Origin of the sequence: Geomicrobium sp. JCM 19038 (genome assembly GCF_000698125.1) — a bacterium.
GTDB lineage: Bacteria > Bacillota > Bacilli > Bacillales > Marinococcaceae > Geomicrobium_A.
This window is the reverse complement of sequence record NZ_BAXA01000008.1, coordinates 56494-171836: the sequence shown is the minus strand read 5'-3', so window position 1 is coordinate 171836 and position 115343 is coordinate 56494. Positions and strand designations below refer to the sequence as shown.

General features: G+C 41.9%; 124 protein-coding genes and 14 pseudogenes (2 of these 138 only partly in view). 52 read left to right on the top strand and 86 right to left on the bottom strand.

All coding sequences use genetic code 11. The annotated features are described in order from the left end of the window. Positions 1-323, top strand: partial view of a multidrug efflux SMR transporter gene (locus JCM19038_RS12015; protein WP_042418241.1) — the 3' portion only. 19 nt of this gene lie to the left of the window's left edge; only the last 323 of its 342 coding nucleotides appear in the window; the start codon falls outside the window, past its left edge; its stop codon occupies positions 321-323. Next, positions 320-634, top strand: a complete 315-nt coding sequence (locus tag JCM19038_RS12010) for a multidrug efflux SMR transporter (protein WP_042418238.1) — start codon at positions 320-322, stop codon at positions 632-634. Before JCM19038_RS12015 ends, JCM19038_RS12010 begins: the two co-directional genes overlap by 4 nt. A 55-nt stretch (positions 635-689) precedes the next feature. On the opposite strand, the gene JCM19038_RS12005 is transcribed toward JCM19038_RS12010, so the two are convergent. Beyond that, on the bottom strand, positions 690-2192 hold the full coding sequence (locus JCM19038_RS12005; RefSeq protein WP_042418277.1) for a BCCT family transporter: 1503 nt from the start codon (positions 2190-2192) through the stop codon (positions 690-692). Between the two features lie 144 nt (positions 2193-2336). Between JCM19038_RS12005 and map (JCM19038_RS12000) the strand changes: the two genes are divergently transcribed. Both map (JCM19038_RS12000) and JCM19038_RS11995 read left to right on the top strand, forming a co-directional pair. Continuing rightward, the gene (map, locus tag JCM19038_RS12000) at positions 2337-3089 is read left to right on the top strand and encodes a type I methionyl aminopeptidase (protein WP_042418235.1); all 753 of its coding nucleotides are present in this window, start codon (positions 2337-2339) and stop codon (positions 3087-3089) included. Between the two features lie 147 nt (positions 3090-3236). Next, complete coding sequence (locus JCM19038_RS11995) at positions 3237-4049, top strand: PepSY domain-containing protein (RefSeq protein WP_042418232.1); 813 nt, start codon at positions 3237-3239, stop codon at positions 4047-4049. A gap of 75 nt (positions 4050-4124) precedes the next feature. Here the strand turns inward: JCM19038_RS11995 and JCM19038_RS21855 are convergent, their stop codons facing one another. From JCM19038_RS21855 to JCM19038_RS24475, 4 genes are all read right to left on the bottom strand, one after another. Then, entirely contained in the window at positions 4125-5069 is a 945-nt protein-coding gene (locus JCM19038_RS21855) for an ABC transporter substrate-binding protein (RefSeq protein WP_255343376.1), read from the bottom strand. 44 nt (positions 5070-5113) lie between these two features. Continuing rightward, on the bottom strand, positions 5114-5767 hold the full coding sequence (locus JCM19038_RS24485) for an ABC transporter substrate-binding protein (RefSeq protein WP_052361559.1): 654 nt from the start codon (positions 5765-5767) through the stop codon (positions 5114-5116). 128 nt (positions 5768-5895) lie between these two features. Next, on the bottom strand, positions 5896-6234 hold the full coding sequence (locus tag JCM19038_RS24480; RefSeq protein WP_052361558.1) for a ComEC/Rec2 family competence protein: 339 nt from the start codon (positions 6232-6234) through the stop codon (positions 5896-5898). A gap of 29 nt (positions 6235-6263) precedes the next feature. Next, positions 6264-6746, bottom strand: coding sequence for an MBL fold metallo-hydrolase (locus JCM19038_RS24475; RefSeq protein ID WP_052361557.1), 483 nt, complete (start codon positions 6744-6746; stop codon positions 6264-6266). Positions 6747-6887: 141 nt separating this feature from the next. Between JCM19038_RS24475 and JCM19038_RS11980 the strand changes: the two genes are divergently transcribed. Next, complete coding sequence (locus JCM19038_RS11980) at positions 6888-8264, top strand: dipeptidase (RefSeq protein WP_042418228.1); 1377 nt, start codon at positions 6888-6890, stop codon at positions 8262-8264. 56 nt (positions 8265-8320) lie between these two features. Here JCM19038_RS11980 and JCM19038_RS11975 read toward each other — a convergent pair whose 3' ends face one another. Then, positions 8321-8905, bottom strand: a complete 585-nt coding sequence (locus tag JCM19038_RS11975) for a TetR/AcrR family transcriptional regulator (protein WP_042418224.1) — start codon at positions 8903-8905, stop codon at positions 8321-8323. 104 nt (positions 8906-9009) lie between these two features. Here JCM19038_RS11975 and JCM19038_RS11970 point away from each other — a divergent pair, with 104 nt between their 5' ends. Together JCM19038_RS11970 and JCM19038_RS11965 are read left to right on the top strand one after the other, a co-directional pair. After that, positions 9010-9657 carry a hypothetical protein gene (locus JCM19038_RS11970; protein WP_042418221.1) on the top strand — a complete coding sequence of 216 codons (648 nt, stop codon included), beginning with the start codon at positions 9010-9012 and terminating at the stop codon, positions 9655-9657. 2 nt (positions 9658-9659) lie between these two features. Next, entirely contained in the window at positions 9660-9851 is a 192-nt protein-coding gene (locus JCM19038_RS11965; RefSeq protein ID WP_042418218.1) for a hypothetical protein, read from the top strand. A gap of 107 nt (positions 9852-9958) precedes the next feature. Here JCM19038_RS11965 and JCM19038_RS11960 read toward each other — a convergent pair whose 3' ends face one another. Next, complete coding sequence (locus JCM19038_RS11960; RefSeq protein WP_042418215.1) at positions 9959-10684, bottom strand: twin-arginine translocase subunit TatC; 726 nt, start codon at positions 10682-10684, stop codon at positions 9959-9961. 140 nt (positions 10685-10824) lie between these two features. Between JCM19038_RS11960 and JCM19038_RS23685 the strand changes: the two genes are divergently transcribed. Further along, positions 10825-12276: a hypothetical protein gene (locus tag JCM19038_RS23685; RefSeq protein ID WP_042418212.1), complete on the top strand. Its 1452-nt coding sequence runs from the start codon at positions 10825-10827 to the stop codon at positions 12274-12276. Positions 12277-12598: 322 nt separating this feature from the next. Here JCM19038_RS23685 and JCM19038_RS23680 read toward each other — a convergent pair. The 6 genes and pseudogenes from JCM19038_RS23680 to JCM19038_RS11930 form a co-directional block, all read right to left on the bottom strand. Continuing rightward, positions 12599-13672, bottom strand: a pseudogene (locus tag JCM19038_RS23680) (sodium/glutamate symporter); the annotation flags it as partial. Further along, positions 13672-15056, bottom strand: a pseudogene (locus JCM19038_RS11950) (LLM class flavin-dependent oxidoreductase). The pseudogenes JCM19038_RS23680 and JCM19038_RS11950, both read right to left, overlap by 1 nt. A gap of 306 nt (positions 15057-15362) precedes the next feature. Then, positions 15363-15584: a twin-arginine translocase TatA/TatE family subunit gene (gene tatA, locus JCM19038_RS11945; RefSeq protein ID WP_042359730.1), complete on the bottom strand. Its 222-nt coding sequence runs from the start codon at positions 15582-15584 to the stop codon at positions 15363-15365. A 110-nt stretch (positions 15585-15694) separates the two neighbouring features. Further along, on the bottom strand, positions 15695-16009 hold the full coding sequence (locus tag JCM19038_RS11940) for a cytochrome c (RefSeq protein WP_042418209.1): 315 nt from the start codon (positions 16007-16009) through the stop codon (positions 15695-15697). Between the two features lie 91 nt (positions 16010-16100). Beyond that, positions 16101-17393: an amidohydrolase gene (locus tag JCM19038_RS11935; RefSeq protein WP_042418207.1), complete on the bottom strand. Its 1293-nt coding sequence runs from the start codon at positions 17391-17393 to the stop codon at positions 16101-16103. A gap of 17 nt (positions 17394-17410) precedes the next feature. Then, positions 17411-18315, bottom strand: a pseudogene (locus tag JCM19038_RS11930) (aldo/keto reductase). A gap of 171 nt (positions 18316-18486) precedes the next feature. Between JCM19038_RS11930 and JCM19038_RS11925 the strand changes: the two are divergent. The 4 genes from JCM19038_RS11925 (at position 18487) to JCM19038_RS11915 (ending at position 20843) form a co-directional block, all read left to right on the top strand. Then, on the top strand, positions 18487-18921 hold the full coding sequence (locus JCM19038_RS11925; protein WP_042359727.1) for a MarR family winged helix-turn-helix transcriptional regulator: 435 nt from the start codon (positions 18487-18489) through the stop codon (positions 18919-18921). 62 nt (positions 18922-18983) lie between these two features. Next, complete coding sequence (locus JCM19038_RS11920) at positions 18984-19589, top strand: alpha/beta hydrolase (protein WP_042418202.1); 606 nt, start codon at positions 18984-18986, stop codon at positions 19587-19589. A gap of 71 nt (positions 19590-19660) precedes the next feature. Then, complete coding sequence (locus JCM19038_RS24470) at positions 19661-19786, top strand: hypothetical protein (protein WP_255343375.1); 126 nt, start codon at positions 19661-19663, stop codon at positions 19784-19786. Then, positions 19773-20843 carry an MFS transporter gene (locus JCM19038_RS11915; RefSeq protein WP_081831770.1) on the top strand — a complete coding sequence of 357 codons (1071 nt, stop codon included), beginning with the start codon at positions 19773-19775 and terminating at the stop codon, positions 20841-20843. Before JCM19038_RS24470 ends, JCM19038_RS11915 begins: the two co-directional genes overlap by 14 nt. Positions 20844-20879: 36 nt before the next feature. Here the strand turns inward: JCM19038_RS11915 and JCM19038_RS11910 are convergent, their stop codons facing one another. From JCM19038_RS11910 to JCM19038_RS11875, 8 genes and pseudogenes are all read right to left on the bottom strand, one after another. Then, a complete protein-coding gene (locus JCM19038_RS11910; RefSeq protein ID WP_042418198.1) occupies positions 20880-22787 on the bottom strand; it encodes a 5'-nucleotidase C-terminal domain-containing protein in 1908 nt (635 codons plus the stop codon). A gap of 153 nt (positions 22788-22940) precedes the next feature. Beyond that, positions 22941-23324, bottom strand: coding sequence for a Na+/H+ antiporter subunit G (locus JCM19038_RS11905; protein WP_152549427.1), 384 nt, complete (start codon positions 23322-23324; stop codon positions 22941-22943). Beyond that, positions 23317-23598 (bottom strand): Na(+)/H(+) antiporter subunit F1, encoded by a 282-nt coding sequence (locus tag JCM19038_RS11900; RefSeq protein WP_042359724.1) that lies wholly within the window; start codon positions 23596-23598, stop codon positions 23317-23319. Before JCM19038_RS11900 ends, JCM19038_RS11905 begins: the two co-directional genes overlap by 8 nt. Next, complete coding sequence (locus tag JCM19038_RS11895; RefSeq protein ID WP_042359723.1) at positions 23598-24074, bottom strand: Na+/H+ antiporter subunit E; 477 nt, start codon at positions 24072-24074, stop codon at positions 23598-23600. The genes JCM19038_RS11900 and JCM19038_RS11895 overlap by 1 nt, the downstream gene beginning before the upstream one ends. Positions 24075-24087: 13 nt before the next feature. Next, positions 24088-25569 (bottom strand): annotated as a pseudogene (locus tag JCM19038_RS11890) (Na+/H+ antiporter subunit D). After that, on the bottom strand, positions 25562-25900 hold the full coding sequence (locus JCM19038_RS11885; RefSeq protein WP_042418194.1) for a Na(+)/H(+) antiporter subunit C: 339 nt from the start codon (positions 25898-25900) through the stop codon (positions 25562-25564). The pseudogene JCM19038_RS11890 and the gene JCM19038_RS11885 overlap by 8 nt, the downstream one beginning before the upstream one ends. A gap of 22 nt (positions 25901-25922) precedes the next feature. Beyond that, the gene (locus JCM19038_RS11880) at positions 25923-26321 is read right to left on the bottom strand and encodes an MnhB domain-containing protein (protein WP_373902895.1); all 399 of its coding nucleotides are present in this window, start codon (positions 26319-26321) and stop codon (positions 25923-25925) included. Beyond that, positions 26308-28725, bottom strand: a pseudogene (locus JCM19038_RS11875) (Na+/H+ antiporter subunit A). Before JCM19038_RS11875 ends, JCM19038_RS11880 begins: the two are co-directional and overlap by 14 nt. Positions 28726-29349: 624 nt before the next feature. On the opposite strand from JCM19038_RS11875, the gene JCM19038_RS11870 reads away from it, so the two are divergent. Next, positions 29350-30027 carry a universal stress protein gene (locus JCM19038_RS11870; protein WP_042418191.1) on the top strand — a complete coding sequence of 226 codons (678 nt, stop codon included), beginning with the start codon at positions 29350-29352 and terminating at the stop codon, positions 30025-30027. A 40-nt stretch (positions 30028-30067) separates the two neighbouring features. Here JCM19038_RS11870 and JCM19038_RS11865 read toward each other — a convergent pair whose 3' ends face one another. Further along, positions 30068-31174 carry an FAD-binding oxidoreductase gene (locus tag JCM19038_RS11865; protein WP_042418189.1) on the bottom strand — a complete coding sequence of 369 codons (1107 nt, stop codon included), beginning with the start codon at positions 31172-31174 and terminating at the stop codon, positions 30068-30070. Between the two features lie 237 nt (positions 31175-31411). Here JCM19038_RS11865 and murB point away from each other — a divergent pair, with 237 nt between their 5' ends. Then, the gene (gene murB / locus JCM19038_RS11860; RefSeq protein ID WP_081831769.1) at positions 31412-32323 is read left to right on the top strand and encodes a UDP-N-acetylmuramate dehydrogenase; all 912 of its coding nucleotides are present in this window, start codon (positions 31412-31414) and stop codon (positions 32321-32323) included. 11 nt (positions 32324-32334) lie between these two features. On the opposite strand, the gene JCM19038_RS11855 is transcribed toward murB, so the two are convergent. After that, entirely contained in the window at positions 32335-33420 is a 1086-nt protein-coding gene (locus JCM19038_RS11855; protein WP_042418186.1) for a nitric oxide synthase oxygenase, read from the bottom strand. 170 nt (positions 33421-33590) lie between these two features. On the opposite strand from JCM19038_RS11855, the gene JCM19038_RS11850 reads away from it, so the two are divergent. Further along, positions 33591-34016 (top strand): CBS domain-containing protein, encoded by a 426-nt coding sequence (locus tag JCM19038_RS11850; protein WP_042418184.1) that lies wholly within the window; start codon positions 33591-33593, stop codon positions 34014-34016. A 56-nt stretch (positions 34017-34072) separates the two neighbouring features. Here the strand turns inward: JCM19038_RS11850 and JCM19038_RS11845 are convergent, their stop codons facing one another. From JCM19038_RS11845 to JCM19038_RS11825, 4 genes and pseudogenes are all read right to left on the bottom strand, one after another. After that, positions 34073-34366 carry an SCP2 sterol-binding domain-containing protein gene (locus tag JCM19038_RS11845; protein ID WP_052361556.1) on the bottom strand — a complete coding sequence of 98 codons (294 nt, stop codon included), beginning with the start codon at positions 34364-34366 and terminating at the stop codon, positions 34073-34075. 74 nt (positions 34367-34440) lie between these two features. Continuing rightward, a pseudogene (locus JCM19038_RS11840) lies at positions 34441-36086 on the bottom strand (AMP-binding protein). Between the two features lie 506 nt (positions 36087-36592). Beyond that, the gene (locus tag JCM19038_RS11830; RefSeq protein WP_052361552.1) at positions 36593-37129 is read right to left on the bottom strand and encodes an N-acetylmuramoyl-L-alanine amidase; all 537 of its coding nucleotides are present in this window, start codon (positions 37127-37129) and stop codon (positions 36593-36595) included. 72 nt (positions 37130-37201) lie between these two features. Further along, positions 37202-38053, bottom strand: a complete 852-nt coding sequence (locus JCM19038_RS11825; protein ID WP_042418176.1) for a sulfurtransferase — start codon at positions 38051-38053, stop codon at positions 37202-37204. Between the two features lie 376 nt (positions 38054-38429). Here JCM19038_RS11825 and JCM19038_RS11820 point away from each other — a divergent pair, with 376 nt between their 5' ends. Then, entirely contained in the window at positions 38430-39503 is a 1074-nt protein-coding gene (locus JCM19038_RS11820) for a Xaa-Pro peptidase family protein (RefSeq protein WP_042418173.1), read from the top strand. A 160-nt stretch (positions 39504-39663) separates the two neighbouring features. On the opposite strand, the gene JCM19038_RS11815 is transcribed toward JCM19038_RS11820, so the two are convergent. From JCM19038_RS11815 to JCM19038_RS11790, 7 genes are all read right to left on the bottom strand, one after another. Further along, positions 39664-40206: a 5'-3'-deoxyribonucleotidase gene (locus JCM19038_RS11815; protein ID WP_042359801.1), complete on the bottom strand. Its 543-nt coding sequence runs from the start codon at positions 40204-40206 to the stop codon at positions 39664-39666. 314 nt (positions 40207-40520) lie between these two features. Next, positions 40521-41132: a methyltransferase domain-containing protein gene (locus tag JCM19038_RS20900; RefSeq protein ID WP_052361544.1), complete on the bottom strand. Its 612-nt coding sequence runs from the start codon at positions 41130-41132 to the stop codon at positions 40521-40523. A gap of 14 nt (positions 41133-41146) precedes the next feature. After that, a complete protein-coding gene (locus JCM19038_RS20895) occupies positions 41147-41371 on the bottom strand; it encodes a putative RNA methyltransferase (protein WP_052361539.1) in 225 nt (74 codons plus the stop codon). Positions 41372-41567: 196 nt separating this feature from the next. Continuing rightward, positions 41568-42404, bottom strand: a complete 837-nt coding sequence (locus JCM19038_RS11805) for a 1,4-dihydroxy-6-naphthoate synthase (protein ID WP_042418170.1) — start codon at positions 42402-42404, stop codon at positions 41568-41570. Then, positions 42401-43018: a futalosine hydrolase gene (locus JCM19038_RS11800; protein WP_042418167.1), complete on the bottom strand. Its 618-nt coding sequence runs from the start codon at positions 43016-43018 to the stop codon at positions 42401-42403. The genes JCM19038_RS11805 and JCM19038_RS11800 overlap by 4 nt, the downstream gene beginning before the upstream one ends. An 11-nt stretch (positions 43019-43029) precedes the next feature. Then, complete coding sequence (locus JCM19038_RS11795; RefSeq protein WP_152549425.1) at positions 43030-43467, bottom strand: DinB family protein; 438 nt, start codon at positions 43465-43467, stop codon at positions 43030-43032. Then, positions 43464-44510, bottom strand: a complete 1047-nt coding sequence (locus JCM19038_RS11790) for a low specificity L-threonine aldolase (protein WP_042418161.1) — start codon at positions 44508-44510, stop codon at positions 43464-43466. Before JCM19038_RS11790 ends, JCM19038_RS11795 begins: the two co-directional genes overlap by 4 nt. A 159-nt stretch (positions 44511-44669) precedes the next feature. Here JCM19038_RS11790 and JCM19038_RS11785 point away from each other — a divergent pair, with 159 nt between their 5' ends. Next, on the top strand, positions 44670-46217 hold the full coding sequence (locus JCM19038_RS11785) for a Na+/H+ antiporter NhaC family protein (protein WP_042418158.1): 1548 nt from the start codon (positions 44670-44672) through the stop codon (positions 46215-46217). 17 nt (positions 46218-46234) lie between these two features. On the opposite strand, the gene JCM19038_RS11780 is transcribed toward JCM19038_RS11785, so the two are convergent. Next, positions 46235-47005, bottom strand: a complete 771-nt coding sequence (locus JCM19038_RS11780; protein ID WP_042418155.1) for a GTP pyrophosphokinase family protein — start codon at positions 47003-47005, stop codon at positions 46235-46237. Positions 47006-47124: 119 nt separating this feature from the next. On the opposite strand from JCM19038_RS11780, the gene JCM19038_RS11775 reads away from it, so the two are divergent. Genes JCM19038_RS11775 through JCM19038_RS11765 form a run of 3 tightly spaced genes read left to right on the top strand, consistent with a single transcriptional unit; the run spans position 47125 to position 49198 of the window. Beyond that, on the top strand, positions 47125-48306 hold the full coding sequence (locus tag JCM19038_RS11775) for a PstS family phosphate ABC transporter substrate-binding protein (protein ID WP_042418152.1): 1182 nt from the start codon (positions 47125-47127) through the stop codon (positions 48304-48306). After that, a complete protein-coding gene (locus JCM19038_RS11770) occupies positions 48303-48587 on the top strand; it encodes a hypothetical protein (RefSeq protein ID WP_042418149.1) in 285 nt (94 codons plus the stop codon). The genes JCM19038_RS11775 and JCM19038_RS11770 overlap by 4 nt, the downstream gene beginning before the upstream one ends. After that, positions 48569-49198 (top strand): hypothetical protein, encoded by a 630-nt coding sequence (locus JCM19038_RS11765; RefSeq protein ID WP_042418146.1) that lies wholly within the window; start codon positions 48569-48571, stop codon positions 49196-49198. Before JCM19038_RS11770 ends, JCM19038_RS11765 begins: the two co-directional genes overlap by 19 nt. Positions 49199-49213: 15 nt before the next feature. Here JCM19038_RS11765 and JCM19038_RS11760 read toward each other — a convergent pair whose 3' ends face one another. From JCM19038_RS11760 to JCM19038_RS11755, 3 genes are read right to left on the bottom strand one after another with little or no spacing between them, the layout of a single operon-like run. Continuing rightward, complete coding sequence (locus JCM19038_RS11760; protein ID WP_042418143.1) at positions 49214-50314, bottom strand: NADH:flavin oxidoreductase; 1101 nt, start codon at positions 50312-50314, stop codon at positions 49214-49216. A gap of 60 nt (positions 50315-50374) precedes the next feature. Then, on the bottom strand, positions 50375-50569 hold the full coding sequence (locus JCM19038_RS25050) for a hypothetical protein (RefSeq protein ID WP_307190016.1): 195 nt from the start codon (positions 50567-50569) through the stop codon (positions 50375-50377). After that, positions 50514-51584, bottom strand: a complete 1071-nt coding sequence (locus tag JCM19038_RS11755) for an MFS transporter (RefSeq protein ID WP_307190015.1) — start codon at positions 51582-51584, stop codon at positions 50514-50516. Before JCM19038_RS11755 ends, JCM19038_RS25050 begins: the two co-directional genes overlap by 56 nt. 86 nt (positions 51585-51670) lie before the next feature. Here JCM19038_RS11755 and JCM19038_RS22335 point away from each other — a divergent pair, with 86 nt between their 5' ends. Further along, positions 51671-52252, top strand: a complete 582-nt coding sequence (locus JCM19038_RS22335; protein ID WP_042418140.1) for a TetR/AcrR family transcriptional regulator — start codon at positions 51671-51673, stop codon at positions 52250-52252. A gap of 28 nt (positions 52253-52280) precedes the next feature. Here JCM19038_RS22335 and JCM19038_RS11745 read toward each other — a convergent pair whose 3' ends face one another. Further along, a complete protein-coding gene (locus JCM19038_RS11745) occupies positions 52281-52949 on the bottom strand; it encodes a peptidylprolyl isomerase (protein ID WP_042418137.1) in 669 nt (222 codons plus the stop codon). Positions 52950-53028: 79 nt separating this feature from the next. Here JCM19038_RS11745 and JCM19038_RS11740 point away from each other — a divergent pair, with 79 nt between their 5' ends. Further along, complete coding sequence (locus JCM19038_RS11740; RefSeq protein ID WP_042418133.1) at positions 53029-53655, top strand: TVP38/TMEM64 family protein; 627 nt, start codon at positions 53029-53031, stop codon at positions 53653-53655. On the opposite strand, the gene JCM19038_RS11735 is transcribed toward JCM19038_RS11740, so the two are convergent. The 6 genes from JCM19038_RS11735 to murQ all read right to left on the bottom strand — a co-directional run bounded on the left by JCM19038_RS11735 (position 53637) and on the right by murQ (position 58990). Then, complete coding sequence (locus JCM19038_RS11735; protein ID WP_238554397.1) at positions 53637-54017, bottom strand: VanZ family protein; 381 nt, start codon at positions 54015-54017, stop codon at positions 53637-53639. The genes JCM19038_RS11740 and JCM19038_RS11735 overlap by 19 nt on opposite strands. Before the next feature lie 187 nt (positions 54018-54204). Then, positions 54205-54396, bottom strand: coding sequence for a hypothetical protein (locus tag JCM19038_RS11730; protein ID WP_152549423.1), 192 nt, complete (start codon positions 54394-54396; stop codon positions 54205-54207). A gap of 5 nt (positions 54397-54401) precedes the next feature. Then, positions 54402-54602: a hypothetical protein gene (locus JCM19038_RS11725; protein ID WP_042418127.1), complete on the bottom strand. Its 201-nt coding sequence runs from the start codon at positions 54600-54602 to the stop codon at positions 54402-54404. A 53-nt stretch (positions 54603-54655) separates the two neighbouring features. Then, positions 54656-54844, bottom strand: coding sequence for a hypothetical protein (locus tag JCM19038_RS11720; protein ID WP_042418124.1), 189 nt, complete (start codon positions 54842-54844; stop codon positions 54656-54658). 104 nt (positions 54845-54948) lie between these two features. Continuing rightward, positions 54949-57987 (bottom strand): efflux RND transporter permease subunit, encoded by a 3039-nt coding sequence (locus tag JCM19038_RS11715; RefSeq protein ID WP_042418120.1) that lies wholly within the window; start codon positions 57985-57987, stop codon positions 54949-54951. A gap of 106 nt (positions 57988-58093) precedes the next feature. After that, positions 58094-58990, bottom strand: coding sequence for an N-acetylmuramic acid 6-phosphate etherase (gene murQ, locus JCM19038_RS11710; RefSeq protein WP_042418118.1), 897 nt, complete (start codon positions 58988-58990; stop codon positions 58094-58096). A 103-nt stretch (positions 58991-59093) separates the two neighbouring features. Between murQ and JCM19038_RS11705 the strand changes: the two are divergent. Continuing rightward, a pseudogene (locus JCM19038_RS11705) lies at positions 59094-59635 on the top strand (CatB-related O-acetyltransferase). 86 nt (positions 59636-59721) lie between these two features. Here the strand turns inward: JCM19038_RS11705 and JCM19038_RS11700 are convergent. The 6 genes and pseudogenes from JCM19038_RS11700 to JCM19038_RS11680 form a co-directional block, all read right to left on the bottom strand. Then, positions 59722-60270: a TSUP family transporter gene (locus JCM19038_RS11700; RefSeq protein WP_238554398.1), complete on the bottom strand. Its 549-nt coding sequence runs from the start codon at positions 60268-60270 to the stop codon at positions 59722-59724. After that, a complete protein-coding gene (locus JCM19038_RS23675; protein ID WP_238554396.1) occupies positions 60225-60461 on the bottom strand; it encodes a hypothetical protein in 237 nt (78 codons plus the stop codon). Before JCM19038_RS23675 ends, JCM19038_RS11700 begins: the two co-directional genes overlap by 46 nt. 85 nt (positions 60462-60546) lie before the next feature. Beyond that, positions 60547-61388: pseudogene (locus JCM19038_RS11695) on the bottom strand (3-hydroxyacyl-CoA dehydrogenase family protein). A 1-nt stretch (position 61389) separates the two neighbouring features. Continuing rightward, on the bottom strand, positions 61390-62580 hold the full coding sequence (locus JCM19038_RS11690; protein WP_042418115.1) for a thiolase family protein: 1191 nt from the start codon (positions 62578-62580) through the stop codon (positions 61390-61392). 294 nt (positions 62581-62874) lie between these two features. Beyond that, positions 62875-63414 (bottom strand): class D sortase, encoded by a 540-nt coding sequence (locus tag JCM19038_RS11685; RefSeq protein WP_238554395.1) that lies wholly within the window; start codon positions 63412-63414, stop codon positions 62875-62877. 17 nt (positions 63415-63431) lie between these two features. After that, entirely contained in the window at positions 63432-64415 is a 984-nt protein-coding gene (locus JCM19038_RS11680; RefSeq protein ID WP_042418109.1) for an LPXTG cell wall anchor domain-containing protein, read from the bottom strand. A 378-nt stretch (positions 64416-64793) separates the two neighbouring features. On the opposite strand from JCM19038_RS11680, the gene JCM19038_RS11675 reads away from it, so the two are divergent. The 6 genes from JCM19038_RS11675 to JCM19038_RS11655 all read left to right on the top strand — a co-directional run bounded on the left by JCM19038_RS11675 (position 64794) and on the right by JCM19038_RS11655 (position 67879). After that, positions 64794-65276 carry a small multi-drug export protein gene (locus JCM19038_RS11675; RefSeq protein ID WP_042418106.1) on the top strand — a complete coding sequence of 161 codons (483 nt, stop codon included), beginning with the start codon at positions 64794-64796 and terminating at the stop codon, positions 65274-65276. A gap of 105 nt (positions 65277-65381) precedes the next feature. Then, the gene (locus JCM19038_RS11670; protein WP_042418102.1) at positions 65382-65723 is read left to right on the top strand and encodes a hypothetical protein; all 342 of its coding nucleotides are present in this window, start codon (positions 65382-65384) and stop codon (positions 65721-65723) included. Continuing rightward, positions 65687-66442: a LytTR family transcriptional regulator DNA-binding domain-containing protein gene (locus JCM19038_RS11665; RefSeq protein WP_081831767.1), complete on the top strand. Its 756-nt coding sequence runs from the start codon at positions 65687-65689 to the stop codon at positions 66440-66442. The genes JCM19038_RS11670 and JCM19038_RS11665 overlap by 37 nt, the downstream gene beginning before the upstream one ends. After that, complete coding sequence (locus JCM19038_RS22330; RefSeq protein WP_152549421.1) at positions 66439-66897, top strand: ATP-binding cassette domain-containing protein; 459 nt, start codon at positions 66439-66441, stop codon at positions 66895-66897. The genes JCM19038_RS11665 and JCM19038_RS22330 overlap by 4 nt, the downstream gene beginning before the upstream one ends. 47 nt (positions 66898-66944) lie before the next feature. Then, complete coding sequence (locus JCM19038_RS22325) at positions 66945-67283, top strand: hypothetical protein (RefSeq protein WP_152549420.1); 339 nt, start codon at positions 66945-66947, stop codon at positions 67281-67283. Continuing rightward, a complete protein-coding gene (locus JCM19038_RS11655) occupies positions 67280-67879 on the top strand; it encodes an ABC transporter permease (RefSeq protein ID WP_042418098.1) in 600 nt (199 codons plus the stop codon). Before JCM19038_RS22325 ends, JCM19038_RS11655 begins: the two co-directional genes overlap by 4 nt. 208 nt (positions 67880-68087) lie before the next feature. Here JCM19038_RS11655 and JCM19038_RS11650 read toward each other — a convergent pair whose 3' ends face one another. Beyond that, positions 68088-68813 carry a MerR family transcriptional regulator gene (locus JCM19038_RS11650; protein WP_042418095.1) on the bottom strand — a complete coding sequence of 242 codons (726 nt, stop codon included), beginning with the start codon at positions 68811-68813 and terminating at the stop codon, positions 68088-68090. Positions 68814-68881: 68 nt separating this feature from the next. Beyond that, positions 68882-70054, bottom strand: a complete 1173-nt coding sequence (locus JCM19038_RS11645; protein ID WP_193745116.1) for a serpin family protein — start codon at positions 70052-70054, stop codon at positions 68882-68884. Between the two features lie 76 nt (positions 70055-70130). Between JCM19038_RS11645 and JCM19038_RS11640 the strand changes: the two genes are divergently transcribed. Next, positions 70131-70883 carry a class I SAM-dependent methyltransferase gene (locus JCM19038_RS11640; RefSeq protein WP_042418089.1) on the top strand — a complete coding sequence of 251 codons (753 nt, stop codon included), beginning with the start codon at positions 70131-70133 and terminating at the stop codon, positions 70881-70883. 137 nt (positions 70884-71020) lie between these two features. On the opposite strand, the gene JCM19038_RS11635 is transcribed toward JCM19038_RS11640, so the two are convergent. The 7 genes and pseudogenes from JCM19038_RS11635 to JCM19038_RS11605 form a co-directional block, all read right to left on the bottom strand. Next, on the bottom strand, positions 71021-71737 hold the full coding sequence (locus JCM19038_RS11635) for a 3-ketoacyl-ACP reductase (protein ID WP_042418086.1): 717 nt from the start codon (positions 71735-71737) through the stop codon (positions 71021-71023). Positions 71738-71809: 72 nt separating this feature from the next. Next, positions 71810-72532: a 3-ketoacyl-ACP reductase gene (locus JCM19038_RS11630; protein ID WP_042418083.1), complete on the bottom strand. Its 723-nt coding sequence runs from the start codon at positions 72530-72532 to the stop codon at positions 71810-71812. Positions 72533-72788: 256 nt separating this feature from the next. Further along, on the bottom strand, positions 72789-72968 hold the full coding sequence (locus tag JCM19038_RS11625; RefSeq protein WP_042418080.1) for a hypothetical protein: 180 nt from the start codon (positions 72966-72968) through the stop codon (positions 72789-72791). Between the two features lie 15 nt (positions 72969-72983). After that, positions 72984-73840, bottom strand: a pseudogene (locus JCM19038_RS11620) (NAD(P)-dependent oxidoreductase). A 60-nt stretch (positions 73841-73900) separates the two neighbouring features. Then, positions 73901-74643: pseudogene (map, locus tag JCM19038_RS11615) on the bottom strand (type I methionyl aminopeptidase). Between the two features lie 107 nt (positions 74644-74750). Continuing rightward, entirely contained in the window at positions 74751-75590 is an 840-nt protein-coding gene (locus JCM19038_RS11610; RefSeq protein ID WP_042418077.1) for an aldo/keto reductase, read from the bottom strand. A 70-nt stretch (positions 75591-75660) separates the two neighbouring features. Then, the gene (locus tag JCM19038_RS11605) at positions 75661-76215 is read right to left on the bottom strand and encodes a histidine phosphatase family protein (RefSeq protein WP_042418075.1); all 555 of its coding nucleotides are present in this window, start codon (positions 76213-76215) and stop codon (positions 75661-75663) included. Between the two features lie 101 nt (positions 76216-76316). On the opposite strand from JCM19038_RS11605, the gene JCM19038_RS11600 reads away from it, so the two are divergent. Next, positions 76317-77276, top strand: a complete 960-nt coding sequence (locus JCM19038_RS11600) for an MBL fold metallo-hydrolase (protein WP_042418073.1) — start codon at positions 76317-76319, stop codon at positions 77274-77276. A gap of 64 nt (positions 77277-77340) precedes the next feature. Here the strand turns inward: JCM19038_RS11600 and JCM19038_RS11595 are convergent, their stop codons facing one another. Continuing rightward, on the bottom strand, positions 77341-77859 hold the full coding sequence (locus JCM19038_RS11595; protein ID WP_042418071.1) for a type 1 glutamine amidotransferase domain-containing protein: 519 nt from the start codon (positions 77857-77859) through the stop codon (positions 77341-77343). Between the two features lie 265 nt (positions 77860-78124). Between JCM19038_RS11595 and JCM19038_RS11590 the strand changes: the two genes are divergently transcribed. The 7 genes and pseudogenes from JCM19038_RS11590 (at position 78125) to JCM19038_RS11565 (ending at position 85189) form a co-directional block, all read left to right on the top strand. Continuing rightward, positions 78125-79057 (top strand): ABC transporter permease, encoded by a 933-nt coding sequence (locus JCM19038_RS11590; protein WP_042418068.1) that lies wholly within the window; start codon positions 78125-78127, stop codon positions 79055-79057. A 3-nt stretch (positions 79058-79060) separates the two neighbouring features. Next, positions 79061-80005 (top strand): ABC transporter permease, encoded by a 945-nt coding sequence (locus JCM19038_RS11585; protein ID WP_042418065.1) that lies wholly within the window; start codon positions 79061-79063, stop codon positions 80003-80005. A gap of 4 nt (positions 80006-80009) precedes the next feature. After that, positions 80010-81019: pseudogene (locus JCM19038_RS11580) on the top strand (ABC transporter ATP-binding protein). Positions 81020-81042: 23 nt separating this feature from the next. Beyond that, positions 81043-82326 (top strand): peptide ABC transporter substrate-binding protein, encoded by a 1284-nt coding sequence (locus JCM19038_RS24465; RefSeq protein WP_255343374.1) that lies wholly within the window; start codon positions 81043-81045, stop codon positions 82324-82326. Further along, the gene (locus JCM19038_RS24460) at positions 82215-82712 is read left to right on the top strand and encodes an ABC transporter substrate-binding protein (protein WP_255343373.1); all 498 of its coding nucleotides are present in this window, start codon (positions 82215-82217) and stop codon (positions 82710-82712) included. Before JCM19038_RS24465 ends, JCM19038_RS24460 begins: the two co-directional genes overlap by 112 nt. Before the next feature lie 57 nt (positions 82713-82769). Beyond that, positions 82770-83741, top strand: coding sequence for an ABC transporter ATP-binding protein (locus JCM19038_RS11570; RefSeq protein WP_042418063.1), 972 nt, complete (start codon positions 82770-82772; stop codon positions 83739-83741). Further along, on the top strand, positions 83738-85189 hold the full coding sequence (locus JCM19038_RS11565; RefSeq protein ID WP_042418060.1) for an amidase family protein: 1452 nt from the start codon (positions 83738-83740) through the stop codon (positions 85187-85189). The genes JCM19038_RS11570 and JCM19038_RS11565 overlap by 4 nt, the downstream gene beginning before the upstream one ends. A gap of 45 nt (positions 85190-85234) precedes the next feature. On the opposite strand, the gene JCM19038_RS11560 is transcribed toward JCM19038_RS11565, so the two are convergent. Then, positions 85235-86116 carry a LysR family transcriptional regulator gene (locus JCM19038_RS11560; RefSeq protein WP_042418055.1) on the bottom strand — a complete coding sequence of 294 codons (882 nt, stop codon included), beginning with the start codon at positions 86114-86116 and terminating at the stop codon, positions 85235-85237. A gap of 112 nt (positions 86117-86228) precedes the next feature. On the opposite strand from JCM19038_RS11560, the gene JCM19038_RS11555 reads away from it, so the two are divergent. Then, a complete protein-coding gene (locus JCM19038_RS11555) occupies positions 86229-86465 on the top strand; it encodes a hypothetical protein (protein ID WP_042418054.1) in 237 nt (78 codons plus the stop codon). Beyond that, the gene (locus tag JCM19038_RS11550) at positions 86462-87409 is read left to right on the top strand and encodes an MFS transporter (RefSeq protein ID WP_042418051.1); all 948 of its coding nucleotides are present in this window, start codon (positions 86462-86464) and stop codon (positions 87407-87409) included. Before JCM19038_RS11555 ends, JCM19038_RS11550 begins: the two co-directional genes overlap by 4 nt. A gap of 46 nt (positions 87410-87455) precedes the next feature. Here the strand turns inward: JCM19038_RS11550 and urtE are convergent, their stop codons facing one another. The 10 genes and pseudogenes from urtE to JCM19038_RS11505 form a co-directional block, all read right to left on the bottom strand. Beyond that, positions 87456-88157, bottom strand: a complete 702-nt coding sequence (gene urtE / locus JCM19038_RS11545; protein WP_042418050.1) for an urea ABC transporter ATP-binding subunit UrtE — start codon at positions 88155-88157, stop codon at positions 87456-87458. Positions 88158-88163: 6 nt separating this feature from the next. Then, positions 88164-88933, bottom strand: a pseudogene (urtD, locus tag JCM19038_RS11540) (urea ABC transporter ATP-binding protein UrtD). After that, positions 88881-89957 carry an urea ABC transporter permease subunit UrtC gene (urtC, locus tag JCM19038_RS11535; RefSeq protein ID WP_042418047.1) on the bottom strand — a complete coding sequence of 359 codons (1077 nt, stop codon included), beginning with the start codon at positions 89955-89957 and terminating at the stop codon, positions 88881-88883. The pseudogene urtD and the gene urtC overlap by 53 nt, the downstream one beginning before the upstream one ends. 18 nt (positions 89958-89975) lie before the next feature. Continuing rightward, the gene (gene urtB, locus JCM19038_RS11530; RefSeq protein WP_042418044.1) at positions 89976-90878 is read right to left on the bottom strand and encodes an urea ABC transporter permease subunit UrtB; all 903 of its coding nucleotides are present in this window, start codon (positions 90876-90878) and stop codon (positions 89976-89978) included. A 57-nt stretch (positions 90879-90935) separates the two neighbouring features. After that, a complete protein-coding gene (gene urtA, locus JCM19038_RS11525; protein ID WP_042418040.1) occupies positions 90936-92213 on the bottom strand; it encodes an urea ABC transporter substrate-binding protein in 1278 nt (425 codons plus the stop codon). Between the two features lie 158 nt (positions 92214-92371). Continuing rightward, positions 92372-92787 (bottom strand): annotated as a pseudogene (gene mscL / locus JCM19038_RS11520) (large conductance mechanosensitive channel protein MscL). 95 nt (positions 92788-92882) lie between these two features. Further along, the gene (locus tag JCM19038_RS11515; protein ID WP_307190020.1) at positions 92883-93155 is read right to left on the bottom strand and encodes a hotdog fold thioesterase; all 273 of its coding nucleotides are present in this window, start codon (positions 93153-93155) and stop codon (positions 92883-92885) included. Beyond that, positions 93080-93298 carry a hypothetical protein gene (locus tag JCM19038_RS25045; protein ID WP_307190014.1) on the bottom strand — a complete coding sequence of 73 codons (219 nt, stop codon included), beginning with the start codon at positions 93296-93298 and terminating at the stop codon, positions 93080-93082. Before JCM19038_RS25045 ends, JCM19038_RS11515 begins: the two co-directional genes overlap by 76 nt. Positions 93299-93377: 79 nt before the next feature. Next, entirely contained in the window at positions 93378-93587 is a 210-nt protein-coding gene (locus tag JCM19038_RS11510; protein ID WP_042418037.1) for a hypothetical protein, read from the bottom strand. Between the two features lie 105 nt (positions 93588-93692). After that, positions 93693-94415, bottom strand: coding sequence for an alpha/beta fold hydrolase (locus JCM19038_RS11505; RefSeq protein ID WP_042418033.1), 723 nt, complete (start codon positions 94413-94415; stop codon positions 93693-93695). An 87-nt stretch (positions 94416-94502) separates the two neighbouring features. Here JCM19038_RS11505 and cls point away from each other — a divergent pair, with 87 nt between their 5' ends. After that, a complete protein-coding gene (cls, locus tag JCM19038_RS11500) occupies positions 94503-95945 on the top strand; it encodes a cardiolipin synthase (RefSeq protein WP_042418030.1) in 1443 nt (480 codons plus the stop codon). A gap of 38 nt (positions 95946-95983) precedes the next feature. Here cls and thrC read toward each other — a convergent pair whose 3' ends face one another. The 8 genes from thrC to JCM19038_RS11465 all read right to left on the bottom strand — a co-directional run bounded on the left by thrC (position 95984) and on the right by JCM19038_RS11465 (position 102398). Further along, complete coding sequence (gene thrC / locus JCM19038_RS11495; protein ID WP_042418028.1) at positions 95984-97240, bottom strand: threonine synthase; 1257 nt, start codon at positions 97238-97240, stop codon at positions 95984-95986. 83 nt (positions 97241-97323) lie between these two features. Then, a complete protein-coding gene (locus JCM19038_RS24455; protein WP_255343372.1) occupies positions 97324-97458 on the bottom strand; it encodes a hypothetical protein in 135 nt (44 codons plus the stop codon). Positions 97459-97552: 94 nt separating this feature from the next. After that, positions 97553-99205, bottom strand: coding sequence for a BCCT family transporter (locus tag JCM19038_RS11490; RefSeq protein ID WP_042418026.1), 1653 nt, complete (start codon positions 99203-99205; stop codon positions 97553-97555). 152 nt (positions 99206-99357) lie between these two features. Then, positions 99358-100020: a DUF418 domain-containing protein gene (locus JCM19038_RS11485; protein WP_193745114.1), complete on the bottom strand. Its 663-nt coding sequence runs from the start codon at positions 100018-100020 to the stop codon at positions 99358-99360. 5 nt (positions 100021-100025) lie between these two features. Further along, entirely contained in the window at positions 100026-100316 is a 291-nt protein-coding gene (locus JCM19038_RS11480; RefSeq protein ID WP_042418020.1) for a hypothetical protein, read from the bottom strand. A gap of 11 nt (positions 100317-100327) precedes the next feature. Then, positions 100328-101203: a cation diffusion facilitator family transporter gene (locus tag JCM19038_RS11475; protein WP_042418017.1), complete on the bottom strand. Its 876-nt coding sequence runs from the start codon at positions 101201-101203 to the stop codon at positions 100328-100330. A gap of 289 nt (positions 101204-101492) precedes the next feature. Continuing rightward, positions 101493-102107, bottom strand: a complete 615-nt coding sequence (locus tag JCM19038_RS11470) for a sulfite exporter TauE/SafE family protein (protein ID WP_052361531.1) — start codon at positions 102105-102107, stop codon at positions 101493-101495. Positions 102108-102164: 57 nt separating this feature from the next. Further along, entirely contained in the window at positions 102165-102398 is a 234-nt protein-coding gene (locus tag JCM19038_RS11465) for a hypothetical protein (protein ID WP_042418014.1), read from the bottom strand. Between the two features lie 102 nt (positions 102399-102500). On the opposite strand from JCM19038_RS11465, the pseudogene JCM19038_RS11460 reads away from it, so the two are divergent. The 5 genes and pseudogenes from JCM19038_RS11460 to JCM19038_RS11445 all read left to right on the top strand — a co-directional run bounded on the left by JCM19038_RS11460 (position 102501) and on the right by JCM19038_RS11445 (position 105650). After that, positions 102501-102868, top strand: a pseudogene (locus JCM19038_RS11460) (DUF1806 family protein). Positions 102869-102883: 15 nt separating this feature from the next. Continuing rightward, the gene (gene bshB2 / locus JCM19038_RS11455) at positions 102884-103540 is read left to right on the top strand and encodes a bacillithiol biosynthesis deacetylase BshB2 (protein WP_042418011.1); all 657 of its coding nucleotides are present in this window, start codon (positions 102884-102886) and stop codon (positions 103538-103540) included. A gap of 214 nt (positions 103541-103754) precedes the next feature. After that, complete coding sequence (locus JCM19038_RS11450) at positions 103755-104120, top strand: hypothetical protein (protein WP_052361528.1); 366 nt, start codon at positions 103755-103757, stop codon at positions 104118-104120. 67 nt (positions 104121-104187) lie between these two features. After that, entirely contained in the window at positions 104188-104361 is a 174-nt protein-coding gene (locus tag JCM19038_RS22860; RefSeq protein ID WP_193745113.1) for a hypothetical protein, read from the top strand. A gap of 227 nt (positions 104362-104588) precedes the next feature. Further along, positions 104589-105650: a DUF3900 domain-containing protein gene (locus JCM19038_RS11445; RefSeq protein WP_042418008.1), complete on the top strand. Its 1062-nt coding sequence runs from the start codon at positions 104589-104591 to the stop codon at positions 105648-105650. 8 nt (positions 105651-105658) lie between these two features. On the opposite strand, the gene JCM19038_RS11440 is transcribed toward JCM19038_RS11445, so the two are convergent. Continuing rightward, complete coding sequence (locus JCM19038_RS11440) at positions 105659-106102, bottom strand: GNAT family N-acetyltransferase (RefSeq protein WP_042418005.1); 444 nt, start codon at positions 106100-106102, stop codon at positions 105659-105661. 97 nt (positions 106103-106199) lie between these two features. On the opposite strand from JCM19038_RS11440, the gene JCM19038_RS11435 reads away from it, so the two are divergent. After that, positions 106200-107093, top strand: coding sequence for an alanine racemase (locus JCM19038_RS11435; protein WP_238554394.1), 894 nt, complete (start codon positions 106200-106202; stop codon positions 107091-107093). Positions 107094-107100: 7 nt separating this feature from the next. On the opposite strand, the gene JCM19038_RS23670 is transcribed toward JCM19038_RS11435, so the two are convergent. Beyond that, a complete protein-coding gene (locus tag JCM19038_RS23670; RefSeq protein ID WP_238554393.1) occupies positions 107101-107292 on the bottom strand; it encodes a hypothetical protein in 192 nt (63 codons plus the stop codon). Between the two features lie 75 nt (positions 107293-107367). Between JCM19038_RS23670 and JCM19038_RS11430 the strand changes: the two genes are divergently transcribed. After that, on the top strand, positions 107368-108681 hold the full coding sequence (locus JCM19038_RS11430; RefSeq protein WP_042418003.1) for a D-arabinono-1,4-lactone oxidase: 1314 nt from the start codon (positions 107368-107370) through the stop codon (positions 108679-108681). Between the two features lie 517 nt (positions 108682-109198). On the opposite strand, the gene JCM19038_RS11420 is transcribed toward JCM19038_RS11430, so the two are convergent. Continuing rightward, positions 109199-109933 carry a MerR family transcriptional regulator gene (locus JCM19038_RS11420; protein WP_042417994.1) on the bottom strand — a complete coding sequence of 245 codons (735 nt, stop codon included), beginning with the start codon at positions 109931-109933 and terminating at the stop codon, positions 109199-109201. Positions 109934-110072: 139 nt separating this feature from the next. Here JCM19038_RS11420 and JCM19038_RS11415 point away from each other — a divergent pair, with 139 nt between their 5' ends. Beyond that, positions 110073-111329, top strand: a complete 1257-nt coding sequence (locus JCM19038_RS11415) for an alcohol acetyltransferase (protein WP_042417991.1) — start codon at positions 110073-110075, stop codon at positions 111327-111329. 4 nt (positions 111330-111333) lie between these two features. Continuing rightward, positions 111334-111993, top strand: coding sequence for a DUF6320 domain-containing protein (locus JCM19038_RS11410; protein ID WP_042360614.1), 660 nt, complete (start codon positions 111334-111336; stop codon positions 111991-111993). 6 nt (positions 111994-111999) lie between these two features. Here JCM19038_RS11410 and JCM19038_RS11405 read toward each other — a convergent pair whose 3' ends face one another. From JCM19038_RS11405 to JCM19038_RS11395, 3 genes are all read right to left on the bottom strand, one after another. Further along, complete coding sequence (locus JCM19038_RS11405; RefSeq protein WP_042417989.1) at positions 112000-113127, bottom strand: hypothetical protein; 1128 nt, start codon at positions 113125-113127, stop codon at positions 112000-112002. An 87-nt stretch (positions 113128-113214) separates the two neighbouring features. Continuing rightward, a complete protein-coding gene (locus JCM19038_RS11400) occupies positions 113215-113859 on the bottom strand; it encodes a DUF418 domain-containing protein (protein ID WP_042417987.1) in 645 nt (214 codons plus the stop codon). Further along, entirely contained in the window at positions 113856-114416 is a 561-nt protein-coding gene (locus JCM19038_RS11395) for a DUF418 domain-containing protein (protein WP_052361525.1), read from the bottom strand. The genes JCM19038_RS11400 and JCM19038_RS11395 overlap by 4 nt, the downstream gene beginning before the upstream one ends. Positions 114417-114629: 213 nt before the next feature. On the opposite strand from JCM19038_RS11395, the gene JCM19038_RS11390 reads away from it, so the two are divergent. Together JCM19038_RS11390 and JCM19038_RS11385 are read left to right on the top strand one after the other, a co-directional pair. Then, complete coding sequence (locus JCM19038_RS11390; protein WP_042417984.1) at positions 114630-114905, top strand: GNAT family N-acetyltransferase; 276 nt, start codon at positions 114630-114632, stop codon at positions 114903-114905. A gap of 19 nt (positions 114906-114924) precedes the next feature. Next, positions 114925-115343, top strand: the 5' portion of a protein-coding gene (locus tag JCM19038_RS11385; protein ID WP_042417982.1) for a GNAT family N-acetyltransferase. The gene runs 70 nt beyond the window's last position; 419 of the gene's 489 nt are visible here — the first part of the coding sequence; it begins with the start codon at positions 114925-114927; the stop codon falls past the right edge of the window.

The following is a 115343-nucleotide window of genomic DNA, read 5'->3' as shown; positions in this document are numbered from 1 at the left end:
TTATTATTGCTGCATTCTTTGAAGTTGGTTGGGCTACTGGCTTGAAATACGCAGATAGCTTCGGTACGTGGACATTAACCGTAATTGCAATTGTCATTAGTTTTTGGTTACTTGTACGCGCAGCAACGTCACTGCCGACAAGTACAGTATACGCAATCTTTGTTGCCTTAGGAACTGTTGGAACCGTTGCTGTTGATTTGCTGTTCTTTAGGGCTCCGTTTAATCTTTGGATGCTCGTCTTTATTGCTTTATTACTCGTTGGTGTTATTGGTTTAAAAGTTGTAACAGGAAGTCTTGACGAAGATGAGGAGGTAAAACGATGAGTTGGACCTTCTTAATTGTAGCTGGGTTGTTTGAAGTGGTTGGTGTTACCGGCATTCAAATGATTACAAAAGGCGAACGCAAAAAAGGATTCCTCGTTCTTATTCTCGGTTTTGCCATTAGCTTTTCGTTACTCGGAATAGCGATGGAAGAAATTCCTCTCGGTGTCGCTTATGCTGTTTGGACGGGGATTGGTACGGTTGGAAGTGCATTAGTTGGAATGATGTTCTACAATGAATCCAAAGATCGACTGCGGATCGTTTTCATCGGAATCGTTGTTGTTGCAGTTATTGGCCTTCGAATTGTGTCTTAAGTTCATGGTCATTTAATGAAAGAAGACGTTCATATACTTGAACGTCTTCTTTTTATTACGATTTCGTCTTACGCAAATTCTTCGCTTCTTTCGTCATGACCATAACCAGACCGATCATCATGAGTAGCATAATCACCGAGAACGGCAAGGCGGCGACAATTAATGTATTCTGCAAGGCTTGTAGCCCCCCTGAATACAAGAGTACGAGTGCGGTTGCTGATAGTAACACACCCCAAATAATTTTCAAGCGGTTTGGAGGGTTGTTAGAACCATTCGTTGTAAGCATACCAAGTACAAACGTAGCCGAGTCAGCTGATGTAACGAGGAAAACGAATAATGCAAAGATCGTGAGAATCGACATCAATGTACCAAAACCGTATTGATCAAAGGTTGCGAACAACATCTGTTCTGTAATGTAATCAGAAATCATCGCTGTTCCATTGTGCTCTAGGGCAATCGCAGCCCCACCAAAAACAGAAAACCAAATAAACACGATGACAGTAGGAACGAGCAGAACTGCAGTGACAAATTCACGGATCGTTCTTCCTCTTGATACACGAGCAATAAAGATTCCTACAAACGGAGCCCAAGCAATCCACCAAGCCCAATAGAACAACGTCCAATCATTAATCCATTGGCGGTCTTCTTCATTATGTGGTGCAATTCGAAAACTTAATTCTGGTAGGTTTTGAATATAGCTACCGATCGTATTTGTAAACAAATTAAGTACGTACATCGTAGGTCCAGTCGCTAGTAATAAGAGGAATATAACTGCGATTACAGACATGTTTAAATTACTTAATACTTTAATACCTTTGTCTAGCCCATTCCATGCGGACATTAAGAACAATACGGTCACGATTGCAACAATCCCAACTTGCAACCAGAAGCTCATGTCCCAATCAAATGCATAGGCTAAGCCCCCATTAACTTGCGTCGCTCCGAGCCCAATTGTCGTAGCGACACCGGTAACAGTCGCTAAAACAGCAATAATATCTGTCGCTTTCCCGATTGGTCCGTTAATCTTATCCCCAAAAATTGGGTGTAATGTAGAACTAATTAATCCAGGTCGATCGTGCCTAAAGTTAAAGTAAGCCAGAGACAATGCTAAGATACAATAGACTGCCCAACCGTGAAGTCCCCAGTGAAATACCGTAAACATGATGGCGTTATTTACAGCCTGATCTGTACCGGTACCCTCTGCACTAACTGGTGCTTGAATCGCATAGTGACTGAGTGGTTCAGCGGCTCCGAAGAATACGAGACCTACACCCATACCTGCACTAAATAACATCGAAAGCCAAGACAACCGGCTAAATTCTGGTTTCTCATCCGGTTTACCAAGTTTCATTTTTCCCATCGGACCAAACATTAAGTACAACGTAACTATTAGAAACATCGTTACGAGAATTAGATAATACCAACCAAATGTATTGCTAATGAAATCCTGCGCTGTAGCCGTCCATTCTTCTAACTGATCAGGAATTATTGAACCAATAAGTACGAGTACTAAGATAATAATTCCAGAAATAATAAATACGCTGTCGATTCGTTTCAATCGATTCATTTTTTTGCCTCTCTTCTAGTTGAATGCTCTTCTTATTCTTTCCACAACTCTTCTTTCCTATGAGCAAATAAAAGTCAAAGAGCATCTGTTCACTTACTTACATACGATACAAAAACGGTGTAGGGAGGAACAATGATGATTTCAATAAAAACTTCTGAAGAAATTGATAAAATGCTCATCCCTAGTCAACTCGTAGCGAAGATGCACCGCGAGCTTGGACAATTCTTAAAACCTGGGGTTACGACAATGGATGTCGAACATTTCGTAAAAACATTCGCAGAACGGACTGGTGCCCGGTGCGCCCAAATTGGTTATTTAGATTATCCGTATGCGACGTGTAGTTCTGTCAACGATTGTATTGCGCATGGATTTCCCGATCACACACCCTTAAAAGATGGTGATATCGTTACGATTGATACGGTTTTCGATGTCGCTGGCTGGAAAGGTGATTCTGCTTGGACGTACTGTATTGGTCGTACAACGCCACAAACGAATCACTTAGTGTATGTAGCAAAGCAATGCTTATTAAAAGGGTTAGAACAAGTGAAACCCGGTAATTATACCGGCGACATCGCATACGCCATTCAAACGTGTGCCGAATCATTTGGATACGGGGTCGTCGAAGACCTCCTTTCACATGGGATCGGTCGTGAGATTCATGAAGAGCCGTTCTATCCTCATGTCGGTCAACCAGGTACAGGAACGGAGCTTACACCTGGGATGGTGCTTACCGTTGAACCGATGATTAATGAGGGAACTCCCCTTTTCTTCATTGACGAAGACGGATGGTCCGCTCGCACGCTTGACGGTCTTAATTCCGCTCAATTCGAACACACTGTCGCCATTACGGATCAAGGTCTACGTATATTAACCGATCAAGAATCGTAACCGTTTTATACTAATGCTTCTTCTTACCCGAAAACGTATTATCACGAAACCAGTAAATGAATTCTCATCAAATTTTAATGAACAACTCAGGTCATCTTCATCTCCTTTGGGTACTGTATAATTACAACCTCAAAGGAGAGATGATCCATGAGAAAACAAACATTTGCTTTTAGCATCCTCGCTAGTTCATTGCTCATTGCGGCATGCTCAACAGGACAAGCATTAGAAAATAATCAATCATCCGTCGACCGCCAAACTGCTATTAACGTTGGAGATGACTCGAGTGACTCAAGTAAAGATGAAAGTCAATCATCGTCACCAAGTGCTGAAATCAGCACAGAACAAGCAAGTCAAATTGCCACTGATTTACTCGGCGGTACAATTGAAAAGGTTGATCGTGATGTTGAAGATGGCGTAACCGTCTATGAAGTTGAGCTTTATAGCGGTCAAGAAGATTTCGACGTAGATATTGACGTAGCGACTGGAGACATTCTGAACATTGACGGAAATTTATTAGAAGCTGAAAACACAATAGACGTTAGCATCTCACAAGAAGAAGCCGAAGACATTGCCCGTAACCAAACTGGTTTAGCCGACATCGCTCAAATTGAACTCGAAATGAAAAGCCAATCCTATGTATACGATATTGAAATGCTCTCAATTGATGATGATACGGACATCGTGATCGACGCGAATAGCGGAGACGTCTATTCTATGGACACTTCCATTGCAACAAAAGGAGCTGATGCGTTCAAAGATGCCAATCTTATGCCTCGTTCCGAATTAGAATCAATTCTCGTTGAACAATTCGGTGAAGATTTAACAATTAAAGATCTTGATCTCGACCGTGAAAATGGAAAATTTATGTACGAAGTAGAAATTATAGCAGATAACGTTCGTTATGAGCTAGTGGTCGATGCAGAAAACGGAACGTTACTTGAACAAGAAATCGATGATTAATTAACAAAAAAGCATTGCATGGGAATATTCCATGCAATGCTTTTTTAGAGATATGTTGATAAACCTCGGTTACTTTTAGTAACCTGCTTCTTCTTCAGTAATCGTTACTCCAGAAATATCAAATACGCCATTCGATAGTTGGAGGAAGCCTTCCACATTGTCAGCAATACCAATTCGGAAGTCATCATGAACGGTGAAGATTTTTGGAGCTTCATTAATTATGATTTGTTGTGCTTCTGCATACAACTCAACACGAGCGTCTTCGTCTACTTCAGAGCGAGCCGCTTCTAATAACTCGTCAACCTCTGAATTGCTATAGAACGTTCGGTTACCAGACGCCCCATGCTCTTCTGTATGATACAGAGAGTACATACCGTAATCTGCATCACCCGTTACTGTTGTCCATCCTAAAATTACCATGTCATGCTCACCATTTGCAGATGCGTCGAGCAAAGAACTCCACTCACGTTGGTCAATTGTCACATTAATATTGAACTCGCTCAATTGATCTTGAATGATCTCTGCAAGTTGAACACTTAATTCATTCTCTTCACGCACCATTACTGATACGTCAAATCCATCTTCATGTCCAGCTTCATCTAACAACTCTTGCGCTTCTTCTGGATTGTATTCTAGGGGCTCTAATCCATCGCTATAGCCAAATACGAGTGGGTTTAATGGTCCTATTGCCTCAGACCCGTACCCTTCATAAATTGCTTCTACGATTGAAGATTTATCAATGGCCTTTGCAACTGCCACACGTACATTCACGTCATCAAATGGTTCAGACTCATTGTTAAATCCAATATAGTCTAGGCGCAGACTTTCTACTGATGAAACATCTGCTCCTTCCATATTTTCAATTTGACTCATGTTAACTGGTTCAATATTTTCGGCTACGTGCACTTCACCTGTGTCGAGTTGACCGATTCGAGTGAGTTGCTCTGGAACAACAAGATACGAAGCCGTATCAATTGCAGGTAAGTCACCCCAATAATCTTCGTTTCTCGTTAATAGAATCTCCGTACCTTGATTCCAATCCTCTAATTGAAACGGACCTGTACCTACAGGCTCAAGATCAAGTTACGCTCACCATTTTCTTCTTCTTCGATTGCTTTTGGACTAATCATTCCACCACCATCATGCGCAAGGTTTGCAGCGAGTGGTGCAAACGGATACTCTGTCGTGATTTCAACGGTGTAATCATCAATCACTTCAATGTTTTCGATCATTTCATACATAAAAGCTTTTGGAGAAGCAACATCAGGATCAATGACTCGTTCAAGTGTCCGCTTAACTGCTTCACCATTAAATGGTTCACCGTCTGTAAACGTAACATCCTCCCTAAGAACAAATTCCCACGTTAATTCATCAACTTGCTCGAAGCTTTCTGCTAGCTCCGGTATTAAATCCATATTCTCATCATGATTCACTAATCTTTCGTAAATGTTCGTTCGCACGTGAGAAGAGCTCGTGTCGTTCGATCCGTGCGGATCAAGGTCTACTGCATCACTCATCATTGCAAGTCGAAGGTCCCCGCCTTCAGTCGCAGTACTAGTGTCACCTTCTACATCATCGTCTGTTTCTTCTCCACCAGCATCTGTATCCGGTTCTACCGCGTCTTCATCGACTGACTCATCGCTTGAACATGCTGCTAGTGCGCCAACAATCGTTAGTGCTACAACCCCGCTAGCAAAACGCTTTTTGAATTTTTTCACTTTTAACCCTCCTAGTAACTTTCCCACAAAGTGATCATGACTATTGTAGCTTTTTCTCTTTATTCAGACAAGCATGTATTTTAGCATATTTACTAACCCAAATAAAAATGCAGGAATAATCCTGCATTTCACCGTTCTGAGAATAAATCCCATTCGCCATCTTGAATGATCACATACACTTCACCTTGTTCAGCCGTTCCAAATAACTCGATCCCCAAATCTTCAAAGCGTTCTACAACTTCATCATGGGGGTGACCATATTCACTATCAACGTCCGCTGAGTAAATGGCTACTTCAGGATCAACTGCTCGCAAAAACTCTTCACCATTTGACGTACTAGAGCCGTGATGACCGACGTGGAAAACATCTGCATTTAACAACTCTGGTTGTTGCATCATGTTCTCTTCTGCTTCACGCTCAGCGTCTCCTGTGAAAAGAACAGATACCCCGTCATACGTTACACGCATTGCAAGTGATCCATCGTTAAGGTTACTCGTTAGCTCATAAGGTTTAAGACCTCAAATTCAAATCCACCGATCGTCGCCACATCACCAGGACTTGGTTCTTCGTACGCAGCTTCACTTTCCAGAACTGCATCAATCACACGTTCATACGTTGCGGATGTATGTTCTTGACCGTTCATCCACACTTCTTCGACTTGATAATTCTCTAAGATTACATCCGCTTGCCCAATGTGGTCGGCGTGAGGATGAGTTAAGATGAGCAGATCAATACTCTGCACCTCATCAGCCTCTAAATAATCTAAAACGGCCGGGTCGTCATGCCTGCCTGTATCAATTAAAATCGTTGTTTCTTCATCTCGAAGTAACGTACTGTCCCCTTGACCGACGTCATAAAAGACGACTTCTGCACCTGACATTGACTGTGCTTCTTCGGTAGTCGATTGATTAAACTCATTGTCACAAGCTGTCAACACGATGGTCAGTAAGAAGATAAATATAAATTGTAGTGCCCTCATTACACAAATCCTTCCCTTTTCACTCTTATATGAGCATAATCATACAGGCGAACGAACGTTTGAGTCAATCAGACATTTGCCCTTCGTTTCATCTGGTGGCAAAATAGAAGATAGGACTTATTTTCATAACGGAGGGCGATTATGACTACGATTGAACAAACATTAGCAGCAAAGCGCGAGCAACACTTAAAAGAGTTAAGTGACTGGTTATCCATTCCAAGTGTGAGTGCGTTATCTGAGCATAAAGAAGATATGGCAAAGACGGCACAATGGACGGCAGACCAACTAACAACAATTGGACTTGAGAACGTTGAAATTATGCCTACGAAAGGGCATCCTGTCGTTTACGGTGAGTACCTTCAACACGACGATAAGCCGACCGTGTTAATTTACGGTCACTATGACGTACAACCTGTTGACCCAATTGAACTGTGGGATACACCTCCTTTTGAGCCTGACATCCGTGACAATAAAATCTACGCTCGTGGTGCCACCGATGATAAAGGTCAAACGTTCATGCACATCAAGGCTCTTGAAACACTCAAAGCTGTGCACGGCGAGCTTCCGATCAATGTGAAAGTCATGATTGAAGGCGAAGAGGAAATTGGAAGTCCGAACCTGGATGCCTTTGTTGAGCAATATAAAGAAAAACTAAAAGCAGACGTACTTGTCATTTCCGATACGACAATGATTGAAAAAGGTAAGCCAACCGTTTGTTATGGATTACGAGGATTAGCTGGATTGCAAGTTGACCTTAAAGGCGCAAAGGGTGACCTTCACTCTGGTCTCTACGGTGGAGGAGTACAAAACCCTCTACATGCACTAGCCTCTTTGCTTTCTAGTATGCACGATGAAAAAGGTCGAGTGACTGTGGAAGGTTTTTACGATAACGTGATCCCACTAACGGATGAAGAAAAAGCTGCGTATGATGCGCTAAATTACGATGAATCTGCTCTTATCGATGAGTTAGAAGTACCAGAGTTATTCGGGGAAGAAGGCTATTCGTTCCTAGAACGCACATGGGTTCGACCTACTCTTGAAATCAATGGTATGTTCGGTGGATTCCAAGGCGAGGGAATTAAAACCGTTCTTCCAGCCGAAGCTTCCGCGAAAATTAGTTGCCGCCTCGTACCAGGACAAGATCCTGATGACATTGTTGAACGTTTGGACGCCCATATAGAGAAACATATGCCAAAAGGGATCACATTTACGACTACACCTTTTGATAAAGGCAAACCATTTGTAACGCCATACGACCATCCTGCTATTCAACGTGCAGGCGAAGCGCTAGAAGAAGTATATGGAGAGAAAACCGCATACACACGTATGGGTGGTTCCCTTCCAATTGCTGAGACATTTAGTGAAATCCTAGATTTACCGATCGTACTTATGGGCTTTGGTCTTCCGTCAGAGAACTTCCATGCTCCAAATGAGCATTTTCATTTAGAAAACTTCGATCAAGGATTGCGTGCGATTTGCAATTATTATGAGAAACTGAGCAAAACTGGATTATCTTAATTAAATTGAAAATCTAAGAAGAAACGCACACTCTTTTTTTAAAAGAGTGTGCGTTTCTAATTTGCCTGAATCATTCGTTGAACATAATGAGTGATCATCTTTTTACTTTGATCTCGATTGATTTTGCTTGGTTCGAGATACAAGTTTAATGCCATTCCGTTAATAAAGGCATATAAACTTTCTTCTTCAAGTGTTGGATCGTGATTCATTACGTAACCTTCTTTTCGAAGAAAGACAATCACATCTTTTACACCTTTTTCAAGTCCGACATGATCTAGGTCAAAGTCTTCTTGCGTCTTTCCATAAGCTACAAATGCGAACCACACTTCCATTTCAAGTCGAGTTTCTTCATTCGTCGGTACAAACTCTAGTAAATAAGCAACCGCTTTTTCAACCGGTGCTAATCCCTTTTCATTCACCCTCTCTAATCGTGAGATAAATCGTTCTTTCACGAGGTTTAATGCGAACACGTACAGACCTTCTTGTTTCGAAAAATAGTGCCGCAAAGCGCCCTGTGATAACCCCGCTTCTTTTGCAATATTCCTCGATGTTGCATGCTGAATCCCGTACTTACTAATCAACTTCCAAGTCGTTTCTGCAATAATTTGTTTTCGTTTTTCGTGGTCTACAATTTTTGGCATGTACTTAGTATATCATTTTTTAATTCAACCGAATTAAAATGCTTTATGCACGCACGACATGTTATCTTTTATTTAACTCAACTGAACTAAAAAGGGGCGTTGTTATGAATGACATCATGGTTCATTACCAGTGGGAAATCTTTATCGCGATCGAAATCATCAGTTTTTTATGCTTATTGTTATTTGGATATAGTCGATACAAACTAAAAAAACCACAATTATCAATAGGGTTTATTATCGCTTTTATTGCATTAACCGGATTTGAGGCTGTACTTGCATGGTATGTATTTGCACGTACAGGTGAAATTGCTGCTTTTCAAATCATCGTTTCCTTGTTCGTACTCTATGCACTAACATTTGGATTTCACGATTTTAAACGGTTAGACCGTTGGATGCGAAAGAAGATTGATGCTGATCGTCTCTTAACAACAAAAGACTACGAAGTAATGGCAAGGCAAAAAGACCCGACTGTACAAGCAAAGCATTACCTTGTGACATGGATAACACATGTGGCTGTCTTTCTAAGTGTACAAGTTCTGTTCTTCGGATTAAGTGGGTTAGACATTCACGACTCTGCAAATTATTTAACTGATTTGGATTGGTTAGGTAGCGAGAGCTACGAAGCAACACCGTACGATAATCAAACCTTCCATTCCGTTTCAATGATTTGGGGCATTATACTCGTCGTCGATGCGATTGTCTCTGCTACGTACGTTTTCCAAAAAAAAGATAAGAAAAAGCGAGGCGCATAATCATGTATAAGTTCTTTAACGTTCTATTAAGCATCGGCGTTATTCTTACCGTATTTCGCCTAGTCTCCCAGCTCGATGCCTTTCCATCATATCCTGGAGATGATCTTTTTGATCAATTCTCTGTCCCGTCAATCATCATTTTAATCGCAGGAATTATCGGCACAACTGTGTTAAAACCAAAGAAGAGCGATTGAGTTACACGGTCATTAGACCGAATTCCTGCATAAAGAAATGGCCCAGTCGTTCATTTACAAGTTGAACAACTGGGCCATTTTCTGTTTTGTCCACAAGATCGCCTTCTCTATACAGCCTCAACGTGTGCTTTTCGTTTGTGTACGACCTTTGCTAAGACAATTCCGAGTTCATATAGTAAAATGAATGGAATCACAACAAGAATATCTGTTAAAAAGTCAGGTGGCGTAATGAGTACAGAAATACATAGCAAAGCAAAGTAAGCATACTTTCGGACTTTTCCTAGTGAGTATGGGTTGAGCAAGCCAAAAGATGTGAGTGCCATAATAATTAAAGGAAGCTCAAACAAAAAGCCCGCTGGAAGTGTAGCCATTAATACAAAGGAGAAATATTCCGAAGCCGTAATCATCATGTCGAAATGGAGTTCTCCAAGTTCAGTTAAGAACGCAAATGCTAACGGATGGATAACAAAAAAACCAAAGCAAAGCCCAATGATAAAACAAACAAAAATAGCCGGTATGTATTGGAACAAGATACTTGCTTCTTTTGTGCTAAGGGCAGGCTTTACAAAACGCCAAGCTTCAAAAGCCAAATAAGGTGCAGAAAAGCCTAACCCTAGTACGCCAGCAAGTGTAAAGTACAATTTAATTGCATCTAATGGACCAAGCATCACAAGCTCTCGATCTCCAATCAAGAGATCCATATAAAACCTCAACGCGAAAAACAACACAATAAAGATAAATGCATACACGAGTAATGAGCGAAGTACTGCTCCTCTTAACACCGTGATGTGTTCTAACGTTGGTTGTTTTTCTAGTGATTCAGTTTGAGACATTGTACAATTCCTCCAAACGTTCAATCAGTCTCCTCATAACTTACCCATCTCTCTTTATTGACATACGAAATGAGGAATAGTTATCCTCATTTACGTAAAAACTGGAATTGAACTCAACTATTGGAAGGATGTTACAACTTATGACCGCAACAAAAATGGAGCATCAACAACTGCTCAACCTCGTCAGTGAATTAATGACTCTTGAACATAGTGCCTCTTTATTAAAATGGGATCATTATACTCACGGTTCCAAAAAAGGGCTACATACACGTGCAAATGTGATGAGCCAACTTGCAGAGCGTACGCATACGCTAATGACTGATAAGAGCAACGCAGCAATGCTTCAGGAAGTCGCCATTGAAGAAATTCCAGAAGCAATGCGTCCAACTGTTCGCTATTTGCAAAAAGAAAGTACAAGACTTAACAAAATCCCTAGAAAACTCTACACTTCTTATGAAAAAATGGCGGCCAAAGCGCCTGCACTTTGGCAAGAAGCAAGACAAAAAAATGATTTCTCCCACTTTCGACCGCTCTTTGATCGCTTTGTCATTTGGCAAATGGATCTTGCTGATGAACTTGGATATACATCGAACCGCTATGACGCTATTCTAGGACTTCGTCAAGAAGGATTAACGACGGCAAAACTCGATCAACGGTTCGGACGAATAAAAAAAGAATTAACGCCGATCGTGCAATACGCCAAAAGTTCTGATAAGAAAATCAAAACTGGTTTTCTTTATGAAGATGTTGATGCGTCAACACATCAGTCGATTCTTCATAATGGACTAGAGCGATTAGGGTTTGATTTTGAAGCGGGTCGAATGGATACTGGTCATACTTCAATGACCATCGCCATCCAACCAGATGATGTTCGAGTTGCTTTTCCTTTTGCTGCTTCAGAACTAAGAAATGTATTCCCGAAAATGTTTAGTGAAGCAGGAGAAGCAAGCTTTTCACAAAACTACGAAACGCTTCTTCAAGGAGAAACGGATCCATCAACAAAACTTGCTCATCGCTTGTTATTCGAAAAATTCCTCGGAAAGAGCAAAGGTTTCTGGCAGGTGAATTATGCTGACATCCAGAAACAGCTCTCACCGATGTTAGATCACGTATCCTGTGAACAGTTTTATGAAGCGATTAATGCGGTTGATTTTACAATTGTTAAATCTGAAGCAAGTGAAGTTATGCAACCACTTCACCTGCTCATGCGCTATGAAATTGAAAAAGCCGTCATTAACGGTGAAGTAGCGACCAAGGAATTGCAGAACATTTGGGCTGAAAAGTCTGGGGAACATTTAAGCTTGTTGACCCCTCATGACTTAGGCGGCATCTTACAAGAAGACAACTTTGCTACTGGCAGCTTCGGGGCACCAGGTTTTGAGCTACTTAGCTATATGAATGCAGCAAGCATGTACCAAAAACTAAGCCAAGAGACGAAGAGCTGGCAGAATGAAGATGTGCAGTCTTGGCTACAAAACAACGCCTACAGCATAGATGGACCGTTCTCTCCACAAGCATTATGTAAACAAGACGATCTCTCCGCTTACTTGAAAGTAATGGAAGAACGATTTGTTCCGTTGTACCAAAACTAATAAAAAACCCGAACCGCCAACGTTGCGGTTCGGGTTTTTTATCCTTTTGATAGAATGGGCTGCTTTGATTCTCTGTAAAACCATCCCTTTGAAAATGCCATAAACATAAGCACCGAACTAAAGCTAAAGCGCCAATAATGTACACCCAGCCATATCCCATGACGATAAACACTGGAGCAATGGCAATCGTTAGAATCTCAAACGGAATGATTCCAAGATAAGCAATCCCGTAATCTTGTAATGTTGTCGTCTTCACTTCAGGGTCAACAATTCGTAGCAACGTAATGCCAAGACCTGTCGTTCCCGTCGTCCAACCCCAATTGAACACCGCATTCTCAAACCAATGATCCTCAAAGGCACGAGGTGCTAACAACCGGTAACAAAAGTACATAAATGCAATGCCGAATATCAATAAAATTGCGAGCGGAATTGCATAAGCACCTACGACAGCTAAGTTAATGGAAGCAATACCGAAGATGACAATTAAATCTGCACACGTTCCACTAATTCGATCAACGGTTCGTTTATCGACATACTGGTCTGCGTTCGATTTACGTAGAAATACTTGGACGAGCAAACCGACGAGTAGTGTGAAAATAAACAGTTGAATCGAAACCGTCGGGAATATAACCGTGACGAACTGTTGAAGAACATAAGAAATGAGTAAAATGCCACCTAAAAAAGCAATGTGAACGAGCAATGGATCAACCGAATTCGGGGAAAATGTAATTTCTCCTAGTGATTTACGGTTGTCCCGTTCAATCAGTCCCGTTCGCAATTCATTTGGCAAGCTTTTATAATCTGTCACAAACGTACCGTGACGCTGCTCTGTCCCTCGCTTAATAATCATCATGCCACCTATAATCGCAACTAACATGCCGACAGTTGCTGATGCATAACCTAATGACGTCGCATCTGCCCAACCAAGTTCTTGGAAGGAGTGTCCTAGCGCAGCTGCACCTCCATGACCACCAATAAACCCGACACCGAGCATAAATCCAAATCCTTCAGGTGTTGAGAACAGCGGTCGCAATAGAACGTCAGCAAACAATAGACCCACTCCATATACCGCTAAGAACGTAAAAGCACAGTAGATCCACATGTTGCGAATACGCTTGGAAGCTTTTTTGAATGATACTTTGGCTGCTCCAAGTGGAATCGCTGCAAACACGAGTGCTAAGAAAATCGCAGGATAGCTTGCAATCGCATCAGAAAACGGCAAAATCCCAAATCCGTTTGGTCCGAATGCAAGTGCAAGCGCCCCCGCAATGAGTCCAGCTGGTAAAAACATCTTTTGCAAAATTTCCACTTTCGATCTTAGCCATACACCGATTAGTAGTAACAACGATAGCAAACCAAAATCAAAGACGAGGTCGATTAACGTCACTTGCTCCATCATTGTTTAATCTCTACACCTAACTGCCGGTACGTACGCCCAACGTGGTGCTCAGGAAGTTGATCATAACCGAAGAGGTTGTTTCGATACGTTCCTTCTTCGTAAGACGTTCTCACAAGCCCACGCTCTTGCAATATCGGAACAACATCCTCAACGAATTCTTCAAATGTGCCAGGTGAAACACTATAGGTGATGTTGAACCGTCCACACCCGTCGTCTCCATCCATTCTTGCATTTGATCTGCCACTTCTTCTGCTGTACCTACGATCACTTTCCCACGACCACCAATACTGACAAACTCCGAAAATTCCCCTACTGTCCACTCGGAGGCATTTTGATTCGTAAAGCTTGCAATGGAAGAGCGCATCGCTTCATTTTCAATGTATTCCACTTTATCTTCTTTCTCATATCCACTAAAATCAATACCGGTCCAGCCACCAATAAGTGCAAGACTTCCTTCATGACTGACAAAGTGTCTATATGCCTCACGTTTTGCTTCGGCTTCTTCTTTCGTTTTGCCGATGATTGGCGTCAATAAGGAAAGGACTTTTACTTCACTACGATCTCTTCCTGCAAGGTTTAGTTCCTCATTCAGCTCATCAACATAACGCTTCGCTAGATAATTTTCCGGTACACTAATAAATACTAACTCGGCGTGTTTTGATGCAAATTGCTTCCCTCGTTTTGATGCGCCAGCTTGAAACAGTACTGGGGTGCGTTGTGGTGATGGCTCACATAAGTGGGCTCCCGGTACTTCATAATGTTTCCCGTAATGATTAATGTCATGAACTTTGCTAGGATCTGCAAATCTTTGATTTTCTTTATCGTTCTTCACAGCATCGTCTTCCCAACTACCTTCCCATAGCTTGTATACAACCTCTAAATATTCTTCAGCAATTTCATAACGTTCGTCATGCTTCACTTGCTTTAATCCAATGTTTCTTGATGCACTTTCTAAGTAACTTGTCACGATATTCCAACCAATTCTCCCGTTTGTTAAATGATCAAGCGTAGACATGCGCCTCGCAAAGATATACGGATTCTCGTGAGTTGTTGAAACAGTCAACCCAAACCCTAAGTGCTTCGTGGCTGAAGCCATAAGAGGTACAAGATAACTCGGATCGTTAACAGGTGCTTGTACCCCATGAGCAATCGCTGTATCCCTAGATCCTTTATACACATCGTACGTGCCCAAGACGTCAGCTAAGAAAATCCCATCAAAGAATCCACGCTCTAACGTTTTCGCTAGCTCAATCCAATAGTCAGCCGTCTTATAAGATTCTGCTTTTTGATCATCTGGGTGAGCCCATAATCCAGGGGATTGATGGCTTGCACAGTTCATATCAAACGCATTCAGGTACATTCTTTTTCTTTGTATGGTCATGTCAGGCACCCCTATCCATATAATACTCACTTGAATAGTCGGTTTAATGGATAAAAAGAATACTGTTTCGATACGAAACAGTAAAAACGACTAAATGTGAGGTGGTGATTATTCATTAGGTTACGACTTCTCATTTTAATTGTCAATATATATAGAAAATTTGAATACAAGATTTTTTAGACCGTGACAGAAGTACCCCTACCAATGTGTAGAAGATAAGAAGAAAGCTTCACCTTGACGCAAAAAGGCGAGCACAGGCTTGTTGCCTACTCACCTTTTTGTCCACATTATGATCGTAGCCACCGATTAAGCTTTAGAATCATCTGTAGGGTTCGATTCAATTTTAGTCGGTTGTGCCGGTGTAGAAGATGGTTCATCATCCATGAGTTGACTCGTTGACCGTTTAAACTCGGTAATCGTCTTCCCAAATGCGCCACCAATCTCCGGCAGTTTCTTGGGTCCAAAAATCAAGATGGCAAGCAACAAAATTAAAATCAAACTAGGAATCCCAACATTAAATGGACTCATGTCCATCACCTCCTTCTCCCTAGCGTACCCATTTTCTGTCAGAATACTATTTCTGTACATCATTTTTTCCAAATAAAAAACCTTCTATCTTAAATAGAAGGTTACGTGCATTATTGTTCTGAAACGTATTGAGCTACGTTCTCTGCTTCTTCACCAGTCACGATATCAGCTGGCATTCCTCCAGGACCTTCTTCGATCGCTGCAAGTACAGACTCAACATCCATACCAGCGATTTCAGGACCTGATGCACCTGAACCATTGTCTCCATGGCAAGATAAGCAGTTTGATTCATATAGGCTCGCAGCTGCTTCTGCATCGTATGTACCGCCAGCTGTTTCTTCGCCTTCTTCACCAGCGTCGTCCCCGCCACCACATGCAGCAAGTAGCATAGCAGAACCAGCCATCATAATTAAGAATTTCTTCATAACCTTGTTTCCTCCTCGAAAATCGCATAGATTGCTTACATATCTTAGCATAAATTTGTCAGATCAAACAATACTTTGCTCACGTCGTTACTCAATCTTTACAATGCAACCCTTCAAGTAATCCGGTTACAGCCAAAACCCCTACTCGTAATACGTTTTCATCATAATCAAACTGGGGATGATGATGTCCTTCTTTAAGTGGTGTGCCGAAAATCATATACGTCACTTCACCACCGTCTTCTTTCACTGCTCGCATCATATGAGTCACATCTTCAGAAGCACCTATCGAAAGTTTAGGAAGTACTTTATTGATTGTATTGTACTTTTTTGCAACATCTTCTAAGCGGTCAATCCATACGTAATCGCACTCGGCAGTTGTGCCTTGTCCAACTTCTTCAATCTCAACAGTCGTTCCATAAAGATCTGCTGAAGCTTGTGCGATTTGCTTAATTTGTTCATACATATAGCGATCTAACTCTTCTGTTTCCCCACGAGATTCACCACGTAAAAACGCATAGTCTGCCGTCACGTTACGACCTGACCCCGCTTCCAATGTGCCAATATTGACCCGAGTATCTCCAGCACTATGCCTTGGAATTGCATAGGCATGTTGTGAGAAATTAGCGGCAGAAAGTAATGCATTCTTTCCCTCTTCAGGTTTTGCGCCTGCATGAGACGCTTTGCCTTTAAAGGTAATATCGAATTTCGTCGTCGCTAAAAATCCTTCAGAAGTGGCAGCAACTAATCCGACTTCCTCATCTGAGATCCCGATATGTCCTGAAAGGAAGTGATCCACATTCGATAACCAGCCTTTCTCAACCATCGCCTTCGCACCTCGGCTGCCTTCTTCAGCAGGTTGGAATAATAGCGTAAACTCTCCAGATAACTCATCTTGATGACGATACAAATAATGCGCAACACCTAAGCCAATACTCGTATGTCCATCGTGTCCACATGCATGCATAAGGCCATCATGAAGCGACTGGAAACCTTCTGCGTTTGGTAAATGGTCTTCTGCGGCTTCAAAAATTGGCAAAGCGTCAATATCAAATCGTAAAGCAGTATGTGGTCCTTTTCTTCCGGTATCCAAGCGTGCAACGACACCCGTATGCCCCCCGCTCATTTTCTCAATGAGTGCTTTAGGAACGTTATGTTCTTTTGCACGCAACTCAGCTTCTTCTAATTGTTCAACATTTGGAACGCCACTTCTAGAAGAAGAATCTACGGCATCTTTTCCTATATATAACGTAAATCCTAGACGTTCAAGCTCTTCTACAATCTTTGCTGTCGTAACATATTCAGTCCAACCGACTTCAGGATATTTATGAAAATGTCGCCTCCACGTAATCAGTTTCGGTTCTAGTTCATTTAACCATCGTTCCATTGTTTCACTCCTCAACATTAACGGTGCTGTTCATAATAAATCATTTCAGCACTTTTCTTTAATTTATCATAATTTTCATCCGAGAGGGGGCCTAGTTCTGATGTAACACTGTTTTCTAGCACTTGTTCTGCAGTGCTTGCACCAGCTACGACTGAAGTGACCGCAGGGTGACGGAGTACATATCGAATCGCTTCTTGTGATGGTGTTGCTACATCACTAATGGCACGTAGAGCATCGGTCGCAAATAGAATGCGTTCCTTACTATGACCTAGAAATCCGTCTTCACTGACTTTCTCTTCCACTCGGTCTGTTAACAACCCTTTTGCAACTGCGCCTCTTACGAGAACACCAATACCGTTCTGGTGAAGTAACTCTAAAAGTTCCTCTTCTGGTCTTCGGTCAAGCAAACTATATTGCATCATCACACTCGCCATCCCCGAATGAAGGTACTCTCGAATAACATTTGGTCGTATTGAAGAAATTCCAAATTCTCGGATGTACCCTTCTTGCTTTAATTCTTGCAATGCTTCAATGGATTCATCGATCGGGTCATCGATTGTTCCACCATGAAGTTGATACAAATCAATGTAGTCTGTCCCTAAACGCTTTAAACTATTTTTGCAAGCTTCTTTTAGGTAGCTTTTGACGGATCCCAAAACCACCCATCTTTTTCTTCCTTAAAGTGATTCCCACCTTTTGTTCCAAGGACTAAGTCACTTCTTCTTTCTTTAATTAATTCTCCAACCATACGCTCATTCTCCCCATAAGAATAGAGATCAGCGGTATCATAATAATTGATTCCTTTTTCAATAGCTGTTTCAATAATTCGTTTTGACTGTATAGAATCGTTAGGTAAACTCATAGTGCCTAATGAAATCTCACTAAGTTCAATTTCTGACTTGCCTAGCGTACTTCGATTCAAGATCATCCCTCCAACAATAATTTCTTATTCATCCTGTACCCGAAATGGTCGTAAATCATACATCACGTATAACTATAAAACGAGTCTAACTCATCGTACCATGCAAAAATCTTGAATGTGTGTGGCAATCAGTTTATGATTATACTGATAACTATTGAAGGAGACATGTGTATGGAGCAGACAGATCGCCGCCTTGCGTTATTGCTATGGTTTCGGCTCGCACGCTTTTACAATCACAACATCCGTCAAACGAACAAGAACTTAGATGATTATGACCTTTCCACTGCTCAATTCGATTTACTCGTGCAAGTCGGTGCTCATCAGCCCATTACACAACAAGACTTAGCAGAGAAGCTTATTGTCACGAAAGGCAACATTACACATCTTGTTAAGAAGATGGAGACCCGTGAGCTGATCACTCGCAAACAAGAATGGAAAACAAAATATTTATCGCTAACAAAAGAAGGATTAGCGTTGTATCAGCAGGTTGTACCTATGCAAGAAGAGTTTCAAATGAACCAATTTGCAAGCTTATCAACCGATGAACAAAAAGAGTTATTACGTTTACTCACACGCCTTCATAAAAGTGATTCATCATCAGATTAAACTCATCATGATGGTTTTGAATGAGCACACTAACAACAATTCCAGTTAAAGGAGCGATACCAATGCAACACATCTTTCAAAAAGGCTCTAACGAACAAGCGCCTGTTTTACTACTCTTACACGGTACGGGTGGCGACGAAAACGATCTGCTTCCGTTAGCGAAAATGATTGCACCTGACTCGTCGGTATTAAGCGTTCGTGGAAACGTGTCAGAAAATGGGATGCCCCGATTTTTTCGTCGCCTACGAGAAGGTGTATTTGATGAAGAAGATTTGGTCTTCCGTACGAAGGAGCTGCATGAATTTCTTGATCAAGCCGCTTCAGAACACAACTTCAATCGCTCCAACATCGTCGCTGTCGGATATTCAAATGGAGCCAATATTGCAGCGAGTTTATTGTTCCATTATGAGAACTCACTAAAAGGAGCTAGCCTTCATCATCCGATGGTACCGAGAAGAGGCGTTACACTTCCCTCACTTAACGATACACCGATCTTTATCGGCGCTGGAAAACAAGATCCAATTTGTCGTCCCGAGGAGACAGAAGAACTAAACGAATTGCTAAAAGAAGCCGGGTCGGATGTGACCTTACATTGGGAAAACGGTGGGCATCAGCTCACTCAATCCGAATTAAGCGAAGCCATTAATTGGTTTAATAAGACCTTCTAATCAAGACCGCCTACTCTACGTTTGAGTAGGCGGTTTCATGTTACAATGAGGAAAAACATGATGAGGATAATATGCTTAATACAACACCAACCAAACGCACTCCTTATGTTTTGGCAGTCATTGCAATCTTGATCGTTGCACTTAATTTACGACCTGCCATTACGAGTGTAGGCCTTACTTACGATGATTCGAGATGACCTTCACTTATCACATGTCCAAATTAGTTTCATGACTGCGCTGCCTTTACTTTCGTTTTCACTTTTATCTCTTTTTGCCCCAAAGCTCTCAAGATCGTTTGGGCTTGAGCGCATGATCTTTATCGGACTTATCCTCTTAATTTTAGGAATGGTCGTTCGTTTCATGCCGGTAAATGCACTTCTTTTTATTGGTACCATATTGGTCGGTATTGGAATTGCATTATGTAATGTTTTAATTCCTGGTTTTGTAAAAAAGACATTTCCATTAAGGATCGGATTATTCACGAGCTTGTATATGACTTCTATGGCAGTGTTTGCAACGATTGCTTCAGGGGTAAGTGTTCCACTTGCGCTAAACATCGGGCTAGGATGGAATTTAAGTTTATTTATTTGGATTGCTCCTGCTTTTTTGGCATTAATCCTTTGGCTCCCACAATTGAAATACAAAACGAAAGACCACATAAAAACTGTGCCTACCGCGACAAAGCTTTGGCACTCAAAACTTGCTTGGCAAGTGACCGCATTTATGGGTTTACAATCGATTCTTTTCTATAGCTTAATTACGTGGTTACCCGAATTATTAATGCTAAACGGATTTGATGCTACAGAAGCCGGTTTCTTTTTAGCTTGGATGCAAATCTTTGGGATCCCTGCAACGTTTATCGTTCCACTTATCGGTGCACGTCTTTACGATCAACGAAAGATCGTGCTCACTTTGGGTGTACTCTATGCTACTGGCTTTCTTGGCCTTACTTTCTTTAACGGTTCTTTATTTGCGACTGGACTTTTTATCGCATTCGTAGGTGTAGCTCAAGGAGGCGCAGTTAGTTTATCATTTCTACTTTTATCACTGCGAACAAAAACCGCCCAAGATGCAGCTTCTCTTTCTGGCATGTCGCAAGCGGTCGGTTATTTGTTTGCAACGATTGGTCCGATTGGATTTGGGCTTTTGTTGCAATCAATTCAGCTACCAGAACTCACCTACATGCTTTGCCTAATTCTTACGATTGTCTTGCTATTAGTAGGTCTGTTGGCTAGTCGAAACAAAACGATCTAAAAAAAACGATGAGGACGCTCCTCATCGTTTTTTAGGTTATTGTTGGACAATTCTTCCTTCAACATCAGGGATTTCTTCTCCAGAGCGAATGTAATCAATGAGAATTTCACTTAACAACTCACCCGTTGATAAGACAATTTCTTGATCTTCAAACATTGAATACCCATCTCCACCTGCTGCTAGGAAATCGTTCGTTCCAACGAGATACGTCTCTGTCGTGTCGATCGACTCGCCATTAATTTCAACCGATGTCACACGCTCATAAGGATCTTCGTCCGGGTCGTATTGTACGTTCATTCCTGAAACGTGTAAAAATCCACCATTCGCTTCAGGATAAACACTTAGTGATTCCTCTAGCGCCTCAACGATTACATCTCCTGTCATCTCTTGAGCTTCAACGAGATTAATAAAAGGAAAAGCATTCATCACATCATGGATCGTCACGTCACCTGCTTCAATACTCTCTCGAATTCCCCCGCCGTTCATAATGGCTACATCAGCATCTGTTCGTTGACGCATCGCGTCTGTAATTAAGTTACCTAAATTCGATTCCTCACGCCGAACAACCTCTCGATCCCCTTCCAGTCGTGTATCAATGGACCCGATAACTTCACTTAATGCTTCATCAACTTCGGTTACATACTGTTGTACGAGCGCTTCTGTTTCTGGATGCGGTTCAAAACGCTCATTCACGTCGCGAATTAATTGACCATTCATCGATGCAAGCTCGTCTTCATAATAGTAGAAGTTAACAACACCGACTGCTTTTGTATGTTCGTGGGCTTGTGCAATAAATGTTTGATCTTGATAAAACGGTCGCTCAACCGCTGTATGACTATGTCCACCGATGATTAAATCGACACCTTCAACTTCTTCTGCTACAGTTTGGTCTACCGAATGACCTGAGTGTGTTAACAAAACGACATGATCTACTTTGTCTTCTATAGCCTCGACTTCACGCTTGGCAATTTCTACATCATTATAGAATGTAATTCCTTCAACATTACTCGGGTGTGTTCGAATTGGTGTATCCTCTGTTGTAATCCCAACAAAGCCGATTTTTTTGTCACCGAGTTTTGCAATTGAATAACGCTCAACTAATGGCTCCCCAGTTTCATCGACGATCACATTGCTCGCAAGGATCGGAAAATCTGCTAGATCACTTAATTCTAGTAATCGATTATACCCATAATTAAATTCATGATTTCCTGCAGCCATCGCATCATAGCCAATATGGTTCATAAGCTCGACCATCGCTTGTCCTTCTGTATAATGCACATGATTTGTACCATGGAAAGTATCCCCACCATCCACGAGGAGCACGTCTTCGCTTTGCTGTTTAATGAGATCATAGATTGTATGTACTTTTGCAAGACCCATGACACCTTCATCATCGTTTTGCATTACTCTTCCGTGCATATCATTTGTATGTACGATTGAGCGTTTCGTAAAGTAGTTGTCTTGCCGTTCTAGAATCGCATCCACTTGATGAGGAGCAATGTTTTGATTCGGTCGCATGTAACCATTAGTATAACCAGTCATAATGCCATACTGTGCCACAGTCGCTAGTGCCTCACTCGCAAAGCTCGCCTCAGAAACATCTTCAAATTGCAAAAGCGTTGATAAATCATCTGCTTCTAAGTTCATGGCACGAGTCATAAATAACGATGCATGTGCCCTCGTTACAGGATCTTCTGTACCAAATCGAGTGTCCGTACGTCCAGTTGTAATTCCAAGTTCCACTGCTGCAGTTACGTACGGTGCATATTCTTCACTTACGTCTTCAAAAGCGAGCGTTGATGTGTCATAATGCTCGACTTCAATGTCCATTTCGTCCATCATTTTTTTGAGGAAATCCCCTCGTTTTACTTCTGAACCTTCAGCAAGCTGTGGAATGCTTAGCATCGGCACTGTAAGCAAAGCTGCTAACCAGAACTTCTTCATGTTACCACCTCCTATAGAATTACTTTCATCGTAGCAAACTGAGCAAATGCGGCAAGAGTCATGCAGGAAGTTTAACAATAATACTAAGTAAAACTTACAATTCTATAAGAAAGACCCACATTCTATGCATTGAATGTGGGTCTAAAATCCTTACTAAGATGAACGATGGTGTCGTTCTTTATTTTTTGCACGACGCTCTTCTTCATTACCAAGAATTGGTTCAAGATCATCTTGGACACTTTCTTTTGATAATGATACACCTGAACGATAAGCCGCTCGACATATGAGATGTCCTGCAACAGGCGCAGTAAGGAACACGAAAATAATTCCTAAGATTAACCGTACACTATATACCCCTTCGGATAATCCAAAGAAGAGAAATGCCCCAATGATCGTTACGAGAACACCGAGAGTAGCACTTTTTGTCGCTGCATGTGAACGGGTGTACACATCTGGTAAGCGGATTAAACCAAAAGCGCTAATTAGCGCTAATGCAACACCTATAAGCACTAGAATGGCAACAATGATTTCAATCATGCTTTCGTTCAATTGCTACACCCCTCTCAATAAACTTCGAAAATGCTATCGTTCCGATAAAGGCGAGTATACCGAGTATAAGGATTGCCTCAAGGTATGCTGTGGATCTCATATAAATAGAGAACACTGCAATCAAGGCAATTAAGTTAATCCCGATTGAATCAAGAGCAATAATTCGATCTGGCATTGATGGCCCTTTATATACTCTATACAAAGCAACCAAGATGGCGAAGGAGATTAACAACAACGAGATCAATAAAATAAGATCAAACATTATCTTGTAACCCCCATAATCGCTTTTTCAAACTTATCTTTCGAACGTAACGCCATGTCACTTGAATCTGGAATGTCCATGGCATGCATATAAAAAGTCTTACCATCTTCAGAAACTTCTATAACGACTGAACCAGGTGTAAGCATCAAAAGTAACGCTAACACTGTAATCTCTAAATCGGTTTCTAGTGTCGTCTCTAATGTAAAAATCCCTGGAGTGATATTTAGTTTCGGACGCAAGATTTGTCTAGTAATTAAGATGCTCGAAGAAATTAACTCACGGATAAATAACACTAACAACGCAATGAGCGCCCAAATCCTTCTCAGGTAGAACGGTTCATTAAAGAACCTACGTGTCATCCAGATGAGTAAGAGGCCGAGCAAATAACCTAGTGTAAACGTACTTATACTCCAATCATCTTGCAAAAACATCCAAAGCGCTGCGATAAATAAATTTAATAGTATTTGTACGGGCATGCTCTCACCTCTCTTATTCCCCGTTAGGCATAACTGCGTCGATATACAAGGAAGGATTGTTAATGACTTCAGCAGCTTCCATAATATAGACGTTCACAAACTCCGCTCCAAGCCCCATTCCGATTACAATGACTGTAAGAATTGCACTCGGAAGAAGCGTTCCTTTCGTTGACATCTTTTCATCTTCAACGGTCAGTTGATTCTCACCCCAAAATCCATTAATAAAGATTTTGATGACGGAGTAAAGAACCATAAGGCTCGTAATTAAACCTACAGCAGCAATGATATAGAACCCTTCACCAATCGCCCCTTGTAAAACGAGAAGCTTTCCGATGAAGCCACTTAGCGGTGGTACCCCTGCAAGGCAAGTGCTGCAATAAAGAACATCCAACCGAGTGAAGCGTGGTTCGAATCATCCCACTCATTTCACGCAGCTTATCTGTACCCGTCAACCCAATCATAATTCCACCGAGTATAAACAGGAGCGCTTTAACGAACATATCATGAATCAAGTAGAATACCGAGCCTGCGATCGCTGTCGTCGTAAAGACTGCAAAACCGGCAATCATAAATCCTACTGCGACGACAACATTGTATGCCAGTATTTTTCTGAGACTCCAGTGTGCAACTGCCCCAATCGCTCCAATAATCATCGTCAATATCCCGAGCCAAGCGAGCAACTGATGCGTAATCTCCGGTTGATGTGGAAATACAACAGAAAACATACGGAAAATCGAATAAATCCCGACTTTTGTTAGAAGCGCTGCAAACAATGCCGCAACGGCCATCGGTGGTGCACCGTATGAACCTGGTAACCAGAAGTACATCAGTAAGGCAGCCTTTAACGCAAATACGAGCATTAGAAAGATCGCAACCGTCGTTAGTAGACCATCCTGTCCTGCCTCTGATACACGAATCGCCATATGTGCAAAATTCAACGTTCCTAGCATTCCGTATAAATACGCAATCGCAATAAGGAACATCATTGAAGACACGATATTCACGAGTACATATTTAATCGATTCACGAAGCTGAACTTTCTTACCTCCAAGAGCGATTAACACGTACGAAGATAGCAACATCACTTCGAAGAATACGAACAGGTTAAATAAATCTCCTGTTAAAAATGATCCCATAACACCGACAAGTAAAAATTGGATGAACGTATAGAAATAATACCGTTCACGCTCTTCTCCAATTGTACGAAACCCGTATAACAAACAACAAATCCCAACTATAACTGTTGTAAACACGAGTAACATTGCGAACATGTCAGCAACAAGGACAATCCCGTAAGGCGGCTCCCAGCCCCTAGATTTAACGTCATCGTGCCTTCATTCAAGACACGTTGAATGATAATCGCTGCGACGACCCCTACAGCCAACAAAGAAAGAATGCTTAACCAACGCTGGGCAGAGATGCGATTTCTAAGGAAGATAAGTAGGACGCCCGTAAGGAGTGGAATTAGCAATAATAAAATAATGATATTATTCATCGTCAATACCCCTTAGTTTATCCATATCGTCTGTTCCTAGTTCTTTATACGCTCGATACGCAAGTACCAAGAAGAAACCTGTCGTTGCAAAGTTAATCACGATTGCAGTTAAGATCAACGCTTGCGGAAGAGGATCGGCGTAGACGAGCGCTTCAATGTTTGTAATTGGCGGCGCTCCTTCTTTTAGACCAGCGGTCGTAAGCAGTAGTAATAATGCTCCGTGACCGATGACTGCCGTTCCTAAAATAATTCTGAGTAAGCTTCTTGACATGACCAAATACGTACCAGCAGTTACGAGGACACCTATTAGAATAGACATTAGTATTTCCATAGTTATACATCCTCACTAATACTTAAAATGATTGTGAGTGTCCCACCAACAACTGTAAACAACACACCAAACTCAAAGAGTACAGATGTGGCAAGCTCAATCTCCCAAAAAACGGGAAGTCAACGTACTCAAACGTATGACTGAGGAAAGGGAAGCCGAGTAATATCGACCCTAACCCGGTAAGCATTGATACAGAAACCCCAACTCCTATTAATGTGCGATAGTTAATCGGGATTGCTTTAGAAATCGTATCAATATCATAAGACAAGTAGAGGAGGACGAGCTGATGCAGCCATAAGCCTCCTATAAACCCTCCGCCTGTATCGTGATGCCCTGCAAAGAAGAGGTAAAAGGCGAACGTGAAGATGATGAAAACAACAATCTTCGTTACCGTCTGCAAGATTACATCATTGACTTTCATCCGTTCCCCTCCTTTTCTCTAATCGTAATCGCACGAGTGCATACACTCCAAGACCTGCAATGGCGACAACGACAATTTCAAGGAACGTGTCAAACCCACGAAAGTCAGCGAGAATTGCGTTAACCATATTCGCTGCACCAGCAAGATCATAACTATCACCATAGTAGGTAGAGATCGGTTCAAACAAGTTGTATCCATTTACACTTAGTGCAAGTAATGTAACGAGTGAACCAACGCCAAGTGCGACAATAAAATTGCTCACTTTGAACTTCTCGCCCTCTTCTTCACTACGACTTTTCAGTTTCGGTAAGTGATAGAAGCATAACAAGTAAAGTGCAACAGATACCGTCTCAATCGCGAGCTGCGTCAAAGCTAAGTCTGGTGCACGTAGAATGATGAAGAACAACGCGACAACATAACCTAACACCCCGACAGACACAACAGCTGTCAATCTTGAACGCGTCGCCATCACTAATACTGTCGACCCAAGCAAGACGAGCTAGTACAATTTCAAACAAGTTAATGGACGCTAAGTTGTCTGTGTACAGTGTGAAATCCGTCAACATGAAGTAACTTCCACCAACGATTAAGATAATCGTAATAAAGATGTACATCAGATAATCGCGAATATAACCCGTCATGTGCCAATCAATCACTTTATGTGAGCCGCGTTCCATTCCACTAAGACCATGCTTGAACCAATTGTTCAAGTGCATCCATTGCGGCATATGGTTATAAAGCCCGATCCAGCGGTTTAACGTCGCAAAGAGGATTAAACCTAATGCAACAACTGCCATCGTCATAAATAACTCTGGTACAAATCCATGCCACCACGAAATTGTATAATCATCAAAGACCCCAGCTGCTGATGGAATGATTGATGCGACCATCGGCTTTAACGCATAGTCACCAATGACATTCGGGAAGAAGAAGATCGCCAAAACGAGAAATCCTAAAATTGAAGGCGGTATAAGCATTCCAAGTGGTGCTTCGTGCGCTTTCTTCTCAAGGCGCTCTGGCTGGTATTTCCCAAGAAACGTCTTATAGACGAGAATAATGCTGTAAATAAACGTAAATACGCTTGCAATCCAAGCAACTATTGGAATGATGGCACCATATGTTGCCATATTGAAGATATCTAAGTTCGCAGCATTTAACGTTCCGGTAAAGAACATTTCCTTACTAATAAATCCATTAAATGGCGGTAGTCCGGCCATTGATAAGCTTCCGATTACAGCTAGTGTAAATGATACCGGCATTATGGTCATAAGCCACCGAGCTTACGCATATCACGCGTTCCTGTCTCATGGTCAACAATCCCGACAACCATAAACAAGCTACCTTTAAACGTTGAATGGTTAATCAGGTGAAACACAGCTGCAAGTACGGCATACGCGTGTAACTGTACACCTTGATCACCCGGATTGAAGTAAAGTGCAGCTGACCCCATACCGAGCAATGACATAATTAAACCAAGTTGACTTATCGTTGAGAAAGCAAGTAATGCTTTTAAGTCGCGTTGCTTAACAGCATTAAGTGATCCCCAGATTAGGGTGAATAGACCGACAAAAGTGACGATCCAGAACCATTCTGGCGTCCCACCAAACGCAGGTGTAAACCGTGCAACAAGATAAATCCCTGCTTTAACCATCGTTGCAGAGTGCAAGTAAGCACTAATTGGTGTTGGTGCTTCCATCGCATCTGGCAACCAAATGTGAAACGGAAATTGTGCAGACTTCGTAAATGCTCCAAGCAATAGAAGCAACATTGCAGGCAAGAATAAGTCGTGTTGTACGAGCAAATCACTTTGAGCGATGACTTCTCGAATGCTGAATGTCCCAGTGATATTGTGAATCATAATAATGGACGCAAGCATTGCAAAACCACCAAGTACAGTGATCAACATCGCCTTTTGTGCACCGAACCTTGATTGCTTTCTTTGATACCAATATGCAATGAGTAAGAATGACGAAATACTCGTAAGTTCCCAGAACAAGTAAAGGACAATCATGTTGTCAGAAAGGACGACCCCTAGCATCGCTCCCATAAACATCATAAGATACACATAGAAATTGTGTAACGCCTCACGTGCTTTAGATAAATAATAAATTTAGTAGATAACGACTAATGCACCGATCCCCGAGATAATTAGTGCAAAAATCAACCCTAGTCCGTCCACGAATACTGCAAAGTTAATATCGAGGTACGGGATCCAAGGTATTTCATACATCGCTGTTTCACCGTTTGCAAGCATCGGCAAATAAGTTGCCAAGTATCCAAAAATCACGACAGGAACGACTAAAACAAACCACCCTGTATGTATCCTCGGAAAAGCTTTATATAATAGAGGTATGAATACAGCAAATAATAAAGGTAAAACGATCATTAAATGTACCCAAGACAATGAACTAAAACCTCCTTGTAACTTTCATTCATGTAAACGCTCAAAAACTCTCGATGAATTTAACTTTCCCGAATTTAAAAACGCTTATTACGAGAACAACAACTCTCGAAATTATTAGCTGGAAATGGATAACGAACGGGGGTAATTCCGGGTGGATTATGCGATTAAGGGATAAAGCCTTATATGTGTCAGAATTTTCTCACACAAAGGCACGGGTTACGAAATGCGTTCTAAAAAGCCGAAAGCCATTCGACTTCTTCACTCTACTTCAATTCACTCGATAGCAATTGTACTCATAACAATAGTATCAATGCAAAACATCTGCTCGTCGAACAACTAAACAGATTGTTTTCCTATGCATATGTCATACAGAGTATATAATAAAAATAACATCAATGCACGCAAGTTGCTTTTATATAGGTAGTTTGTTGATGAATTGTAACAATTGAATCATATATAAAACGCATAAAATTACCATTAATTTCAGGGATTTTCTTTCTTTGACTAGGAAATTTTAAAAATATGTGAGAGACCAATTGACATCCTAAAACAAACAGGAGTAAGCTATACTATGCAGAATTATGGCGCGGCCCTTTTGCCCCCATTCGTAGAGGTGAATAAAAGATGGATCAAGCAATTCAGGCTAAAATGGATGAAAGCTTGCTTGTTTGCGTTTATCATGGCCCTAACGGCGAACGTTTAATTCGAAGAGGGGCTAAAATCGCACAGAAGTTAAACTGTCCATTTTACATTCTAACCGTTGACTCTTCTCCATTAGATGAGCTAGATCATGAAAAGAGCCAATATGTTGATTATTGGAGAGAGCTAGCGAAAGAAGTTAACGCTTCAGAATTTATTATTAAAGACAATGAAAAACGGCCAACAACAAAAGTGATTTCCGAAGTCGCACGAGAGAAACAAGTTACACAAGTAATTATTGGTCAAACGGCCAAAAGTCGTTGGGAAGAGATTACGAAAGGTTCTCTAATCAACACATTGCTCAAAGAACTTCCATTTGTCGACCTTCATATCATTGCTGTAACACGCGGACTTAAGAATTATCAAGAAGAACACTTCGAAAAAGGTGTGCGTGCTTACCTAATCAAATCAGAGAGTAGTGAAGGATACGAACTCACATTCAATCACTCTGTTAAATGCTCTTATGAAGGTATCTTCTTCAAAGAAGTCGGTACAGACTTCAATAATGGAATCTTTAAGTTCATGAAGGATAATAAAATGCTTGAAGTTCACGTAACCGATGATCAAGTGATTCCTTCAGAAAACTTTCTAAAGAAAGAGTAGAAAAAAACCAGGCGCCTTATTGGCGTACCTGGTTTTTCTTTTATACATCGGGGTAAAACGCTCGAAGGTCCATCTCGGCTTGATTTGTGTGTACTAAGTCGGCTAGCAATTTACCCGCATAAGGCCCCATCGTTAACCCTGTCGCCCCAAAACCGTTTGCCACATAAAATGTATGTTCCTCATCAAGTGGTCCAAGAACGGGCTTATTATCCGCACTAATGGGACGAAATCCTACTCGCGTTTCAAGCCACTCATATTGATCCGCTCCCGGGATTAACTCAGAAGTGACTGACAGCACTTCGTGCAAACCACCCGCGGTTACTTGTTCAGTAAACCCTTTACCATCTTCTCTTGTCGCTCCAACAACGATACGTGAGTCTTCAAATGATAAAATGTAATAACTTGACTCTGGTTGGATGATTGGCCAATCACTCGTCTCTTCACCATGAGCTTTCAAATGAACAATCTGCCCACGTTGTGGACGAATTTTATGTTTCGGTCTTACTGGTAATTGAAGCTCCTCAAGCCATGCACCGGATGCAAAGATTACTTTACTCGGCATCTCGTATTTGCCATTCACTTCGAGTTTTGGAGCTTCTCCTTTTGTACTCAGAACCTTTGCTGTGCCGTTCACCCATTTCACACCTAGCTTTTGTGCCGACTGTTGCATCGCCAGTTGCAGTTTTCTTCCGTCAACACGCGCCCCTCCACCAACAAACAAAGACTCGTATTGCTCATGTAACGGTGGGAACCTCTCCTTCGTTTGTTCTTTACTTAAACGCTCCAACGTACCGATCCCAGGGTTTCGTTCCTTCTCTTTTAAGAGCTCGTCTTCTAATTGGGAAAGGTAATTATCGTCGGTTGAAATCGCAAGCGTTCCGACTTTTTTATATCCTGTATTGCCAAATCCTTCTGCTTCAAGCTGATGTTGTAATGTTTCATAATACGTAGCTCCTCGGGTTGAAAGCTCGTATCCTGGCGTGTTTTTATTTCGTTTTGTTACCCAAGGACAAACAATGCCCGCGCCAGCATCAGTCGCTCTACCTGATCGTTGATCATCAATTACTGTAACCTTTTCACCGTGATGAGCGAGATGATACGCAATGCTCGTGCCAATAATACCACCGCCGATGATTGCAATTGACATGCTTTCTCCTCCTAATTACAGTTATTATATCTCTTTTATTATGATTGAAATGTGACCAATCTGACTACAATAACGTCTAAGGTTGTGATCATACGCACCGCCATACGTCCATTTACATAGACTAAATGAGCGGTTACTTTTCTCTTTTAAAAAGGGTTCAGCCTTGCTATTATGTAAGATAGGCTTACGCCCACAATCTAACATTAAAAGGGCATTGAATACAAAAGGGTGAATGACATGACGTCTACTTCTGTTTATAACGCGTTACAACAAGCATTACCTGAAACTAACATACTCGTTGATGAACCTTTAAAACACTATACACATACTCGCACAGGGGGAATTGCTGACTATCTTGTGTTGCCATCAACGTATGAGCAAGCAAGTGCTGTCGTCAGCATCGCACATCAAGAACAAATCCCACTTACATTGCTCGGCAACGGCTCAAACCTAATTGTACGTGACGGTGGCATCCGTGGAATTGTTCTACACTTTAGTCATTTAACCGCAATTGAGGCTGATGGTACGAGAGTGACTGCACAAACGGGCGCACCCATTATTGGCGTCTCTCGTCGTGCACTCGATGAGAAGTTAACGGGCATGGAGTTTGCTTGTGGCATTCCTGGTTCTGTTGGCGGTGCGCTTGTCATGAACGCAGGTGCTTACGGTGGAGAGATTTCCTACGTGCTTGATTACGCAAAGCTTCTTACTCGAGAAGGGAAGTTAATTACCCTTACGAATGAAGAGCTTGAACTCGCCTACCGAAGCAGCATTATCTCTAAAGAACAACTAATTGTCTTAGAGGCTTCGTTTAAGCTTGAGACAGGCGACTATGAGGCCATTAAAGCGAAGATGGATGAATTAACGTATTTAAGAGAATCGAAGCAACCGCTCGAATACCCATCATGTGGAAGTGTCTTCAAACGTCCTCCTAATCACTTTGCTGGTAAGTTAATTCAAGACAGTGGTTTGCAACAAACTCGAGTAGGAGACGCTGAAGTCTCAGAAAAGCATGCTGGATTTATCGTTAACCGAGGAAATGCTACTGCGACTGACTATGTGTCTTTAATTAAACACATCCAAGATACAGTTCGTAATAAGTTCAACGTTGATTTGCATACTGAAGTGAAAATCATTGGAGAAGACTAAGCCGAAACGGCTTAGTCTTTTTTGTACGGTGCTTGTTGATATAGGTAGTTCGGAACTCGATGTACATCTTCATAGGGTTTATGGAAAACGTGAGTCGCTGCCGGTGACAAAGGTGGGATGAGCCACGTCCAGTCTCCCGTCACATCACGTCCTGATTTCTCTTCCAATTGTTCAAAATGGCGAAATTGCTTTGCTGCTGTATGATGGTCAACAATTGTGACTCCTGCATCTTTAAATGACTGGAGTACAGCTGCATTTAATTCTACAAGAGCACGGTCTTTCCAAAGCGTAGAATCGTGATTACGCTCAAACCTAAACGCATCAGCAATGTCTGGTAACTTATTGTAGCGAAAAGGGTCCGCTAAGTTCCTTGCTCCAATTTCAGTGCCCATATACCAACCATTAAAAGGTGCAGCTGGGAAGTCAATGCCGCCTGCCGTGAGCTTCATATCTGAGATTATTGGAACCGCGTACCATCTGAGACGTAACGCATTAAACGCTTCATTATGTTGATGTTCGATGCTTACTTCTTTTACAAGTTCTGCAGGGATTTCTTTTAATTGTGGTTCTTTATTTCCGATTTGAATGACAAGAGGTAAAATATCGTAGTCGCTTCCCTCTCCTTGCCAACCGAGCGACTCGCATAACTTCGTAAATGTAACGGAATCTGGATCACCGATAACCCCGTCTTCACGTTCATATCCTGCATAACGAATTAGCTGATGGTTCCAAACGCGAACTTCGTATAGTGACCCTTGTTCAGGGAATATTGTTACCATCGAGCGTATACTACCATCATTTGTTGCAGATTCAATGTGTTTAAACAAATATGAAAAAACGTCTTCTTCTGACTGAACATCTCGCGCATCAACGACGGTTAATCGGTCCCAAAACAACCGACCAATGCAACGATTACTATTACGCCAAGCAACTTTCGCCGCGTACGTCAATTCTTCCGTCGTTAAATCGTAACGACCAGTTTGTTCAATTTGTTCGGACACCTCTTGAAATCGAACGTCGAAGTACCTCGATGATTGTTGATCATAATATTCTTTTAGAAATTGACGAGCATCTTCGATCATCGTCTTCCACCTCATTATTCACGTTGCTTTTCCTATCTTTACATACTTTTCATTCACATACAAAGTCTTGCAACCTTTCACCTTTATTGTCGTATTTTCTATTGGAATACGAATGGTACTTAACAGCATTCAATGAATCGCTTACAATATAAGTGAGTTCTTCAAATAAAGGACGTGTGATCAACATGAATATTGGTTTCTTTTTATTGCCAAAACAAGAAGTGAAATACTTAAGCCCGGATGCCACGATTAGACAGGCTATAGAGAAAATGCGCCATCATCGTTACACTGCCGCTCCTCTTATTAATGGCGATGGTAAGTATGCAGGAACGATTACTGAAGGGGATTTACTTTGGGTCATTATGGATAACCGTGAGCAGCCGCTAGATACCATCATGAACCTGCGACTAAAAGACATTCCACAACGTGTTAAAAACATCCCCATATACATTAATGCGGAAATGGAAGACCTTATTGCGTTATCTTCCGACCAAAACTTCATTCCTGTTATGGACGATTCTGGTTACTTTATCGGAATCGTACGACGAAGAGACGTTATTAAATACTGCTCATCACAATTATTTAGCAAAAAACAAGAAGAGAACATCTAAATTCATGATGTTCTCTTCTTGTTTTTATTGATATTGCTTTAGCGTATGGTAAAGCTTTAACGCGTGGCTAATTTCGCTTCTACTTTAAGCTGACCTGTCATGTATGCGGTCGTAGGATTCCATTCACCCTCGAGCAATTTATGAAAGTTCTTATCGCTCATCTTAAGCACACAATCCGCCTCGCCTGGAACCGGATTCAACTCTACTTCAACAACGCCATCTTTGAATACAATGCCGTATAACCCTTCGGTTTTTAATTCAAAATGATATCGTCTTTCTAAATCTTCGATATGCTTAGGATTTTCATTCATTTGATTCGCTAATTGTTGAATCTTCTCTTCTGTTACCATCTGCCACTCCCCTTTGTTCACTGTTACATCTTTCTCTATTGTACTGAACGATCATTCATTTTAAAAGAGGAGGCTTACGATTTTTGTTCCTGACTTTTGGCAATCGCTTGTTCACGCAGTTTGTATTTCTGAATTTTCCCTGATGCGGTCATCGGATATTCGTCAACAAAGTACACATCTCTTGGTACTTTGAACCGTGATATTTTGTTAAAGCAATAGCTTTTTAGTTCGTCCTCAGTAAGCGATGTATGCGGTTTCAGAAGAACCCAAGCCGATACCACTTCACCGTATTTCTCATCAGGAACTCCCACAACTTGAACGTCTTGTATTGCAGGATGTGTGTACAGAAACTCTTCGATCTCTCTTGGATAAATATTTTCTCCACCACGAATAATCATATCTTTGAGGCGGCCGGTGATTTTACAATACCCGTTATCATCCATCACTGCCAAGTCCCCAGTATGAAGCCAACCATCTGGCTGTAAAACAGCGTCTGTTGCCTCTTGATTGTTATAATACCCTCTCATCACATGATAGCCCCGAGTACAAAACTCGCCTTGTTCTCCACGTGGCACTTCTTCCTCTGTCCCAGGTTGGACAATCTTCACTTCAACATTTGCTAACGCACGCCCAACCGTCTCAACACGTAATTGCAAAGGGTCATCGACTTGCGTTTGCGTACAAACAGGAGACGCTTCCGTCTGTCCATAAGCGATTGTCATTTCCCTAAGGCCCATTTTGTCTACGACACCTTTCATAACTTCTATCGGACAATTGGATCCAGCCATAATCCTGTGCGGAGCGTACTCAAATCATACGTCTCAAAACCTTCTACATTCATTTCTGCAATGAACATCGTCGGTACGCCGTGTAACGCTGTACATTTCTCCTTCTCTACCGTTCTTAAGACTACTTTAGGGTCGAATTCTTGAATTGGTACCATCGTCGCTCCCGTTGTTACACATGCGATTGTACTCATCACACACCCAAAGCAGTGGAAAAATGGCACTGGGATGCAAAGACGGTCGTCGACGCCTAACTGCATTCGGTTTGCAACGTTATACCCGTTATTAACGATGTTACGATGAGTCAACATGACGCCTTTTGGAAATCCTGTCGTTCCAGACGTGTATTGCATGTTAATCACTTCATCAGGTTGTAATGTATCCATTCGTCGTTGTAGTGCATCATTACTCACTCTAGTTGCATGCTCCAGTAGATCTGTCCAGTTGTACATTCCTGGATATCGCTCTTCACCGAGGTAGATCACCCGTCTTAAATGTGGCAACACTTCAGAATACAACTCACCTGGAACAGATGTCTTCAATTCAGGAACAATTTCATACAACGTATCAATGTAGGACGTTCCTTTGTATTCATCCATTAAAAGTAACGTCGTAGTGTCCGATTGCTCTAACAAATAGCGAAGTTCCGCAGAACGATAATTCGTATTGACCGTTACTAATACAGCGCCTACTTTAGCGGACGCAAATTGTGTACTCACCCACTCTGGAATATTGGAAGCCCAAATGGATAAGTGTTCCCCTTTCTCGATGCCAAAACTCATAAGCCCCTTCGCCACAGTTTTGCAATGTTCTTCAAACTGTGAGTACGTATAGCGTAAACCTCGGTCACTATATACAAGTGCTTCTCGATCCGGTTGTTCGCTTGCTGTGTCTGTAAGAATCTGACCAAGTGTTCGCTCAATTAATTCAACCATCCAGCTTCACGTCCTTTTTAGAGAAAGAGTTGTTGTGTACATGTTCTAGAAAAACGTTGGATTTCCTCTTAACGATTGCACGGTCTCGATGGCTAAGGAAAATAGTAGTTATTAATTCAGGAGCATCTTTCTACCAAGATTTTCTTGTATTTGATTCGCAATAATGATAAATTTCTGATGGACTAATTCAGAAGGAGTTTTACATATGGATTTTAAATTTATTCTTAAATTAATTTTCGGAACGATTACGACGATGTTTTTCTCACTTTATACTTTTTTGTTTGGGCTTAGTGTAGAAACTGTTTATATCATTTTACTTAGCATAATCGTCACAATGACTCTACTCATATATAAAGAAATAAAAGAGATTAATCGAAAACATTGTAGAAACAGTTAACTAAGAAGTAATCGCTAGATCGAATTGGGGTGGATGCTTCGTATGCCTTCTCATCAAAAAACTCCTTTCAAAGTAGATACGTATACTTTGAAAGGAGTGTTATTCATTGCTAAATCGTTAATCCAAAGATTTCTGCAATGCCTCGCGCATGTCCGAGTGCAATTGATTGTAAAAACGCATCATCAGTTAACCGTTCAGCATCACTAGTTGTATCGATAAACAAATTCTCAGTAAGAATTGCCGGCATAACTGTCTCTCTTAATACAGCAAAGTTTGCCGTTTTCTCACCGCGATCGGTGACGTCTATTTCTTGCATAATTGCTTGGTGAACCGTCGTTTGATACGTGGCTGTCTCCGTTGGAGCTGACGTATAAATAAACGATTCAAATCCTGTTCCTCCACCTGCATTCACGTGTATTGACACAAAATAATCCGCACCAAAGTCATTTGCAAACTGTGCTCTTGCCGATAAGCCAACATCACTGTCATCACTTCTCGACAACTGCAACTCTACATTTTCATCGGCTTCGAGCAAAGCTTGAAGTCGTAACGCCAAATCTAACGTGAGGTTCTTCTCTTCTAAACCGTTTGCAACCGCTCCAGGATCATTCCCACCGTGACCAGGATCAATAAAAATTCGAACCATTTGATCATCTCCCTTCAGTACATAAAGAGAGAAATCCATACCCATTCACAACGTATTAATAAGAAAAAGGCATTAGTCTTCGTCTTTTGTCCCTACAGGATTTTCTTCAAACGAGGACCATTCACTCCAACTACCGGGGTATAACTTCACGTTGTTAATACCTGCTTGGCGCATACCAATCACATTCGCCGTAGCAGACACTCCAGAACCACAATAGACAATGACTTCCTTCTTCTCTTTCAACGGCTTATACATGTCTTGCAGCTGTTCTTTCGTTTTCCAAGTTCCTGAATCGTTTATGTTTTCCTTCCAGAAAAGATTCAACGCACCAGGAATGTGGCCCGCTTGTTGGTCTAATGGCTCCACTTGACCTGCATAACGTTCAAATGCTCTTGCATCAACAAGACAGATGTCTTCTAAGTCTTTTTTCTGTTTCACTTCTTCCATCGTCGCCACAAGATCAGCTTGAATTGACGGAGTGAACGAGACAGCTTCAAGCTTCGGCTTTGCATCCGTCACCGGGTAGCCTTGATCTTTCCAAGCAGTATAGTTCTCATCGAGGATTGATACACGTTGTTGTCCTACGTACTGAAGGAGCCACCATAGCCTTCCTGCAATTGAACCGTTTTGATCATCATAAACGATGACATGTTTCTCCTCGTTAATACCAGAGCACTCGAGGAGTTTAACAAATGATAAAACATCCGGTAATGGATGCCTGCCACCTTCTTGCTTAGGTTTCGTCGCGTCGGATAAGTCTTTTTTCAAATCGAAATGAATCGCTCCTGGAATATGATCAATTGCATATTCTTTTCGTCCCTGCGATTCATCCATTAAATCGAACCTCACATCTACAATGACGATCTGGCTATCATATAAATGTTCATGTAACCATTCTTTTGTTACGATGTCTTGTGTCTTCATCAACGATCCCTCTTTTTAAAATGTAGTTATTGTATATAAAAATACACTACCCGTTTAAAGGTAGTGCTTAAGCTTCATCCTTGATGTTATTCTGTAAAATCAATCCACTAAAACTTACACCAGCAGCAATAAGAATGATAATGACTAAACTCCAATGCGCTTGTGTCCCGGGAGCCTCAAGCATAGAAAAAAAATGCGATACCTACTGCTACTGCACCGAGACCCATGCCAGACATATACAGTCGTTCGCCAATTCTGCGCAGTGTGAACACCCCTCTTTATTATCTAACTTTTCAATCTTTTAAGCAAGCATGAACTTGCTGAAAGTTCACGTTTTTAGTACGCTTAAAGAAAATAAAAGAGAAGGTGACAGATTTTGCAAACTCGACTACAACAACTTGAAACCTTTGCACAACAACAAAACTTAGACGCTATACTCGTCACATCAACAGCGAATGTCTTTTATTTAACTGGTTTTTACTGCGATCCGAAAGAACGTTTCTTAGGCTTACTTTTGTTCTCTGACGGTCGAAAGCCAATGATCATTTGTCCAAACATGGAAATGAATTTAGCAAGAGCAGCAGGCTGGACGCATGATATTACCGGGTATGATGATACCGAAAATCCATTTGATAAATTCCCGTCACTGACTACTTTAGCCATTGAAGAAGAACACGTCACAGTTGCTCGCTTACGTAAACTTACCAATACGCATCGCAACATCGAAACGACATCGATTGACAATGAATTGCTTGGCATGCGTCTCCAGAAGAACGAAGAAGAAATTGAATTGCTACAAAAAGCTGCTCATTATGCTGACAGAGCAGTAGAACTTGGTGTTGCCGCCCTTAAAGAAGGCGTAACAGAACTGGAGATTATTCAAGCCATTGAATCTGGATTAAAACAAGAAGGCATCTCGAAAATGAGCTTTGAGCCTGTCGTGTTGTTTGGCAAAAACGCAGCAGATCCACATGGTAGCCCAGGCACAACCCCATTAAAACGCGGCGATGCTGTCTTAATGGACCTCGGTGTTTATTATGAAGGGTACGCTTCTGACATTACGCGCACGGTCTTCTTCGGTGAACCATCGAAAGAACATCAAGAAGTCTACGAAACCGTTCTTGCTGCAAACGTTGCTGGGATTAACGCGTGCATTGTAGATGCACCGATCCAAGACACTGATGACGCCGCTCGCTCCCTCATTACACAAGCAGGTTATGGAGAGTACTTCACTCATCGACTCGGCCACGGGCTCGGCATTGAAGTACACGAGGAACCTTCAATGCACGGTATGAACAGCCAACTTCTCCAAGAAGGTATGGCATTAACCGTTGAGCCTGGTATTTATCTACTCGAAAATATTGGCGTACGTATTGAAGACGATCTTATTGTTACGAATAACGGCCCGCTCGTTCTTACACAATACCCGAAAAGCCTACAAATCGTATAATTAGAAGCTTACGATGCTCCGTCCTTTACTCATTGGACGAAGTTTTTTGATGCGTTAGCTGAATACACGCGACTGTCACAATCGATAACAAAAGAAAAGGCATAGCTCATGACGAGCTATGCCTACCATTGGATCGAATTGGTCATCTAATTGAAACCTCTTAGCTCTTAACCGTTGCAGGTAAAAAGAACGCACGTAACTCTTGCCAATTGTCTACGCGCTTAAACCTTGAATCGTTGACATTGTGAAACGCCGTATACATAATGCTTTCCCCGGAGAAAGACTCCAGTTTATCAGGGTGGTCGTCAACGAGGTAATCAGCGTGAATAATGCTCTTGTCACCACAGAAGACGAAATTTTGTGGATTTAAGAATGGAAAGTGTTCACGCAACCAGTAAAATTTCTCCGAAAACGAAGTCGGAACTTCCATTGCTGCTGTCGCAATAAAGATTTCGTAATGATCATGTAGCTCTTTCATAACTTCAACGGCATCTGGCATCACATCAAGCGATGCGAAGAAACCTGGTTCTTGTAGAATCTCATAGATTTCTTTCGTATGATGCGGACGCACTGCTCGAAGTTTTTGTGCTTTTAAATCTTGAACGGTCAACGTGTCTTCAAAACGCTCATTGTAACGCTCAAGAAGTTCAGAAATGAGATCTGCCATGACCTCATCCATATCAAAGGCTATTCTTTGTTTCATCTTTATCACCCTCCGTCACCTTCTATTGTATCTGATCTTCTTTAACAGATATATTAATTGATTCAATGTTTAGTTGTTCTTAACAACATTTACAAAAAAAGAAAGCCCCAACCGATAATCGGCAGGAACTTTCATTACGTATACAGTCATCACAAAGATGTACTGTGTTCATTCAAGTCATCACGTTGCACGTTATGAATAGCCATTCCTTGAAGCATATGAGCTCCAAAATCATGCTAAACGTTTAGGCAATCATATCAATACAATTAAGTATTCACCCCGTATACTTATCATATTGAAAATGATTCTCAATGTCAATTTATTTTCGCGATGAATAGTTCCACATCTACCGTTACGTTTAATTGTTCAAAGCTTTGTAACACTTGTTTTTGTTCAGCGGTCGCATCCCAGGATGCAGGTGTCATATCAATTAAAGCGGGAATATGCTCACGTTTGACTTCAAGTTGTTCGTAAACTGATCGATGTTCCAATACTTCAAAGCGTTTCGCATAATTCGTAATCGCATCCGTCGTATCAAGGGAACGCCCTTTTTCACCGTACAGTTCATCTCGAAGTTCTTGTAAATACCGCTTACCAGGAATTGCCTTAATAATTACCCCGTCAGGCTTTAGTACTCTTGTAAATTCACGACTATTAAGCGGTGAAAATATATTAAGAACGACGTCGATAGAATCGGTTGCGATTGGTAATTCTTCTACATTCGCAACCGTCCATAACAGACGGTCCATTTGACTTGTTGCGAGTGCGATTCCCTCTTTTGACGAATCAAGACCTACACCGACGCTCGTATGGAATTTCTCAACAATCCTTCTTAAATGGCTTCCCTCTCCACATCCAATATCAAGAATACTTAGTTCTTCATCTCTTACATGTGTAGCGATGAGCGCTTCCATCTCATCTAACACTTGCTGGAACAACCCTAAGTCATAGATGCGCGCCGTGATTGAAACATCTCTTTCGTATAGTCACTATCCATTGACTTTTTAAGCAAGTGAATATAGCCTTTTTTGGCAAGATCAAAGGAATGTTGCTTAGAACACACTAAGCTTCTTTCCATAATCTCAATGGCTTCAAGACAAATTGGACAGCGGAAAAGTCCAGCGTTTTTTTGATAAAGCTCTACTGCAATGTCGATTTTCTTCATTGTTCACCTTCGTTCAAACGTTTGAATTATCATATCATATGTCTTTGCACATGAAAAAAAGCAGAGATCAACTCTGCTCAATGTATTAAGATCGGTTTGATTTTAGGGTTCGGTTCGTCTATAAAGCGATTCTGAGGTTTTATGTTGCGACTTCGAAGACAACAACCACGACGGAGAGCGACTACCCCTGCTTTTTTTAACGACTAATTCCACGTAAATCAGGCTTAGGAACGATCCCTTCATCCGCTGCCCGAAGCAGCAATTCGCGAATCGCTTTGTAGCCGTCGACCCCTAAGTCTTTCGTAAATTCGTTCACGTAAAGATCAATGTGTGAACGTGCGACGTCTTCGCTCATTTCTTGCGCATGTTCCATGACGTAGTCTTTCGAAGACTCAGGATGCTCATTCGCATAGTCAACGGACTGACGAATCCAAGACTCAATCTGTTCATGATCTAATCCTTTCTTCGCAATGATCGCCCCTAACGGAATAGGTGCGCCTGTATCTTCTTCCCACCACTCGCCTAAATCGACCAGTTTGTGTAAGCCATACTCTTGATACGTAAATCGCGCTTCATGAATGACTAGGCCTGCATCGACGGTTCCGGCTTGAACAGCTGGCATTATGTCATGAAATGGCATGACAACAATTTCTTTAATGTTAGCATCTATCTTCTGACGTGCCCATAATCTGAACAACATGTATGCTGTTGAACGATCACTTGGTACTGCTACACGTTTTACAGATAACGTTTGTGGGCTTGTTTCTTCTTTCGTAAGTAGAAGGGGACCACAACCACGTCCAAGTGCTCCTCCACATGACAGCAGTTGATACTCATCTAAGACATACGGAAGTGCCGCAAACGAGATCTTCATCACATCATGATCATGTGGATCTCCTTCAATCGCCCACGTATTCGTCACGTCAATGTCTGCATAGGAGACATCAAACGTTGGCGTATTTTCAATAAGCTGATGTGTAAGTGCATGAAACACATACGTATCGTTTGGACATGGTGAATAGGCAATTTTCATCGTACAACCTCCATCACTTGTTTCAATGAAGCCAACGCTTCTTTTATTTTCCATTTGTCACGCTCGCGTTTTCCTATGTAATTCGATATGGCACGAACTTCAAGGACAGGTACACCAAACTCTTCCGCTGCAGTCGCAACCCCGAATCCTTCCATTCCTTCTGCAACAGCATCTTCATACCTTGCTTGCAATCGCTTTGCCTCTTCGTCCGTACCTGTCACCGTCGATTTCGTAATAATTCTGCCTGTAAAAACATTCTCCAGTTCGCGAAAGCGATCCACTTCACTTCCTAAACATTCAATGCGTGATGAGCCAAATCCAAGCTCTTCCACTGGGATAAATTGCTCTCCTGTGTCAGCACCCAAATCAGCCGCCTGAATGGTCGTTGAGACGACAATGTCTTCCAATTGTACTTTCTCTCTAAATCCACCTGCAATGCCTGCGTTAATCACAAGATCGTAATTTTGTTTAGCTAGTTGTACGGCAGTACGAGCAGCTGCTTGTGCAGGTCCTACACCCGCAAGTTCAACCGTCACATTAACATCTTCACGTAATCCTGCTTTTACGGCTTCTCGCTCAGCTTCAACTGCAGTCATTATTAAAATTCTACGCATATGGTTTTCTCCTAACTCATTGCCCAATCCTGTTGCCAGCGCTTTGGCACATCAAGCCCGGCATGCTTTAATGCGACATAATATTGTCCTGTATGAATTCCTTCGTGTTGAATGGCAGTCGAAATCAGCTCAGAGATTGACAACGTTTTGCCATCGTACTTCACAGACATCCGCTCTGAATACATAAACGCTTCCGCTAGACGCTCACTGCTTGCTTTTAGCATTGTTTTTACGTCAATGTCATCTGGAATTGGTTTTCCTGGAAAGACGACTTCACCCGTAAATAAAGAGCTTCGGTATACTTCTCGTACTCGTATTAAATGATGAAACCATTGTCTTGGCGTCCCTAAGCTTTCAATTAAAATTGTATCATACCATTCGGTTGGAATAACGTGTGTGAGCTCATCATTTAGTGATGCTGCATACACATACCCCTCTTCTGTCATCACGTTGAAGCCTCCGTTTCAAAATAACTTGCTACTTGACGCAGTGTATCAATCGCTTTCTCAATCTCATCATGGGAAAGATCTTTATGAGTGATTATACGAACGGTTTGAGGGCCAAATGTATTCGCTTTTACACCTGCTGTATATAAATGGTTAACAAATTCTTGTGCAGTACATGATAACTGAGTCGTATCGAGTAAAACAATGTTCGTGTCCACTTGATTACCCACAGTTAGTCCTCTTATTTCTTCTACCGCTTTTGCGATAAACTGTGCATGAGTGTGATCATCTTTCAACCGCTCAACCATACTCGTTAAGGCAATCTTACCTGGTGCTGCGATTACTCCAGCCTGTCTCATACCACCACCAAGACGTTTACGCCATTTACGTGCTTTATTAATAAAAGCTTTGTCTCCCGCAATAACAGAACCAATCGGTGCTCCGAGACCTTTAGACAAGCAGATTTGCACACTCGTAAATGGCTCTGATAATTCTTTTATATCGACACCTAAAGCAACACTTGCATTAAACAGTCTTGCTCCATCTAAGTGTGTCGGTATGCCGTAATGTTTTGCAACGTCCGTCATCTCTATCGTTTGCTCAGGTGTAATGATTGCTCCCCCGTGGCGATTGTGTGTGTTCTCAACACAAATGAGCCCGGTTTCTGGTGCATGGACATCTTCTGAGCGAATCGCAGCTTCCAAATCTGCTTGGGCAATAAATCCACGATCACCTAATATGGTGCGGGGTTGTACGCCAGCAAACGCTGAGATTGCAGCGCCTTCATAATGAAACAAATGACTTTCTAGCTCCATAATGACTTCGTTTCCTAATGCACAATGAGTCAACACTGCAATTTGATTACCTTGTGTACCGCTCGTCACGAGTAACGCTGCTTCTTTTCCTAATAGCTTTGCTGTATATTCTTCGAGATCGTTCACGGTCGGGTCTTCTTCATACACGTCATCACCAACAACTGCATCGACCATCGCTACTCTCATCGATTCGGTCGGCTTTGTAACTGTGTCACTTCTTAAATCAATCATTTGAACCCTCCTCACTTTTGTACTCATTATACTCAAAATCATCAGTAAAATCTGCGTTTAATAGGAAGGTTCTGCTATCCATCAAGATTGTCGTGCATCTTGAGTCGTTGTCGTTTATAATGCACTAATGGACAAAAATGATAGTTAGGAGTCACGCGTATGGAGTTTGGTATTCTTGCACTCTTGCCACCAGTTGTGGCTATTATTCTTGCGATCCTTACACGTAACGTCGTACCTGCATTGTTTGCTGGTGTATTTGTCGGGGCGACGATGATAAATGGTTGGAACCCTCTGCTTGGGTTGTATGCTAGCTTTGAGCAGTTCATCATTCCAGCACTTGGCGATGAATGGAACGCAAATGTATTGATTTATTGTGGGCTATTCGGTGTTTTAATTGTCGTGTTTCAAACGACAGGAGGCGCACAAGCGCTTGCCAACGCATTTGCAAATCGGATTCGTTCACGAAAAGGGGCTCAAGCCTCAACAGGATTGTTAGGACTTTCTCTTTTTATTGATGATTATTTTAATGCATTAACCGTAGGTAGTGTGATGCGTTCCATCACAGATAAGCTACGCATCTCTCGCGAGAAATTAGCTTATATTGTTGATTCCACTTCTGCACCGACATGCCTACTTGTGCCTGTTTCAACATGGGTTGTATACGTAATGGGACTAATCGGAACCGAGTTTGTTCGCATGGACATAGATCGAAGCGAATACCTCATGTACCTTGCTACAATTCCATTTAACTATTACGCGATCCTTGCCATTTTTACTGTTTTCATCGTAATTTTCTTACGCTTTGATTATGGTCCGATGGCAAAAGCTGAGCTACGTGCAGTCAAAACAGGGAAGCTTATTCGCGATGGCGGACAACCTCCAGCAGCCGATGAGATTACAGCTGCCCAACCGGCTACAGACACACCAAAAATTCGCAACCTTGTCGTGCCAATGCTTGTGTTACTCGCACTTATTCCACCTCTTTTCTTATGGACAGGGAATTATCCTGAAAACAGCTTTGTCGTTGCGATTGGTGAAGCTGACGGTGGAATGTCGATTCTAATGGCTGCATTTGCAGCAATTATCGTCGCTTTGCTCATGGGTGTCTCACAAAAGATGTTCACATTTATTGAAGCGATTCACCTCGTGATGAAAGGGATTAAAGGCATGATGCTCGTCTTTGTTATCCTAATTCTCGCTTGGTCTATCGGTTCAGTATCGGCTGAAGTTGGGACCGACCAATTCCTCGTACAGCTCGCTGAACAATCCAGTCTGACACCGGCGTTAATTCCAGTTCTTATCTTTATTGCAGGAGCGATCATTGCATTCACTACCGGAACGTCTTATGGAACGTTTGCAATTATGATTCCTATTGCGATTCCACTAGCTGTTTCAATGGATATTGCGTTGCCGTTAGCCATTGCTGCTGTTTTAAGTGGAGGAATCTTTGGTGACCACTGCTCACCAATTTCTGACACGTCAGTATTATCCTCAGCAGGTTCTGCCAGTGACCATATGGACCACGTTAATACACAACTTCCATATGCGATTACAGTTGGAATTACCGGCATCATCTCATTCTTTATTGCTGGTGTTACCGGTACATGGTGGATTGCTCTACTCGTGGGCCTTGTCTTAACGACACTTGCCGCCTATACCTTGACCAAGCTTTGGGGGCAGAATATCCCTCGCTATACACCTGAATGATAAAAACCCCGGATGACTCACTTGTCATTCGGGGTTTCGTTTGTGTTTGATAATGCTTGTAGCAAACGTTCAGGTAATGCAAACTGCTTTTGATCGACTTGAAGAGACTTCATCGATTCTCGTGCATAATATTGTTCCTTATGTTGTTCAGACCTTCTATGAAGGCCTTCCATGCGCGTATCCAATTGTGCTGCAATATCCGCCACTTCTTTTAATTCATGGCGCATGTCATTCGGTACAACCTCACCAAATTTGTAAAAGATCTTGTGTTCAAGACTCGCCCAGAAATCCATTGCTACGGTTCGTATCTGAATTTCGACCGCAACATGCTCAACCCGATCTGACATATAGACCGGTAATTCTGCAATCAAATGCAAACTACGGTATCCATTCTCTTTTGGTGCTTGAATATAATCTTTCACTTCAACGACACGCAAGTCTTGGTGCGCACTTAACATATCTTTAATTTTATAGATATCTTTTTGAAACGAACAATTGATTCGAATGCCTGCGATATCGTTTAATTCATTACGAATTGTCGCCAAGTTTAACGGCAATTTTTTTCGTTGTACTTTTTCTAGAATGCTTTCTGGTGACTTTAATCGCGTTGAAATATGCTCAATAGGATTGTAATCATGAACATATTGGAATTCTTCTTGCAGAATGTTGATCTTCGTATCCATCTCATCCAATGCGAATTTGTACGTCATCATAAACCGGGTAAGTTCAGTTTTCATTTTCTTTAAAACAGCTGGATCGACTGGAAATGTCTGTTGTGAATGTTCCATTTAGCTCGTCCTCCTGTTACTAGAATAATGTTCTCATCTAGAAAGTTCAACTTCCTTATTGACGCTTGCTTCATCGAACACTACACTTAGAGTGCTTTAAGAGGGATGAGGAGGGCACTATGGGACAGCTGTTTACTAAGATTATGGCGATCATTGGCATTTTATTTTTAACATTTCTCGTTACTGTCGTAGGGAGCATAATGCTTCTAGTTACGGGACAAGCGCTTGTTTATTGGTATGTACTTTTAGGAGTGATGGCTTTCTTATTCGTGTTAATGATCAGTACGTATTTTGATCTATTCACCTCAAGAATTCGATGGATTGGGCTTGGTGCATCACTCGTAATCGCACTTGCAATCGTCGGAATTTTCGAATTCAACGCCTATCAAACTGCACAGCTCGAGACCATTTCCGACAGTGAAGTGGACGTCTCGATTTACCGGCCGTTTGACAATAACGATCGACTTGCCACATTAGAGGAAGAATCCACGTTGTCACTCGAGCGAAACCTTCCAGTTCTAGACGGTTCAACAGCTCTTTATCCGGTTTACGCTGCTTTCGCAGAAGCGGTTTACCCAGAAGCAACATATGATTCACACTCAAGCGCTGTACGTATGACCAATACGCCGACCGCGTTTGATAGCCTTATTTACGGTGACGTTGATATTATTTTCACTCCAGCTCCTTCAGAGCAACAACGACAAACAGCTGAAGAACAAAGCGTGGAATTTGAATTAACACCGATTGGACGAGAAGCGTTTGTCTTTTTTGTAAATCAAGAGCAAGACGTTTACTCCCTGACACTTGAACAAATCCAAGATATATACGCAGGTGAGGTAACGAATTGGAATGAAGTAAGCGCAGCAAGTGGTACGATACAAGCCTTTCAACGACCAGAAGGGAGCGGCTCCCAAACCGCCTTGCAACGACTAATGGGCGACCGTGCGCTTATGGAGCCACCATCTGAACAATTAATCAGCGGAATGGGTGGCATCTTACAAGAAACATCGGATTACCGAAATCACCAAAACGCGATCGGTTTCTCATTTCGTTACTACGTGACAGAAATGAACAAAACAGACGGCATTCGCTTACTTGAAGTGAATGACATTGAACCGTCAAAAGAAAACATTGCTGCTGGGACGTACCCGATTACAGCTGATTTTTATGCGATCACTCGTCAAGGAGAAGAAACAGAGGAAGTGCACCAACTAATTGAATGGATGACAGGACCCGAGGGGCAGCAACTAATTGAAAAAACAGGTTATGCGCCACTCGTTGAAGGAGAATCAAAACAATGAATCAGATGCGAACACCGATGATCGGATCTCTAAGTTTGTTTTTTGCAAATGCTGCACTTTTTATCATCGTTTCGCTAACTTCAATCCTATTGGCGGTCTTCTTCTTTCCGATCATTTTGCTGATTGGGGCATTTGTTGGGATCATCATGAGCGTTCGTGTTTGGCTGCTGTTTCGCCGTCAATGGCAGCCTTTACCGACCGCTAAGCGCCTAGTAATGGCTGTGGCAGGAAGTAGTTCGTATCTAATGATGGTGGGGATTGCGTGTACGTCTATTTATTGACTGCCTATGACCCTTACTACTCCATTGATTTATTTATGTTAAGTAGCTTATTTACAATTCCAATCGTTGCTTTCGTTTGTTCTGTCTATTTTACGACGTTCACACGATTTCGAATGATCCCAGTAGGCGTCGGAAGTATCATGATGATTGCAACATCATTTATGATCACAAGCTACGTCACAAATCCTGTATTATCTATTCAACATACAGGGCATACATTAGGATCCTATTCCTTATATGAAGAGATCACAACATACGATCATTTAGTTGAAATTCCAGATGAAGAATGGTCACAAGGAACACGCATTTATGCGGATACGATGGATGAAGCCATCGATCGACAGTTAACGATTGCGACGAGCAATAACGATGTGACGAGTATTTATAGTTCAGTAAGTGGTGCTCAAACAGAAGTTGGCGTTGGCGTTCATAGCGTGTTTGATGAGGTTTTTGCAGCATACGGACCCGTGCGCCTCTCGTATGATCATGAAATGCTCATTCATTCAGCCACATATGAAGATCTTGAGCATCGACTTACGTTTTATGCGCAAAACGATTCTGTGCCTGACATCATTACTAGCGTTCAACTCGAAAAAAAGCAAAGGTCATAATGACCTTTGCTTTTCCTACTCTTGCTCATAATTAAGTTCAAAATCCTTTACATATGCTTGCGGTGTCATAATTGCTTTGCCGTTAAACTCATCGAGCGGCTGTTCATTTTGTACACGTTTTGGCGTATCTGGGTTCGCTAGTGCTTGTCTAGCAACTCCGATAAAATCAGCTTGGTCTTTTTCTAGAACTTGCGATGCTTTCTTTGGATCCCCAAGGTCACCACACGTAATAATTGGCTTATTACTATAGTGTTTTGCTGCTTCGGCCATCGTTTTCGTACCTTCACCAAACCCAGGAGTGGAAGCATCATCGTCAGAGATGTGAATATAGTCGACACTCGTCTTTTCAAGTTCACTAAAAATGATCTTTGCATCCTCTTCGCCACCTGGCCACTTGTACGAGCCGTTTGTTGCTTTAAGTTGAGAGATCCGAATACCGAGCATCATCGTATCGCCAACCGCTTTACGAACGTCGGCAATGACTTCTTTTAAGAAGCGAACACGGTTTAACACACTGCCTCCGTACTCATCTTCTCGGTGATTGCTTACTTCTGATAAGAACTCATCAAGCAAATAACCATTTGCGCCATGGAGCTCTACGCCACTAAAGTCTGCTTGTTGTGCGAAAAGAGCTGACTGCACAAATCCATTTCGTACTTGCTTCATTTCATCGACCGTTAACGCTTTTGCTGTAGGGAATGGCCCACTTCCGTAGTAAACGTCAACCTTATCTGATGGTGGAGCGAATTCAGAAGGAGCGACCGTTTCGTCTGTATAATAGTTTCCTTGTGTTTGTGCACCACCGTGCATAAGCTGTGCAATCATTAAAGCACCATGTTCTTTGACGCTTTTAACGATTGGTGCCCATGCAATTGCATGCTTTTCAGTCGCTAGCCCACCTTGGTAACGATACGCTTGGCTATGCATCGTATCTGGGTAGACTCCTTCAGTAATGACCGCAGCAAAGCCTCCCTTTGCGAAGCGCTCATAATACTTGTGCATTCGTTCATTTGGTGTTCCGTCTTCTTCGGCGCTCACACGCGTCATCGGCGCAACAATATATCGATTGCTTAGAATATGATTACCAATCTTTCCTTGATCGAATAACTTGGACACTACTCATCACCTATGCTTTCCTTAAGGTTCTCCTACACACTTACCTGATTCTGTATCGTTTTAAACCTCTCTAAACTGCTTTGCCCGTAGGAACACGATGAACCAAATGAGTAACCCGGCAACTCCAAGACCGAATAAGACGAGCTGTACAGATACGCCTGTTGCAACGAGTCCCGTTACAAGACCGTACGAAACAGGGTCAAACCCATTCATAGCTAGAAAAATAATGCTCATCACTCGACATAATGTGGCCATCTGTATTCTCCTGAGCAACTGTAAAGAACGGAATATAAACAAACACCATCGAGAAACCGATGAAGAAGATAAAGATCGTCAACCACGTTAAGCTTGGGACGAGTGCAAAAATGATAAACAAGACGAGAGAAGCGAGTAAACCGTATAAGGTCATCGCACCACGACGTCGTTTAATTGTATACGCACCAAGAATAACACTCCCCAAAAGCATCCCAACTCCTAGACTTGCTTCCATAAAGCTTAAGTTCAACGGTGAACCACCATGTGTATCTACAAGGAGTGGAATCGCTACGTGAAGCGCACCAAATACGAAGAAATTCAAGGTAATTAAGACGACAAGTCCAATTAGTAAAAAGTTCGAACTACGGACATATTGAAAACCATCTTTCAAGTCTTGTAACGGACTTTGAGAAATCCTCTCCCCGACTGCTGCTTCTTTAATTAGCGGTGGGAAAATAAAGATTGCTGAGAATAATACGAGAATCGTCGCTACGAGAAAACTTCCTGCAATACTTACCGTTTCCATCATTAATCCCGCAATGATTGGACCGATAATAAATGAGATTTGGTCTGCACCTTGGAAAACGGCATTTGCTCGTTGCAATTGCTTTTTCGCAACAATTTTTGGAATGAGCGACGTACTTGCCGGTCCAAAGAACGCGTCAAGCATACCAAATAGACCTGCTAAAATTAATAAAATCGTTAACGTCAAGTTGTCATTCGCCACAAACAAGTACAAAACAAATAAAAGAACCCCTTGAGTTAGGTTCGTAATAAACATAATCGTCGTTTTTTTATATTTATCAGCGACAACCCCACCAAAAACCATCATGACTAACCGGGGAATGGTCGCTGCCATTAATACTAAACCGACTGCCATTGCCGAATCCATCTCAGTCACTGCAAACCACGATACAGTGGTCAAAAACATACTAAAACCAACAACAGCAAAAATACCCGCGATGAACATTAATACAAATGTACGATTGCGCATTAAAGGCATTTCTTCAGGCATCATTTTCACTCCTTACTCTTTACACAGACCGAACGGTCGGTCTATACTATATGACAGAAATCGATTACCGTCAAGGAGAAGATTTTATGAAGGAAAAAGTGATTATCGAATCAGCGAAACAACTCTTTATCGAAAAGGGCTTTAAGGAAACGTCAATGAACGACATCGTAAAAGCCTCGAAAAGTAGTAAAGGCAATCTCTATCATCATTTCAAAAACAAAGACGCTTTATTCCTTAGAATATTAAAAGAAGACAATCAATCTTGGTCCGAAGAATGGCACAAAGAAGAACAAACTTACAACACGGCGGAAGAGAAGCTGTATGCGTTTGCGGATTATAACGCCAAAAAAGATGCTTACGATCCGCTACGCGTTGCTGCTGGGGAATTCTATGCACGAATGGCTGTGTCCAAAGAGATTTATGATCAGGTTATCGAAATTAACGATCAATACAATCGTTGTATTGAAGATTTGCTTAAACTCGGTCATGAACGAGGAGAATGGATCATTGAAGACCCTGCTGAAGTTAGCTTTTTAGCTGGCGCATTTTTTACCGGGGTTGAGATTTATATGAGTGAAGAATCTATCGAAGACCGTATTAAAACGTATCGGAAAGCGGCCTCGCTGATCTTGCGAAGTTATAATTCGCTGATCACAAAAAACTCATAGGCCTGCTCGACCTATGAGTTCATGTTCGTCACGATTCAATTGTAATCATTTCAATGATCGGTACTTCACCTTCAACAGGTGTCTCTCCCGAAACCTCAGTGGCTGCAATGTCATCGACGACATCCATCCCGCTGATCACTTCTCCAAATGCAGCATACTCACCATCAAGGGATGGATGGTCACCGACCATAATGAAGAATTGTGAACTCGCTGAGTTCGGATCCGGTGTTCTTGCCATTGAAATGACACCTTCTGTATGATCCAACGGATTCTCAAAGTCATTGGCAGCAAATTCTCCAGCAATTGTGTCTGGTGAACCTCCTTGTCCCGAACCTTCAGGATCTCCACCTTGGACCATAAAACCAGGTATGATGCGATGAAACGTTAAACCATCATAAAAACCATCTTCTGCGAGTGTAACGAAGTTCTCAACCGTTTCTGGCGCGTTATTCGGATACAACTCAAGAACAACTTCCCCGCCGTCCTCCATAATCATAACTGCCTCAATAGCATCACTACGATCCACCTCGGTGTCCGCTTCCGTTGATGATTCATCCGTTTCCTCTTGATCAACTTCATCTTGGGCAACGTCTTCATCTCCTGCAGATTCGTCAAGACCCTCTTCCTCTGCTGTACCACAAGCTGCAAGCATTAATAATGGTGCGATCCCCATTACTTGCATCCATTTTTTCCGCATATTACTCACCCTCATTTGTCATTAGATCGTACGCATCTATTCTATCAAAAATTTGATAGAATAAACGTGAGGTGACCGCATGTTACGAAAAATTTTAGTTTTTGTAGTACTTTTAACGCTATTCTTAATCGCTCTTCTTTATGGAGAATCGTTCGCTTCTTGGCTGGATGCAGGTGGTACAGAATCGATTTTACTCACCGCATTGATTGCAACATTACTTTCCCTATTCCCAGTCATTCCTTACCCAATTATCGGAGGAATACTAGGTGCTATATATGGACCTTATCTTGGTAGTCTCGTCACTTGGATCGGATCGTCTCTTGCTTCGATCGTCATGTTTGTATTTATTCGTTATGGTTATCAAGACCTCGGTCAGCGAATTCTGAATCGCTATACGACGCTCTCTAAGCTCAATTTGTTATTTGAGCGTAACGCCTTTATGACGATCTTCTTAACACGACTTATTCCGATCGTGCCTTCCATTATCGTGAACGTCTATAGTGCGTTAAGTCGCGTCGGTTTTCTTACGTATACAATTGCCTCATCGATTGGAAAAATCCCTTCTATGATTCTATTTGCAACAGTAGGAAGTACGATCGTAACGAACCCCCTCGGTCTTATTTATGTTGCAATTTTCTATGGATTGTTCCTTTTGCTCGTCTATGCAGGCTACCGTTTTTTCGTCCGCTACACTTTGAAAACATGAACACGCTTTTGAATAAACGTGAAGATTCGATAACAACCATATCCAATGATCGCTCCTGCAGTATTTAAGATTAAGTCATCCACATCCGCTACTCGAAACGTAAACGAGAACTGATACAATTCAATACTTAATGAGAACAAAACGCTAATTACGATCACTCTCCAAAGGGATCGTAATTTCTTAAAAAGATAAGGTACAAAAAAACCAAACGGAACGAACAGAAGAACATTTCCAATTAGAATTTTGATCGGATCTATAACATCAGGGCTAAACACTCCAATTCGATAGATACTTCGAATTGGAATGAGATTGTAATGCCTTCCACCCGGACCATCTGGCCTAATGAAGCCCCGTAGTTCCATGCAAACATCGTAATATACAGAACAGCCACCATATACAGGCTAAACATGATCCATACAAAACTCCGACTCATACTTACCCACTCCACGAATGAGATTGTACACTAGCCTATGCTTGGCAACCTCAACTCATGTGCATGGACAAAAGACAAACCGGCCTCTCTAGATGATAGAGAGGCCGGTTTCATTTCTACAAATTATCATTTTTATCGAGCGTTTCACGCCAACGAATTAAATCGTCAATCACTTCTTCAAATGGCTTGTCAAACGGGTAATCTTTCATTGCCATCGTCTTCTCTTGTTCAGACATTCTAATCCACGTATTCTTAAGCTCCATGCCTTCTCGCGTAAAGTTCACAAGTTCATATTTAAAATTACTCATCGTATTCACCTGCTTTCACTTTGATCTTCTTTCTCTACATTCATGTACTCTTCTTTGTTATGAGTTTGACGGCGGATCAGCATAAAAGCAGCTATCCATAAAAGAACGAGTAGACTCGTTACCGTAATACCAAATCCTGTCACCTGAAACGTCATCGCATGATACACAAATAATACAATCGTAAGAACAAGACCAAACGCGTTCACAATGTTGAGCGCACGTAATTCCTTTCGCTCTGGTATAGATAACGGCTCAACAATTAAAAAGAAGATTGAGCCATCACCAGAAAGTAACTGCCTAGTAAAAACAAGAGTGCGTCGGTTTGTACATACACTGGGTTAAGCAGCGTCAACAAAACGAATACGAGCCCGAGCAACATGAGGTAAAACCCACCGCGCAACGTTAACGTGCGCTCGTGTGTGGTCTGCTCTCTTGATGCCTCTGTCATCGAATCACCCCGATAACTATTACATACCCAGAAACAAAAAACGTTAAAACGCCTATTCTGACGTTTTAACGTTTTCGTTTATTTTATTCTCTTAATTAGACCCATTAAGAAATGCTTCCTGTTTTCATTCGCTCACGCACGAGGTAAAGTGCTGGAACGACGAGTAATGTCAGAACCGCTGAGAACAGCGCACCTGAAACGATCGTAATTCCAAGCGGTTGGAAGAGTGTGCTATTTCCTAAAGCAACTGGAAGTAAGCCAGCAATTGTTGTTAATGACGTGAGAACTACAGGTCGGAATCGTTGTTCCGCAGCAAGAATAACTGCATCTTGAGCACCAAGTCCTTCTTTTCGTCTCTGTTCAATAAACTCAATCAAGACAATCCCATTTCTTACAACAATCCCTGCTAAACTTACGCCACCCATGAGCGACATAAAGCCAAGACCTGTCTGAGTAATAAATAGTCCAATCATCGCACCTGAAAAGGCAAGATAGACACCACTTAAAATGATAAATGGAATACTAATGGAATAAAATTGAATGAGCATGACGATAAAGATCAGAAACACTACGACAATAAAGATCTGACCGATTTGAATGAACACGTCGGTCCGCTCTGCTGTTTCGCCTCCGATGTTAATCGCAACAGCGTCATCTTCTAAGCCAGCTATCTCTTCTTCTACTTGAGCAATAATGTCATCCGCACTAGCATCCCCAGGAAATGCCCGTACAGTAATCGTACGTTCTCCATCTTTTCTTGGAATTCTAGGCTGAATAGACTCTTCATCAATCGTTATGAACTCACTTAACGCGACTTCATCCGTCATTCCTTCAAGCGTCATCGTTTCAAGTAGGTCAAGTTCATCTCCTTCAATGTACAATTGCCAATCAAGTAGTTCACCATCAACGTCAAAGTCACCTAGTGGGACTCCTTCACCGATCGCAGCGAGCATTTCGCTCACTTCACTCGCAGTGATGTTGTTGTCTTCTAATTCGCCTCGGTCCAGTTCAACTTGATAAGAACTAACAGCAGTTCCAACATCATCATCAACGTTGACAACCCCTTCTGTGTTCAGAAGAATTGATTGTACTTCACTGCTCTTATCCATTAAATCTGTAATGGAATCACCAGAGATTTCAACAGCAATCGGTGCTCCTACTGGTGGTCCTGATTCAATAATGGATACTTCATAGGATTCTAGTTCTGGAAACTCGTCAGGCAGCTGTTCGCTCCAATAATTCATTGCTTCACGCGCTTCAACATCTTCTTTATTTATATAAATAAGGAAGTTAACGAGGTTCTCACTTTCCTCTCCTCCCCCTTCGCTACCAAAAAGTCGAGGAATGTTCGTACCCGTAAAGCTTGAGACCGAGTCAACGAAGCTTTCATTAGCGAGCCATGCTTCAACCGACTCCGAATACGCTTCACTTTCTTCTAATGGCGTACCGTTCGCAAGTGTGGCTTCAATAAAGACTTCCTCACGGTCCGAGTCTGGAAAGAACTCAATCGGAATGAATGGAATCAATAGGAAAGCAGCTGTACCGATTGCAAGTCCACCAAACGCGACAAAAAATGGTCGCCTTACGACTCTTTCCATAATTTTAGTTCGATAGCCCGCCGATGCTTTTTCAAACCATGATCCAAGAAGTCCTGCAGGTTTACGTTCTTTATCTTCAGGTCGTTTCTTCTCTCTCCACAGTCGATAGATCGGTATAATTAACAAGCTTACGAGCGTTGAAGCAATAATTGCTCCGATAAGCACGAGTGGTAATGGTCGAATAAATTCCCCAGCGCCACCAGGTAAGAACAAGATTGGGAAAAACGTGAACACAACCACAATGGTTGATGTGACAACCGACCAGAACACTTCTTTCGTTCCTTTATACGCGGCCTCTTTCGGACTTTTCCCTTCACGTAATTGACGCTCGATGTTGTCGTTTACGACAATACCATCATCAACTAGAATAGCTAGTACGATAATATAGCCGATTAAAGAAATCTGGTTTAGACCAACACCTAAAAACGGCAAGATGATTGAACCGATACTTAATGAAATTGGTATAGCGATTGCGACGCTCAGTGCAGACCCAGGACGTAAGCCGAGTGAACAAACGAACAGTACTGCAGCAACTGCAATAAGGAAAGAAATCGCTAAGTCTAAAAAGAGTTCAGAAACTAAATCCGCTTGTGTGTACAACAAGTTCGCTTCTGTTCCAGATGGCAAGGCCTCATTTATTTGATCGACAAAAGTGTCGAGTTGAGTCTGTGCTTCTGGCACACTGCTACCGGAAGCAAGTGTGAACGTTAAGGCTATTGAGGATTCGCCTTCATAATGAACGGACTCCTCTTGTTCCATCCATTGAACTGTCATTTCGCCAACGTCTTGTAAGCGTAACAGTTCACCTTCATCGTCAACGCCAATCGGAACCTCATTCATTTCCTCAACGGTTGCGTAATTGTTCAAATCCACAGGAAAGACTTGGTTATCATCTTGCCATTCACCGATTGGTGTTAATTCAACTTCACCGTTTAATGCGCCGATTACTTGTCCAAAAGTCAGACCGTTTTCTTCTAACAAGTCTGCATCTAAGTTCACAGCAACTTCTTGCTCTAATGAACCTTGGACATCAAGGCCGACAAGATCTGGATAGCTCCGAATGTCATCTGCAGCACGATCCAACACATCTTCAATCGCAGCGCGCTCATCTTCATCTGAGAAAAGGATATGATATGTAGCTAGTCCTTGATCGCCTACACTCGTATTGAAGCTTGGACTCATACTTGCATCAGGAAACTGCCCTGACACACTTTGAATGCTTTGACTAAGCTCATTCCAAACGACCGACGTGTTCTCGACACTTTCGTCGAGTTCAATCGTAAGTAAAGAAATTCCCGGTGCTGACACCGATTCAAACGATTCAATCTCATCGTATTGTTGCAGTTCGTTCTCGATTGGAACGGTAATCTGTTGCTCAATTTCTTCCGCTGTACTTCCAGGATAAACCGTCGTCACCTGACCAATTGGAGGTGAAAACTCTGGAATCTCCCGCTGCGGTAATTGAGAGAAACTGATTGCACCGACGATTGTAAGCATTAGAAAGAATAATAGCGTGATCTTCGGTCGATTAATTAACCATTTCATAAACTTCCCCTTTTCTATTTGCACTTATCGCAGAAGTATACCCGCATTTTGTCCATAACTAAACCTTTTTCTAGTAAACCTAGCGTTTATAACGAGTTAATCGTTTTTAATCATCATCTACGACTCGGTGAATGTACCCGTCATTTTTCGTTAAAAGTTGTTCCGCTTCATTTTTTGAAACTTGTAACAACCCCATCACAATCGCTACCTTTGGTTTTTTTCCAGACGTTTTAAAGAGTAGATCTGCCTGTTGTTCATCACAGTCTGTTGCATATTGAATCATCGCTTTACTTCTATCAATGAGTTTCTTATTTACCGGTTGTACGTCTACCATTAAGTTCTCATACACTTTTCCAAGTTGAATCATTGTAGCTGTCGTAATCATATTCAACACGAGCTTTTGAGAAGTACCTGCCTTCATTCGCGTTGAACCCATCACCACTTCTGGACCTACATCAATGGCAAGTAAGTGATCACCATAATCGTTTAATGGGGCATTTTGATTATTCGTAAAGGCAATCGTTTTAGCACCCAATTCTTGAGCTTTTTTTAAAGCACCAATCACGTAAGGCGCACCTCCACTTGCTGTAATTCCCATTACCACATCTGCTGATGTGATGTGACGACTAACGATCTCTTCGGATCCGAGTGCTTCGTTGTCTTCTACGTTTTCTATGGCACGAAAAACAGCCTCCTCGCCACCTGCAATAATGGCTTGAACGAGTTCTGGACTTGTGCCATACGTTGGTGGAATTTCAGAAGCATCCAACACCCCAATTCTCCCACTCGTTCCTGCTCCTACGTAAAGTAAACGTCCACCCTGTTTCATTTGGGCAACGACTGTTTTCACAATCTCAGCAATCATTTGGGTATGTTTTGCAATGGAGACAGGAACTTGTTGATCCTCAGCATTAATCGTTTCAAGTATTTCTTCGACCGATTGTCGATCAATGTTTTTAGAACGGGAATTACGACCTTCAGTAACGAGCTTGGGCTTCTTCATTTGTACACTTCCTTTTCATAATAAAATTTCAATGACCTGTACACAAGTAACTATACCGAGTGGTATACAAGTACATAAGCTACACAGAGGTGATGAGAAGGTGATCCATGAATTGCGACTGAGACCAGACCTTTCAGGGCACAACATCGGAAAAGGAACGTACGCTGCATCGAACTTCCAAGTTTTTTCTTGGGGAGAAGGTACGAAACTTTCCATTGGGAATTATTGCTCAATATCAAGTGATGTGAAGATTCTACTTGGGGGCGAACATCGAAGTGATTGGGTAACAACCTATCCTTTCTCTGTTCTTGATCCACATAAACACCACATCGGTCATCCACAATCAAAAGGAAACGTCACGATTGGACACGACGTATGGATTGCAATGGGAGCATCCATCTTGTCAGGTGTAACCATCGGTAATGGCGCAATCATAGCAGCTTTAGCAACGTAACGAAGGATGTTCCTCCTTATGCCGTTGTCGGTGGCAATCCAGCTAAACTTATTCGTAAACGATTTGATGATCACGTCATTCAAGCACTTGAACAGATCTCTTGGTGGTCATGGGAAGATGATAAGATCTCTGAAGCAATGCCTTATTTATTAAATCAAGATATTGAGCGTTTTATTGAATTGTACAACTAACACATGAAACAAAAATCTGCTCAGAACGTTGTGCTCTAAGCAGATTTGTTTTCACTCTATGTTCAACACCCCATCACTAGAACACGTTATGCCGAAAATAGAATTAAATTCAGTGCAGCAACGAGAACGAGAATCATCGCAAAACGGCGCACCCACATTTGATTGACCACCGCAAATAGCTTTAAACCAAGAATTGTTCCAATCACAACTGCAACCGTTCCGACTAGAAAATATCCAATAAAATCAACGTTAAAATCGCCATTGATCGCATGTAAGCTAATTGAAAATGTACTTACGAGTAACGTTACAAATTGCACGTTAGCAAGATACTTGAATTTATTTGATGCAAATACCATCAGAAAATAAAAGACGAAAAACGGTCCACCCACACCGAACAATCCTCCGATAAACCCACCGAAGAAACCTAACGTCACGGTCTGAATCATCGTCACGTCTTGATCTTTTGGACCCGCCGATCTTTCACGCATAAACATGAAGATGACCATGCCAATTAAAAACAAGCCTAAGTATAGCTGTAAAATGTCTAAATCTCCGTAACTTGTGAGAATAAAGAAAGCAACGATCCGACCTAAGAGCGCAAAAATAAAAATCTTTCGGACACTTCTCCATTCAATATATTGATAGTTTTTATAATGACTGTGACCGCTGCGATAATAAGTAATGAAATAACGAGTAACGTGCTTTCTTTTACCGTAAGAAATAAAGGTAAAAAGGCCATCATAACAAGCCCAATTCCAAATCCACTAATCCCTTGAACAATAGCTCCGACGAGTACAATGAGAAATATGATCAAAAACTCAATCATGCATATCAGCTCAAATCTGTGATGTTTTCTTTATTTTAGCATAGAAAAGATTCCTAACCTTTCATGTTAGGAATCTTTCATACCGTTACTCATATGTGTAAAATCCTTGACCGGACTTCTTACCGAGTCTCCCCGCCTTTACGTACTTCTCTAATATTGGGCAAGGACGATACTTTTCACCAAGCGCTCGGTGTAACGCATTCATATTTCGAAGACGGCTATCTAGACCAACAAGGTCCGCAAGTTCAAGTGGTCCCATCGGATGATTGAGACCGAGCTTGATTGCTTTATCAATATCTTCAGCTGATGCCACGCCTTCCATAAGCATGTTCATTGCTTCATTTCCGATGAGGCAATTCATCCGGCTCGTCACAAACCCTGGAAATTCATTGACGATGACCGTTTCTTTGCCTAGTTCACGACCAATCGCTTCAATCGTTTTCACGGCTTCATCGGACGTGTCTAAGCCGCGTATAATTTCAATTAACTTCATGCGATGAACTGGATTAAAGAAATGCATCGCAATCACTTTGTCTGGCCGACTCGTATTCGCACCAATTTCCGTTGGCTTAACGTCGATGTATTCGTTGCTAGGATCGCATGAGCTGGTGCATACTTATCCAACTCTTTGAAAACAGAGAGCTTCAAGCTCATCTCTTCTAACACCGCTTCAATCACCACGTCAGCTGATTCAACCGCATGTTGTAACGTACCATTGTACGTAATGGTCTGTAACCGTTCTCGTTCATCTTCATTCAAATATCCACGATCAAAGCTCTTCGCTCCTAAGCGTTCAATTTCAACTTTAGCGTGTTCAAGAGCTTCTTCATACACATCATATAATTGAACAGCAAATCCTTGAATGGCTGCGGTATAGGCAATGCCTCGCCCCATCGTTCCTGCTCCAATGACCGCAATTGTACTCATGTTAGTTCACTTCCTTTTTCAGTAACATTGCCATTCCTTGACCACCACCGACGCAAAGCGTAGACACACCGTACGCTTCATCAGAACGAATCATTTCATGCAACAATGAAATCGTAATTCTAGCACCTGTTGCACCGAGTGGATGACCTAGTGCAATTCCTCCACCGTTTCGATTTACATCTTCTTCTCGTATTCCTAATTCACGAATGACTGCAAGTGCTTGAGAAGCAAATGCTTCATTTAATTCCCACACACCGATGTCTTCTTTTTGTAGTTTCGTACGAGCGAGTAGTTTCTGAACAGCAGGTACAGGGCCAATTCCCATCACATTTGGTGACACACCAGCTGTTGCCCAGTCAACGACAGTTGCAAGTGGCTTTAACCCAAGTGCTTCTGCTTTGCCTCTCGTCATCAGCATCACTGCCGCTGCACCGTCATTTCTTCCGCAAGCATTTCCTGCTGTCACACTGCCGTCTTTTTTAAATGCTGGGCGTAAGCTTGCTAATTTCTCTAGCGTCGTTTCTCTCGGATGCTCATCAACGTTAAACGTAAAGCTCCGCTTTCGTTCTTTCACTTCAATTGGAATAATCTCATCTTTAAAACGACCCGACTCAATTGCATCTTTGGCACGGCGTTGGCTTTCTAACGCAAACACATCTTGGTCTTCTCGACTAACCTTGTATTGCTTAGCAACGTTCTCTGCCGTCATTCCCATGCCTAAGTCTTTGCCATACATTTCTTGTGGTTGTTGACCCGCTTCCAAATTTGAATCTACAAGGTGAGGATTACCCTCTCCATACCTAGAATTACGCAAATAGATCGGTGCCTGACTTAAGTTCTCTGTCCCTCCAGCTATGATGACTTCAGCTTGACCAAACGCAATCTGTTGAACTGCCGAACCGATCGCTTGCATCCCTGAAGCACAAAGACGATTTACAGTAAACGCAGTTGCTTCTTCCGGCACCCCTGCTCGAAGAGCTGCAACCCTTGCCACATTCGAAGATTCTGTCATTGGTCGCACTTCACCCATAATGACTTCATCAACGTTATGACTTTCAATTCCACTCTTCATAATAGCGCTTTCAATAACAGCAGAAGCTAAATGACCACTGTTTACTCCTTTAAGACTTCCACCTGCACGACCAATCGCAGTACGAACTGCTTGAACAATAACGACATCTTCACGTTTCATTTCATTCGCTCCTTCATCGACTTCTAGAGTTAGGGCATTACTGTCTACGTATTATGTAAATGGGATAAAGTGAAGTGACTTCCAGCTCTTTCAGATAGTGTGATTTATACGTATTTCATCATCACGTGACCTTCGCTTTTGAAGTGACTCTGCATCTTCTATCCTTTTTGTCATTCCAATATACCCGTAGCGAATACTACGGGTATATTGATTATAACAAAAAAATGAAAGTTCTGAATTAATAACTTTCACTCTATCAAAAAGCGACTGCCTATTGACAGTCGCTTTTCATAATTAAATAGGTTCAGCATAAATGACATAGCGTTCAGGCGCAGCGCCCAAAAGGTGAAATGGATAACATGTGGATAAGGTTAACACTTCCTCGCCCATCTCTCGAATAATCGACGTGTCATCTTTGTCCACGATCGTATGCGAACGCATTTCATATTCAAACGTACCGTATGAAAGTTCAACGATAAAGACATCGCCAACTTCAAGCTCGCCAAAGTTCTTAAACACGGTATCCCGATGGCCTGACAGAAGAATTTGTTCCCCCTCAGACGGCCAAGCTGTAGACGTAAAATGCCCAACACCTTTCGCGAGCATTTCTTCTTCTGTCCCTTCAATAATTGGCAATGATACGTCCAGCTTCGGAATGGTTAACACACCCACAGGCTCACCAAGCTCAGGTTGGAATGCTTCCACCTTTTCTATCTCTTTTGAATCTCCTACGACTTCAGCAGCTCGACTAATCGCTTGGTCAGTGCTCACTTTCGTTGTCATATAGTCGTACGTTGCAACACTTAGCAATACAACGCCAACGATGATGAACACAATACTGACTACTCGCCTCACGATTCTGGCGTTGATTTACGACGGAACCTCATCGCCACTCCTGCAAGTAATGCGAGTAACCCAGCAAAACCGACATTGTACATATCAGTAGAGGTATCTGGAAGTTTTTCACCCGTTGTACTCGCTTTAGACGTATCACTTGATTTCTTCAGGACCGGCCCAGCCTCTTTTTCAACATGCTTTACTTGGGTTACTTCTTTGACTGGTGGTTTTTCAACTGGTGCCGATGGTTTCGTTGGTGTCACGGCACCACCTTCATTGCATTCTTCTTCAGGAATCTCGATCCACCATTCATCGTCGAGGTACCACCAAATCAAATCAATAATGTAAATAAACCATTCGTCACTGATGTGGTCGAGCCACATCCAAATCTCTTCTTCAGTTAATGAATCAAGGTAAGCGATCCACTTCTCTGCATCAGCTTCTGTAAATTCAGTTGGAACTGGTCCTGTTGGAATCCAAAATCCATATTCCACTTCAACATATTCCCACTCACCATCAAACGGCGGCTTTGGTTTGGATTGATCTTGATCTATTGGTGTTCCCGCTTCAACTTCGTCGTCCACGACTGGCGCTTCCTCAACGGGTTGTTGATCTTCTTCAACAGTTGGCACATCTTCAAACGGCTGCTCTTCTTCAACATCTGGCTCTTCTTCAGCTGACTCTTCCGTGTCGCTCTCTTCTTCAGCTACAACAGGTTCGTCTACTTCCGCTTCCTCGTCTAAGACAAGTTGCTCTTCTTGATCTGACTCAAGAATAATATCTGTACCTTCACCTTCGTCAACTTCATGACCAAGTTCAACGTCAATGCCTTCTAGTGCAAATTCGACGTCGTTTTCTAAAACCGTTTCTTCAATGACGTTTGCCTCTTGCTCTACAGTTTTAGACTCTGCTTGTGCCAATCCATCTGTTACAGCAAATGTTGTTGCTGCAAGTGCCGACAACGCAATAACATTGCGCAAATGACGACTCTTACGCATCCTCCCCGTATGTAACCTACGTTTGTAATCCACACCGCGAAGACTGCTTCTTCTCATCTTCTTTTTCCTTCTTCCCATGAGTTAGTGGTACAAATTTGTGAAGCTGATCTTATTATAATGATTTCCCAAAAAAAGTCACTCCTTTTTTGAAAAATAAAAAAATACATTTTTATTAAGTCTGTGTACGCTTCGCGACAGGATTTGGACGCTTTACGACATCCATCGTGTTACGAAGCGTCTTTATCGGACGTTTCGTGCCAACTAAGACGCTTTATGACACAAAACGTACCTTCTTAAACGAAACATACCGATAATCGAAATAGCCCTCGTATACTAAATGTAAATAAGATATTTCATCACTTAAGGAGCGAATTTACAATGGAACTTTTACAAGAATTTATTATAAATCTCATGGAAATGAATCCTTTATTGCAACACCTTGGGATTGCTCTCATTGGAGTCATTCCTTTTCTAGAAGGATTTTTCGGAGCATTTGTCGGTTCGTTTATCGGTGTATCAGCTATAACATCTGCACTGGCTAGTTTTGTAGGGAACTGGATCTCTGTTATGCTCGTCATCCTCCCGTTTAACGCATTGTTCACGTGGTTGCGTAATCGGAATTCTGGGAAAAGTGGCGGATTTATTCAAGGCCGCGCGAAAAAGGCACAAGAGACGTACGACAAATACGGTGTACCAGGTCTTGCAATTATCGCTCCTGCAGTCGCATCAGGTCATATTGCTGCCTTTATCTCCCTTGCTGCAGGCGCGGATAAGAAACGTGTCATCTTCTGGCACACGATTAGTATTCTCCTCTGGGTAATCATTGGTGCTGCATTTGGCGGGTTTGTTGGATTCAACTAAAAAGGTAAGAAAAACCACAAAGGGTCAGTCCCTTTGTGGTTTTTCTAGTTTAAAACACTGTTCAGAGACGATATACTAAACGTGATAGAGATTGGAGGCATTAGTATGTATACGATGACAAACGTAGAAATCATTCAACACGGTCATAGGATTGTTCCTTCATTTGATTTAACTGTGAACGAAGGAGATTTCACAATCATTCATTGTAGTGCAAAACAAGGGAATGTCCTACTTCATTACTTACATACTCAACGTCAAAACGCCGATCACATAACATTCAGTCAACAAAAAGGGATCGGTTACTTTATGTTAGAAGATACGCTCTATGAACGACTTTCCGTGATTGACAACCTCGCATTCTTTCATAACATGTACAATTCAAAGACTGATTTAAACGAAATCTTATCCACATGGGACTTACGTCATTCCAATCAATGCGTTATTTAGATTTAGATGACTCTATTAAGCGTCGCGTATTAATTGCCCGAGCAATTGTTCATGACCCTTCAATTGTCATCTTAGAAAACCCATACATCGGTGTTGACCATGAAACGAAGCAGCTAATTTCTAACAACTTAATCCATTATTCTAATCGTGCAAAAGCGGTTCTTCTCACATTATCTGATTATGATGTTGAAACTTTCAGCCTCGGTCGACAATATAAAATGACGAATACGACGCTTGTGGAACTCTCAAATAAGGATGCTCTTCCTACTCCGTTTAAAAAGATTGCAGCGAAACAAGCAGAAAAGACATTGCTATTTAATCCTGAAGAAATTGATTATATTGAAGCGATTGATGGAGAGTGTTTGCTTTATGTGAACGAACAGTCTTACGTTTCTCCATTTACACTGCAAGCACTTGAACAACAGTTAGTACCGTTCGGCTTCTTTCGAACACACCGCTCCTATCTCGTCAATTTACAGCGAGTTCGAGAAGTCATGCAATGGACGAGAAATAGTTACACCGTCGTAATTGCAAAATACCCGGATGGCGTTCCACTTGCTAAAAGCAAATTGCCTTTACTTTATGAAACGCTCGGCATCGCCTGTAATTTCACGTTCAATTGTGCACCATTCGCATTGCTCTGTGCACTACTCACCGTAAACTTAATGCTAGTTAATTCATCTTCCCGCAAACTGAACGTGAAAGGGATGATGGTATGAATGCAATCATTGAATTTGAAGATGTACACAAGCAATTCAAAGAGAAAAAGGCCCTCACAGACGTGAACTTCTCGATTAAAGAAGGAGAAATATTTGGCCTCGTCGGTCCTAGCGGTGTAGGAAAAACAACGTCGATTAAGTTACTCACCGATCAATTAAAGCCTAGCGAAGGGACGATTCGTGTATTTGGTGAAAGTGTTACAGGCAATCATACTCAATTGCTTAGCAAAATGGGAATTCTTAGTGATCGGAGTGTGCTCTACGAACGATTGAGTTTGTATGACAACTTACGTTTCCTAGCTTCCCTATATGAACGACCCGTGAGTACCATAGAAGACTTGTTGGAACAGGTCGGATTAGCCTCATCAAAAAAGACCGCCTACAAAAGTTTATCAAAAGGGATGAAGCAACGAGCGAATCTACCTCAGCGCTCATTCATGCTCCCGAAATCTTAATTCTCGATGAACCGACTGCTTCCCTTGACCCGAGCGCAAAAGCAAATGTGCATGCGTTTTTACGTCAACTCAATGAACAAGGCTCAACCATTTTTCTAACGTCTCATGATATGAACGAAATTGAATCGCTCTGTCACCGTGTGGCATTTATGATTGACGGTACGATTTATCTTTGTGACGAACCTGTTCAAATCCGTAGCACGTATGCTGCACCGACGGTTACGGTGACATTCGCTGACGGGAACGTTGAGACTTTCAACAATAGTTATACGGGAATGACGTCACTTCGAAGCGCCATTGAAAGTCGTAAAGTACAATCGATCCACAGTGACGAACCTTCATTAACCGACATCTTTTTAGACGTAACCGGGAGGAAATTCGCATGAGCCTATCGATGAAAAGAATTTTTGCAATTGTACGTAAAGATCGTAAAGACTCGATGAAGAGCGCGAATATCGTCCCTGTGTTGCTAATTCCCGTCGGAATGGCACTGATGTTTGCTTACGTGATGCCAAGGGATCTAGACATGATGTTTGAGATGTACGTTGGTGTAATCTTGCTAAACCTTTTATTTATCTCTGGGGTTGTCCCCGCCAACTCGCTTGCGGAAGAAAAAGAGAAAGGGACACTCCGAATGTTGCTTTATACCCCAACAAGCATCGCAGAACTATTAATCGGTAAAAACATTCACTATTTCTGTTTATCACTTATTGGGGTACTTCTGAGCTTACTCATTCTACAAGTTCCAATATCGTGGGGTTATTTCCTCGTTGCTGTGATTCCTGTCGCATTTTTTTGCATTGTATTATCTTCAACGGTAGGACTTCTCGCGAACAATAATGGACAAATCATGATCACACTATTTCCAATTATTATGGGTATGTATTTTATTTCTTCAATGGCTGATCTGTACAATGTAGCTTCATTTATACAATTAAACGCTTTCTACCGATCGAGATCTTTTACGATGCTTTTTATGTAGGTTATTACGGTGGTTCGTTCCCGTGGTTTAGTTTAGTTGTGTCGCTCTGTTGGATTATCGTTATAAGTATTATTTTTGCAGTCGTATATCGAAAACAACGGTACACATAATCATCTACTATTTCCTAGGAAATAATTTAACGTTGTAGGCTAGATTTAATAGTTAAACGTATAAAAGCAAAGGGAAAATTCCCTTTGCTTTTATACACTTAATTTCCTGCGTATACCTTCATCGCATCACGCATCCACTCGGCTAAGCCTGGTCGAAATTGATCAATATTCTGTTGGAAACGCTCATCACTGATGTACATTTCGCCAAGACCGGCAAATGCTTCTTTTGAGTATGAACCCATTCGATTCAAGTAGTTGTACCACTGCTCAATTGCCACCTGTGCCTCTTTTGACGTTGGGTTGTGTTCCATCGTCTGTGCTAACTCACGGTAAATATCATTCATTTCTTCTTGAAGCGCTTGTTCATTTCCTTTGATCTTCGCTTTGCCTTCATCTACAGCCTGATCACCGTACAACTCTCTTGCTTCAGCTTCATACGAATCACTTTCACTAAATTTAAATCCTTTAAAATGACGTTCTTCAGTCATATCAAGATCTCCTTCTCGCTGCTCAAGTGTCCCATCAATCATCTCAATCATTCCTTGAATGTGCGTAACACGGTCGGTTAACAATCGTTTTTGCATACGCAACGCATCACTTCGTGAATATGAAGGATCACTCATGAGGGATTTTATTTGTTTCAGAGGGAAGCCTAGCTCTCGAAAGAAAAGAATTTCTTGTAAATGCATTAAGTCTTTTTGTGAATAGAGGCGATACCCCGATTCTGTCGCACTCTCCGGTGTTAACAAACCGATGTGATCATAATGATGAAGTGTGCGCACACTAACACCGGTTAGCTTTGATACTTCCTTCACTTGCAGCATTGCATTCCCTCCTTCACATTTGACGATAAGGGCTGACGTAACGTTAGAGTCAATAATGATTTTAAAATTTAATTTACCTCTGCATAAGAGCCAAAGAACAATGTTGCACCAGTTGGCTCATGTTCAATTAGAAAATAAAATGGTCGATTAGCGGTGAAATTAATTGGAGATGTCATCGACGCGCTCGTTTCTATTACAGATACAGCAGTTGCCGCTGCTGCTTCGGTTCCTTTTTCATCGACTTCGATAGTCGCTTTATGAATAACATCATCAATAGCGTAATTCATTTTATTTTCTTCAAACATGTTGTTTTCCATATAAGTAAAAATCGTTTCCATGCCTAATTGTTGCAATACATTGTTCAAATTATAGTTGTGGTCAAGCTCAAACGTCGGGATTTGCACATTCACTTCCTCTGTTGACCACTTTTTGTTGCTCATGATCGCTGGTATTTCGTGTAAGACGTCTGTAAATGCTCCTTCATCTGGCAAAACAATTTTCAATGATGTCTCTTCATCAGCATACGAAAGCTGGACTGCTTGATATTGCTCACCTTCAACATAACGAAAATCATCAACACGGTTCATCCATTCAACGGACTCCACTGACCCATCTAGATTTGTAAACTTCTCATTGTGCCCTTCTAATAGAGTAAACGGAAACTGCCACTCTCCATAAAAATAAGTAGCATTAACGAGTAGTGCCACGATTGACTCGGACAGTTCTTCTTCGACTATTCGATTAATTTCACCCTTCGTTTTGCCACTTACCCAGTCGTTAATTCCCTTAACCCCTGTTAATTCCCGCGCCTCTCCATAGAACGTGTCCTCAATCGTAGCGACGTAACGCTCAAGGAACGTGACATGCTCTTTCGCCCAAATCGAATTCGCAATGCCGATTTCGACGTCTCGATCCATTGACAAATAGGTTAACCAGTCATGAATCTTTCTATTTTCTTCTTCACGATCGACATCATCTAACTGAAGCGCTGTATAGATCTCTTGTTCACTGTCACCACTCGTCCCGTTAGCGACCATCATTAAGCTTAAATAAATACTAAAAGGCGACATCACATGATTGCCTTCATCTTCGTGATCTACTAATTGCACTGCAAACTCAAGTTGACGATTTTGCTCTAGTGATTCTTCAAGATTCGCATTTACTTGTTCACTCGATGTCACGCCACATCCAGTCAATCCGGCCATTAAAGCAACACCTCCAATACTTGTCCACCATCTCACCTGACGCCCCCTTTTTATCTTACTATTCGGTATTCTTGACAAAAGCGTTACAATGAAATGATAAAAGGGGGACAACATGTACAAATCATATGGAGAATTATCTACAGCAGTTTACGAAAAAACAAAACCGATTGGCAGTTCCATTAATGGTGACATTCCATATTACATCTCACGCTTACAACATGTCACCTCACCGATTCTAGAACCTGCTTCTGGAACTGGGCGCATGCTTTTTCCGCTGATTGATGCTGGATTTCAAGTCGTCGGTGTTGACACGTCTAAAGAAATGCTAGATCTATGCAGGTCGTATGCAACGAACAACGGTTACAATCCTACATTAATTCAAGATGATATTACAACGGTTCAGTTGCATCAAAAATTCGGTGCAATCATCGTACCAACCGGTTCCTTTTCGCTACTCACTTCTCGTGAACTTGCCAAAACGGCACTGCAGAACTTTTATCACCACCTCGAAGAAGGTGGCAAACTCATTTTAGACATTATTGCACCTGGTCCGATTGAAGATGATCGTACGGTGTCTCATTTCCATCTTTCTGAAGAAACAGGGATCCGGATGACAAGTATGCTGCTATCAAACAATTGGATTGAGCAAACATTTACGAAAGAAATTGTGTATGAGAAATGGACGAACGGTGAAAAAACCGATACAGAATTACAAACGCTTGCAATTCGGTGGTATGGTGTCGAAGAATTTCGAAGTTTTTTGAATGAAGTGGGCTTTACGAACATCGTCGTTTCAAGCGACTATACTTATCAACAACCTGCACATCAAGGCGCAACCTCAATTACGTTCGAGGCAACAAAATAATCATTTACCTTGTGAATAAGTGTATAACCTATAGAACTTATGCACATATTCACGATGTTGTTAACATTCCAACAACTAGAATTGTCTGTTAACAGTTATTTATCCACAATTAATCCCCCATAACGGGGGATTTTTTTTTATGGATTTGTCGCCCATAGACCTGCAGTTTTAACAAACACACGAGGATGTAGCTTCAGTTGAGCAACGATCAACTCTGCTAGATCTTCAGGTTGCATTGCTTTTTCTGGATTGCCATCTGTTAGACCATTATCAACCGCTAGATCAGTAGCTACTGTACTTGGCGTTAACGCAGAAACACGAACGTTATGCTTTCTTACTTCAAGCATGAGTGATTCCGTTAAACCCATCACTGCATACTTCGATGCACTATATGCACTCGTTACAGGCGCACCTTTAGTACCTGCTGTGGATGAGATGTTAATAATGTCACCCGCTTTTTGTTCAATCATTGCAGGTAGTGCAAGTCTCGTCGCGTTATACACACCGTTGAGATTTACATTAATAATTTCTTGGAACTCGTCAGGTGAAAGCTCTAAGAAGCCACCAAATTTACCAATACCCGCATTATTAATAAGAATATCAATTGTTCCTAAATCACTCGTGATGTGATTGAACGCTTCTTCCATCTCGCTCAGATTGCTCACGTTTGCAGTAGCAGCACTTACGTTTACATCATACTGCTCGAGCTCTTTTGCGACGTTTTCAAGGTTTTCCATCGTACGTCCAATGAGGCCTACATGAATGCCTTCTTTAGCAAATGCAATTGCTGTTGAACGACCGATTCCACGGCCAGCCCCTGTAATGACAGCTGTTTTACCTGTTAATTGTTGCATCAAACTCACTCCCTATGTCTTTAATCGAACACTCATTATACGATGCACAGGTGAAAATGTCTCGTCCTACGCTTATTGCGGGTCCGTTGCCCAAAGCTCTGAATGTTTAACGAACATACGCGGATGTAACTTTAACTTCGACACAATCACATCAGCTACGTCTCCCGCTTGCATAAAGTGCTCCACTTCTTCATCCGTTAAACGGTTTTTCCCGCCACCAAAATCAGTAATAACCCGGCTAGGACTTAGGCTTTGAACCCGAATTTTATGCTTACGCATCTCTTTCATTAAAGACTCTGTAAGTCCATGCAATGCAAACTTCGTAGCACTGTATGCACTTGATCCTTCCGTACCGCGTAAACCTGATGTGGACGAGATGTTAATAATATCCCCGGTACGTCGTTCAATCATGTGCGGCAATACTGCCTGCGTGACACGTAGCACCCCTTTGACGTTCACTTCATAAACATTGTCCCAATCGTCTTCTGTTAAATCCATGAATTTGCCGTACGCGCCAATACCCGCATTATTAATTAAAATATCAATCGTACCAAACGTTTGTAACACTTCTTGGATTGCTGACTGAACATTCGATGCATCGGTTACATCCATTTGAATGGCTAGCGACTGAACACCATAAGCATCGACCTCTTTTTGCACACTATTCAAATTCTCAAGCGTCTTCCCTACCAGCGCTACGTTGACACCTTCACGTGCAAGCGCAAGAGCAGTCGACCTGCCAATTCCACGACCCGCACCTGTAATTACCGCGTACTTCCCATGAATTGTTTGCATAAAACAGCAACCTCCCTCTCTTTGTGACCATGGTAATGTAACTAGCTATGCATGTCCATTTATTGAAACTATAGGCTCCACTAGCGCTCGCTACACTACTGGATTCTCTAGCTACACCACTGGTTCCTCTAGCTACACCCTCGACCCCTCTAGCTACACCCTCGATCCCGCTCGCTACACCCATGCTCCCTCTAGCTACACCCTCGACCCCGCCACTGCACCATAAAAAAAAAACTTGCAACGACGGTTGCAAGTTTTACGTACGTGAATGTTGTAGTGCTCTATAGATTCCGATGAATAGGTTAATTTGCGCGAGACTAAAGAATATAATCCAGAGCAAACTACCGACGTACATGATGAATGCAGAAACTGCGGTTAAAAGTAGTGCTGAGATCATCGGAAATAGTACGGTTTTGTCTTTCAGAATTTCTTTCATGCCAAACCCCTTATCTTATTGCCAAAGCTTATAGATCGATTGCGTTCCACTGTCTGTTTCGCCCTTTTCGACGAGTTCATCGTAGAGCGATTTTACGAGAGCGAGCCCGGGTAGGTCTTTATCCATCGCTTCGACTTCTTCTAACGCAATGTCCATATCTTTAATAAAATGTTTTACGTAAATCCTGGCTCGAAATCACCATTTAGCATGCGCGGGGCAAGGTTGTTTAATGTCCAACTACCTCCTGCTCCTTTTGAAATGGTGTCGAGCACTTTCTGTTGGTCGAGTCCTGCTTGCTTTGCATAGCCGAGCGCTTCGCCTGCACCAATCATGCTGGCAGCGACGGCAATTTGATTGCACATTTTCGCATGTTGTCCACTACCTGCAGGTCCGTGGAGTTGGATGTTCGTGCCCATTAATTCAAAAATCGGCAACATTTGCTGGAATGTCTGCTCCGAACCACCGACCATTATTGTTAGTGTACCATTCTGGGCGCCAACATCGCCACCTGAAACGGGTGCATCTAGTGCTGAACATCCCCGCTCTGCAGAAGCTTTGGCAATCCGCTCAGCTAGAGACGGTTTTGATGTGGTCATATCAATCAACGTTGTTCCTGATTTTGCTGATTGCAACAACCCGTTCTCTTTGAAATAGACGTCCTCCACATCTTTTGGATAACCAATCATCGTAATGATTACTTCGGAGCTTTCCGCAAGTTCTTTCAGTGTTGACTTCCAGTGTGCACCGATTGTTAGTAGTTCGTCTGCTTTTTCTTTCGTTCTTGTATACACGTTGACTTCATGGCCCGCTTGTAAAAGATGCTTTGCCATACTTTTACCCATTACACCGATTCCAACAAATCCTAGTTGCATAGTACCCCTCCATATTCTATTAATTCCGATTTCTTTATGTAAAGAGGCAACGCCTCTTTATCACGTGACGATGATTGGTTCGTCTTTTGTGACGATAATCGTATGCTCTTTTTGGGCAACAAAGCCTTGCTCTTTCGTGAGCAACGTCCAACCGTCATCTTTTTCATAGATCTCTTCTGCTTTTGTCGATACAAATGGTTCGTATGCAATTACGGAACCTTCCGTAAAGAGTGAGCGATCCCAAGGGATGTAGTAGTTGTAAATATGTCTGGTTCGTCTCGTAGTGACGAGCCTACACCGTGGCCTGTTAAGTTCTTAATGACTGTGTACCCAAGCTGTTTAGCGGTACGATTCACTGCTCTGCCGACACCGTTCATCTTAGATCCAGCCTTAAACTTCTTTAAGCCTTCATCAAAGACAACATCTGTTGCTTTCAAAAGTTTCTCAAGCTCTGGATTTGAAGTTGAGCCCGCTACAAATGATTTACCTGTATCTACCCAATAATCGTTGTACGCCCCTGATACATCGATATTGACGAGGTCACCGTCTTGAATTTCACGTTTTCCTGGAATGCCGTGTGCAACTTCTTCATTTACACAGATACACGTATACCCTGGGAAATTGTACGTGCTAATTGGTGCAGAAATCGCTCCGAACTTTTTAAACATGCGCTCTGCGATTTCATCAAGTTCTTTCGTTGTAATACCTGGCTTTGTCTGTGCAATCATTTCATCACGTATTTCAGAAATGACCTTCCCAGCATCCTTTAAGCCTTGGATGTCTTTTTCGCTTGTTGCTATCATCGTCTAGACTCCTTTAATCTTTGTACTCTCATTGTATCCCCTATGAATTAAATCAACAACCAACAGAGAAAGAGCATCCATTTTCATTAAAAATGGATGCACTATCATTAAATTTGTTCGTACACAACGTCTGGGTCTGGCCCTCTACGCTCATCGCGATTTAATTGGTCGATGAGCATCATATCTTCTTCAGTTAAAACAAAATCGTAGATATCTGCGTTTTCTTCAATACGTTCAGGTGTCTTTGACTTCGGGATAATGACCGAGTCTTGTTGCAAATGCCAACGTAACACCACTTGCGCTGGACTTTTTTGATAGCGGTTTGCTATTTTTTCAATAACGGGGTCACTCAATACATTCCCACGCCCTAACGGACTCCACGCCTCAAAGACGATGTCTTCTTCCTCCATATAATCTTTGAGTGCATATTGTGTCAAATAAGGGTGACATTCCACTTGATTAATGACAGGCTTTACATTCGCCTTCGTCTCAAGTCGTTTAAGATGATCAATTTGGTAGTTGCACACGCCAATTGCTCGAACTAATCCTTCACCTTCAAGTCGTTCGAATGCGCGCCACGTATCATGAAAATGACGTTTACTCGGCCAATGCACGAGTAACAAATCAACATAATCAAGCTTCATCTCTTCAAGAGAATCATGAAATGCACGTAACGCTTGATCGTATCCTTGGTTGTCATTATGCGTTTTTGTTGTAATAAAAAGATCTTCTCTATTCACCGAGCTATTCCTCAACTGCTCTGCCATTAAGCCTTCATTCTCGTACAACTTCGCTGTATCGAATGATCGATAACCTACATCTAATGCCTTTTGAATGGCTGTCTCGGCTTCTGAAGGTTCGTTAATGAGATACACGCCAAAACCGTGTTGAGGCATCATCAACCCATTGTGAAAGCGAACAACGTCTTTGATTGAATTACTTGTCATTAACTAACCCTCCTAGTGAGTATGATCACACGTTTATTATATCCTGAACGCACTCGACATTCAAAGAAAGTCATGAAAGATCAATCGCCTTAATGTCCACTTGGGTTTTTGAAACGATAACGTTGTAAACCGCAGGCATTGGCATCGTTCTCCACGATTCAAACGTAAACGTCGGATCATAGGCTGAAAGGATTAATGCCAGGAGATTCCCATGCGTTGCGATTACAACTGATTTATTTTCATACGCTTCTATGAGTTGTTTTGTTGCAGCCTGACCTCTTCGTTGTGCTTGTGCATTTGACTCTCCACTTCCATAATACAAATCCGGACTTTCCCATAGTGCCTTAATCTTCTCTTCGAAGTTTTGCTCAAAGCCGAGTCCACTTTCTCTTTCGCGAAAAGCATCTTCTAGTTGAACCGACAGCCCTTTTTGTTTCGCTAACGGTTCAATCGTTTGAATCGCACGATGATACGGACTAGAGACAATCTGATCAACTCTAATGGATTCAAACTGCTTTGCAATTGCTTCGCTTTGTATACGTCCAATTGATGACAACCGACGGTTTCGATCATCGTCTGAATAAGTCGCATGCGCGTGTCGGATAAAATAACAACTCGTACTCATCGCCTCACCTCTGATTCGCCTTTCATTGCACGTCCTAGCTATAAGTATGATAAACTATTCAAAAAAAAGACAGTTCATCACTCATTAAGGAGTGGCAAAAGATGAAGATCATACCAATACATGTAAAAACTGAACGAGCGCTTCGAAGTTTTAACTTTTATCTCGTTCAACATTCTAACGAGCTCATTTTGATTGATGCAGGATATGATACGGAAGATTGTTGGAATGGGCTAGTTGAAGCATTACAAACCCACCACCTCCAGTTATCGGATCTTACTGCAATCGTTTTAACGCACCATCATCCCGATCACGTTGGACTCGTAAATCGTATTCGCAAACAAATTGACGTTCCGTTATACGTTCATCCTGAATCTGTGCATCGTTTAACGCGAGAACCTGCGTTTATGGAAATGCGAATTAACTTCTACAAAGCGTTATATCAACAAGCGGGCTGCGGAGCATTCGGCGAGAAGCAAATCGATCGTTTGCAACGCTCTAAAGAGACGAACATTGGCAATCGAATTGAAGGCGAGCTTACATTGATTGATGTTACAAAACCGCTATTTGATTTTGACTTAGTTGAAACACCTGGGCATGCCCCTGACCAAATCGCACTCCAACATGAACGTAGGCTCATTTCAGGTGACTTATTGATTCATCACATCTCAAGCAACGCGTTAATTGAGCCAGACAAACTTGGCAACCGTTTGTTTACAATGCAACAACATATCGATTCTTTACAATCCGTCCAACAACTAGACGTTCATACCGTATATCCAGGACACGGATCTGTCATTACGAATCATCAAGCGCTCATACAGGAACGCCTTCTAGGAATTCAACAAAAAGCCGAGCATTTGCGGGAGTTGATGCTCGAAAAACCGATGACAGCGAATGAATTGGCAATTACTATGTACCAAAAACGATATGAAACTCAGTTCCCTCTCGTTATGTCTGAAATCATCGGACATCTCGATTATATGGAAAGTAAAAATATGACTCTAAAAACAGAAAAAGACGGTATCTTCGAATTCAAACCGGTTTTTGATCATGTTAAATGAATGAGCGTTCAGTCAAAATCACTATTTAAAAAAAGCATCCCTTCATCATAAGGGATGCTTTTCATTAACCTTCTAGTACTTTTAATGATTCGCGGTTGAACGCTGGCAAGTCATCTGGTGTACGACTCGTTACGAGATTCCCTTGGCATACGACCACTTCTTCATCTTTAAAGTTTGCACCTGCGTTCTTTAAATCAGGAACAATCGGCTTTACGCCAGTGACGGTTCTACCTTTTAATACATCTGCATTGATGAGCAATTGTGGGCCGTGACAAATGGCCATGATTGGCTTGCCAGCATCAGCAAATGCTTTTGTAAAATCTACAAAACGATCGTCGCCACGAAGGATGTCTGGTGAAAAACCACCTGGCAACAATAAAGCATCGAATTGTTCCGGTTTTACCTGATCAATTCCTTTGTCGATGGTAAGCGTCACATCTTTCTTCTTACCAGTTACTTTATTGCCTGCTTCTTTCTCAATAGTAACAAGCTCATGACCGGCATCCTCAAGATTCTTCGCTGGATCTGTGTATTCAATATCCTCAAATAAATCTGTAATGAGTACAGCTACTTTTTTACTCATGAGAGAAACATCCTTTCAACTCTAATTGTTGTTCTAGTAAATTGATTCCCATTTCTATTTCTCCGTAAACATCTCACTACGCATTCAGTATATTACTATAATTATATAGTAATCACTTTTCATCATTTTACAAATTGTCTATCATTTCATTGACGGATGTTGTCGTTTACATTATTGTTAGACTATACCTAATGAGTATTATCTGTCATCGATTTAATACTTGTCGGATTACTTTACAATGATATGAAAGGAGGATCCCTTTCACTTGCTGAAATTTATAGGAAAACGCTTTTTGTGGATGATTGTAACGCTATGGGTTATTATCACTGTTACGTTTGTTCTTATGCGATTTGCTCCGGGTAGCCCGTTGGATGTTGACGATGTCGGCATGAGTGAGCAAGCAAGAGCAAATATGATGGCCCATTACAATCTAGACCAGCCAGTCATCATGCAATATTTGAATTATTTAAAAAACGCAGTGACTTTTGATTTCGGACCTTCAATGGTTACTCGTTCCAGAGAAGTCAGTGACATGTTAGCGAGCGGCTTCCCAGCTTCATTACAGCTTGGTTTAGTCACGCTAATACTGGCAGTCATTTCAGGAATTATTTTAGGAGTATTGGCTGCACTCCGTCACAATAAAATGATCGACTATGTGACAATGTTCATTGCAATTATTGGAATCTCAATTCCAAACTTCATACAAGCCATGTTATTTATTCAATACATAAGTACTCAATTTGACTTTTTCCCTACTGCACAATGGGGAACTTGGCGACACGCAATTCTACCAGCTTTAGCTCTTGCATCTGGACCGATTGCAATTATTGCGAGGATGACACGTTCTAACATGCTTGAAGTGTTAACAGAAGATTACATCAAAACCGCTAAAGCTAAAGGACTTTCTAATTTCCAAATTGTTGTAAAACATGCATTGCGCAATGCACTACTGCCCGTCGTCACCATTCTTGGTGTATTAGTAGCAAGTATATTCACGGGAAGTTTTGTTGTTGAAAGGATCTTCGCTATACCAGGCGTCGGTCAATATTTTGTTGAAAGTATTACAAACCGTGATTATCCGATGATTATGGCAACAACGATCATTTATAGCACGATCTTCATTATTATGATGTTCATTGTTGACGTTGTATATGGAATTATTGATCCAAGAATTCAATTGCATAAGAAGGAGGAATAAACAATGGGAAATAGAAGCCAGAAAAAATCGGCCTCTAATGTTCCTGATGAATGGTTTGTTCCTCTGCCTAAAGAAGAACAACGTGAAACGGTTCATCATAAAGGAGATAGTTATTGGCGTGATGTTATGCAACGCTTGTTTGCGAACAAGCTTGCAACAACAGGCTTAGTACTGATTTTTCTACTTACAATAATGGCCATCATTGGTCCTATGCTCACTGAGCATACGTATCGCTCACAATCTATTCTTAACAGTAATACTGCACCAAACGGAACCTATTGGTTTGGCACTGACGAACTTGGTCGTGATGTATTTACCCGTGTTTGGTATGGCGCTCGGGTGTCACTCTTTATTGGTCTTGCTGCTGCTTTAATTGAATTTATAATAGGGGTCGCTTATGGCGGGATTTCTGGATACCGTGGGGGTAAAGTAGACAATGTCATGATGCGTATTGTCGATGTTCTTTACGGGCTTCCTTACCTTCTCGTTGTTGTCCTCCTCATGGTTGTTATGGGTCCAGGTCTGTTTACGATCATTATTGCCTTATCTATAACAGGTTGGATTGGAATGGCTCGTCTCGTACGAGGACAAGTCCTTCAATTAAAGAACGCAGAATATGTACTCGCTTCACGTGTATTAGGAGGAAGCAATAGTCGCATTATTCGTAAACACCTTCTACCAAACACCTCAGGACCAATTATCGTTTCAATGACATTAACGGTTCCTACTGCAATATTCGCGGAGGCATTTCTAAGCTTCTTAGGACTTGGTGTACAAGCCCCCGTTGCGAGCTGGGGAACGATGGCTAATGATGCATTAGGGGTTATCCAAACGGGTTACTGGTGGCGATTGTTTTTCCCTGCATTTTTTATCTCATTAACGATGTTTGCCTTTAACGTTTTTGGAGATGGATTACGAGATGCACTAGATCCTAAAATGAGGAAGTGAGCACATGACGGAAGCAACACCAAAAGAATTACTATTAGAGGTTGATGACCTTCACGTCTCATTTCCACTAAACGGGGTGAGGTGCAGGCTGTTCGAGGGGTCAGCTTTTCCTTATATAAAGGTGAAACGTTAGCAATTGTTGGTGAATCCGGATGCGGAAAGAGCGTCACTGCTCAAAGCCTCATGCGTCTCGTCTCCACACCACCAAAGTCGGGAAGCATTCGCTATAAAGGCGAAGAGTTAACGACTAAAACAGAAAAACAAATGCAAAAACTACGCGGGCTTGAGATGGGCATGATCTTTCAAGATCCGATGACTTCTTTAAACCCCGTCATCACAGTAGGGGAGCAAATTCGTGAAGGCTTGTTAAGACATCACAAAATGTCTAAAGAAGAAGCGACGAAAGAATCTATCGAAATGCTTCGTCTCGTTGGAATCGCTGATCCTGATAAACGAATGAAACAATACCCACACCAATTTAGTGGGGGCATGAGGCAGCGCTTAATGATTGCGATGGCGCTCGTTTGTAAACCTGACATTCTGATCGCCGATGAGCCAACAACAGCACTAGACGTTACCATCCAAGCTCAAATCATTGAATTATTCCAAGAAATCCAAAATAAAACAGGTGTTGCCATTATCATTATCACGCATGACCTTGGTGTTGTAGCCCAAATCGCTGATCGCATTTGCGTGATGTATGCCGGCAAAATTGCAGAGACTGGCAAGAGTTATGACGTATTCAAAGAGCATCGCCATCCGTACACTGAAGGCATATTGAAATCCGTCCCAAGGATGGATGGTAATCGTAACGATCCACTTATTCCTGTACCAGGTACGCCTCCTAACTTGATGAATCCTCCAGTAGGATGCCCCTTTTACATGCGGTGTGATTATGCGATGAAAGTGTGTAAAGAGGTCGCTCCACCTAGAACCGATTGCAATGAATCGCACTATGTTCATTGCTGGCTACAAGATGAGCGAGCTCCATCTATACAACAGCTACACTCATAAACTATTATTTAGGGGGAAAGCACATGAAGAAGAAATGGTTCATGCTCATGTTTACGCTTATGCTAAGCATGGTACTCGTACTCGCTGCGTGTTCTGACGAAGGAAGCGACAGTGACGAAGCAGATGATGAAACATCTGACACAGGTGACACAGATGACGAAGCAGCAGGGGATTCTGAGGCATCTGACAATGTAATTGTATTGAACAATGAATCTGAGCCAACATCACTAGACCCACCAATCGGTAACGACCAGTATTCGTACGATGTCTTAAACAACATGGGTGAAGGCTTAACGCGTCTTGCTCAAGATGAGGCAGTTCCAGAGCCAGCTATGGCAGAAGATTGGGATGTATCTGAAGATGGACTCACGTATACATTTTACTTACGCGACGGCATTACATGGACAAATGGTGAACCTGTTACAGCACAAGACTTCGAATTTTCTTGGAAACGATTAGCTGATCCTGACACAGCTTCTCCTGCTGCACAGCATTCCTATTGGATTGCAGGTGCTGAAGCTTTCAACTCAGGTGAAGGTGATGAAGAGGATGTTCTCGTCACAGCAATTGATGACCAAACACTTGAAGTAGTCATGGAAAACCCAACAGAGTTTTTCCCATCCATTACAGCAATGCCACAACTTTTCCCTACGCATCAAGAAACCGTTGAGAATGATGAAAACTGGGCAGGTAGTCTAGATACGATCGTGTCAAACGGACCGTTTAAAATGGTTGAGTGGGATCATGATGTACGCATTGTGTTAGAACGTAATGAAGATTATTGGGATGCTGAGAACATTTCACTAGATGGTGTTCAATATGAAATGGTTGATGATCCTTCAACAGCATATCAATTGTATGAAGACGGCACTCTTGATATTGTCAACATGCCTGCCGATATGAAAGAAACATTAGTCGAAAGCGAAGATGCTTTTGTTCAACCACGTGCCGGGATTGAGTTCCAACGTTTTAATGTAAATGAAGAACCGTTCCATAATAAAAAAATCCGTCAAGCGTTTAACTATGCAATAGATAGTCAGATTATCGTAGATCGCATTATCCAAGGTAACGAAAACGTTGCTGATGGTTTCGTTGCTTATGGATTTTTAACACCTGATGGCGATGATTTCCGTGATGCGGCTGAAAGCATTATCCGTATGAACCAGAAACTGCGATGCAACTTCTTGAAGAAGGTATGGCAGAAGAAGGGTACGATGAACTTCCAACAGTCACTTTGTCCTACAACACATCTGATGAGCACAGCATCGTTGCACAAGCAATTCAAGAGATGCTCGTTGAGAACTTAGGTGTTGATATTGCCCTTGAGAACAGTGAGTGGGCAGTCTTTATGGAAGCGCAACAAGGACTTGAACTTCAGTATTCTCGTTCGTCGTTCTTAGGTGGTTATAACGATCCAATTAACTTCTTAACGAACTTTACAACTGATAACCCGATGAACCGTACTGATTTTAGCAACGAAGAGTTTGATTCATTAATTGACGCGAGTTACGAAGAAGAAGATGCCAATACGCGTTTTGATCTACTTCTTGAAGCTGAAGCATTGTTAATGGAAGAAGCACCATTTGTGCCTCTGTACTTCTACAACCATACGTTCTTGTACAAACCAGAAGTGAATGATGTCGTTCGTCATCCAGTAGGTTTCGTTGAACTTAAATACGCAAGTTTAGACTAAAGCGAATCGGTGCCCAGGTAATGGGCACCTTCCTTCGTTCATAGGCAGGTGAATGCATTGACACAAGAAAAATTACTTGAAGTTACGAACCTCAAAAAACATTTCCCTCTCGATAAAAACTTAGTTGTCAAAGCCGTGGACGGTGTTTCTTTTGACATTTATAAAGGTGAAACACTCGGTCTTGTCGGTGAATCTGGCTGCGGGAAGTCCACCACAGGTCGTACGATCATAAACCTTTACAAAACGAGTGACGGCACGATTCGGTATAAAGGCAATGACGTTGAATTGTTACGTGGAAAAAATCGCCGCTCGTTTTACAGAAGAGTTCAAATGATATTTCAAGATCCATATGCGTCTTTGAACCCTCGTATGAATGTGGCAATGTGCATCGCTGAAGGGATGGATATCCATAACATTCATAAAGGAAAAGATCGATTAGAGCGTGTTTATGAGCTCTTAGAAACGGTCGGTCTCCAACGAGAGCATGCCAATCGTTATCCCCATGAATTTAGTGGTGGGCAGCGGCAACGAATTGGGATCGCACGTGCGTTGGCTCTCGATCCAGAATTCATCATTGCTGATGAGCCTATTTCTGCACTCGATGTCTCTGTTCAAGCCCAAGTCGTTAACTTAATGAAAGATTTGCAACGGGAGCGCAACCTCACATATTTGTTTATCGCGCACGACCTTGCGATGGTTAAACACATTAGTGACCGAATTGGCGTGATGTATTTAGGCAACATCGTTGAGCTAACAACGAGTGAAAAGCTTTATTCAGATCCACTTCACCCTTATACGAACGTACTTCTTTCAGCGATTCCAGTACCAGATCCGGTTGTAGAACAACAACGAGAGCGCATTATCGTTGAAGGTGAAGTTCCGAGCCCAGTCAATCCGCCAAGTGGCTGTGTCTTTCGAACTCGCTGCCCTGAAGCGATGGACATTTGCGCAACCGCAAAGCCAACTTGGCAAGAAGCGAAACCTGGTCACTTCGTTTCATGTCACTTGTATGAAGGTAAAAACCAATGATTGCTCCGTACTGGCACGAAGAGACGACCATTCAAGAAATTCATACTGCCTTTCGACATGGACAATTAACGTCACAGAAGCTTGTGATGTATTACCTTGAGCGAATCGCTCTTTATGACCAAGATGGTCCTAGCATTAACGCCGTACTTGATGTAAATCCAGATGCAATCGCGATCGCTAAAGGACTCGACGTTCAATACGCTCAGTCTGGTTTAACTGGACCTTTACACGGTATCCCTGTTCTTCTAAAAGACAACATCCAAACCGGCGATGCGCTCTCAACGAGTGCAGGAGCCTATGCTTTAAAAGACTGGAAAGCAGATGAAGATGCAGTTCTCGTTAAAAAGCTCCGAGCAGCTGGAGCCGTCATTCTTGGAAAAGCGAACATGACAGAACTCGCTCATCGCATCGGTCGCGAAGGGATGCCGAATAGCTTTAGCAGTAGAGGTGGTCTCGTACTGAACCCGTATGGTCCACATGAGTTCGATGTTGGAGGAAGTAGCTCTGGATCAGCAGCTGCAATTGCTAGTAACTTTGCTGCTGTCAGTATCGGGACTGAGACGTCAGGGTCGCTAGTCAACCCTGCAACACGAAATTCACTCGTTACGATTAAACCAACGTTCGGACTTGTGAGTCGTGAAGGTGTGATTCCGCTATCTTATTCACAAGATGTTGCTGGTCCGTTGACACGTACCGTTGAAGATGCGGCTATTCTTCTAGATGTCATTGCCGGTCGTTGTGAACAAGATCATGCGACACACGGCATCCCTACTAACGTGTCCAATTATAATGACCATCTTTTAATCGACGGTTTATCACGCAAACGAATTGGGGTGTATCGAGGGAAGGTTCCTGATGATCTTGCTATTCACGTCGACAAACATCACTTTGAAGCCGCCATTGACGTGTTGAGAAAACAAGAAGTTGAAGTCATAGAAGACATTACAATTCCAGACGTTGAAAAAGAAATTCCCAGTTTATTACGTTATGAGATTAAGCATTCCCTAAACACCTTCTTTAAGAAAGCAAAACCATCGACAGGTTACAACAACTTCGATGAGTTTCTTGCTACATACTTCCAATACGCTCGGTTACAACCTTACGGTTTCGATAGTTTTATTAGTGGGACGGACCGTAAAGAAGAACTAGCAAACTCCGAATGGATTATGCAGAAACTACTAAACCAAGGACTACACGACGAATACGCCATTGAAAATGTGATGAAGAACCACGCACTGGATGCGATTGTCTTTCCGAGTGCTGCTGGTTTTGCCGTCGCCGCTCGTGCAGGCTTACCTTCTATTTCAGTACCTGCGGGTTATAAAGCGAATGGACAACCATTTGGCATTACATTCACAGGGCCTATGTTTCAAGAACGAACATTAATTGAACTTGCCTTTGGCTATGAACAAGCGACACAGCATCGTAAGAAACCAAACTTAGCGTAACAGCAGTGCAAAAAGCCGACCGGGAAATTCTCCTCGGTCGGCTTTTTAATGGTCTATATTTTCAATCTCGCCTTTAACTTTACCTTCGTTTAGAAAGTGATTCATCGTTTGATAAACTGTTGTCTCTGGATGGTTCTTCAAACAAATCGCATAATAATCCTGATAGGCCCACTCAACGCCAAGGGGTACTTCAACTAAACTCGGTTCATTTACGACACTTTCTTGAGGTAGAAAGCCCATCCCTTTTTGCTCAATAATGATTTGCTTTGCTAGATTTCCATGAGAGACTTCAAGCGGTGACTTATGGTGCTGTATGCCGTGTTTTTCTAGCCACTTTTGAAAAGGAATGCCCCAACTCACTTTAATGTAACGTTCATTTTGAAGACTCGCTAAATCAAAATCTGCATCAATATTAACGTCGGTATGACGATATAACGCATAGTGGTGTCGCCCTAGATGCCAAGCGCGAATGGCTTTCGCTCTTGGTAAATTAAAGACGATGCCATAATCAATGCGTCCATCTAACACGTGTTGGATAATTGCAGGTGAATGATCCGTCGTAATCTGCACGTGTAGATTCGGAATCTTTTCATGCAAAGACAACACTCGACGGACAGGAAATGAATTCCAAGTCGATTGCGTTACTGCGATTTTTAGTTCTTGGCTATGTGTGTGTTGCGTTGCAATTTGTTTCGTTTTTTCATAGAGGTTTAATTGTTGTTGCATGAATGGTAGAAGTTCTAATCCCTTCGATGAAAGTCTAAGATCTCGGTTGTTTCGATCAAACAGACGGACACTATAGAATTCCTCTAACTTTGCAATTCGAGAAGTGACGGTTGATTGCGTAATATGTAAGAACGCAGCTGCCTTTGTAAAACTATTCAACTCCGTAACGACGAGAAACGTTTTTAACTGATCATAATCCATCCCATTTCACCTCATTGAAATTATCGATCATATGGATTCAATTATTCATGTTGTGAATACCTAAAGCAAGTCGTACGATTGAGGTAACGAACGAGAAAGAAGTGACCATCGTATGCCTTGGACGATTTGGAAAACCTATGGACCTTTTGTTTTTGCCCTTTTAGCGATTGAATTTTTTGTCACGTTTACTTTTTTTATGTTTGTTCCGTTCATTTCACTCTACTTAACTGGCGAACTTGGCTACTCCTTGCTTTTTGCCGGTTTTATTCTTGCTGTTCGATTGGTAAGTCAACAAGGAGTTATGCTCATCGGTGGATACTTTGGGGATAAGTACGGACATAAAAAATGATGATGATTGGTTTTTTATGTCGAGGTGTAGGCTTTGCCGGTTTAGGTCTTGTTGAGACTCCCATCGCCCTCATTACTATGGCGATGATTGGAGGAATTGGAGGGACGTTCTTTAGTCCTTCGTTAAAAGCTGTGCTCGTTTCAAATCAACCAAAATCTGAACATAAGACCTTATTTGCTTATTCCAACATTAGTGCAAATGCTGGAACGATTATCGGTCCTTTGTTTGGCACTTTGTTTTCAGTCACTCAATTCCCGCTGCTTAGTGTGATTACTGGTCTATCATTTGCATTGATGAGTTTCTGGATCTTTTTAGTCCCGATTCGGTCCATTCAATCCAAAACCAAACCTTCTCTTATCCTTGGTTTAACTGAAATTATCCACAACCGTTCCTTTCTCCTCGTTGTGGTTGCCTTAATCCCTTTTCACTTTATTTATCAACAGCTTTTCCTCGTCTACCCTTTAATTGGATTCACATTAACCGGTTCAGGAGGATGGATCTTTACCGTCCTAACGTTGCTAGTCGTTGCCTGTCAAATGACGGTCACTCGCCTGTCTGAGCGCTTAAGCATGATTCGCTCTATTCAATGGGGCTACTTTGCCATGGCATTAGGCTTTATACCGCTAGTCTTTCACTTACATGTGATTACCGTCATCGCCTCATTAATCGGAATCGCACTCGGCGTCATGCTCATTCAACCAACGTTCTATTCCTATACCGTTAGTCAAGCTCCTACAGAACGATTTGCTTTGTATATTGGTTTTTCAAATTTAGCCATGGCCATTGGTGGCGCACTTGGAAATATTATCGGTGGTAGCCTCTACGAATATTTAAATTCACTTCAGTTACTATCAATTTACTGGGTAATTTTTGCGATATTCGCCTTCCTTCCGATTTTTCTCTTACAGCGAATACTACGAACAAGTAAATCGCCAGCAAACTAACGAAAAAAGAAGAGCTGATATGAATATCGGCTCTTCTTCCACGGACTTAAATACTCAAATACCCTCTCATATTCTCCTCTGTTAACTCTTCTTTTTCACCTTCATAAACAATGCGTCCGCGGTCCATTACATAAAAGTAATCCGCAACTTCACTCGCAAAATCAAAGCTCTGTTCGACGAGTAACATCGTCTTTTCATTGTTTTGCTTTAAATCTTTAATGACATCTTGAATACCTTGGACAATGTTCGGTTGAATGCCTTCTGTCGGTTCATCAAGTAAGATCACGTCTGGATCTGCAACTAACGTGCGGGCAATTGCTAATTGTTGCTGCTGTCCTCCACTTAAATCGCCTCCTTTTCGATTTTGCATCTCTTTTAGAATTGGAAAGTAATCATAAACCTTGTGACCCGGTTCAATGTTCTTCTTCTGGTCTTGCCGTGCTTCTAAACCGAGCTGCAAATTCTCATGGACCGTTAGTGCCGAAAAGATTTCTCTGCCTTGGGGGATGTACCCAATCCCTTTACGTGATCGCCACGTTGGAGATTTATCATTAATGTTGTGGCTCTGGTAATCGATGTGACCATGATTTGCTTTTATCAATCCCATTAATGTTTTAAGTAACGTTGATTTTCCCACACCGTTTCTGCCGAGCAAACAGATGAGCTTTCCTTTCGGAATCGTCAAACTTACGTCTCGAAGAACTGCACTCTCACCATAACCTGCTTCAATACGATTCAATTCAAGCATTGTGATTCACCTCCGACCTAAATACACTTCTAAAACCCGATCATTCTGCTGCACTTCCTCCATCGAACCATCGCATAACCACGTGCCTTCGTGCATAACCGTAACCTTATCTGCAAATTTCCGTACAAAGTCCATGTCGTGCTCCACAACAATCACTGCCCGGTCTTTTGCAATCGTTCTTAGAAGTTCACCTGTCTTCTCTTCCTCTTCTTCCGTCATCCCGCGATCGGTTCATCCAATAAAACTAATTCAGGGTCTTGCATTAAGACCATCGCAATTTCTAGCCATTGCTTTTGACCGTGGGCAAGCGTTCCTGCGGTGCGGTTGCTCTCTTCTTTAAGCCCAATGAGTGTTAGCATTTCGTGAATATGCTCTTTGTCTCCTTCTGACAACTTGGCACGAAGAATATGCCAAAAGCCTTTTTGCTGCTTCATGGCAATTTCTAAGTTAGACATCACTGACAATGATGGAAAAATTGACGGGGCCTGGAACTTCCGCCCGACCCCTTTGCGAACAATTTGATATTCATACAACTTGCCTAACTCAATGGACTCCTTAAACAACACGTTGCCAGACGTCGGTTTCGTTTTGCCGCACAACACATCTAGAAAGGTCGTTTTCCCTGCTCCATTCGGTCCAATAATAAAATGTAGTTCACGATCACTTAATTGAAAGCTGAATTCATTGATCGCCTTGAATCCTCCAAATTGCACGATTAACTTCTCAGATTGAAGAACTGTTGTAGAGCTTTGCTTCTTCTTTTCGACCTTTTCCATATTTCTTTGCCCTCCTACGTGCTTGGATTGTTGAAATAATTCCCATGATCCCTTTCGGCATAAAGACAACGACTAAGACGAATACAAGACCGATAAAAAACAACCAAGCGTCCGGGTAGGTTTGACTGAACCATGTACTCGCACCGTTTGTAAGCAACGCGCCGATGACAGGGCCAATTAATGTACCGCGTCCGCCGATGGCTACCCACAGCACCATCTCAATCGACGGGACAATTCCCATCATTGACGGCGTTATAATTCCTACTTGTAACACAAACAGCATACCAGCAAGACCTGCAACACCCGCTGAAAAGCTATACACAATCACTTGGTAAATAGACGTATTATACCCAAGAAAGCGGGTACGATTCTCCCCGTCTCGTATCGCAATCAATACTTTCCCGAATCGACTGTTCACGAGCTTATAGCAAATTAGAAAAACAAGACCTAGAAAAACGACAGTCGTCCAATAGATCATTTGTTGAGTCGCAACTGAATTCAACGAATACCCGAAAATCGTATCAAAACCGGTAATCCCATTCGTTCCGCCAGTGTATTGTTGTTGGCTAATAATAAGCGTTGTAACGACGATGACGAGGGCTTGTGTCAAGATCGTAAAGTAAACACCGGTAATTCGATTTCTAAATGTAAAAAAGCCGAGAATACCTGCAAACAACATCGGAACGGCAATAGCCAAAACGATTGCGACGATCGGGTTTGAAAAGATCGCCCAAAACCAAGGCAATTCTGTGATCCCATTCCACCCCATGAAATCTGGTATTCCACCACTTTGAAGTGTTAAATACATCGCCATTGCATAAGCACCAAAACCAAAGAAAATACCGTGACCAAGGCTTAAAATGCCCGCATAGCCCCAAAGAACGCCAATCCCTAACGCCAAAATCGCATAAGCCAAAAAGCGTCCGAGCAAATTTAAATTAAAAGGTGCGAGCACAAATGGCATGATGAGCAAAATAACAAATCCTAAAATGACTAACGTCTTTTTGGAATATAAATACGACATAATCGTTTCCTTTCCGCTCTAATCCAAAGATCTTGTTTTCATGGAAAAGAGCCCAGATGGTCGCCATTGCAAAAATGCAATAATTAGCGCGAAGATCAACACTTTCCCCATTGATGCATTCGTCCAGTATTCAAAAAACGTATTAAAAACACCGATGCCAAGCGCACCAATTACCGTACCTGTTAGTGCACCTACACCGCCTACAACGACAACCATAAACGCATCGACAATGTAATTTAAGCCGATCGTCGGCCCAATCGGACCGATTAATGTCAACGTGCAACCAGCCACTCCAGCAAACCCCGCTCCCATTGCGAACGTTAATGAATCCACTTTCCTCGAAGAAATACCAACACACGTTGCCATTTCACGATTTTGCATAACTGCACGCACACGACGTCCTTGCCTCGTTCGATACAAGTAGATGAATAGACCACCAAGGCAGACGATGACAAGTCCGATCATAAACAACCGACTAAACGGCAAATACAGACCAAAGATCTCTAAACTGCCTTGTAAAAAACTCGGACTTTGAACACCAACATTAGGCGCACCAAAGATCGTCCGAATCAATTGCTGCAAGATAAGACCTGCACCAAACGTTGCCAATAAACTATCAAGTGGTCTCCCGTATAAATGTCGAATCACGGTAAATTCAAGTAACATTCCAATTCCAGCAACAATAATAAATGCAGCTGGGATCGCGAGGATAAAATACCAATCAAAGAACTGTTCAGGTATGTACTGCACAAAAATGACTTGCATCAAATACGTCACATAAGCTCCAATCATAATCAAATCACCATGAGCCATGTTAATGACTCTCATCAGACCAAACGTGATTGCAAGCCCCATCGCAACGAGTAACAGTACAGAGCCAAGGCTTATTCCATTAAAAATTTGCATCGCAACGCTACTCATAACATGCACGCCTTTCTGTCGATTAAAAGAGACGAAGGGAAATCTTTCCCTTCGTACTTATTGAATGGCTTCTGCCCAGTCGTAATTCTCCAAAAATGGATCTGGCTTTACCGGCTCTCCAGAATTCCAAACTTCTTCAAACTGTCCATCACTTTGAACTTCACCAATTCTTACCGTTTTATAAACATGCTGATTATCTCCATCAATCTCAACTGGACCGTTCGGTGCATCAAACGTAATTCCCGCTGCCGCTTCTCTAACTGCATCGGTCTCCGTCGAGCCTGCTTCCTCGACAGCTTGTGCCCACAAATACACCATAAAGTAAGCAGCTTCAATTGGATCTCCCGTTACACGATTCTCACCGTAAGCTTCTTTGAAGTTCGAAACAAATGTTTCATTCTCAGGCGTATCGGTTGTCTGATAATAATTCCAACTCGCCAAATGACCTTCTAACACTTCTGCGCCAATTCCTCGAATCTCTTCTTCCGCTACGCTCACTGATAGTACAGTCACGTCGTCGGAAGTAATCCCTGCATCAGCAAGCTGATTGAAAAATGCTACGTTGCTGTCTCCATTTAATGTGTTAAAAATAACATCTGGATCTGTGTCTCTAATGTGTGAAATAATCGTGTTGTAATCGGTATGACCCATCGGCGTGTATTCTTCTCTTACGACTTCGCCACCTAGATCATCTAATTGTGCTTGGATTATTTGATTTGCAGTTCTCGGGAACACATAATCTGAACCTAATAAAAAGAAAGAATCACCAACGTTATCAAACAACCACTCTACAGCCGGAACAATTTGTTGATTCGGCGCGGCACCGTTATAGAAAATATTCGGTGAAGACTCCATTCCTTCATATTGAACAGGATAGAACAACAGTCCGTTGTGTTCTTCTACGACTGGCTTTACGGCTTGTCGACTTGCAGACGTCCACGTACCGAAGATTGCGGTAACATCATCTTGTTGCAATAGCTTGGACGCTCGCTCAGAGAAGACCGGTTCGTCGGAGGCACCATCTTCAACAATGGGAACAATTTCTTTCCCTAAAACGCCACCATCTTCATTAATTTCATCAATCGCTAACATGACCGCATCTCTGACAGATGTCTCGCTTATTGCCATCGTTCCACTTAATGAATGAAGCAATCCAACTGGAATAGAATCCTCATCCACGACAACCTCTTCACTATTCTCTTCTGAATCGGACAGTTCGTCCTCACCTGCACTCGCTTCTCCAAAGCCTGTATCCGCCGCTTCATCTCCAGCAGCACATGCACTAAGGATGAATACAGTCGAGAATAAAGCGATCCCCCATTTATATTTCTTCATTATTTCCTCCTTCAAAGCGTTAATCTAGTATGGTTAACAATACTATAGTATTCAAAATAGTTTCTATATTTATGTTATATTAGCTAACAATGTATCACTATAAAAAAACAAGCCTTGCTTCGATAAGCAAGACTTGTTTTCTTCTCTTGAGTACAGTACTACTCTTTATCGTCAGTTGGTTGTGACTCTTGTTGCTTCGACAATAGATCGCGAATTTCTTTTAGGTACACTTCACTTGCTGCTGGTTCTTCTTCCACTTCTTCCTCAGCTTCTTCCGCCTCAGCTCTTCGTTTAATAAGCTTGTTCGCAACTTTTACGAAGATGAAAATGGCTACTGCGATAATGAAGAAGTCAACGATCGCTTGAATAAACATGCCGTATTCTACTTGGCATCGCCAAATTGGAAGACGAGAGTTGAAAAGTCAACGCCACCGAGCAGCACACCGACGAATGGCATAATTATGTGATCAACAAGCGAACTTACAATCTGTTGAAAAGCAGCACCAATAACGACTGCAACTGCGAGATCTAGTACATTTCCTTGTGCAATGAATGCTTTAAAATCTTTCCACATATTGTTCCTCCAAGATGCATATCCAGAGTTCCCACTTATAACGGTCATCACAAGAGAAAACTCAAAGTTGTTCAATTGCTTTAGTGTACACCACTTTACTGTTGACTATCAATAATGGCCATCGTACAACGAGATGTACAGATTAATTTGTCCTCTTCATCTACGATTTTAATCTCCCAAATCATCGTCGTTCTTCCTTTATGTACCGGCACTGCAACCGCAAAGACATGACCGTCTCGCTTACTTCGAACGTGGTTCGCATTAATCTCCAGGCCTACAGCCACTTTCTTTGTTAAATCAATGTTAATCGCAGTTCCAACCGAAGCTGCTGTTTCTGCGAGTACGACCGAAACACCACCGTGTAAAATCCCTGCAGTTGATGCGTTTTCGGAGTAATCGGCATTTTCAAGACGAGTCGATCAGGATTCGTCTCAATAAACTCAATATTCAATTCGTCAATAATTGTACCGGCAATTCTTTTATCGATATTTTCAAAAAAATCCACAGTCACTTGCCTGCACCACCTTAATGTTTTCTTTAGTCTACCATAGTTCGACTCTAATCAACGTAAAATGACCGGCAGATGCCGGTCATAATAACAATGAATCTAAATTAACACGTTGAACCGTATCGGATACTTCTTTCGAGTCGATTACCTTACCTGACTCATCGATTGTTTCAACAATTCCTTCGGGAGCATTTGATTCTGTTGCCGTATGTGTTCCCTCTTCATATTGATTCGGCGTTACCGAACTCAATGCTAGATAAGAGGTTAAAAAGCTAACAGTTACGATCTTCACATGAACCACTCCTTCAAAGCGATTACTTATAGTGTACACGAAGAATATGAAGAACATCTGTAGATCATCTGAACAATTGATGAACCTTCTAATTACTACTCAAACTTAATCGTTTTGACTAAGGAAACGTTGCACAGTTTCATTGAAGAGAGAGGAATAAGCATATGGTAAGCTATGACCAGCTCCCTCAACGATTATCGTCTTTACATGCTCATTTCCTCTCGAAATTTCTACCATCGTTTTCTTTATCAATCTGTTTTCTTTCGCCCCAGCCATCACAAGGATCGGGAACGGCAATTCACGCACGTTCACTGGAAGTGTAAATCGACTATTCTCATAGATGATGTTTTCCAGTAGCGATTTAGTGATTGATTGCGTATCGCTAAAATAACGCTCAAAGTCCGAACTTGGAATCTCCAATTGCTTTGCTTGAAGTTTTGCAAAGGTTCGATTTCTACTTAATGGAAGCATCATGGCAGTCGCTTTTGCCAATACCGTTGGAAAAGGAAGTGAGGCGGCTAACATACTAACTAAGACGACATGTTTAAACCGTTCAGGTTGTCTGCTCACTAATGATAGTGCTACTTGTGCACCGAGTGAAAACCCAATTACACTAATACGTTCAAAAGAAACAGCGTCTAATTCTCTTAGCAATTGACCGACAGTGTCATCAATCGATAAATGCTTCTCGTCGTTTCCTCCGTGTCCCGGAAGCTCTGGCGTCCAAACGGTATAATCTCGTTCAAAAAACTTCACTTGTTCGTTCCACATCCACGAGCTCGTCCCACCACCATGTAAAAATAAAAGCAAATGACTTCTATAATCCATTATTCCCCTTCCTTTCATGTAGATTGAAGGTTAACACAGACAATTGAAGGGAATGACAGTACTACTAGTCACTAGGGGGATGTAGACATGTCATGGCCCGCAACGGTTTTTCTGGGGATTTTAATCGTTAACATTTTCTTCGGTCTCATTATCATCTTTCGTGAACAAAAGAGTGCGCAAGCAACATGGGCCTGGCTAATGGTCCTTTTTTTCGTGCCAGTAATCGGGCTCATCATTTATTTTGTATTCGGTCGTGAACTTCGGAACAGTTCATGGAATGAAGATTCACTTTTCAAAACGAATGCGCTTCTTCTACATCAACGTGAAGAGATTCAAGAGGAGACACTGTATCGGAATTCACCAAGCATGGATGGATTAGAAAGTCTCATTTATATGCACATTCACCACAGTCATGCGCCACTTACGTATGCACAGTCCGTAGACTTGTTAACAGACGGTGACCAGAAGTTCGAATCACTGTTCAACGACATTCGTGAAGCGACTGATTATGTTCATGTGCAATACTTTTCCATAAATACCGATGAACTTGGATCAGCCTTTATTCAGTTGCTCACCGAAAAAGCAAAAGAAGGCGTACAGGTGATGTTGTTGTATGACGGACTCGGTTCATGGAAAGTGACGAATCGCTTCTTAAAAGACTACTTAAACGCTGGTGGCAAGTCCCGCGTATTCTTCCCACCACGTTCAATGTTCACGTACGGGAGCTTAAATCATCGCAACCACCGGAAGCTTGCAATTATTGATGGATCTATCGCTTACATCGGAGGATTTAATATCGGTGATAAGTACAACACTGACGAAAGTGGTCTTGGCTTTTGGCGAGACTCACATTTAAGACTTACAGGGAGTGCTGTTCATCATTTGCATGATCAATTTATCTCTGACTGGAACAAAGGTCAAAAAGAACCTGCCCCAGAGTTTGAGAATTACGAAGTCCCAGTCTCATCATCCTTAAAAGGCGGCGTGCCTATGCAAATCGTCGCAAGCGGACCAGGGTTTGAGACGGACCAAGTGAAAAACGGCTTCATTCAAATGATCCAGCGAGCGAAACGTTACATTTACATTCAGACTCCTTACTTTATTCCTGATTTCGGTTTGCTAGATAATCTACGCGTTGCGATTATGAGTGGCATCGACGTACGCATCATGATTCCAAACAAGCCCGATCATCCGTTTATCTATTGGGCAACGTACTTTTATATCGGTGAACTTCTCAGGCTCGGTGCAACGATTTACATTTATGACAAAGGGTTTCTTCATTCAAAAACGATGGTCGTTGATGATCGGATTAGCACACTCGGCACAACGAACATGGATGTTCGGAGTGTTAGCTTGAACTTTGAAGTGAATACGTTCATGTATGACGAAGAGATGGCTGAGAAAATGCGAAAAACGTTTCAAAATGACCTCGTCGATTGTCATGAGTTAACGCTTGAAGAGTACGAACAACGATCTAAATGGATTCGAGTTAAAGAAAACGTCGCACGATTAATCTCTCCACTACTATAAGAACAGCCGGTTTTGCTTTATGCAAAACGGCTGTTTAATTACAATTGTTTCTGGATGTTTTTATAAGTTAATTCTGTATTGACGATTTGATTACTAAATTGATAATCCCCTGTGTGATACTGTTGCAACGCTGACGTATCCTTTAAGATATTACCCGTTAACACACAAAGTGCCGTTTCATCACGATCAACGATTTGTCGCTCTACGAGTTGCTTTAACCCTGCAACGGTAGCCGCAGATGCAGGTTCACACCCAACTCCACTTTGATCGATTACCGCTTTTGCATCAAGAATCTCTTCATCTGTAACTGCAACGGTAACGCCGTCAGTTGCAGTTAAGACGTTCTTCGCTTTCTTCCAGCTAGGTGGGTTTCCGATGTTTAGCGCACTCGCAACTGTGTTCGGATCGCTTTCCGGAACAAACTGCTCCGCTTTTTGGTCCATCATCTTATGGAAGGGACTTGCTCCTTCTGCTTGTACAATCGCAACACGCGGCAATCGATCAATAAACCCAAGTTCATATAAATCCTTTAATCCTTTTCCGAGTGCAGTACTGTTAGAAAGCGCCCCTCCAGGAACGACAATCCAATCCGGCAATTGCCAATTTAAATAATGCGCGATTTCAAATATAATGCTCTTCTGGCCTTCAATTCGGAAAGGGTTAATCGAGTTACATACATATAACCCTAACTCCTCACTATGCGCTTGTAAGAAGTTGATGCCCTCATCATACTTTCCTTCTGTACTAAACACTTTCGCGCCGTATGCTAGCGTCTGCATCACTTTATTCATCGAAATGTTCTTGTTAGGAACAAACACGAATGATTTGGAACCGGCCATTGAACTATACATTGCGAGTGACGATGACGTGTTCCCAGTAGATGTACACGTAAATTTGTCATAGCCAAGTGACTTCCCGTGGGACACCGCAACAGCCATCCCATTATCTTTAAACGAGCCACTTGGGTTCTCACTTTGAGCTTTTAAATAGACAGGTTGGTTCAAACCGACATAGTCTTTTACCGATTGAACGTTATAAAGACCTGTGTTGCCTTCGTACTTCGTGACCATATGTTCTTCGGCTAACTCAGGAAAAATCAGCTCTTTATATCGCCAAACACCACTAGCATAAGGTGTCATCCGCTCTGATAACCGTTCATTGAACGTTTGCTTTAACTGCTCCGTATCGACTTGTTTAAAATCATGCACAATGTCAAACAATCCACCACATTCACACTGGTATTGGAACTGTTCCATTGCGTACTCTTTATGACAATCCACACATTGTAATTTCATGATGATCCGCTCCACCTTTGTTTATCCTTTACTCTAGCATAGTGAAGGATAATATAGAAAGCAATGGATATTTTCAGAAATCTTCATGACTCAAGTGACTTTTTCAATTCAATTTTTTCTTGTGGTTCATGGAATTGCATGCTCGTATTGTTACTTTCAATACTTAAACTAATGACTAGAGCAACGATCAATGAAATAATGGCTAATTTCTTGTTCATGTCTTTCTCCTTCATTTCGCTCTCACTACCTATAGTCGCCACTTTCCATAAAATGTTACAAAAAATCCGCTGAGAAAAATCTCAGCGGATTTGCTTACTTCGTATCATCTTCGTTTTTATTTGTTTCTTCATCACTCTCGTCAATTAATTCTTCTGGCATTGTTTGTTCAAATTCTTCACGTTTCTCTTTAAGTTCTTCTTTAGATTCTTCCAAGAAGGTCGGCTCGTACTCTTTATGCTTACTCTCTAATCTGAGAATATCGTACTCACCACTTAACGCTTTGAGTAAAGATATTGCCATCAACAAGACGACAAAGGTGAACGGGAATGCAGCGATCAACATGGCCATTTCTAAAGCTTGAAGTCCGCCTGATAACAATAGCGCCGCAGCTGTTGCTGAAAGAATAACACCCCAGATAACTTTGATCTTCACTTGCGGGTTCAAACGACCACCTGTCGTTAACATCCCTAAAACAAATGTCGCAGCATCTGCTGACGTAATGAAGAATGAAGAAATCAGGAGAATCGCAATACCCATAATAACTGGACTCCAAGGATACTGTTCTAAGAAAGCAAACAGTGCTACTTCGTTTCCTTGTTCGCTTACAATTTCATAAAGTCCACCATTTAATGCGTTGTCCATCTCAATACCTGCAATACCAAAGATTGAGAACCAAACTGCACTAAATAACACTGGAACGGCTGTAACACCAATGACAAATTCACGAATGGTACGTCCTCTTGAAACTCGTGCAATAAACGTACCTACAAAAGGAGACCAACCAATCCACCAAGCCCAGTAGAACAATGTCCAGTCATTTAAGAACTCACGTTCACCTTCAAAAGCGTTCATTCCAAGCGTCATACTTGGGATGCTCTGAATGTAACTTCCGAGCGTGGTTGTAAATGCTTCAATCATTTGTATCGATGATCCTAAGATGAAGACTAAGATCATCAATGCAATGGCAACAACGATATTCATCCAACTCAAATAACGAATTCCTTTATCAACCCCTGTTGAGGCTGAAAGAATGAAGATAACGGTAACGACAGCGATAACAATCATCGTCGTCATCGTGCTATTCGTAATCCCATCAAATGTATAACTTAAACCCGCTGTAATTTGCGTTGCACCGAGTCCAAGTGATGTGGCAATACCAAAAATCGTTGCAAAAACCGCTAGTACATCAATACTATGACCAAGACCACCTTGTGCACGATGACCAATTAACGGTGTGAATGCTGAACTAATGAGTGCTGGCGCCTGATGACGGAACTTAAAGTAAGCGAGGGTTAGGGCAACGATTGCATATGTAGCCCACGGATGAAATCCCCAATGAAAGAGCGTGTACCTTGTTGACTCTTCAGCAGCTGCTACAGTACCCGGATCAACAGATGGCGGGTTGTGGAAATGCGTTAAAGGCTCGGAAATACCGAAGAAAACAAGCCCAACACCCATCCCTGCAGTAAATAAAAATGCAAACCATGTAAAGTAGCTGTATTCTGGCCTTTCGTCAGGCCTTCCTAGACGAATGCGTCCATAAGGTCCAAACACGAGAAACAATGCGAGTAATACAAACAACGTTGTTGCAATAATATATACCCAACCAAAGTTATTCGCGATTAATCCATCAATAAATCCGAGTACCGTTTCAACATTGTCTGGTAAGAATACACCCCAAAGGATGAATACACCGGCAAGTGCGAGCGATACCCAAAAAACGATAGATAACTTACTATTTTTCATAAAGTTTGCTCAATGTCATAAGTGAATCATGACAGCGAGCTTACCACCTTTCCTGTCACTTTGATTTGTAATACGAATGAATTATGTAGTACTTAAATATTAATTCCCACACTACGTTCATTCTTAAACTTGTTTTTCACGATCCATATGAATCATCTTTGGGAAATTGCTCGCGATACCTCTGTATTCGTTCCGGTGCGAATCAGCCATTCTAGAGGTCCATTTGCAAAAAAGCGTAACCAAACATGCGAACAAATAAAACAGATAATCACGATTATAGCGCTAGTGGCAAAAGCTTGTCCTAAGGTGATTAAATCACTTGGGGACAATAACAATAATAAAATGGATTGACCAATATAAATCGTAATTGGCATTTTTCCAATCGGGATAAGAAAACGTAAAGCACTTGAAAATCGAACGATTAAAGCAATATACAAACATGTAAAGATAGGCCAAAGCATAAATGCACGATCAGCAAATGTTGCATGTGCTATTGGTTCATAAAGCTGAATTGAAAAACTCGGTGCGATATTTACTAAATAAATGAAAGCAATTACTGCGAATAGGCCGCTGACTACAACCAATCGAGTGACAATTGTTCGCGAAATCCGTTCAAAGATCCGATACTTACCAACCGCCAGTCCTAAAATCATGAGCGGCAGTGGCAAAAGAAACTTTATTGTTGTCACTGTTGCTACAACCGTACCGAGTATTCCTACGGTTAGAAGCAACGGTTTTGGTAGCTTCATACAAGGTAGTAAAACGATTCCGTATACGCCATACAGCAATAACACGTCCCCTGGATTGATCATCATGTGCATCATCCGAGTAAAACGAGGATACTTAAGCGCTTGGCATACCTTATAGATACCACATCGACAAGCACTTTCTTTCGATCAAAGAATAGGAAAAAACTTAACCCAAACAAAAATGAAAAGATTGAGATGAAACGCCCTTCCATTAGAATAACAACTGAACGTTCCAACCAAGCATTCAGTACTTCATCTGTGTACACAAATTTCCCCTGAAAGAAAATCATCATATTCACAAAAGGTAAGCCACAAAGTGCAAACCCGCGAAATTGATCGATGACGTCAAGGCGCTGATGCACGTTGTGACCCCCTACTCTTCTTTTTTCGGCTCAATATGCACATGGGCATGCTCAATTTCATGTTCAGTTTTTAGATTCGTTTCGACTCTCTCAGCAATTTCATGACTATCTTCTACAGATAAATCTGGGTCCACTTCAATGATGACTTCTGCATGAACCGCACTTCCAAGCTTTCTCGCTCGAAGCATCCGTAACCCTTGCACATGATCTAGTTCCTCAATGGTGTCACGATAGTTCGATAAATGTTCTTCGTCAAATCCATCTGACAACGAATGGGCAGCATCCTTAAAGATCTGCCAAGCCGTATGACAAATCACAAGACCGATGAGCAACGCTGCTAATGAATCGACCCACCCTAAATGAAAGTAAGCACCGATAATCCCGACAAACGCCCCCACACTCACATAAGCATCGACACGATTGTCTTTTGCTACTGCCCGCAAGGCCTGACTATCGACACGCTTCGCCAGCTTCGTGTTATACATTGAGACGAAAAACATAATAAACGCGGCACCAATCGCCACCCAAGCAGCAATTAAGCTCGGTGATTCAGTCCTCGTTTCACCAAACAATGACGTCCCTGCTCCCCATAACACTTGGAAGCCAACGAGCATAATAATAAATGCAGCAAGCAAGCTTGCAATGTTCTCGGCACGAAAGTGACCGTAAGGATGATCGTGATCTGGCGGCTTTTGGGAGATACGAAGTCCGACGAGCACAGCAACGGACACGACAATGTCTGCTGCGTTATTAAATCCATCGGCAATTAAGGCTTGGGATAAAAAGAGATAACCAATCACCAATTTTACAGAGGCTAAACTTAAATACGCAGCAATACTCACCCAAGCGCCACGCTCACCTTCACGCAAACGTTCATAACGGCCCATTCGCACCCTCCTCTCTAAACACTATCTATATGCATACAGACTACATTTAGTTTGAGGTAAACTTTGATTTTTATTCACGAGACACACTCCACCTTTAAAAACATAAAAACAGCGATAACCTCTCGGTCCATCGCTGTTTCTCATTACACAAACGCTTCATAGATAAGACGGATCGACATAACAATGACTGTCACGAACAATATCCATTTAATCCATTTAGACTGACTCGACATAATAATACTACTTCCAAGCCACGCCCCTGATGCATTCCCTAATGCGAGGACGAGACCTAACCACCAGTTACTTCTCCGTTTATACCAAATACGAGTAAGGAAACAAATATATACAAACCCGTAATCATCACTTTCACACTGTTGGCGTGAATAAACGATAACTGCATAATCAGCATCGCCGTCAGAACAATATAAAAACCTGCACCAACTTGAATAAACCCGCCATAAAATCCAATTGCAAAAAAAGCAATCATTCCTAATACCTTGCGGTTGCTCGAAAGCATGACTCCAGGTGCTTCTCGTTTTGACGGATCCCAGACGATAAATACGATGGTGACGATCATCGTAATCGCAAGAATGAGCTGGAACAATGCATCACTGATTGATACAGCTGCCATCGCTCCAAAGATGGAACCGATAATTGCTGGCAATGCGACAATAGAGCTTACCTTCGTCTCCAACTTTCCTTTGCGTTTAAACGCTAGTACTGCACTCAGACTTTGCACAACAATCGCGACACGGTTTGTTCCGTTCGCTTCTGCAGACGGTAAACCTAAAAAAATTAACATCGGTAATGTCAACAATGAGCCGCCTGCTGAAACGGTATTTATAACGCCCGCAAAAAAACCGACAACAAAAATAACAATATACGCCCACAACTCTAATTCCACATGCATCCCTCATCACACTCTAGCTGTATCATCACTATACCATACACGTACAGCTGACTAAGAGCGCCTTCTGCTGTTATACGCATCAATCGTGCCAAGTTCTTTATTCATTAGAATTTCCATTATCTTTAAATGTTCACGAGTAACGACAAGATCAAGTTCGGACCAAGAAATCATATACACAAAATAAAAAGAACCAATTCGGCGAAACGTAACCAATGAGTCTGGAAACAAATCAAACGTTGCACGAATTTGCCCTTTTCGCCAATAGCCGTAGGAGAGTAACTTCATAGGGACCACCTCGTCCATCCTTTTCCCGATTACACAGGTGGTTAAGCTCAACCTTTTGGATTCCGTAAGCAACTTTGTTTATAATGTAGTGAAAGATGTGGATTGGAGGCAATTGCTTTGAAAGAGATCGTCAAACAAGACGTTCAAACGATCATCGATCGTTATGCAACGAAAAACGTTTATTTACACTTAGAAACAACAAATGGTGCCTACGCTTCTCATTTTGACCAATCCTTTTTTTCAGCTAGTGCTATATACGAAATGCTTCGGTTTCGTACAAGCAAGGAAAGATTCAAGGACAAGGACCGTATCGCGTTGGTTTAGAACTTGAGATTGGTTGGATTTATGCTGAAGGCTTAACTCATTACGTCATCAATGAAAATGACGAATTCATATTGATGGGACTTAATTATGAAGGCAAAATTGCCGTAACCCTACAACTATCTGAACAACCATTTCAACATAATTAAAAGGAGCTTAAACCTATGTATGATGAACGACACGTTCTAGTCATCTTCCCCCATCCAGATGATGAAGCGTATGGAGTGAGCGGAACCATCTCAGGTCAAATTGCAAAAGGAACACCTGTTACGTATGCTTGCTTAACGCTTGGTGAAATGGGGCGAAATGTCGGTAATCCACCAATCGCAACGCGAGAGTCCCTTCGCGATATTCGTAAACGAGAACTCTTTGAAGCGGCAGAATCGATGGGCCTAGATGACCTTAGAATGCTCGGCTACCGTGATAAAACGTTAGAATTCCTCGATGATGGGGTGCTAAAGCAAGTCGTCTTAAACTTGATCGATGAACTTAATCCGAGTGTTGTGATTTCTTTTTATCCAGAACACGGCGTACATCCTGATCACGATGCGACATCTGCAGCCGTTCGCGATGCACTTGCAGAGATTAAAAGCGATAAACGGCCTCGTTTTTGGGGAATCGCCATTACAAAAGATGACCCAGAAATTGAGTATTCCGTGAAACCTTTCATCAATCAAAAAATCAGTACGATTAAAGCACATGACTCACAATTTGGTACGATGTTTCGTGAATACGAAAAACGTTACCTCGCTGGAGAACAAGAAGTATCTGAACGTCTCGAGAATGAGCGCTTTCATGTCTACTCATTTGATGACGAATAGTATCCAACCTTTGGACTGTTTTTACAGCCAAAGGTTTTCTTTTTGTCGAACAATGATTATGTTCAACGCCCGACATGACGCGCCTAACTGTATACCTTTTTCAAATTTGTCATAATATGTCGCAATATGTCAGTCGATTAGGTCAAGGAAATACGAGAGATTTGTTGAAACTTGTTTAGTAAGACCGCTAACTTGAGTAAGGAAGGTGTGCTTTATGTTTAAATGGGTACCTTTTAAAGAGCAAAAGCATATTGAAAAGAAATTACTTAAAATTATGAAGCGACTTAAGATCAAAGAATTTGATTTTAATTGGGACCGCGCTGGCTGTACGATCGTTTTTACATATGGAGAGTATGACTACAAAATGGAGCACTCTGTCCAAAAAGCGAGAAGAAAAGGCATTATATTAAACCATGGACTAGACTGCCTTTCAGAATTGACCTCTTCGCTCGAAATGCTGTCCGAAATTATTGATCGTGGTAATTATGACTTGGAAACGTGGATTCGAGGCATGCGTGAACCGGCAGGAATAACAGAACTCAATGTCATTCGTTCAGACCAAACCGCTTACGGTGAGTAATGAACACTACCCCTTTTGTTTTAAAAGAAACAATTTCGGAAACAGTAGGACAAAAAGGGGTAGATGAATGCGTTCTATTACAATTACCGGTACCATCCTTATTATTACTGGCTGGCTTACACTTGTAGAGTTTGATCATCTGTCTGAAGACGAACGAAAAAAACTGCTTCAAAAAATAAAATCAAATGCTTGGCTTGTTATGCTAATTGCCTTATGCCAATCGGAATCGTCCTCAACGTAATCGGTACGTGGCTTTTGTTTCCACCACTGATTATCACCGGTGCTACATTCATTGTGCTACAAGGAATCATCGTCAGTGTGCTCTTTATGAAACGCAAGCGATGGAAGGGGATTTTGCTCTTAACTGTCATCGGTGTTCTCGCAATCTTTATGTATCTTCCACTCTTCATCCATTGAATCTTGGTGACGCTGTCAGTATACTAGGTTCAGCAACTAGAGGTGATGAAAGTGGAATTTACAATAAAGTTTCTATCTTTTTATGTCATTACGGTCGAAGGTAGTGGTGATGACGCCATTAAACGTTTTGAGCATTTTCAAACGTTTGATACCGATGCTTTTGAAGAAAGTGAACTAAAAGATTTTCTCGATGGTGAATTAAAAAGAATTGTTAATCGAAAAGCTGAACACCATCCGAAATCCGAGCAAACCCCCACCAAAATCGGTCGCTTTATTACAGAAGCAGACTATCCGCTCGATTCGAACCCGAACTATGCACTCTTCCAAAAAACATTGCGTGCACAAACATCTGATGTGTTCAGGCAACATAGTGAAGAATTTGCAAAGCTTTATACAGAAACATCGGCTGTTCGCGGCGGGGTCTTTCTTGTCATGTCTGCCGTCCCAAAGAAATATTACTCTGATGAGTTTGTGTTCATCTTAAAATGCGACTTCGAACAGAAAGTAGCCAGTGTCACCAACTCTTCTTCGCTTTTGAAAAAAATTGAGTACGCAATTACAACGAAGAATATGAAGTCGATTCAATACCCATTTATGATTGAAGAGGGAATGGTACAAACGGCTGAGCTGAAGATTCACCAGTCGTCACACGCGCGCTACTTTCAAGATTTCCTCGCTTTCGTGCAATACGGTGATAGCGTCCCAACTCTTCTAAAGTCAACTGTAAAAGAAATGATGACTGAACATATCTCTGAATCGTTTGATGAGGGAAGTGAGGAAAAAGAACAGTGGGAACGTTCACTTGATGAGTGGCAAACGAGTGATCAGCGCGAAATTACCGAGCAACTCTCAACCCATCAAGTTATTGAAGCTTCTGCACAAATCGTGGAACAAAACCCTGATGCAGAAATTCGCATGAAAATCGGAGAGACAGAAATTAAAGGACCGTTAGCAGAATTTGGGGAATCGATCCATTTAGCGAAAGTAAATGATCGCTATTTGCTTGTCGTAGAGGCCGATCATTTATCGTTTCAAAAAGGGGCAACGCCCATTGAATTTTACAAGCCTGAAGACCTTGTGTCGCTGCTTAAACGAATCCAAGAGCGTAGTTAGGCCACCGTCTATAGCGGTGGCTTTTGCCATAACGCTAACCGTTGGGTGAAATCCCCTACCTCTACCTCAACAAAGCCATGCTTTTCATAAATCGGTATTGCGGCACTTTCTTTAAATACATAGAGACAAAGGTTCTTATTGTCTAGCCGCTGACGCTCAATAATTGATTGCAGTACGTGTTTGCCGATCCCTTGACCTCGATAAGCTGCATGAATATAAAAGTGCTTAAGTTCTGTATCGTACTCATCATCAGGATGAAGGGCAACGCATCCAACCCAATCATCGTTCATGTATAGCATTTTCGTATAGACCGCTTTAAAGCTTTTCCGAAAGAATTCCTTTGTACGATTAAGATCAAGTTCATGTCGTTTGAAATCATGAATCATCGCTGTCGTTCGAAGAGAGACTAACCGTTCAAAATCATCGTTTGTTGCATCTTTGTATTCAATCATTTAAGAACCTCCGTCTTCACATGGCAGTCTAATTCTAGTTGCATCGTTTCAAACGTTTACGAATAATTATGATAACGATGAGGGGAGACAAACGTGTATGAATCTACCTGTTGATTTGATCAAATCACAAACATTACCTGCACTTTTTCTCGATGTTGATGCACTAAACCGAAACCTCAATGCGATCGCAAACCGGAGTCAAGGGAAGACGATTCGTCTTGCCACAAAATCAATTCGATCGTTGCCATTGCTTAAACATATCATGAAATCTTCTCAAACCTATCAAGGTGTGATGTCTTATTCTGTTGAAGAAGCGAATTGGTTATACGCTGAAGGCATTGATGATATTCTCGTCGCTTACCCTTCTACAGATCGCCATGAACTGCACAAGCTCACGCGTCACATGAAAACCGGAGCGAACATTACTGTCATGGTCGATGATGACGAACACCTTTCTTTTCTGCAAGCAATTGCTCATGATGAACAAAGTCAATTCTGTATTTGCATTGATGTTGACATGAGTACGAATTTCAATGGATTTCATTTCGGTGTAAGGCGTTCACCACTACGCACTACAGAAAAAGTCGTACAGTTCGCGAAAAGAATTCAGAATTATCCTAATTTAAAACTCATCGGTATCATGGGTTATGAAGCGCAACTTGCTGGCGTGACCGATTACTCCGACCAGTCTATCAAAGATTTTGCCATTAAACGATTAAAAAAAGCAAGTGTAAAACAGGTGCATTCGAAACGGCAACAAGTCGTAAAAGCTTTGCGCAAAGAAGGCATTAAGCTATCCTTCATCAATGGCGGTGGCACTGGCAGCTTAATGACAACTGCACAAGATCCCTCTGTGACTGAATTGACGGTCGGATCTGTCTTTATCAGCCAACATTATTTGATCACTATTCATCCTTTCAATACGACCCCGCTCTTTACTTTGCACTGCCGGTCGTACGAAAACCTACAAGTCAGATTTATACGTGTCTAGGTGGTGGTTATGTTGCCTCTGGTGCATCAGGGAAAGACCGCTTACCATCTCCTGTATATCCAGAAGATGCACAACTACTCTCCTTAGAAGGGGCAGGGGAAGTCCAGACACCGATACAGTGTAGATCTTCAACGCTTTCAATTGGAGATCCAGTCATTTTCCGTCCTGTTAAAGCCGGTGAAATTTGTGAGCGCTTCACATCGATTGCACTCATTCGAAACAATCAGGTCGTCGGTCACGTTCCAACGTATCGAGGAGAGGGGATTTGTTTTCTATGACATCGTTCGTACGTACAAAAACAAACACGTTTTATAACTGGGCTCAAACGTTTCATAGTGTACCAACGGATTGGTATTACCCAGAGTCCGTTGCTGATGTCCAAGAGATTATTACCCAATCTCGCAACCAAAAACGAACAATCCGTGTCGTAGGTGCTGGTCATTCATTCACACCACTCGTTGCTACGTCTGATTGCCTAGTATCCCTTGATCGATTAACGGGGATTGTTTCTCTTGATGACAAAAACGAAACCGTGACCGTTCTAGCCGGCACGAAACTCTTTGACCTTTCTGAACGGTTAGCAGTTCATGGGTTCTCGTTAGAAAACTTAGGAGACATTAATGTACAAAGTGTCGCTGGTGCCATTGCCACAGGAACTCACGGAACAGGAATCACGTTTGGTTCAATCAGTACACAAGTTGAATCGCTCACAATTGTCAAAGCTGATGGTTCATTAAGCTCGTTACATCGACGAACAAACAAAGATGCATTCTATGGTGCGATTGTATCACTCGGAACGCTAGGCATCGTCGTGTCGGTTACACTTCGGGTCGTAAAACGTCCGATCTATCATTATGAAAGTGCTAAAGTACAATTTGCTGACTTGCAACGAGAGTTGTTTCAATGGGTTGAAGAACACCAACATTTTGAGTTCTTTCTCTTTCCTCATTCCGATACGGTTCACGTCAAAACGATGGACCCTTCTGATCACGGACCCGAGGACATAACGAAACATAAAACGACAAGCCTCGTCGTTGAAAACTATTTGTTACAATGCGTGTCTAGCGTCTGCAAAACATTCCCAAAGAGCAGTAAGTTTTTTAGTCGCCTCTCATCTATTGCGGTTTCAGAAACATCACTACACGCACCAAGTGATGAGTTATTTTCTACACCGAGAAACGTTCGATTCGTTGAAATGGAGTATGCGGTACCTCTCGAGAAATTACCACAGATCCTTGCTCACATTCGCACAGCGCTACACACGTCTAACTATCATGTTCATTTTCCAATTGAAGTACGTACGGTAAAGGCAGACCAATTGTGGCTCAGTCCGTCCTATGAACGTCCTTCTGCTTATATCGCTTTTCATATGTATTCTGGAACAAAATACCGCCCTTACTTTAAGGCGATGGAAACGATCATGGATACGTTTGAAGGGCGTCCCCATTGGGGAAAGCTACACACAAAATCAACGGAGCAATTAAGCGTTCTGTATCCGCGCTTTCAAGACTTTCTTCACCTTAGGGAGCAATTTGATCCTGATCAAATGTTTTTGAATAGTTATTTACGTGAACTGTTTTACCGCTAAAACTACGAGGTCCTTTCGTTCGTTGGGAAAGGACCTTACCTAATTAAAGAGAGAGAATTCTGTCATTTACGTGTTATACTCATATCACCCCTCTACACATCCACACATTTCTTTCATTCCTTATCCAATTAATTAAACACATTGAGGTGATTCGTATCGGACTTGATATGTACCTAGTCGTCGAACGACAAAAAAATAATCAACGTGTTCATGAAGAATTGATTTACTGGCGGAAAGCGAACCACATTCATCGTTGGTTTATTGAACACGTACAATCACATTGCGATGATTGCAAGGTATACCCTGTTAATCAAACACAACTGCGAGCATTAATGAATCAATGTGAACAAACGCTACTTCATTGCGATCAACCCGAACGCTACCTTCCTACCCTTTACGGGCCATTTTTCGGTTCAACTGACTACGATGACCTTTACTTTCTCGAAATCCTACGAACAAAAGAATTATTGCATGTGATTCTTACCGCTTTCTCATTCGATCAAGAACCACGAATCCTTTACTCCAGCAGTTGGTGATTCTCCTTATACTCGATGGCTTTTTGAATAAACGTTACGACTTCCTTCGTCATCGGATAAAACATGACTCCATCTGCCTCTTCACGAACAGCATCCCATGCATTTTCTAAAAATGAGTCATCGTTCCCAAACATGGTGTACACGTGCTCTATCCACCGTGTTGCAAGTTGTTGTGCCTTTGCAGAGTGTGGGGGCTCATTTACGTGTTTTTTCACATCTGCTATGAGCGCCAACCACTCCGCTCGCTGCTCGTTGTCCAAGTTCGCCGTTAACATATGTTGTTTTTGCTCTTCATTTAGGTAGCGATCTAATCGTTGTTTCAACTCTCGTTGATCTTGTTGAAATAACCTCATGACTTGAAACAGCAAAGCCCAGTTCATTTCTTCGTCTGTACGAATGGAATGATGCATACTCTCTAGCGCCTGTTCAACCCGTTGCAATTCTGCCTTTTGTTCACGCACGAGCTGAAGCTGCTTTTCTAATGAATTGTAAATCGATTCTGTCCCATCATCGATCATGAGCTTGATCTCATCTAATGAGAAACCGAGATATTTTAACGAGACAATTTGTTCAAGCCTTATAATTTGAGCCGCATCATAAAGCCGATGTCCCCCTTCGGTTCTAGAAGCAGGTGCAAGCAACCCAATTTGGTCGTAATAGCCGAGTGTACGTACGGTCACACCCGTTTTCTTTGACAGATTACCGATCGTTAACAATCCCATCTCTCCTCTTTTTCTGGTAGTATAGATGCACGCAAGTAATCAATCTCCAGAGTTTTTTAATAAAAATGCAAATGAAACGACCCATATGGTAATGCTATGATAGCAATAAAGGTTGTGTAGAGGGGCTTCTTCTATGAATCAATGGTACAAAATAGATAACGCTGGCAAGATGTTTCATGCTGTGTCCGAGCAAGCCAACTCTTCGGTCTTCCGGATTTCTATGATTATGACCAGCGACGTTAATGCCACACATTTGCAACGTGCACTTGATGACGTCATGAAACGCCTGCCAATGTTTGCGGTCAAGTTAGGTAAAGGGTTGTTTTGGGACTTCCTCGTTGAGAACGATCAGAAATTACTCGTTCAACGGGAAAAGAGATACCCATGTGCACCGATTGATCCGATTGAAACGAATGGATACTTACTTCGAGTGGTTTATTACAATAAACGACTTGCCGTCGAGTTCTTCCATTCAATGACGGACGGAACTGGAGCTTTAGAATTCATAAAAGCGCTCGTCTACTATTACTTGATTCATTCAGGAGAAACGGTAGAACATGATGGAACCCTTCTCGATATCGAAGATGAACCAAGTCATTATGAAATCGATGATAGTTATCAAAATTACGTCACGAAAGATAAAGGTAAAAAACCTAAGGAAACGCATGCTTATCAAATCCGCGGCGAGCACATTGAGGAGACTATTGTCGTTCACGGAAAGCTATGTGCAAGTGATGTTCATCAGCTCGCCAAATCCTACGGTACTACCGTTACGGCTTTCCTTACTGCCGTCATGATTCATGCCATCTACAAAGAAAAATTGAATTATCGATTTCGTAAAGAAGAAATCAAAATTGCCATTCCGGTCAATTTACGGAGCTTTTTCCCTTCAAAAACGTTGCGAAACTTTTTTGCAGTCGTCAATGTCGGAATGCGCGTACACGATCGAATGACAATTGAAGAAATCATCGAGGGCATCACTTCACAATTACAAAGCAAAGCACGCAAAGAATCGTTACAACAAAGTTTAAACCATCACGTTCAATGGCAAACGATGTTAGCTGCACGCTTTATCCCGATTTTCTTGAAGTATCATGCGATTCGTTATGGTTATAAAAGTTATGGAGAACGCACAAAATCGATGACATTAACGAACATTGGAAGAATTGAGCTTCCTAAAAGTATGCAAAAATACGTAGAACATATGGAAATGGTCATGTATCCAACGAGAAAAAGTCCGATAAACGGAGGAATGGTTGCCATCAAGGACGAACTCGTCATTTCATTTGCGCGCACCATTAAAGAAGCCGATCTTATTCGCGCCTTTTTTCAAGAATTAACACAAACGCACAACTTAAACGTTCACGTGTATTCCAACGATGGCAGGTGATTCGATGGAACATCATTGCTCCAATTGCAACATTTATACAACGCAACAAAGTTGCCCGCTTTGCAAACGACAGCTCTCGTCAGAGCATGAAGCAATACCAAGCTATCCCGTTTACGTATCGAACCTTGCCCGACGTAGTTTCGCACAACGAATTGTACTCTTTATCGCAATTTTTATTATTAGTACGTGCATTCTGATTAACTTATTAACCACACCTGATGAACTTTGGGTGTTTTACATTATCGGACCTGTCGTCTACGTTGTTCTACTGATCAATCATACGATTCTTTCTAGGGCGCACGTTGGTTCCAAATTAATCTTTCAAGTGATCGCTTTATCTGCCATGCTCGTCGTTTTAGACGCTGCATCAGGCAATTCCCGTTGGTCAATTCATTACGTTATTCCCTTTCTCGTTACGTTATCGACACTACTCGTTACTCTCGTCGTGTTAAGAAAGCCAATGAAGTGGCGCGAATACCTTGGCTATATGTTAACGATGGTCGTTTTAGGGTTTTTACCCGTCATACTGTTTGTCAGTTCATTGTCATACGTACTATGGCCAAGTGCGATGACCGGACTATATGCGCTACTTACATTGATCGGCATGGTCTTATTTGCAAACAAGTCTATGAAAAATGAAATCGTTCGTCGCTTTCATTTTTAGCAATTGTTATTTTTGTTTTTGGACGTGCATTCGAAATAACGCCATAACAACTTCGTGGACGGTCGCTTGTGTTCGAACATAGAGGAACCATGGAAGACTAGGTTCGTACTCTTGAATGGCAATGATGCACGTCTGATGATTGATGACTTGTCTAAATTCTATATAACCCTTGTTATGCTTTTTAGCGAATAGTCCTCCGCTAATGTGGAACACCATTCGACCGTTATCACTATGCTCTTCTGAGTGCATGAAACGTAGCACTGGAATACGAAACAAATAGATGGTCGTCTCTTTGTTTTTACTCGTCATTGTTCTTAAAAATGGGCTTCCGACCTCTTCTAACCAGTCGATGTATCGATTTGCAGCCCATGATGCATCGCGATGTTCTGGTAACTGAATTCGTTGAATTGAACACACATCGGATTTTTGATAGGTGATCGCCTGCTTCGCAATTTGCTTCTTCGTTGCTACATTAGACAAAGACATGTCAATCAATTGTGCTAACCGTATGGGTTGTGACAGCAGTGAATGAACAATGGTGCTGATGATTGGTTCTGGCGACGCACTTGCCGTGTTTGTCGTAACCCGAACCCACATCTTCTTAAGATGACGAGTGCTTTTCGAGCGCTTTTGTCTCTCTAGGTTCGTCTCAATCATAACTTCTTTATAAACGAGTTCTTTACGACTTGGATGCTTTCTCTTCTTTGCGCCAACGAGCCGTCCAAATTGTACAGTCGTCACATCAATTCCATACGACGTTAGCACATGCTCGATTTCTTGTCCTTGACGATCCCCACTGACGCAAACGATTTGATCAAGCCCATTTAACACAGCTGCCTGCGCTATGTTGTCAGCAAGCATTACATTTAAATCTTCATTCTCAGCTTGGATTAACCGAGCAGTCGGTCTCTCCCATTGATTTACGAACACAACAACATCAACGCCTTTTAATGCACGCTTCAGATCGGTTAAGGAAAACACATTCGTTTCACGCCATGTGATGCGTCCACCCTCTTCTTCGATTATGTTCCTCTCTGAAATGACAAGAACCTTTCCACTCTTATGTACACAATTCAACAGATTACAAATTGTTGCATCCGTTCCTCCGATGATTGCGACGGTTTTTTCTTTCATATTTCACACTCACAATCTTTCGCATCACTTTAACGATCATAAAGAAAAACCTGTTGAAAATTCTCCAACAGGCTTCTTACCATTAAGTTAAGCGTTCTTGTACGTCCATTTCCGCCATAATGTTTCCATCGGCCCTTGTTTAAATTTCTTCAAGTAAAGTGTACTAAATAGAATTTGCAAACCGAAAACTAAAACTGAAATAACAAGGCCAATAAAACTTCCTACTTGGTTGAATAACCCAAGACCGTAACCGTGGAAGATGAAAACGAAGATTAACGTTTGCATCAAGTAATTCGTAAGCGCCATGCGGCCCACTGCTGCAATTGGTTTTAACATTGCTTGACGTGATTCTTTTCTTAGCAATAACACAAATGCTGACACGAAGAACAGCATCAATATCGGACCTGTAAACATGCGAATTCCGGTACCTAACCCGTAACCGACACCTGGTGGGATCGGGAAGAAATCATGAATCAACGCAGTCGTTAAAACAGACAATAAAATCCCACTCCAAGCTGTGTGAATACAAATCTTCTTCCATTTCCCTACATGTTCTTCTACGTTATGGAACATTCCTGTCTTACCGAAATAAAGCCCGAGTAAAAAGAGTGGTAAGATCGTCGGAATGACCATAAATACGTTAAAGATCATAAGAAACGATTCAGGTAATCGATGAAGAAGAATTTCGAAATAATTCCCATTCGCCATCACTTCATTGGATTGTTCGCTCACGATTGATACTTACTAGACATTGCTTCCTTTCCAAGACCAAATAATAGCCCCATACCGGCAGTTAAGATTGCATAGAAAAAACTACTTATAGCAAGCATTAAAGTTGCCCAAAGCAATATCGTTTTCGGTTGTCTAGATATAAATAGCAACAGTAAGAACCCCGTAACACCGTAAGTAAATAAGATGTCACCGTGCCAGAACAAGAATTGGTGCAACAAACCGATTATAATCAAAAACGTTAGTCGTCTAGAAAACAGGCGATTTGCATTTAAGTCCTTTTCTAATGTTCTAGAATAAAAAATATAAAACCCTAAACCAAATAATAATGAGAACATCGGGTAGAATTTACCTTCTACAAAGAACGTAATAAACAATGAACTCAACGCGTCAAGCGTAGCTTCTGGTAACCCACGCCCTTCGATCATCGTCATCATATCTAAATCTGCTAGCGTTTTGAAATGCATCATATTCGCCATCGCAATCCCTAGAATCGCGATCCCTCGAATGATGTCTAGCGTATGTATCCGATCTTGCTCCGCAATACTTTGATGTTTCAACTCATCTCCTCCTCTGTATTTCTTTATTATACGTAATCCGAGTTTAAAAAAGCAGGTTTTAACAGAATTTTAAAAAAGGATTTCTTTAGTTCTTGTCGAAAAACGTCTTTAAGAACTCTTTGGCACACTAACGTAATCCATGGATATCGGTCAATAAAACGTGCAAACTAAACGTTCACTGAGAATTAAATAGAAGCAGAGAGGGAGGATCTTATGGACATTAAACAAGAAGAAGGTCGCCATTACATCGAAAGTAATGATGGTTCGTTACTCGCTGAAATCACTTATGTTTCAGCAGGCGATACGAGAGTAATCATTGACCATACGTTTGTAGCAGAAGAACAGCGTCAAGAGGGACTTGGCGCCAAACTCGTTTCCTCTGTTGTCTCTGATATGCGAGATAAAAATAAAAAAATCATCCCGCTATGCCCGTTTGCAAAAGCTGAGTTTGAGCGCAATAAAGATTATCAATCACTACTTGCCAATTAAACGAAACGAGGTGTGATCTGTGTCGATTATTCAATTGGATCATCGTTATGATGACATGTACCACAACCTTCGCGTTAAATCCTTGCAAACGAGTTTTGGTTCTAAAACATCCGATCCTGAGTCACTCGATGCTGCTGAATTAGATTTACGTAATTATAACCGCTACACACTAGGAGCGTTTCGTTCTCAGAAGTTGATTGGGTTCACGTCGCTTACAATCCAGCGTGACAATGAACTGCGTCGTCACCGGGCACTGCACCAAGCAGTGTATGTCACTCACCCGAATGAAGGACAAGGCTATGGCACAAAGCTCGTTCAAAGTGCAATTGATATTGCGAAAAGTCATCCTGCCATTGAACAAGTGCTCGTCTCGGTCAACACGAACCAGCCTCACACATTACGCTTTTACGAACGACTAGGCTTTACGATTTATGGAAC

What these genes read in the sequence shown, in the direction of transcription:
- JCM19038_RS12010 (WP_042418238.1), top strand. Translation starts at nt 320, where the DNA reads ATGAGTTGGACCTTCTTAATTGTAGCTGGGTTGTTTGAAGTGGTTGGT.
- map (WP_042418235.1), top strand. Translation starts at nt 2,337, where the DNA reads ATGATTTCAATAAAAACTTCTGAAGAAATTGATAAAATGCTCATCCCT.
- JCM19038_RS11995 (WP_042418232.1), top strand. Translation starts at nt 3,237, where the DNA reads ATGAGAAAACAAACATTTGCTTTTAGCATCCTCGCTAGTTCATTGCTC.
- JCM19038_RS24480 (WP_052361558.1), bottom strand. Translation starts at nt 6,234, where the DNA reads ATGCGTGTAACGTATGACGGGGTATCTGTTCTTTTCACAGGAGACGCT.
- JCM19038_RS24475 (WP_052361557.1), bottom strand. Translation starts at nt 6,746, where the DNA reads ATGAGGGCACTACAATTTATATTTATCTTCTTACTGACCATCGTGTTG.
- JCM19038_RS11980 (WP_042418228.1), top strand. Translation starts at nt 6,888, where the DNA reads ATGACTACGATTGAACAAACATTAGCAGCAAAGCGCGAGCAACACTTA.
- JCM19038_RS11975 (WP_042418224.1), bottom strand. Translation starts at nt 8,905, where the DNA reads ATGCCAAAAATTGTAGACCACGAAAAACGAAAACAAATTATTGCAGAA.
- JCM19038_RS11970 (WP_042418221.1), top strand. Translation starts at nt 9,010, where the DNA reads ATGAATGACATCATGGTTCATTACCAGTGGGAAATCTTTATCGCGATC.
- JCM19038_RS11965 (WP_042418218.1), top strand. Translation starts at nt 9,660, where the DNA reads ATGTATAAGTTCTTTAACGTTCTATTAAGCATCGGCGTTATTCTTACC.
- JCM19038_RS11960 (WP_042418215.1), bottom strand. Translation starts at nt 10,684, where the DNA reads ATGTCTCAAACTGAATCACTAGAAAAACAACCAACGTTAGAACACATC.
- JCM19038_RS23685 (WP_042418212.1), top strand. Translation starts at nt 10,825, where the DNA reads ATGACCGCAACAAAAATGGAGCATCAACAACTGCTCAACCTCGTCAGT.
- tatA (WP_042359730.1), bottom strand. Translation starts at nt 15,584, where the DNA reads ATGAGTCCATTTAATGTTGGGATTCCTAGTTTGATTTTAATTTTGTTG.
- JCM19038_RS11940 (WP_042418209.1), bottom strand. Translation starts at nt 16,009, where the DNA reads ATGAAGAAATTCTTAATTATGATGGCTGGTTCTGCTATGCTACTTGCT.
- JCM19038_RS11935 (WP_042418207.1), bottom strand. Translation starts at nt 17,393, where the DNA reads ATGGAACGATGGTTAAATGAACTAGAACCGAAACTGATTACGTGGAGG.
- JCM19038_RS11925 (WP_042359727.1), top strand. Translation starts at nt 18,487, where the DNA reads ATGGAGCAGACAGATCGCCGCCTTGCGTTATTGCTATGGTTTCGGCTC.
- JCM19038_RS11920 (WP_042418202.1), top strand. Translation starts at nt 18,984, where the DNA reads ATGCAACACATCTTTCAAAAAGGCTCTAACGAACAAGCGCCTGTTTTA.
- JCM19038_RS24470 (WP_255343375.1), top strand. Translation starts at nt 19,661, where the DNA reads ATGCTTAATACAACACCAACCAAACGCACTCCTTATGTTTTGGCAGTC.
- JCM19038_RS11915 (WP_081831770.1), top strand. Translation starts at nt 19,773, where the DNA reads ATGATTCGAGATGACCTTCACTTATCACATGTCCAAATTAGTTTCATG.
- JCM19038_RS11910 (WP_042418198.1), bottom strand. Translation starts at nt 22,787, where the DNA reads ATGAAGAAGTTCTGGTTAGCAGCTTTGCTTACAGTGCCGATGCTAAGC.
- JCM19038_RS11905 (WP_152549427.1), bottom strand. Translation starts at nt 23,324, where the DNA reads ATGATTGAAATCATTGTTGCCATTCTAGTGCTTATAGGTGTTGCATTA.
- JCM19038_RS11900 (WP_042359724.1), bottom strand. Translation starts at nt 23,598, where the DNA reads ATGTTTGATCTTATTTTATTGATCTCGTTGTTGTTAATCTCCTTCGCC.
- JCM19038_RS11895 (WP_042359723.1), bottom strand. Translation starts at nt 24,074, where the DNA reads ATGCCCGTACAAATACTATTAAATTTATTTATCGCAGCGCTTTGGATG.
- JCM19038_RS11885 (WP_042418194.1), bottom strand. Translation starts at nt 25,900, where the DNA reads ATGGAAATACTAATGTCTATTCTAATAGGTGTCCTCGTAACTGCTGGT.
- JCM19038_RS11880 (WP_373902895.1), bottom strand. Translation starts at nt 26,321, where the DNA reads ATGAAAGTCAATGATGTAATCTTGCAGACGGTAACGAAGATTGTTGTT.
- JCM19038_RS11870 (WP_042418191.1), top strand. Translation starts at nt 29,350, where the DNA reads ATGGATCAAGCAATTCAGGCTAAAATGGATGAAAGCTTGCTTGTTTGC.
- JCM19038_RS11865 (WP_042418189.1), bottom strand. Translation starts at nt 31,174, where the DNA reads ATGTCAATTGCAATCATCGGCGGTGGTATTATTGGCACGAGCATTGCG.
- murB (WP_081831769.1), top strand. Translation starts at nt 31,412, where the DNA reads ATGACGTCTACTTCTGTTTATAACGCGTTACAACAAGCATTACCTGAA.
- JCM19038_RS11855 (WP_042418186.1), bottom strand. Translation starts at nt 33,420, where the DNA reads ATGAGGTGGAAGACGATGATCGAAGATGCTCGTCAATTTCTAAAAGAA.
- JCM19038_RS11850 (WP_042418184.1), top strand. Translation starts at nt 33,591, where the DNA reads ATGAATATTGGTTTCTTTTTATTGCCAAAACAAGAAGTGAAATACTTA.
- JCM19038_RS11845 (WP_052361556.1), bottom strand. Translation starts at nt 34,366, where the DNA reads ATGGTAACAGAAGAGAAGATTCAACAATTAGCGAATCAAATGAATGAA.
- JCM19038_RS11830 (WP_052361552.1), bottom strand. Translation starts at nt 37,129, where the DNA reads ATGGTTCGAATTTTTATTGATCCTGGTCACGGTGGGAATGATCCTGGA.
- JCM19038_RS11825 (WP_042418176.1), bottom strand. Translation starts at nt 38,053, where the DNA reads ATGAAGACACAAGACATCGTAACAAAAGAATGGTTACATGAACATTTA.
- JCM19038_RS11815 (WP_042359801.1), bottom strand. Translation starts at nt 40,206, where the DNA reads ATGAAACAAAGAATAGCCTTTGATATGGATGAGGTCATGGCAGATCTC.
- JCM19038_RS20895 (WP_052361539.1), bottom strand. Translation starts at nt 41,371, where the DNA reads ATGAAGAAAATCGACATTGCAGTAGAGCTTTATCAAAAAAACGCTGGA.
- JCM19038_RS11805 (WP_042418170.1), bottom strand. Translation starts at nt 42,404, where the DNA reads ATGAAAATTGCCTATTCACCATGTCCAAACGATACGTATGTGTTTCAT.
- JCM19038_RS11800 (WP_042418167.1), bottom strand. Translation starts at nt 43,018, where the DNA reads ATGCGTAGAATTTTAATAATGACTGCAGTTGAAGCTGAGCGAGAAGCC.
- JCM19038_RS11790 (WP_042418161.1), bottom strand. Translation starts at nt 44,510, where the DNA reads ATGATTGATTTAAGAAGTGACACAGTTACAAAGCCGACCGAATCGATG.
- JCM19038_RS11785 (WP_042418158.1), top strand. Translation starts at nt 44,670, where the DNA reads ATGGAGTTTGGTATTCTTGCACTCTTGCCACCAGTTGTGGCTATTATT.
- JCM19038_RS11780 (WP_042418155.1), bottom strand. Translation starts at nt 47,005, where the DNA reads ATGGAACATTCACAACAGACATTTCCAGTCGATCCAGCTGTTTTAAAG.
- JCM19038_RS11775 (WP_042418152.1), top strand. Translation starts at nt 47,125, where the DNA reads ATGGGACAGCTGTTTACTAAGATTATGGCGATCATTGGCATTTTATTT.
- JCM19038_RS11770 (WP_042418149.1), top strand. Translation starts at nt 48,303, where the DNA reads ATGAATCAGATGCGAACACCGATGATCGGATCTCTAAGTTTGTTTTTT.
- JCM19038_RS25050 (WP_307190016.1), bottom strand. Translation starts at nt 50,569, where the DNA reads ATGGCCACATTATGTCGAGTGATGAGCATTATTTTTCTAGCTATGAAT.
- JCM19038_RS11755 (WP_307190015.1), bottom strand. Translation starts at nt 51,584, where the DNA reads ATGCCTGAAGAAATGCCTTTAATGCGCAATCGTACATTTGTATTAATG.
- JCM19038_RS22335 (WP_042418140.1), top strand. Translation starts at nt 51,671, where the DNA reads ATGAAGGAAAAAGTGATTATCGAATCAGCGAAACAACTCTTTATCGAA.
- JCM19038_RS11745 (WP_042418137.1), bottom strand. Translation starts at nt 52,949, where the DNA reads ATGCGGAAAAAATGGATGCAAGTAATGGGGATCGCACCATTATTAATG.
- JCM19038_RS11740 (WP_042418133.1), top strand. Translation starts at nt 53,029, where the DNA reads ATGTTACGAAAAATTTTAGTTTTTGTAGTACTTTTAACGCTATTCTTA.
- JCM19038_RS11735 (WP_238554397.1), bottom strand. Translation starts at nt 54,017, where the DNA reads ATGGAACTACGGGGCTTCATTAGGCCAGATGGTCCGGGTGGAAGGCAT.
- JCM19038_RS11730 (WP_152549423.1), bottom strand. Translation starts at nt 54,396, where the DNA reads ATGAGTAATTTTAAATATGAACTTGTGAACTTTACGCGAGAAGGCATG.
- JCM19038_RS11720 (WP_042418124.1), bottom strand. Translation starts at nt 54,844, where the DNA reads ATGACAGAGGCATCAAGAGAGCAGACCACACACGAGCGCACGTTAACG.
- JCM19038_RS11715 (WP_042418120.1), bottom strand. Translation starts at nt 57,987, where the DNA reads ATGAAATGGTTAATTAATCGACCGAAGATCACGCTATTATTCTTTCTA.
- murQ (WP_042418118.1), bottom strand. Translation starts at nt 58,990, where the DNA reads ATGAAGAAGCCCAAGCTCGTTACTGAAGGTCGTAATTCCCGTTCTAAA.
- JCM19038_RS23675 (WP_238554396.1), bottom strand. Translation starts at nt 60,461, where the DNA reads ATGATTGAGTTTTTGATCATATTTCTCATTGTACTCGTCGGAGCTATT.
- JCM19038_RS11690 (WP_042418115.1), bottom strand. Translation starts at nt 62,580, where the DNA reads ATGAAACGTGAAGATGTCGTTATTGTTCAAGCAGTTCGTACTGCGATT.
- JCM19038_RS11680 (WP_042418109.1), bottom strand. Translation starts at nt 64,415, where the DNA reads ATGCGTAAGAGTCGTCATTTGCGCAATGTTATTGCGTTGTCGGCACTT.
- JCM19038_RS11675 (WP_042418106.1), top strand. Translation starts at nt 64,794, where the DNA reads ATGGAACTTTTACAAGAATTTATTATAAATCTCATGGAAATGAATCCT.
- JCM19038_RS11670 (WP_042418102.1), top strand. Translation starts at nt 65,382, where the DNA reads ATGTATACGATGACAAACGTAGAAATCATTCAACACGGTCATAGGATT.
- JCM19038_RS11665 (WP_081831767.1), top strand. Translation starts at nt 65,687, where the DNA reads ATGGGACTTACGTCATTCCAATCAATGCGTTATTTAGATTTAGATGAC.
- JCM19038_RS22330 (WP_152549421.1), top strand. Translation starts at nt 66,439, where the DNA reads ATGAATGCAATCATTGAATTTGAAGATGTACACAAGCAATTCAAAGAG.
- JCM19038_RS11655 (WP_042418098.1), top strand. Translation starts at nt 67,280, where the DNA reads ATGAGCCTATCGATGAAAAGAATTTTTGCAATTGTACGTAAAGATCGT.
- JCM19038_RS11650 (WP_042418095.1), bottom strand. Translation starts at nt 68,813, where the DNA reads ATGCTGCAAGTGAAGGAAGTATCAAAGCTAACCGGTGTTAGTGTGCGC.
- JCM19038_RS11640 (WP_042418089.1), top strand. Translation starts at nt 70,131, where the DNA reads ATGTACAAATCATATGGAGAATTATCTACAGCAGTTTACGAAAAAACA.
- JCM19038_RS11635 (WP_042418086.1), bottom strand. Translation starts at nt 71,737, where the DNA reads ATGCAACAATTAACAGGTAAAACAGCTGTCATTACAGGGGCTGGCCGT.
- JCM19038_RS11630 (WP_042418083.1), bottom strand. Translation starts at nt 72,532, where the DNA reads ATGCAAACAATTCATGGGAAGTACGCGGTAATTACAGGTGCGGGTCGT.
- JCM19038_RS11625 (WP_042418080.1), bottom strand. Translation starts at nt 72,968, where the DNA reads ATGAAAGAAATTCTGAAAGACAAAACCGTACTATTTCCGATGATCTCA.
- JCM19038_RS11610 (WP_042418077.1), bottom strand. Translation starts at nt 75,590, where the DNA reads ATGACAAGTAATTCAATCAAAGACGTTGTTCGCTTTCACAATGGGTTG.
- JCM19038_RS11605 (WP_042418075.1), bottom strand. Translation starts at nt 76,215, where the DNA reads ATGAGTACGAGTTGTTATTTTATCCGACACGCGCATGCGACTTATTCA.
- JCM19038_RS11600 (WP_042418073.1), top strand. Translation starts at nt 76,317, where the DNA reads ATGAAGATCATACCAATACATGTAAAAACTGAACGAGCGCTTCGAAGT.
- JCM19038_RS11595 (WP_042418071.1), bottom strand. Translation starts at nt 77,859, where the DNA reads ATGAGTAAAAAAGTAGCTGTACTCATTACAGATTTATTTGAGGATATT.
- JCM19038_RS11585 (WP_042418065.1), top strand. Translation starts at nt 79,061, where the DNA reads ATGGGAAATAGAAGCCAGAAAAAATCGGCCTCTAATGTTCCTGATGAA.
- JCM19038_RS24465 (WP_255343374.1), top strand. Translation starts at nt 81,043, where the DNA reads ATGAAGAAGAAATGGTTCATGCTCATGTTTACGCTTATGCTAAGCATG.
- JCM19038_RS24460 (WP_255343373.1), top strand. Translation starts at nt 82,215, where the DNA reads ATGGCAGAAGAAGGGTACGATGAACTTCCAACAGTCACTTTGTCCTAC.
- JCM19038_RS11565 (WP_042418060.1), top strand. Translation starts at nt 83,738, where the DNA reads ATGATTGCTCCGTACTGGCACGAAGAGACGACCATTCAAGAAATTCAT.
- JCM19038_RS11560 (WP_042418055.1), bottom strand. Translation starts at nt 86,116, where the DNA reads ATGGATTATGATCAGTTAAAAACGTTTCTCGTCGTTACGGAGTTGAAT.
- JCM19038_RS11555 (WP_042418054.1), top strand. Translation starts at nt 86,229, where the DNA reads ATGCCTTGGACGATTTGGAAAACCTATGGACCTTTTGTTTTTGCCCTT.
- JCM19038_RS11550 (WP_042418051.1), top strand. Translation starts at nt 86,462, where the DNA reads ATGATGATGATTGGTTTTTTATGTCGAGGTGTAGGCTTTGCCGGTTTA.
- urtE (WP_042418050.1), bottom strand. Translation starts at nt 88,157, where the DNA reads ATGCTTGAATTGAATCGTATTGAAGCAGGTTATGGTGAGAGTGCAGTT.
- urtC (WP_042418047.1), bottom strand. Translation starts at nt 89,957, where the DNA reads ATGTCGTATTTATATTCCAAAAAGACGTTAGTCATTTTAGGATTTGTT.
- urtB (WP_042418044.1), bottom strand. Translation starts at nt 90,878, where the DNA reads ATGAGTAGCGTTGCGATGCAAATTTTTAATGGAATAAGCCTTGGCTCT.
- urtA (WP_042418040.1), bottom strand. Translation starts at nt 92,213, where the DNA reads ATGAAGAAATATAAATGGGGGATCGCTTTATTCTCGACTGTATTCATC.
- JCM19038_RS11505 (WP_042418033.1), bottom strand. Translation starts at nt 94,415, where the DNA reads ATGGATTATAGAAGTCATTTGCTTTTATTTTTACATGGTGGTGGGACG.
- cls (WP_042418030.1), top strand. Translation starts at nt 94,503, where the DNA reads ATGTCATGGCCCGCAACGGTTTTTCTGGGGATTTTAATCGTTAACATT.
- thrC (WP_042418028.1), bottom strand. Translation starts at nt 97,240, where the DNA reads ATGAAATTACAATGTGTGGATTGTCATAAAGAGTACGCAATGGAACAG.
- JCM19038_RS24455 (WP_255343372.1), bottom strand. Translation starts at nt 97,458, where the DNA reads ATGAACAAGAAATTAGCCATTATTTCATTGATCGTTGCTCTAGTCATT.
- JCM19038_RS11490 (WP_042418026.1), bottom strand. Translation starts at nt 99,205, where the DNA reads ATGAAAAATAGTAAGTTATCTATCGTTTTTTGGGTATCGCTCGCACTT.
- JCM19038_RS11485 (WP_193745114.1), bottom strand. Translation starts at nt 100,020, where the DNA reads ATGATGATCAATCCAGGGGACGTGTTATTGCTGTATGGCGTATACGGA.
- JCM19038_RS11475 (WP_042418017.1), bottom strand. Translation starts at nt 101,203, where the DNA reads ATGGGCCGTTATGAACGTTTGCGTGAAGGTGAGCGTGGCGCTTGGGTG.
- JCM19038_RS11465 (WP_042418014.1), bottom strand. Translation starts at nt 102,398, where the DNA reads ATGAAGTTACTCTCCTACGGCTATTGGCGAAAAGGGCAAATTCGTGCA.
- bshB2 (WP_042418011.1), top strand. Translation starts at nt 102,884, where the DNA reads ATGTATGATGAACGACACGTTCTAGTCATCTTCCCCCATCCAGATGAT.
- JCM19038_RS11450 (WP_052361528.1), top strand. Translation starts at nt 103,755, where the DNA reads ATGTTTAAATGGGTACCTTTTAAAGAGCAAAAGCATATTGAAAAGAAA.
- JCM19038_RS22860 (WP_193745113.1), top strand. Translation starts at nt 104,188, where the DNA reads ATGCGTTCTATTACAATTACCGGTACCATCCTTATTATTACTGGCTGG.
- JCM19038_RS11440 (WP_042418005.1), bottom strand. Translation starts at nt 106,102, where the DNA reads ATGATTGAATACAAAGATGCAACAAACGATGATTTTGAACGGTTAGTC.
- JCM19038_RS11435 (WP_238554394.1), top strand. Translation starts at nt 106,200, where the DNA reads ATGAATCTACCTGTTGATTTGATCAAATCACAAACATTACCTGCACTT.
- JCM19038_RS11430 (WP_042418003.1), top strand. Translation starts at nt 107,368, where the DNA reads ATGACATCGTTCGTACGTACAAAAACAAACACGTTTTATAACTGGGCT.
- JCM19038_RS11415 (WP_042417991.1), top strand. Translation starts at nt 110,073, where the DNA reads ATGAATCAATGGTACAAAATAGATAACGCTGGCAAGATGTTTCATGCT.
- JCM19038_RS11410 (WP_042360614.1), top strand. Translation starts at nt 111,334, where the DNA reads ATGGAACATCATTGCTCCAATTGCAACATTTATACAACGCAACAAAGT.
- JCM19038_RS11405 (WP_042417989.1), bottom strand. Translation starts at nt 113,127, where the DNA reads ATGAAAGAAAAAACCGTCGCAATCATCGGAGGAACGGATGCAACAATT.
- JCM19038_RS11390 (WP_042417984.1), top strand. Translation starts at nt 114,630, where the DNA reads ATGGACATTAAACAAGAAGAAGGTCGCCATTACATCGAAAGTAATGAT.